This is a genomic window from Bradyrhizobium sp. 153 (genome assembly GCF_023073835.1).
Lineage (GTDB): Bacteria > Pseudomonadota > Alphaproteobacteria > Rhizobiales > Xanthobacteraceae > Bradyrhizobium.
Genome location: NZ_JADPKH010000154.1, coordinates 33652 through 148994, shown reverse-complemented (window position 1 = coordinate 148994; position 115343 = coordinate 33652). Strand labels below are relative to the sequence as shown.

Annotated in this window: 91 protein-coding genes and 4 tRNA genes (1 of these 95 running past the window's edge); 47 read left to right on the top strand and 48 right to left on the bottom strand. The window is 64.5% G+C overall.

Features of this window, described 5'->3' with window-relative positions; genetic code table 11:
- From pncA to IVA91_RS35525, 14 genes are all read left to right on the top strand, one after another.
- On the top strand, positions 1-598 hold the 3' portion of the coding sequence (pncA, locus tag IVA91_RS35590; protein WP_247450259.1) for a bifunctional nicotinamidase/pyrazinamidase. 29 nt of this gene lie to the left of the window's left edge; the window shows 598 of its 627 coding nt (coding positions 30-627); the start codon falls outside the window, past its left edge; its stop codon occupies positions 596-598.
- 13 nt (positions 599-611) lie between these two features.
- Positions 612-1727 (top strand): alpha/beta fold hydrolase, encoded by a 1116-nt coding sequence (locus IVA91_RS35585; RefSeq protein ID WP_247460708.1) that lies wholly within the window; start codon positions 612-614, stop codon positions 1725-1727.
- Between the two features lie 161 nt (positions 1728-1888).
- Positions 1889-3922, top strand: coding sequence for an NAD(+) synthase (locus IVA91_RS35580; protein ID WP_247275673.1), 2034 nt, complete (start codon positions 1889-1891; stop codon positions 3920-3922).
- A 35-nt stretch (positions 3923-3957) separates the two neighbouring features.
- Positions 3958-4335 carry a GrlR family regulatory protein gene (locus IVA91_RS35575; protein ID WP_247275624.1) on the top strand — a complete coding sequence of 126 codons (378 nt, stop codon included), beginning with the start codon at positions 3958-3960 and terminating at the stop codon, positions 4333-4335.
- Between the two features lie 92 nt (positions 4336-4427).
- A complete protein-coding gene (locus tag IVA91_RS35570; RefSeq protein WP_247275623.1) occupies positions 4428-5693 on the top strand; it encodes a DUF1236 domain-containing protein in 1266 nt (421 codons plus the stop codon).
- Positions 5694-6237: 544 nt separating this feature from the next.
- Positions 6238-7053, top strand: coding sequence for a sugar phosphate isomerase/epimerase family protein (locus IVA91_RS35565; RefSeq protein WP_247281124.1), 816 nt, complete (start codon positions 6238-6240; stop codon positions 7051-7053).
- Between the two features lie 28 nt (positions 7054-7081).
- Positions 7082-8719, top strand: a complete 1638-nt coding sequence (locus IVA91_RS35560) for an ABC transporter substrate-binding protein (protein ID WP_247460706.1) — start codon at positions 7082-7084, stop codon at positions 8717-8719.
- Between the two features lies 1 nt (position 8720).
- Complete coding sequence (locus tag IVA91_RS35555) at positions 8721-9704, top strand: ABC transporter ATP-binding protein (protein WP_247281122.1); 984 nt, start codon at positions 8721-8723, stop codon at positions 9702-9704.
- Positions 9701-10687 carry an ABC transporter ATP-binding protein gene (locus IVA91_RS35550; protein WP_247281121.1) on the top strand — a complete coding sequence of 329 codons (987 nt, stop codon included), beginning with the start codon at positions 9701-9703 and terminating at the stop codon, positions 10685-10687. The genes IVA91_RS35555 and IVA91_RS35550 overlap by 4 nt, the downstream gene beginning before the upstream one ends.
- Positions 10687-11616 carry an ABC transporter permease gene (locus IVA91_RS35545; RefSeq protein WP_247281120.1) on the top strand — a complete coding sequence of 310 codons (930 nt, stop codon included), beginning with the start codon at positions 10687-10689 and terminating at the stop codon, positions 11614-11616. Before IVA91_RS35550 ends, IVA91_RS35545 begins: the two co-directional genes overlap by 1 nt.
- Complete coding sequence (locus IVA91_RS35540; RefSeq protein WP_247281119.1) at positions 11613-12536, top strand: ABC transporter permease; 924 nt, start codon at positions 11613-11615, stop codon at positions 12534-12536. The genes IVA91_RS35545 and IVA91_RS35540 overlap by 4 nt, the downstream gene beginning before the upstream one ends.
- A gap of 214 nt (positions 12537-12750) precedes the next feature.
- Complete coding sequence (gene ilvD / locus IVA91_RS35535) at positions 12751-14601, top strand: dihydroxy-acid dehydratase (RefSeq protein WP_247281118.1); 1851 nt, start codon at positions 12751-12753, stop codon at positions 14599-14601.
- A gap of 386 nt (positions 14602-14987) precedes the next feature.
- Positions 14988-15305, top strand: a complete 318-nt coding sequence (locus IVA91_RS35530; protein WP_247281117.1) for a hypothetical protein — start codon at positions 14988-14990, stop codon at positions 15303-15305.
- Positions 15306-15550: 245 nt separating this feature from the next.
- Complete coding sequence (locus IVA91_RS35525) at positions 15551-15874, top strand: hypothetical protein (protein WP_247281134.1); 324 nt, start codon at positions 15551-15553, stop codon at positions 15872-15874.
- Between the two features lie 731 nt (positions 15875-16605).
- Here the strand turns inward: IVA91_RS35525 and IVA91_RS35520 are convergent.
- The gene (locus IVA91_RS35520) at positions 16606-16839 is read right to left on the bottom strand and encodes a hypothetical protein (protein WP_247281116.1); all 234 of its coding nucleotides are present in this window, start codon (positions 16837-16839) and stop codon (positions 16606-16608) included.
- Between the two features lie 489 nt (positions 16840-17328).
- On the opposite strand from IVA91_RS35520, the gene IVA91_RS35515 reads away from it, so the two are divergent.
- Positions 17329-17418: transfer RNA gene (locus IVA91_RS35515), tRNA-Ser, on the top strand.
- A gap of 685 nt (positions 17419-18103) precedes the next feature.
- Here the strand turns inward: IVA91_RS35515 and IVA91_RS35510 are convergent.
- On the bottom strand, positions 18104-19777 hold the full coding sequence (locus IVA91_RS35510) for a DNA polymerase/3'-5' exonuclease PolX (RefSeq protein ID WP_247281115.1): 1674 nt from the start codon (positions 19775-19777) through the stop codon (positions 18104-18106).
- Positions 19778-19795: 18 nt separating this feature from the next.
- The gene (locus IVA91_RS37255; protein WP_346015557.1) at positions 19796-20002 is read right to left on the bottom strand and encodes a hypothetical protein; all 207 of its coding nucleotides are present in this window, start codon (positions 20000-20002) and stop codon (positions 19796-19798) included.
- 399 nt (positions 20003-20401) lie between these two features.
- On the opposite strand from IVA91_RS37255, the gene IVA91_RS35505 reads away from it, so the two are divergent.
- The 5 genes from IVA91_RS35505 to IVA91_RS35485 all read left to right on the top strand — a co-directional run bounded on the left by IVA91_RS35505 (position 20402) and on the right by IVA91_RS35485 (position 24722).
- Positions 20402-20698 (top strand): hypothetical protein, encoded by a 297-nt coding sequence (locus IVA91_RS35505; RefSeq protein WP_247281114.1) that lies wholly within the window; start codon positions 20402-20404, stop codon positions 20696-20698.
- Positions 20699-20782: 84 nt separating this feature from the next.
- On the top strand, positions 20783-22930 hold the full coding sequence (locus IVA91_RS35500) for a VTT domain-containing protein (protein ID WP_247449075.1): 2148 nt from the start codon (positions 20783-20785) through the stop codon (positions 22928-22930).
- The gene (locus IVA91_RS35495) at positions 22930-23604 is read left to right on the top strand and encodes an endonuclease/exonuclease/phosphatase family protein (protein ID WP_247281112.1); all 675 of its coding nucleotides are present in this window, start codon (positions 22930-22932) and stop codon (positions 23602-23604) included. Before IVA91_RS35500 ends, IVA91_RS35495 begins: the two co-directional genes overlap by 1 nt.
- Before the next feature lie 371 nt (positions 23605-23975).
- Complete coding sequence (locus tag IVA91_RS35490; RefSeq protein WP_247281133.1) at positions 23976-24167, top strand: hypothetical protein; 192 nt, start codon at positions 23976-23978, stop codon at positions 24165-24167.
- A 237-nt stretch (positions 24168-24404) separates the two neighbouring features.
- Positions 24405-24722, top strand: a complete 318-nt coding sequence (locus tag IVA91_RS35485) for a DUF1476 domain-containing protein (RefSeq protein WP_247419502.1) — start codon at positions 24405-24407, stop codon at positions 24720-24722.
- An 18-nt stretch (positions 24723-24740) separates the two neighbouring features.
- Here IVA91_RS35485 and IVA91_RS35480 read toward each other — a convergent pair whose 3' ends face one another.
- Positions 24741-25331: a TIGR00645 family protein gene (locus IVA91_RS35480; protein WP_247419504.1), complete on the bottom strand. Its 591-nt coding sequence runs from the start codon at positions 25329-25331 to the stop codon at positions 24741-24743.
- Between the two features lie 223 nt (positions 25332-25554).
- Between IVA91_RS35480 and IVA91_RS35475 the strand changes: the two genes are divergently transcribed.
- Entirely contained in the window at positions 25555-25788 is a 234-nt protein-coding gene (locus IVA91_RS35475) for a hypothetical protein (RefSeq protein ID WP_247281132.1), read from the top strand.
- 960 nt (positions 25789-26748) lie between these two features.
- Entirely contained in the window at positions 26749-27684 is a 936-nt protein-coding gene (locus tag IVA91_RS35470) for a septal ring lytic transglycosylase RlpA family protein (RefSeq protein WP_247281109.1), read from the top strand.
- On the opposite strand, the gene IVA91_RS35465 is transcribed toward IVA91_RS35470, so the two are convergent.
- Positions 27678-28634, bottom strand: a complete 957-nt coding sequence (locus tag IVA91_RS35465) for an alpha/beta hydrolase (RefSeq protein WP_247281108.1) — start codon at positions 28632-28634, stop codon at positions 27678-27680. The genes IVA91_RS35470 and IVA91_RS35465 overlap by 7 nt on opposite strands.
- Before the next feature lie 154 nt (positions 28635-28788).
- Here IVA91_RS35465 and IVA91_RS35460 point away from each other — a divergent pair, with 154 nt between their 5' ends.
- From IVA91_RS35460 to IVA91_RS35420, 9 genes are all read left to right on the top strand, one after another.
- On the top strand, positions 28789-30051 hold the full coding sequence (locus IVA91_RS35460) for a D-alanyl-D-alanine carboxypeptidase family protein (RefSeq protein ID WP_247281107.1): 1263 nt from the start codon (positions 28789-28791) through the stop codon (positions 30049-30051).
- Positions 30052-30053: 2 nt separating this feature from the next.
- Positions 30054-30737, top strand: a complete 684-nt coding sequence (gene tmk, locus IVA91_RS35455; RefSeq protein WP_247419508.1) for a dTMP kinase — start codon at positions 30054-30056, stop codon at positions 30735-30737.
- Positions 30734-31780, top strand: coding sequence for a DNA polymerase III subunit delta' (locus IVA91_RS35450; protein WP_247281105.1), 1047 nt, complete (start codon positions 30734-30736; stop codon positions 31778-31780). Before tmk ends, IVA91_RS35450 begins: the two co-directional genes overlap by 4 nt.
- Before the next feature lie 47 nt (positions 31781-31827).
- On the top strand, positions 31828-33792 hold the full coding sequence (gene metG, locus IVA91_RS35445) for a methionine--tRNA ligase (protein ID WP_247281104.1): 1965 nt from the start codon (positions 31828-31830) through the stop codon (positions 33790-33792).
- Positions 33793-33804: 12 nt separating this feature from the next.
- Positions 33805-34581: a TatD family hydrolase gene (locus IVA91_RS35440; RefSeq protein ID WP_247281103.1), complete on the top strand. Its 777-nt coding sequence runs from the start codon at positions 33805-33807 to the stop codon at positions 34579-34581.
- Between the two features lie 13 nt (positions 34582-34594).
- Positions 34595-35392 carry an MBL fold metallo-hydrolase gene (locus tag IVA91_RS35435; RefSeq protein ID WP_247281102.1) on the top strand — a complete coding sequence of 266 codons (798 nt, stop codon included), beginning with the start codon at positions 34595-34597 and terminating at the stop codon, positions 35390-35392.
- 164 nt (positions 35393-35556) lie between these two features.
- Complete coding sequence (locus IVA91_RS35430; RefSeq protein WP_247281131.1) at positions 35557-36150, top strand: TRAP transporter small permease; 594 nt, start codon at positions 35557-35559, stop codon at positions 36148-36150.
- 2 nt (positions 36151-36152) lie between these two features.
- Positions 36153-37466 (top strand): TRAP transporter large permease subunit, encoded by a 1314-nt coding sequence (locus IVA91_RS35425; protein WP_247449074.1) that lies wholly within the window; start codon positions 36153-36155, stop codon positions 37464-37466.
- A 39-nt stretch (positions 37467-37505) separates the two neighbouring features.
- Entirely contained in the window at positions 37506-38483 is a 978-nt protein-coding gene (locus tag IVA91_RS35420; protein ID WP_247281100.1) for a TRAP transporter substrate-binding protein, read from the top strand.
- A 72-nt stretch (positions 38484-38555) separates the two neighbouring features.
- Here IVA91_RS35420 and IVA91_RS35415 read toward each other — a convergent pair whose 3' ends face one another.
- Genes IVA91_RS35415 through IVA91_RS35405 form a run of 3 tightly spaced genes read right to left on the bottom strand, consistent with a single transcriptional unit; the run spans position 38556 to position 43151 of the window.
- Entirely contained in the window at positions 38556-40205 is a 1650-nt protein-coding gene (locus tag IVA91_RS35415) for an acyl-CoA synthetase (protein WP_247281099.1), read from the bottom strand.
- Between the two features lie 20 nt (positions 40206-40225).
- Positions 40226-42115 carry a TRAP transporter large permease subunit gene (locus tag IVA91_RS35410; RefSeq protein ID WP_247281098.1) on the bottom strand — a complete coding sequence of 630 codons (1890 nt, stop codon included), beginning with the start codon at positions 42113-42115 and terminating at the stop codon, positions 40226-40228.
- 16 nt (positions 42116-42131) lie between these two features.
- The gene (locus IVA91_RS35405; RefSeq protein ID WP_247419514.1) at positions 42132-43151 is read right to left on the bottom strand and encodes a TRAP transporter substrate-binding protein; all 1020 of its coding nucleotides are present in this window, start codon (positions 43149-43151) and stop codon (positions 42132-42134) included.
- Between the two features lie 480 nt (positions 43152-43631).
- On the opposite strand from IVA91_RS35405, the gene IVA91_RS35400 reads away from it, so the two are divergent.
- Entirely contained in the window at positions 43632-44837 is a 1206-nt protein-coding gene (locus tag IVA91_RS35400) for a Xaa-Pro peptidase family protein (protein WP_247419516.1), read from the top strand.
- Positions 44838-44979: 142 nt separating this feature from the next.
- Here the strand turns inward: IVA91_RS35400 and fsrB are convergent, their stop codons facing one another.
- The 4 genes from fsrB to IVA91_RS35380 form a co-directional block, all read right to left on the bottom strand.
- The gene (gene fsrB, locus IVA91_RS35395; protein ID WP_247460705.1) at positions 44980-46272 is read right to left on the bottom strand and encodes a siderophore utilization protein FsrB; all 1293 of its coding nucleotides are present in this window, start codon (positions 46270-46272) and stop codon (positions 44980-44982) included.
- A 57-nt stretch (positions 46273-46329) separates the two neighbouring features.
- On the bottom strand, positions 46330-48318 hold the full coding sequence (locus tag IVA91_RS35390) for a TonB-dependent siderophore receptor (RefSeq protein ID WP_247460722.1): 1989 nt from the start codon (positions 48316-48318) through the stop codon (positions 46330-46332).
- A 522-nt stretch (positions 48319-48840) separates the two neighbouring features.
- The gene (locus IVA91_RS35385; protein WP_247419522.1) at positions 48841-49506 is read right to left on the bottom strand and encodes a methionine ABC transporter permease; all 666 of its coding nucleotides are present in this window, start codon (positions 49504-49506) and stop codon (positions 48841-48843) included.
- The gene (locus tag IVA91_RS35380; RefSeq protein ID WP_247419524.1) at positions 49496-50647 is read right to left on the bottom strand and encodes a methionine ABC transporter ATP-binding protein; all 1152 of its coding nucleotides are present in this window, start codon (positions 50645-50647) and stop codon (positions 49496-49498) included. Before IVA91_RS35380 ends, IVA91_RS35385 begins: the two co-directional genes overlap by 11 nt.
- Positions 50648-50967: 320 nt before the next feature.
- On the opposite strand from IVA91_RS35380, the gene nthA reads away from it, so the two are divergent.
- Genes nthA through IVA91_RS35365 form a run of 3 tightly spaced genes read left to right on the top strand, consistent with a single transcriptional unit; the run spans position 50968 to position 52636 of the window.
- On the top strand, positions 50968-51600 hold the full coding sequence (nthA, locus tag IVA91_RS35375) for a nitrile hydratase subunit alpha (protein WP_247281093.1): 633 nt from the start codon (positions 50968-50970) through the stop codon (positions 51598-51600).
- The gene (gene nthB / locus IVA91_RS35370; RefSeq protein WP_247419526.1) at positions 51597-52256 is read left to right on the top strand and encodes a nitrile hydratase subunit beta; all 660 of its coding nucleotides are present in this window, start codon (positions 51597-51599) and stop codon (positions 52254-52256) included. Before nthA ends, nthB begins: the two co-directional genes overlap by 4 nt.
- A complete protein-coding gene (locus IVA91_RS35365) occupies positions 52256-52636 on the top strand; it encodes a nitrile hydratase accessory protein (protein WP_247419527.1) in 381 nt (126 codons plus the stop codon). Before nthB ends, IVA91_RS35365 begins: the two co-directional genes overlap by 1 nt.
- A gap of 157 nt (positions 52637-52793) precedes the next feature.
- Here the strand turns inward: IVA91_RS35365 and queC are convergent, their stop codons facing one another.
- Positions 52794-53510 (bottom strand): 7-cyano-7-deazaguanine synthase QueC, encoded by a 717-nt coding sequence (queC, locus tag IVA91_RS35360; RefSeq protein ID WP_247460703.1) that lies wholly within the window; start codon positions 53508-53510, stop codon positions 52794-52796.
- Positions 53511-53635: 125 nt separating this feature from the next.
- On the opposite strand from queC, the gene mazG reads away from it, so the two are divergent.
- Positions 53636-54490 carry a nucleoside triphosphate pyrophosphohydrolase gene (mazG, locus tag IVA91_RS35355; protein ID WP_247281089.1) on the top strand — a complete coding sequence of 285 codons (855 nt, stop codon included), beginning with the start codon at positions 53636-53638 and terminating at the stop codon, positions 54488-54490.
- A gap of 59 nt (positions 54491-54549) precedes the next feature.
- Here mazG and hflX read toward each other — a convergent pair whose 3' ends face one another.
- The 4 genes from hflX to IVA91_RS35335 all read right to left on the bottom strand — a co-directional run bounded on the left by hflX (position 54550) and on the right by IVA91_RS35335 (position 60255).
- Positions 54550-55947 (bottom strand): GTPase HflX, encoded by a 1398-nt coding sequence (gene hflX / locus IVA91_RS35350; protein ID WP_247281088.1) that lies wholly within the window; start codon positions 55945-55947, stop codon positions 54550-54552.
- A gap of 11 nt (positions 55948-55958) precedes the next feature.
- On the bottom strand, positions 55959-56207 hold the full coding sequence (gene hfq, locus IVA91_RS35345) for an RNA chaperone Hfq (RefSeq protein WP_007591126.1): 249 nt from the start codon (positions 56205-56207) through the stop codon (positions 55959-55961).
- A 248-nt stretch (positions 56208-56455) separates the two neighbouring features.
- Complete coding sequence (locus tag IVA91_RS35340) at positions 56456-57826, bottom strand: sigma-54 dependent transcriptional regulator (RefSeq protein ID WP_247281087.1); 1371 nt, start codon at positions 57824-57826, stop codon at positions 56456-56458.
- 17 nt (positions 57827-57843) lie between these two features.
- Positions 57844-60255: a PAS domain-containing sensor histidine kinase gene (locus IVA91_RS35335; protein ID WP_247419529.1), complete on the bottom strand. Its 2412-nt coding sequence runs from the start codon at positions 60253-60255 to the stop codon at positions 57844-57846.
- 175 nt (positions 60256-60430) lie between these two features.
- Here IVA91_RS35335 and IVA91_RS35330 point away from each other — a divergent pair, with 175 nt between their 5' ends.
- The gene (locus IVA91_RS35330) at positions 60431-60577 is read left to right on the top strand and encodes a hypothetical protein (protein ID WP_247419530.1); all 147 of its coding nucleotides are present in this window, start codon (positions 60431-60433) and stop codon (positions 60575-60577) included.
- Positions 60578-60743: 166 nt separating this feature from the next.
- Here IVA91_RS35330 and ntrC read toward each other — a convergent pair whose 3' ends face one another.
- The 3 genes from ntrC to dusB are packed head-to-tail and all read right to left on the bottom strand — an operon-like array spanning position 60744 to position 64363.
- Entirely contained in the window at positions 60744-62186 is a 1443-nt protein-coding gene (ntrC, locus tag IVA91_RS35325; protein WP_247281084.1) for a nitrogen regulation protein NR(I), read from the bottom strand.
- Between the two features lie 9 nt (positions 62187-62195).
- Complete coding sequence (locus tag IVA91_RS35320) at positions 62196-63365, bottom strand: nitrogen regulation protein NR(II) (protein WP_247460701.1); 1170 nt, start codon at positions 63363-63365, stop codon at positions 62196-62198.
- Entirely contained in the window at positions 63362-64363 is a 1002-nt protein-coding gene (gene dusB / locus IVA91_RS35315) for a tRNA dihydrouridine synthase DusB (protein WP_247419533.1), read from the bottom strand. Before dusB ends, IVA91_RS35320 begins: the two co-directional genes overlap by 4 nt.
- Between dusB and IVA91_RS35310 the strand changes: the two genes are divergently transcribed.
- Genes IVA91_RS35310 through IVA91_RS35300 form a run of 3 tightly spaced genes read left to right on the top strand, consistent with a single transcriptional unit; the run spans position 64335 to position 66439 of the window.
- Entirely contained in the window at positions 64335-64631 is a 297-nt protein-coding gene (locus IVA91_RS35310; RefSeq protein WP_247419725.1) for a hypothetical protein, read from the top strand. The genes dusB and IVA91_RS35310 overlap by 29 nt on opposite strands.
- Before the next feature lie 13 nt (positions 64632-64644).
- Positions 64645-65826: a bifunctional 2-C-methyl-D-erythritol 4-phosphate cytidylyltransferase/2-C-methyl-D-erythritol 2,4-cyclodiphosphate synthase gene (locus IVA91_RS35305; RefSeq protein ID WP_247419535.1), complete on the top strand. Its 1182-nt coding sequence runs from the start codon at positions 64645-64647 to the stop codon at positions 65824-65826.
- A gap of 4 nt (positions 65827-65830) precedes the next feature.
- On the top strand, positions 65831-66439 hold the full coding sequence (locus IVA91_RS35300; RefSeq protein WP_247419538.1) for a CinA family protein: 609 nt from the start codon (positions 65831-65833) through the stop codon (positions 66437-66439).
- A 7-nt stretch (positions 66440-66446) separates the two neighbouring features.
- On the opposite strand, the gene IVA91_RS35295 is transcribed toward IVA91_RS35300, so the two are convergent.
- The 3 genes from IVA91_RS35295 to lipA all read right to left on the bottom strand — a co-directional run bounded on the left by IVA91_RS35295 (position 66447) and on the right by lipA (position 69552).
- Positions 66447-67223 carry a mechanosensitive ion channel domain-containing protein gene (locus IVA91_RS35295; protein WP_247419542.1) on the bottom strand — a complete coding sequence of 259 codons (777 nt, stop codon included), beginning with the start codon at positions 67221-67223 and terminating at the stop codon, positions 66447-66449.
- Positions 67224-68118: 895 nt separating this feature from the next.
- The gene (locus IVA91_RS35290; RefSeq protein WP_247419544.1) at positions 68119-68589 is read right to left on the bottom strand and encodes a type II toxin-antitoxin system RatA family toxin; all 471 of its coding nucleotides are present in this window, start codon (positions 68587-68589) and stop codon (positions 68119-68121) included.
- A gap of 6 nt (positions 68590-68595) precedes the next feature.
- Positions 68596-69552, bottom strand: a complete 957-nt coding sequence (gene lipA / locus IVA91_RS35285) for a lipoyl synthase (RefSeq protein ID WP_247419547.1) — start codon at positions 69550-69552, stop codon at positions 68596-68598.
- A gap of 130 nt (positions 69553-69682) precedes the next feature.
- On the opposite strand from lipA, the gene IVA91_RS35280 reads away from it, so the two are divergent.
- Positions 69683-70285, top strand: coding sequence for a DNA-3-methyladenine glycosylase (locus IVA91_RS35280; protein WP_247281077.1), 603 nt, complete (start codon positions 69683-69685; stop codon positions 70283-70285).
- An 89-nt stretch (positions 70286-70374) separates the two neighbouring features.
- On the opposite strand, the gene IVA91_RS35275 is transcribed toward IVA91_RS35280, so the two are convergent.
- The 7 genes from IVA91_RS35275 to IVA91_RS35245 all read right to left on the bottom strand — a co-directional run bounded on the left by IVA91_RS35275 (position 70375) and on the right by IVA91_RS35245 (position 77927).
- Entirely contained in the window at positions 70375-73251 is a 2877-nt protein-coding gene (locus IVA91_RS35275; RefSeq protein ID WP_247419550.1) for a valine--tRNA ligase, read from the bottom strand.
- Between the two features lie 126 nt (positions 73252-73377).
- Positions 73378-74136, bottom strand: a complete 759-nt coding sequence (locus IVA91_RS35270) for a DUF2497 domain-containing protein (RefSeq protein ID WP_247281075.1) — start codon at positions 74134-74136, stop codon at positions 73378-73380.
- 303 nt (positions 74137-74439) lie between these two features.
- Positions 74440-75825 carry a TolC family outer membrane protein gene (locus IVA91_RS35265; RefSeq protein ID WP_247281128.1) on the bottom strand — a complete coding sequence of 462 codons (1386 nt, stop codon included), beginning with the start codon at positions 75823-75825 and terminating at the stop codon, positions 74440-74442.
- A gap of 202 nt (positions 75826-76027) precedes the next feature.
- Positions 76028-76690, bottom strand: coding sequence for a protein-L-isoaspartate O-methyltransferase (locus IVA91_RS35260; protein WP_247419552.1), 663 nt, complete (start codon positions 76688-76690; stop codon positions 76028-76030).
- A gap of 149 nt (positions 76691-76839) precedes the next feature.
- Positions 76840-77019: a hypothetical protein gene (locus IVA91_RS35255; protein WP_247419555.1), complete on the bottom strand. Its 180-nt coding sequence runs from the start codon at positions 77017-77019 to the stop codon at positions 76840-76842.
- Between the two features lie 211 nt (positions 77020-77230).
- Positions 77231-77305, bottom strand: a tRNA-Asn gene (locus IVA91_RS35250).
- Between the two features lie 361 nt (positions 77306-77666).
- Positions 77667-77927, bottom strand: coding sequence for a hypothetical protein (locus IVA91_RS35245; RefSeq protein WP_247281072.1), 261 nt, complete (start codon positions 77925-77927; stop codon positions 77667-77669).
- Positions 77928-78184: 257 nt separating this feature from the next.
- On the opposite strand from IVA91_RS35245, the gene IVA91_RS35240 reads away from it, so the two are divergent.
- Positions 78185-78379, top strand: a complete 195-nt coding sequence (locus tag IVA91_RS35240; RefSeq protein WP_247281071.1) for a hypothetical protein — start codon at positions 78185-78187, stop codon at positions 78377-78379.
- A gap of 226 nt (positions 78380-78605) precedes the next feature.
- Complete coding sequence (locus IVA91_RS35235; RefSeq protein ID WP_247281070.1) at positions 78606-78758, top strand: hypothetical protein; 153 nt, start codon at positions 78606-78608, stop codon at positions 78756-78758.
- Positions 78759-79029: 271 nt separating this feature from the next.
- Here IVA91_RS35235 and IVA91_RS35230 read toward each other — a convergent pair.
- From IVA91_RS35230 to IVA91_RS35205, 6 genes are all read right to left on the bottom strand, one after another.
- Positions 79030-79103, bottom strand: a tRNA-Cys gene (locus IVA91_RS35230).
- 123 nt (positions 79104-79226) lie between these two features.
- On the bottom strand, positions 79227-79964 hold the full coding sequence (locus IVA91_RS35225; protein ID WP_247281069.1) for a tRNA-uridine aminocarboxypropyltransferase: 738 nt from the start codon (positions 79962-79964) through the stop codon (positions 79227-79229).
- Positions 79965-80000: 36 nt separating this feature from the next.
- Positions 80001-83105, bottom strand: coding sequence for an efflux RND transporter permease subunit (locus tag IVA91_RS35220; protein WP_247281068.1), 3105 nt, complete (start codon positions 83103-83105; stop codon positions 80001-80003).
- Positions 83105-86254: an efflux RND transporter permease subunit gene (locus IVA91_RS35215; protein ID WP_247419558.1), complete on the bottom strand. Its 3150-nt coding sequence runs from the start codon at positions 86252-86254 to the stop codon at positions 83105-83107. Before IVA91_RS35215 ends, IVA91_RS35220 begins: the two co-directional genes overlap by 1 nt.
- Before the next feature lie 37 nt (positions 86255-86291).
- Positions 86292-87683, bottom strand: coding sequence for an efflux RND transporter periplasmic adaptor subunit (locus IVA91_RS35210; protein WP_247419559.1), 1392 nt, complete (start codon positions 87681-87683; stop codon positions 86292-86294).
- Positions 87673-89124: an efflux transporter outer membrane subunit gene (locus tag IVA91_RS35205; protein ID WP_247419716.1), complete on the bottom strand. Its 1452-nt coding sequence runs from the start codon at positions 89122-89124 to the stop codon at positions 87673-87675. The genes IVA91_RS35210 and IVA91_RS35205 overlap by 11 nt, the downstream gene beginning before the upstream one ends.
- 772 nt (positions 89125-89896) lie before the next feature.
- Between IVA91_RS35205 and IVA91_RS35200 the strand changes: the two genes are divergently transcribed.
- Positions 89897-90931: a cysteine synthase A gene (locus tag IVA91_RS35200; protein ID WP_247419561.1), complete on the top strand. Its 1035-nt coding sequence runs from the start codon at positions 89897-89899 to the stop codon at positions 90929-90931.
- A gap of 16 nt (positions 90932-90947) precedes the next feature.
- Here the strand turns inward: IVA91_RS35200 and IVA91_RS35195 are convergent, their stop codons facing one another.
- The 6 genes from IVA91_RS35195 to IVA91_RS35170 form a co-directional block, all read right to left on the bottom strand.
- Positions 90948-93185, bottom strand: coding sequence for a glycosyltransferase family 41 protein (locus tag IVA91_RS35195; RefSeq protein ID WP_247419562.1), 2238 nt, complete (start codon positions 93183-93185; stop codon positions 90948-90950).
- Positions 93186-93328: 143 nt separating this feature from the next.
- Positions 93329-95569 carry a tetratricopeptide repeat protein gene (locus IVA91_RS35190; RefSeq protein ID WP_247460699.1) on the bottom strand — a complete coding sequence of 747 codons (2241 nt, stop codon included), beginning with the start codon at positions 95567-95569 and terminating at the stop codon, positions 93329-93331.
- Positions 95570-95666: 97 nt separating this feature from the next.
- On the bottom strand, positions 95667-96404 hold the full coding sequence (locus tag IVA91_RS35185) for an amino acid ABC transporter ATP-binding protein (RefSeq protein WP_247281061.1): 738 nt from the start codon (positions 96402-96404) through the stop codon (positions 95667-95669).
- Between the two features lie 11 nt (positions 96405-96415).
- Positions 96416-97936 (bottom strand): amino acid ABC transporter permease, encoded by a 1521-nt coding sequence (locus IVA91_RS35180; protein WP_247419564.1) that lies wholly within the window; start codon positions 97934-97936, stop codon positions 96416-96418.
- Positions 97933-99138, bottom strand: coding sequence for an ABC transporter permease subunit (locus IVA91_RS35175; protein WP_247419565.1), 1206 nt, complete (start codon positions 99136-99138; stop codon positions 97933-97935). The genes IVA91_RS35180 and IVA91_RS35175 overlap by 4 nt, the downstream gene beginning before the upstream one ends.
- A 25-nt stretch (positions 99139-99163) precedes the next feature.
- Complete coding sequence (locus tag IVA91_RS35170; protein ID WP_247419566.1) at positions 99164-100180, bottom strand: amino acid ABC transporter substrate-binding protein; 1017 nt, start codon at positions 100178-100180, stop codon at positions 99164-99166.
- 397 nt (positions 100181-100577) lie between these two features.
- Between IVA91_RS35170 and metC the strand changes: the two genes are divergently transcribed.
- Positions 100578-101762, top strand: coding sequence for a cystathionine beta-lyase (gene metC, locus IVA91_RS35165; protein WP_247281057.1), 1185 nt, complete (start codon positions 100578-100580; stop codon positions 101760-101762).
- A 155-nt stretch (positions 101763-101917) separates the two neighbouring features.
- Complete coding sequence (locus IVA91_RS35160) at positions 101918-103609, top strand: Na/Pi cotransporter family protein (protein WP_247460698.1); 1692 nt, start codon at positions 101918-101920, stop codon at positions 103607-103609.
- A gap of 9 nt (positions 103610-103618) precedes the next feature.
- Here the strand turns inward: IVA91_RS35160 and IVA91_RS35155 are convergent, their stop codons facing one another.
- From IVA91_RS35155 to IVA91_RS35130, 6 genes are all read right to left on the bottom strand, one after another.
- The gene (locus tag IVA91_RS35155; RefSeq protein ID WP_061881543.1) at positions 103619-103957 is read right to left on the bottom strand and encodes a lipid-A-disaccharide synthase N-terminal domain-containing protein; all 339 of its coding nucleotides are present in this window, start codon (positions 103955-103957) and stop codon (positions 103619-103621) included.
- Positions 103954-104691: a glycosyltransferase family 2 protein gene (locus IVA91_RS35150; RefSeq protein WP_247460696.1), complete on the bottom strand. Its 738-nt coding sequence runs from the start codon at positions 104689-104691 to the stop codon at positions 103954-103956. Before IVA91_RS35150 ends, IVA91_RS35155 begins: the two co-directional genes overlap by 4 nt.
- Before the next feature lie 64 nt (positions 104692-104755).
- Positions 104756-105601, bottom strand: coding sequence for a phosphatase PAP2 family protein (locus IVA91_RS35145; protein ID WP_247281054.1), 846 nt, complete (start codon positions 105599-105601; stop codon positions 104756-104758).
- Entirely contained in the window at positions 105602-107344 is a 1743-nt protein-coding gene (locus IVA91_RS35140) for a glycosyltransferase family 39 protein (RefSeq protein WP_247281053.1), read from the bottom strand.
- A gap of 50 nt (positions 107345-107394) precedes the next feature.
- On the bottom strand, positions 107395-109593 hold the full coding sequence (pbpC, locus tag IVA91_RS35135) for a penicillin-binding protein 1C (protein ID WP_247419569.1): 2199 nt from the start codon (positions 109591-109593) through the stop codon (positions 107395-107397).
- A gap of 9 nt (positions 109594-109602) precedes the next feature.
- Positions 109603-114807 carry an alpha-2-macroglobulin gene (locus IVA91_RS35130; protein WP_247419570.1) on the bottom strand — a complete coding sequence of 1735 codons (5205 nt, stop codon included), beginning with the start codon at positions 114805-114807 and terminating at the stop codon, positions 109603-109605.
- A gap of 405 nt (positions 114808-115212) precedes the next feature.
- Here IVA91_RS35130 and IVA91_RS35125 point away from each other — a divergent pair.
- Positions 115213-115289, top strand: a tRNA-Arg gene (locus tag IVA91_RS35125).
- The last annotated feature ends 54 nt before the right edge of the window (positions 115290-115343 follow it).

Here is a 115343-nt window from a genome sequence, read left to right as displayed (position 1 = left end):
GGCGATTGACGTGCAGAACGACTTCTGCACCAACGGGGCGCTCGCCGTTCCCGGCGGCGAAAAGGTCGTCCCCGCCATCAACCGAGTCGCCCAAAAATTCGCCAATGTGGTGCTGACTCAGGACTGGCATCCGCGGGATCACGTGTCATTCGCGGCCAACCATGCCGGCAAGCAGCCGTTCCAGACCATCGAGCTCGACTACGGCACCCAGGTGCTCTGGCCCTCTCATTGCGTGCAGGGTACGACGGGCGCTGAATTCCACCGGGAGCTCGACGTTGTCAGCGCGAGCCTGGTGGTGCGCAAGGGCTTTCGCCGCGGCATCGATTCCTATTCGGCGCTGTTCGAGAACGACCATAAGACGCCGACCGGACTGCTCGGTTACTTGCGCGAACGCGAGCTGAAGACCGTCTTCGTCGCCGGTCTGGCGCTGGATTTCTGTGTTCGCTTCTCGGCGGAGGACGCCCGCACGGCCGGTTTCGAGGTCGCCGTCGTCGAGGACGCCTGTCGCGGCATCGATCTCGACGGCTCCGTGGCTGCCACCCATAGGAGTTTTAAGGATCGCGGCATTTCGGTCGTGAGCCTCGAGGCGTTCCTGTGAGGATGAGATAGCCATGGTGGAGAAGGCCGGCAGACAGCCAGGCGGACCGGGGCATGCGCCGGATGACCCGATGCTGTGGCCATTTGCGGCGGCGCGACTGGCTATGGACGCCTGTTTCTGGTGGCTGGAGCGCGGAACTGCGGAGCAGGGCGAGAGCAGCTTGCCGTGGACGACGCCCAGCACGGTTGCGCTGGAGCTTGCGACCATGCGCCTGCGCGATTTCACGCAGACGCGGTCCGGTCAGCCGGCGCTGGTCTGCGCACCCTATGCGCTGCATCGGGCCCCGATCGCCGACTTCGCGCCTGGCCACAGCGTGGTGCAGTCGCTGCAAAATGGCGGCATCGACCGCGTCTATCTCACCGACTGGCGGTCAGCCACGCCGGAGATGCGCTATCTCTCGATCGACAGCTATCTGACCGATCTCAACGTCGCCATCGACGAGATCGGCGCGCCGGTCGATCTCATCGGGCTGTGCCAGGGCGGCTGGCTGTCGCTGCTCTATGCGGCGCGCTTTCCGGCCAAGGTGCGGCGGCTGGTCCTGGTCGGCGCTCCGGTCGATCTGTCGATCGACTCGGCGCTGTCGCGGCTCGCCCGCAACGCACCCGACCTGGTATACGACCAGCTCGTCGCTCGCGGCGGCGGCAATGTCAGCGGCGAGGAGATGCTGCGCTTCTGGTCCAAGGCGCCTGACAGCGACGATATCGCAGTGGCGTTGCAGAGGGGACTCTCGGACGAGGAGGGCGCGACCCTACTCGCGCGCTTCGACCGCTGGAATAGCGAGACGCTCGATTTGCCGGGCACTTATTACCTTCAGATCGTCAACTGGATTTTCCGGGAGAACCGGATTGCCGGCGGCAAATTCGTCGCGCTCGGCCGCCCGGTTGACCTGAAGGACGTCAAGGCGCCGATCTTCCTGCTGGCCGGGTTGGACGACGACGTCGTGCCGGCTGTGCAGGCGCTCGCCACCGCTGATCTCGTCGGCACCCCGCCGCCTTTCATTGCGGCAGCTTCCGAGCCGAGCGGTCATCTCGGCCTTTTCATGGGGGCGCGGACCCACGCCCATGCCTGGCCTCGGATCGCCGAATGGCTGCGCGATGATCTGTCCGGGGTCTTGGCGCGCAGCGCCTGACGTCGCGGGCGCCGGCTGGCCGACATGCAAATCGGTTATGCATGATGGCGGATGGCCTGCACGGGCGCCGGTCGATGGGCTACATATGATGCGGTGCTGGCGGCTGCGGCTAGTGGCGCAAGAGGTTGAAGAGATTGCAAGGATTGAAGGTACAGCGCTTGATGTCTTTCCACTCGATCTATGCCCATGGATTTGCGCGCGTAGGGGCCTGCGTCACCACCTCCCGCGTGGCCGACCCCTCGGCCAATGCGAAGACCGTCCTGGTGGCGGCCAATGCCTGCCACGAACAATCGGTGGCGGTTGCCGTGTTTCCCGAGCTGTGCCTGTCCGGCTACGCGATCGAAGACCTGGTCAAGCAGGATCCGCTGCTCGATGCGGTCGAGCGCGGGCTCGCTGCGATCGCCGAGGCCTCCGCGGCACTGATGACGGTCCTGATCGTCGGCGCACCGCTGCGCTTTGGCCATCGCATCTACAATTGTGCGGTCGTCATCCATCGCGGCACCGTGCTTGGCGTTGTGCCCAAGAGCTATCTGCCGACCTACCGCGAATTCTACGAAGGACGGCATTTCGCCTCCGGCGCGGGCATCGCCGGAGAGACGATCTCCTTTGGCGGGCTGCATGCGCCGTTCGGCGTCGACCTTCTGTTCTCGGCCGAGGACGTTCCGGGCCTCACCATCGGCGTCGAGATCTGCGAGGACATGTGGATTCCGGTGACGCCGGCATCCGAGCTCGCGCTCGCGGGCGCCAGCGTGCTGATCAACCTCTCGGGCAGCCCGATCACGATCGGCCGGGCGCGCTCGCGCGCGCTGCTGTGCCAATCGACATCGGCGCGATGCCTCGCAGCCTACGTCTATTCCGCCGCCGGAGCAGGGGAATCGACCACCGATCTGGCCTGGGACGGCCAGACCTCGATCTACGAGAATGGCGTGCTGCTGGCCGAGGGCGAGCGGTTCCGCCAGGACGGCCAGATTACGCTGGCCGACGTCGATCTCGACCTGCTCAGGCAGGAGCGCGCGCTGATGGGCACGTTCGACGACAATCGCCGCCAGCGAGAGGCGTTTTTCCGCAAGGTGACATTCGCGCTGAAGCCGCCCGCCGCCGACGTCGGCTTCCTGCGCAAGGTCGAGCGGTTTCCGTTCGTGCCGAGCGACGAGAGCCTGCTCGAGCAGGATTGCTATGAGGCCTACAACATCCAGGTCGCCGGCCTCGTTCAGCGGATGCGTGCCACCGGCACCAAGCGCGTCGTGATCGGCGTCTCCGGCGGGCTCGATTCCACGCACGCCCTGATCGTCGCCGCCAAGGCAGTCGATCTCCTCGGCCTGCCGCGCGAAAACATCCTGGCTTACACCATGCCGGGCTTTGCCACCGGCAGCGAGAGCAAGACCCACGCGCTGGCGCTGATGAAGGCGTTGCAGACGAGCTGGCAAGAGCTCGACATCCGCACCACGGCCACGCAGATGCTGAAGGATATCGGCCACCCCTTTGGCAAGGGCCAGAAGGTCTACGACGTCACCTTCGAGAATGTGCAGGCGGGCCTGCGCACGGACTATCTGTTCCGCCTCGCCAATCATCACGGCGGCATCGTCATCGGCACGGGCGATCTCTCTGAACTCGCGCTCGGCTGGTGCACCTATGGCGTCGGCGACCAGATGGCGCATTACAACGTCAATGCCGGCGTGCCGAAGACGCTGATCCAGCATCTCATCCGCTGGGTGATCTCATCGAACCAGTTCAGCGACAACGTCAACCGCACGCTTGGCTCGATCCTCGCTGCCGAAATCTCTCCAGAGCTGGTGCCGGTGCAGCCTGGCGAGAAGCCGCAGAGCACGGAAGCGTCCGTCGGGCCCTACGAGCTGCAGGATTTCAACCTGTTCTACACGCTGCGCTTCGGCATGCGTCCCTCCAAGATCGCCTTCATGGCGCAGCACGCCTGGAAGGACGTCGCCACGGGCGAATGGCCGCCGGCCTTCCCGAGCGACCGGCGCAGGGCCTACGATCTTCCCGAGATCCGGCGCTGGCTCGAGGTATTCCTGCGTCGCTTCTTCGCTTTCAGCCAGTTCAAGCGCTCGGCGATGCCGAATGGACCGAAGGTTTCGGCGGGTGGGTCATTGTCGCCGCGCGGCGACTGGCGGGCCCCGTCGGATGCGAGCGCAGCGGCATGGCTTGAGGAACTTGAACGGAACGTGCCGAACTGATCGGCGCGGCGCATGGACATTGAGGGGACGATCGGATGCCAGTCGGAGAGGGGGCGGGTGAGGAAGCCAAGGTCGTCAACGGCCTCTACATCTTCGACATCGAAATGCGCGACGGCAAACGCGGCCAAGCCAGGGGCGTGGTCGTGCTCTGCGACGGGCGCATCATGGGCGGCGACAGCTATTTCTATTACACCGGCAGCTACACGTTCCGGAACGGCAAGTGGCGCGGCGACATGATCGTCAATCAGCATACCGAAGCCATCGGCAAGACCCTCGCATTCGGCGGCAGGGAGGTCACCTGCGGTTTCTCGGGCGACTACTCGGCCGGCGGCGCCGAGGTCGAGGGCATGGCGCTGGTCGGCAAGACCACCGTGACATTCACGGCCCGCCTCACGCTGAAGGACGCGATGTAAGCCCCGCGTGATCTGCTCCCGTTCCTTGGCAGGAACCTTCGCACCCGCAGAACGTTCGCGTCTGTTGCTGTGAATTGTCGAGGAGAGGGACCATGCGCAAGCACTTGATGTTATCGACTGCGGCCGTCGGACTGATGCTCGCCTCCGGCTTGGCCTACGCCCAGGCGCCCGGTGAGCGCAGAGACGAGCCGAAACGGACCGAGGAACCGGCCAAAGGCGCTGCGCCGCAGCGCGGGGGCGCGGCCCAAGGCGCTCAAGAGCGGGTTCAGGAGCGCACGCAGGGCGCCCAGGAGAGACTCCAGGGAGCCGGTCGCGAAGAGAAAGGCGGCGCGGCCAAGCGCGAGGCCAACGAAGACAAGCGCCAGCCAGCTACAGCCGCCGAACGTGATCAACCGAAGGCGAAGGATCAGGCACAAGAATCTCGCGAACCTTCGCGCGATCGCAATCGCGAGGCCGAGACCGCCAAACCTGGGCGCGACAGCGGCAAGAGCAGCGCAGAGACGAAGCAGGACAAGTCCGCGCCGCAGAAATCAACTGCCGAGTCCGAGAAATCCAAGGCCGGCCCCGCGGGCCAGCAGAACGAGCGCAGTGGGGCTGCGGCCAACCAGAACGAGCGCAACCAGACCCAGCCGCCGCGCAACGCCGCCGAACAACAGCCGCCGGCGCAACAGAACAACCGCCCGGCCACCGCGACCGACACGAACCGGACGGCGCCGACCAACAATGCACAGACTGCGCCGGCGACGGGCACGCAGACCAATCAAGCCAATCAGACCACCCAGACCAACACGCAGGTTAATCAGCAGACCAGCATGACGTCTGAACGGCAGGTGCGGATCTCTGAAACGGTAAGCCGCGCGCGCCTGGCGCCACCAGAGCGCAACCTGAGCATCGCGATCCGGGTGGGTGAGACGATCCCTTCGCGCGTCCGTCTGCATCGGCTGCCGCCTGAGATCGTGTCGATCGAGCCGGAATATCGCGACTATGAGTATTTCGCGACGGATGACGACGTCGTCATCGTGGAGCCGCGCACGCATCGCATCGTCAGCCAGGTTCCGCGGGATCCGTCGCGGGCTCGTGCACAGATGGGCGGCAGCGCCGGCCAGAGCATGGCGGCCGCCGGCGGGAGCAATGTGAACTGCCGGATCATGCGGCGCGATGCCTCGGGGAACGTGGCCGAAGCAGAGCCGTCAACCGTCGGCTCGACTGCGCGCACGGATTCGCTGAGCGTGACGGTCCAGATGCCCGGCGGCGGATCGTCCGCGCCGATTGCCCTCGGCGCTCCCGCGGGTGACATCGTGGTCGCGTCGCAAGGGCAGGGCGACTGCACGGTGACAATCGAGCCGCAGACGCGCTAAAGCATGATCCGGAAAAGTGCGAAGCGGTTTTCCGAAAAGATCATGCTTAAACAGCCGCATGAAGCGCGATGACGATTCATCGCGCTTTAGGCGCCGGGCCGAACGACGACGCTGAAACGAGAACGCGCCGCCCGGCTGAACAGCCGGACGGCGCGCATCGCGTTCAATCTGAAAAGTTTCGAGGTCCGGAGTGCCTAGGAGTCCGGACCTCGTCACCTTGCCCCAGCCTTCAATCCCCCGCCCCATGTGGTCCCCCAACCCCATGTAGCGCGATCAGAGGGTGATGCCCGTGGAAGTGGCCGCCGATCGATGTCCCGCGATGTACGCGAAGGTTGGTTAGGCTTCCATTCCGGATCACTACGGACACGCCCGCGCCGTTTGAACATTGACGCGTTCGTCCGCGCATGCCGCGATCCTTGCCGCCTGAATGCGATGCGAGCAGATGTCCACATCTGGTCCGCGGTGCGAAACCCGCATTTCACCGGCCTGTCATTGAACTGGTCTAGCCCTGTTCCCGTCATCGCTGATGGCCAAGGAGCAAGCCATGTCGAAGCCGGTGCTGGGCGCCGCATTGTCCATCAAGTCGATCCCCGCGCATCGCGACTGGCTTCTGGAACGGCAGCGCGATCTCGAGATCCAGGATTTTTTCCGCGCGGATCTGCTCGATAGCGACTGGCGCGCGACTGCCGGCGAGATCAAGCAGATGCTTGCGGGCCACACGGGCCGGCTCGGCATTCACGGCCCGTTCTGGGGCTTCAAGATCGACAGCCACGATCCCATGATCCGCCAGGCCGTCACCAAACGCCTGCTTCAGGGTCTTGATGCAGCCGAGTTCCTCGGCGCGACCCAGATGGTGATCTATTCGCCGTTCACCACCTGGGACCACAACAATCTTGATCTCTACACCGATAACCGCGGCAATCTGGTCGAGCGGGTCAAGGCGACGCTCGCCGAAGTGATCGCGCGCGCCGAGACCATCGGCTGCGAGATCGTCATCGAGAACATCGAGGACAAGGATCCGCGCGACCGCGTCCGCCTTGCGAAGGCGCTGGAGAGCAGCAAGGTCCGCGTCTCGCTCGACACCGGGCACGCCAACTACGCCCACATCTCCACCGGCGCACCGCCGGTCGACTATTACGTCGAAACCGCCGGCGACATGCTGACGCATGTGCACCTGCAGGATACCGACGGCTTTGCCGACCGGCACTGGGCGCCGGGCGAAGGCAACATCCCGTGGGTCGCCGTGTTCCGCGCCCTTGGGCGGCTGACCTCGAACCCGCGGCTGATCCTCGAACTTCGCAACCACGACGACGTCCGCGCCGGCGCAGCCCATCTCGCTGCGCTCGGACTGGCCGAATAATCGCATCATCCTGGGCAGGGGTCACATCATGAGCAAGTTCACCCGTCGCACCATTCTGAAATCCGGCGGCGCTGCCGCCAGCACGCTCCTTTTGCCGCGCTTTGCCATCGCGCAAGGCGACAACCGTCCGTCGGTCACGATCGCCGTGCAGAAGGTGACCAATTCGAACGTCCTCGACGTGCTGCGCGAGCAGTCCAATGTCGGCGAGCGCGTGTTCTTCTCCTCGATCTGGGAAGGCCTGATCTCCAAGAACTGGCGCGGCAACCTGGAGGCCGTGCCCGGCCTTGCCACCGAATGGCGCCGCATCGACGACCAGACCGTCGAAGTGAAGCTGCGCCAGGGCGTCAAATTCCACAATGGCGACGAGCTCACTGCCGAAGACGTCGTCTTCACCTTCAGCCGCGAGCGCATGTTCGGCGAGACTGAAGCCAAGAGCCGCTCCACCATCCAGGCTTTCGAGAAGATCCCGGCGCCGCGTCCCGGCAAAGAGCTGCCGCCAGATGTGCCGGCCGTTGCCCGCCGCATCTGGCCGGACCTCGTCCGGGTCGATGCCGTGGACAAGTACACGGTGCGCTTCTACAACGCCACACCCGACGTCACCATCGAAGGCCGGCTGTCGCGCTATGGCTCCGACATCATGAACCGCCGGGCCTGGGAAGAAGCCGCGAGCTACCTCGACTGGGCGCGCAAGCCCGTCACCACCGGTCCCTACAAGGTCGTCGAGCTCAAGCCCGACGTGTCGCTGGTGCTGGAAGCGCACGACGAATATTGGGGCGGCCGCCCGCCGCTCAAGCGCATCCGCTTCCTCGAAGTGCCGGAAGTTGCGAGCCGCATCAACGGCCTGCTCTCGGGCGAATACCACTTCGCCTGCGACATCCCGCCGGACCAGATCGCCGGCATCGAAAAGAATTCCGCGTTCGAAGTGCAGGGCGGCACCATTCTCAATCATCGCCTGACCGTGTTCGACAAGAACCACGCCCAGCTCGCCAATCCGCTTGTCAGGCGCGCCTTTACTCACGCAATCGACCGCCAGGCCATCGTCGACAGCCTGTGGGCCGGCCGCACCCGCGTGCCGAAGGGCCTGCAATGGGAATTCTACGGCGACATATTCAACGCGGACTGGAGCGTGCCGGCCTATGATCCCAAGCTTGCGCAGGATCTGTTGAAGCAGGCCAATTACAAGGGCGATCCGATTCCCTATCGCCTGCTCAGCAATTACTACACCAACCAGGTCGCGACCGCGCAGATCCTGGTCGAAATGTGGAAGTCGGTCGGCCTCAACGTGCAGATCGAGACCAAGGAGAACTGGTCCCAGATCATGGAGCGGGCGCCGACCCGCGCGGTGCGCGACTGGTCGAACTCGGCCGCCTTCAACGATCCGGTGTCGTCGCTGGTTGCCCAGCACGGGCCGAACGGCCAGCAGCAGCAGATCGGCGAGTGGACCAATGTCGAGCTAAACAAGCTATCGGAGTTCCTGGAGACCTCGACCGATCGCCCAGCCCGCAAGAAGGCGTTCCGCCGCATGCTGGAGATCGCCGAGCGCGAGGACCCCGCCTATACGGTGCTACACCAGAACGCGACCTTCACGGCCAAGCCGAAATCCATCAAGTGGAAGGCAGCGCCCGCCTTCGCGATGGATTTCCGCGCCGGCAATTTCGAGGCCTGACGTGGCGCCGCTGGTCAGCATCCGGAACTTGCGCGTCACCTTCAACGGCGTGCAGGTGCTGCGCGGCGTCGACGTCAGCTTGCAGAAGGGCGAGGCCCTCGGGCTCGTCGGTGAGTCCGGATCGGGCAAGTCGGTGACCTGGCTTGCCGCCCTGGGCCTGCTGCCGCGCCATGCCAAGGTCTCGGGCTCGGTACTGCTGGACGACCGCGAGATCCTCGGCGCGCCCGCGGCCGACCTCGACCATGTCAGGGGCGGGCGGGTCGCGATGATCTTCCAGGATCCGGCGAGCGCGTTGAACCCCGTGCTGACCATCCGCAGGCAGCTCTGCGAAGCGCTGGCGTTGCATCGCGATCTCTCGGGCGACGCGGTGAAGGCGGAAGCGCGGCGGCTGCTCGATCTCGTCGGGATTCCCGACGCAGGCCGGCGGCTGTCCGCCTATCCGCACGAATTCTCCGGCGGCCAGGTCCAGCGCATCATGATCGCAATGGCGCTCGCCGGAAATCCCGACCTGCTGGTCGCGGACGAGCCGACTACCGCGCTCGATGCCACCATTCAGGCCCAGATCCTGGAGCTGCTCTCCTCGGTCCGTCGCGAGATGGGCATGGCCATGGTCCTGATCAGCCACGATCTCGGGGTCGTCGCCGAGAACTGCGATCGTGTCGCCGTGATGTATGCCGGCCGCATCGTCGAGGAGGCACCCAGCAACCAGCTCTTCGCCGATCCCGTGCACCCTTACGCGCAAGGCCTGATCGGTGCGCTGCCGCCGCTCGATGGAGCGCGCCGGCGCCTGACGGCCATTCCCGGCACCGTGCCCGATCCCGCGCGGATGCCTGAGGGTTGCGCCTTCGCGCCACGCTGCACGCTGGCGAGTGAAGCTTGCGGACTTGTCGCGCCGAGCCTGGCCCCGATCGCGCATGACCGCAACGTCGCCTGCATCCGCGCCGAGGCTTCGCGCCGGGCGCTGCTCGGGATCGCCGCCGAATGAGCGCGCCGTTCGTCCAGGTGTCCGCGATTTCGCGCAGCTACGCGATGCGCTCCGGAATGTTCGGCCGCAGCACCGTCGTTCACGCTGTCGACGGCGTGTCGCTGAGCATTCCCAAGGGCGAGACGCTGGGCTTGGTCGGCGAGTCCGGCTCGGGCAAATCGACCACGGGCCGCATCGTGCTCGGCTTCGAGCCGTCCGACAGCGGTGAGGTGCGGTTCGATGGCAAGCCGATGGCCCCGCTGGGAACGGCTGCATGGCGCGCCCAGCGCGCACGCATGCAGATGATCTTCCAGGATCCGCTGGGCGCGCTGGACCGGCGGCTGCCAGTCGCCGCGCAAATTCGCGAGCCCCTGGACATCCACGATCTCGGCATGCCCGCCGAGCGCGAAGACCGCGTTCGCGAATTGCTGCGCGCGGTTGAGCTGACGCCGGCACATGGCGCGCGCTATCCGGGCGCGCTGTCCGGCGGCCAACGCCAGCGCATCGTGCTCGCGCGGGCGCTGGCGACCAAGCCGGATTTCCTGGTCTGCGACGAGCCGGTCAGCGCGCTCGATGTCTCGATCCAGGCGCAGGTGGTGAACCTGCTCGCCGATCTCCAGGCCGAGCTGTCGCTGACGCTGCTGTTCATCAGCCATGATCTCCGCGTCGTCAGGCAGATCAGCAATGTCGTTGCCGTGATGTATCTTGGCCGCATCGTCGAGATCGGCAGCGCCGATGATCTGTTTGCGCGGCCCGAGCATCCGTACACGCAGGCGCTGGTCTCGGCCTCGCCCGCACCGGGCCGCCGCAGCGCGGGCCGCATCGTGCTCGCTGGCGATCCGCCGAACCCGGCGGCGCGCCCTCAAGGCTGTACTTTCCATCCGCGCTGCCCGCGCGCCATCGCGCGCTGTGCAAGCGAGGTGCCGGCACTCTCAAGCATCGGCGGCAACAGGCAAGTCGCCTGCCACCTGGTCACGGGTGCCGAAACGCGGGACGCGGCGTGATGGGCCACTTTTTCGCCATCCGGCTCGGCCGCGCGGCTCTGACGATCGTCCTCGTCGTCACCTTCGCCTTCGTCGTGCTGCGTCTGTCGGGCGATCCCGCGCTGATGATTTTGGGACCGGAGGCGCCGCCGGAGGTGCTCGCAGCATTCCGCAAGGCGTGGAGTCTCGATGATCCGATCTGGGCCCAGTACTTCGATTATTTTGGCGCCATCGCCAAGGGCGAGCTTGGCCGCTCCATGCGCGACGGCCGGCCCGCGATCGAGCTGGTGCTGGAACGCATCCCGGCGACGCTGGCGCTGACCCTGCCGGCGTTCTTCTTCAAGGTCGCGCTCGGCATTCCCGCAGGGATCTACGCCGCGCTGCATCGCGGCTCGGGAATCGACCGCGCCGTGATGATGACGGCGGTCGCCGGCTTCACCGTCCCGAGCTTCGTGCTCGCGCTGGTGCTGGTGTTGGTATTCGCGGTTCAGCTCGGCTGGCTGCCATCGGGCGGCCAGGAGAGCTGGCGGCACGCGATCCTGCCCATTGCGACGCTCGGCCTCGGTGGCGCCGCGGTGCTGGCGCGCTTCACCCGCAGCGCGATGCTGGAGGTGCTGGGCCAGCCCTATATTCGCACGGCTTCCGCCAAGGGCGTGTCCTGGCGCCAGGTGGTGACGTCGCATGCGCTGCCGAACGCCGCGATCCCGACGGTCACCATTCTGGGCTTCATGGTGGGAACGCTGATCGCCGGCGCGGTCGTCGTAGAGAGCGTGTTTGCCTGGCCGGGAGTAGGGCGCCTGCTCGTGGTCGCCGTCGCCAACCGCGACCTCGCCGTGGTGCAATGCATCTTGCTGCTGGTCGCGATGACCATGGTGACGTCCAATCTGGTCGTCGACTTCCTCTACGGCTTCCTCGATCCGCGCCTGCGCGCCAAAGGGGCGCATGCATGACCGACGCGACGCTGAAGGATGCCAAAGCGTTTTCAAGCGAAGTGGATTCCGGTTCGCGCAAAAGAAACGCGTCAAAACTAGAATCTAGCCTCCGCCGCCGCATCAGCCTGGCGGCGATCCCGGTCTCGGTCGCGCTCGCGATCACCTGGATCATCGCCATGCTGCTGATCGCCGCGTTCGCCGAGAAGATCGCGCCCTACGGCTTCACCCAGCTCGACCTGCGCAATCGCCTGGCGGCTCCCGGCAATGCCGCGCATTGGCTCGGTACCGACGAGCTCGGCCGCGACGTGCTGTCGCGGCTCCTCGTCTCCATCCGCATCTCACTGCTGATCGCGTTCGGCGCCACCGCGATCTCGGCGCTGGTCGGCACCACGCTCGGCTTCCTCGCCGCGCATTTCCGCGGGGCCATCGAACAGCTCGTGCTGATGCTGACCGACTTCCAGGCCAGCATGCCCTTCCTGATCATGGCGCTCGCGGTGCTCGCCTTCTTCGGCAATTCGCTGCCGCTGCTCATCGCTCTGATGGGACTGTTCGGCTGGGAGCGCTACGCCCGCATCGCGCGGGGCCTCGCCATCTCCGCCAATGCGCAAGGGTATGCCGCCGCCGTCCGCCAGTTAGGGGCGGCGCCGTCGCGGATCTACCTCCGGCACATCCTGCCCAACATCGCCTCGACCCTGATCGTCTCGACCACGCTGGTCTTTCCCGAGGTGATCCTGATGGAATCCGGCCTGTCGTTCCTCGGCCTCGGCGTGCAGCCGCCGATGACCAGCCTCGGCAACATGGTCGGCTATGGCCGCGAATACCTGACCCGGGCGCCCTGGATCATGCTGGCGCCGGCCACCACGATCGTGGTCACGACGTTGGCCGTCTCTGTGATCGGCGACTGGTTACGCGACCGGCTCGATCCGACCTTGCAATAGGGCCTCGACTTCTCGACTCCCGGTTCTGCAGGCGGCGTTTGCACAACCTCGCGCTGGGGAACGTTCGCGAGAGGCCGCGCCGGGAGCAGGGGAGCCCTGTCCGGACCAAGTTCCCGTTGCGCGCGTTCCCCGCGTGCGCTATCCGGCCGGAAAGCTCTGAGGCGGCTTCCATTTTTCCGCCCGGCTCCAAGCCAACCCGAGGACGGAAACCGCCATGCCAGCCTATCGCTCCCGCACCACCACCCACGGCCGCAACATGGCGGGCGCCCGCGGCCTCTGGCGCGCGACGGGCATGAAGGATGCCGATTTCGGCAAGCCGATCATCGCCGTCGTCAACTCCTTCACCCAATTCGTGCCCGGCCACGTCCATCTGAAGGACCTCGGCCAGCTCGTGGCCCGCGAGATCGAGCAGGCCGGCGGCGTCGCCAAGGAGTTCAACACCATCGCGGTCGATGACGGCATCGCCATGGGTCATGACGGCATGCTCTACAGCCTGCCGTCGCGCGAATTGATCGCCGACAGCGTCGAGTACATGGCCAACGCGCATTGCGCCGACGGTCTCGTCTGCATCTCCAATTGCGACAAGATCACGCCCGGCATGCTGATGGCCGCGCTGCGGCTCAACATCCCCGCCGTGTTCGTCTCGGGCGGACCGATGGAGGCCGGCAAGGTCAAGCTTCAGGGCAAGACCAAAGCCGTCGACCTCATTGATGCCATGGTGGCCGCGGCCGATTCCAAGGTCAGCGATGAGGACGTCAAGGTGATCGAGCGCTCGGCGTGCCCGACCTGCGGCTCCTGCTCGGGCATGTTCACCGCCAATTCCATGAACTGCCTGACCGAGGCGCTTGGCCTCGCGCTGCCCGGCAACGGTTCGGTGGTCGCAACCCACGCCGACCGCAGGCGCCTGTTCGTCGAAGCCGGCCACACCATCGTCGACCTCGTCCGCCGCTATTACGAGCAGGACGATGCCAGCGTGCTGCCGCGCAACATCGCCAACTCTAGGGCGTTCGAGAACGCCATGACTCTCGACATCGCGATGGGCGGCTCGACCAACACCGTGCTGCATCTGCTCGCCGCTGCCCATGAAGGGCAGGTCGAGTTTACCATGCGCGACATCGACCGGCTCTCGCGTCGTGTGCCCGTGCTGTGCAAGGTCGCACCATCCGTCGCCGACGTGCATGTCGAGGACGTGCACCGCGCCGGCGGCATCATGGGCATTCTCGGCGAGCTCGACCGCGCCGGGCTGATCGACACCTCGGTCTCGACCGTGCACGCCCCGACCATGAACGATGCGTTGGAGCGCTGGGACATCAAGCGCAGCAAGAGCGAGGCGGTGCGCACCTTCTATCGGGCCTCGCCCGGCGGCATCCCGACCCAGGTCGCCTTCAGCCAGGAGCGCCGCTACGACGAGCTCGATGCCGACCGCGAGAAGGGCGTCGTGCGCGACCTCGAGCACGCTTTCAGCAAGGACGGCGGCCTCGCCGTGCTTTACGGCAATCTCGCGCAGGACGGCTGTATCGTGAAGACCGCCGGCGTCGACGCCTCGATCCTGAAATTCTCCGGCCCCGCGCGCGTGTTCGAAAGCCAGGACGCAGCGGTGGAGGGCATCCTGGGCGGTAAGGTCGTCGCGGGTGACGTCGTCGTCGTGCGCTATGAGGGCCCGCGCGGCGGCCCCGGCATGCAGGAGATGCTCTATCCGACCAGCTATCTGAAATCGATGGGCCTCGGCAAAGCCTGCGCGCTCGTCACCGACGGCCGCTTCTCCGGCGGCTCGTCCGGCCTGTCGATCGGCCATCTGTCGCCGGAAGCGGCCGAAGGCGGCAATATCGGTCTCGTGCGCGACGGCGATCGTATCGCCATCGACATCCCCAACCGCAGCATCAGCCTGGAGGTCTCCGACGAGGAGCTGGCCAAGCGCCGCGCCGCGGAGGAGGCGAAGGGCGATGCCGCCTGGCAGCCGCAGAACCGCAAGCGCAATGTCTCGACCGCGCTGCAGGCTTACGCCGCGCTCACCACCAGCGCCGCGCGCGGCGCCGTGCGCGAGGTGAAGCGGCGTTCGAGATAGCGCCTGATCGACGCGCCACAGGCTGGGCGGATTCTTCCGGAATGACCCGCGGTCTCCGCGCGAGCGGGCGGGCGCACTGTTGCAGGACAGAGCCGGGACAAGCGGTCGCAAAAGAAACGGCCCCGCCTCCTGGGGTGTGGGCTTTTGGGGGTGGAGGCGGGAGCCGTTTTGCGAAGTGGGCGCCCAACGTGCGGGCTCGCCCGCCAGGCCCCTGTGAATTTAGTGTCTTTGCGCCCATTTTGCCATTTAATTTTTATTTATTTGTACTTTGTTTGTGATTTAATCGCGCCATCCTAAGAAAATAGCCGAAATCCATTTTTCCGAATCCGGCCGGGCGGACGCCGTATCCTCCGCAACGGTCCGGATTGCCAGTAGCGGGGTAAGCCATGAGTCACTCTCCATCGCTCGTGCCGCACATTGCGACAGACCGGGACGTCTATCTCGTGCTCGATGATTTCGGCCGGCGGCTGGGCCGCGCCTGGTGTGAGACGGCTGAGGAGGACGCCAATCGGGCGACCCTGCTCAGGAATCTCGTCGAGGGGCAATATCTCCATCCGGTACGTGTCGTGGCTTTCAATACCGCGGAAGGATGGTCGCGAGATGCCACGGCAGAAGTCGCAGACGAACTGCGCCGCCGCTTTGTCGAATTCGAGGAGACCGATCCCTCGCTGCTGGAGTTTTTGGAAAGAGCAGCGAGGCGGTGAAGCTCGAGCGGAGGCGGATGAACGCCAAACGCACGTCGCGTGTTGATGCGCGTGGTCAATGAGTTCTTACCTGTCGGCTGCGACTGGCTGTTCGCATTAAGGATGCCCCGACGAAGTTCGGCAGCCCAGGATTTTGCGTCGTATACTGCTAGCGACCTTCGCAAATCCATTTCGGGCAACTGGGGCACCACGCAATGTCTCGTACTCTCGCCGTCGTTTTCTCTACCGCCGTCGCCGCGATTTCCATGATGGGCGCAGCCTCCGCCGGCTGCTACAATTGCTATGCGCCGCCGCCGTGCACGACCTGCTACCAGCAGCAATACGTCGCGCCGCAATACCGCGCTGTCGACGAAACCGTGATGGTGTCTCCCGGTTCTGTGGTCGCGCATCGCACGCCGGCGCAGTACCGCACCGTAATGGTGCCGCAGACCGTGATGGTGGCGCCGCCCAGCGTCCAGTACGAGCGCATCCCCCCGCAATATGCCACGCGCCAGCGCGTCGAGATGGTGTCGCCGGGCTATTCGTATTACGCGCCCGTGCAGATGGGCTGCGCGTCCTGCGGGTACTGAGCTGACGCAATGAAGACAGTCTCGCGCGGCGCTCCTTGCGGGGCGCCGCTTTCTTTTGCGCATCAGCAAGCGAGGCCCGGATATGGAGACGAATCCAACCGGACCTCGCAACCGGCAACGCCCTGGGAGATGTCGCCGGTATCTGGGATTGCCGAGACGTCGGCGCGTGGCGGCGCCGAACCTGCCGCCAAGCTAGAGGAACAGGCTGACACTCGCCTGACAAAGGGCGGGGCTGAAGAGGTTGAGGCGAGAGTGCGAACTTCGCGTTGCCTTGCGCGGTCGACGCGTTAAGCGACACCCGTTCCAGGCTTGGAAGGGTGGCCGAGTAGTTTAAGGCACCGGTCTTGAAATTTACTCTGAAAATGGTCGGTAGGAATTAAGCTCCTAGGAGCGGCGATCTCGTCATGGGAAAAGGGTCCGCTCGGGAAGCTTTCGGGCCCCATACGACCAACCGGGCCCCTGCGACCGGCCGCGCTGGGGGACCATTGAGCGGCCGCCGACCGAGGCGGCGCTCTTCAGCAAGTGAAGAAGAAACCAGCGCAGCCATGCCGAACGCTAGGGGCGCCTAGAGACCACAGGGCAATAGCAGTCTGTGCTTCGGCCTGGAAAATGAACGCTGATCGCTAGGCACGTTCCTAGGCCAGCCGAGTTGGCCTTGCTTCGCTCACTCATCATTTTTTGCTCGCTTCGTCCGCTCTCACGTTGCGAGCCGGGAATCTCGACAATGGTGCTCAGTTCCTCTCCAGGCGCGTCCGGAAGCTCACAACTCTGTCCATGTCGCTGGAAGCTGATTGCCTACCTTGTTGCTTCACCACCTGCTCGAGTTCAAGAGCTTCTATTGCAAGCTCATCTGCCAAGCGTCCGAAGAGTTCGCGCTTTTGCGGATCGCTTGCCCGCCTGCTCATAAGGGCCAAATCCGCGGCATCGGCGCGGAGTTTGTCCAATCTTTTTTTGAGGTCCGCCATTATCGGCATGTCCTAAACCCACCTCGTCTCGGGTGGGGGTACAAGTCAACGGCGGAATATTCTATTGGTTCTTCGTTAACCGTTCATTAGGCTGACAGGCGTCGTGAAGACCCCGCGAGGGTGAACCGGCGGGCCAGGATCCGAGTCGCGAATCCTCTGCCGGGATTTCGGACCAAAGCGGAGTCACATCAGCGGCTTAGCCTGCGATTTCCCTGGCGGTCGGCGCGATGCCGGGCCCACCGGTGGAGCACCCACGGTGCGCCGATCAGACGCATTCGGTTAGCAACAGCCACGTCAGCCATATGCTGGCCGAATATTCATCCCAAGATCGTGCAGGAGCGGCTAGGCCATTCCTCAAATCGCGATCACGATGGAGAACCATCTGATGCCGAACATGCAGGGCGAAGCGGCCGCGGCTGTTGACGTTGCCATGCGAGCCGCCATAAACAAGCGAACCGAAGCGACGAAAAGCTAAACAATTTCCAGTCTGGAAGGGTGGCCGAGTGGTTTAAGGCACCGGTCTTGAAAACCGGCGTGCCCGCAAGGGTACCGTGGGTTCGAATCCCACCCCTTCCGCCACAATCCAATAAAATCAACCGCTTAGATGCGGTTCGTTACCGCGCTCAGCTGAGCTCGACATTGAGGGCGCAATCGCGGATGAGTTGAAGCGACACGAAATCTTGTCGGACTCGCTGCGCCGCTCGAGATCGGTAGCAACTCCAGGCGAGGGGGGCCTGGTGTGCCTTAGCTGTGTTGCGCGGACGATTGATCATCCCAGAGCAGTTCACCGCACCGGCATTGATACACCCGGATGAAGCGGGCTGCCTTCATGTCCCATAGCTTCTCCGCCAGACTGAGCGGTTCGCGGCATTTGGGGCAGCGGAACAGGGTTCGGCTCGGGGGCGTGGCTGGAGGCATGGGCACGTCTCATTTTTCAGAAGACGCGAAAGCTCGGCAAGCGTTCCTGAGCATGATCCGGAAAAGTGTGAAGCGGTTTTCGGCAAAGATCAGGCTCAAACACAACGTCAAGCGCGATGACGATTATTGCCAATCGCATTGCGCTTTAGCTCCGGTGGAGGCCGTTGCAAAATAGGAACGCTTGCGGCCCACGTACTTTGATCCGCATGCGCTTAGGCGCATCAGGCTATCTAACCGTAGCCCGAGCGGCCCCAGCCCTGGGTCCTTGATCCAGGCCTGGGGTCGTTCTTTCTCGCGCAAACGGCTGCGCCTGGACCGGCGAGCCTTCGTTGAAGGACCAGGTGTCTCAAGCTGCACGTGCAAACGAGCGACGCCTGTGGCGCAGGTATCGCTCGATATCGGCGAGCGGCATTGCGTTCAGCACCCGCTCTGCGGGGACGCCGCCTTTTCGCGCCATCTCGACGCCCCAATGCATGTGATCGAGCTCGGCGATCGAGTGCGCGTCCGGATTGATGCTCAACATGCAGCCATATTCGAGCGCAGCCTGATGCCAGCGCCAGTCCAGATCGAGCCGCCAGGGATGAGCGTTGATCTCGATTGCGACGTCGTGCTTGGCGCAGGCGCGCAGCACCTTCTCGACATCGATCTCGTAGCCTGGACGGCGCTGAAGCTGGCGGCCGGTCATGTGGCCGACGATGGTGGTGTAGGGATTGGCGACAGCCCGCAGCAGGCGTTCGGTCTGTGCCTTCCGATCCAGCCTGAAACGCCCGTGGATGCTGGCGACCACGAAATCGAAGCCGTCGAGCACCTCGTCCGGATAGTCCAGCGATCCGTCCGCCAGGATGTCGGACTCAATGCCCCTCAGGATCCGAAAGTCCTTGCCAAACTTTCTATTGAGCCGCTCGGCCTGCCGATGCTGCTCCTTGATCTGCTCGAGCGAGAGACCCCCGGCGTAGTGCGCCGACTGCGAGTGGTCGGCGACACCGAAATATTCGAAGCCGCGCTTCAGCGTGGCCTTGGCCATGCTCTCGAGCGTCTCAGTCCCATCCGAGGCGTCGGTGTGGCAGTGCAGGATGCCGCGCAGGTCCTGGTCGGTGACGAGCCTCGGCAGCTTTTTCTTCAGCGCCCGCTCGATCTCGCCGCGGCCCTCGCGCAGTTCGGGCGCGATGAAGGGAAGGCCGAGCGCCCGGTAGATGTCTTCCTCGGTCTCTGCGACAACGCTCCGCCCCTTGTGCAGCCCGTCCGGCTCGAGGCGCATTCCTTTCTTGTCCGCGAGCGCCCGAAGCTGATCCAGATGAACAGGTGAGCCTGTCGCGTGGAGCAGGGCGGCGCCAAAATGCTTGCGATCGGCGAGGTGGACTTGCAGCCCGCCTGATTCGATAACGCTGCCGCTCCCGGCGGCCTCGGCGACGATCGCGAAGTCGGCGACGAGTTCGCAACCGCGCCTGAAGTCGCCGGCGATCGTGAGCCGTCTGAGCTCGGGCCGCGCTTTCCGCAGCGAGTCCGTTGCATGCTCGAGCAGGGCCGCGGCGCGATGCAGGTGCAGGCGACCCTTGCCGCTTTTGGCGATCGCAAGGTTCTCCACGATCTTGGTCTGCAGCGCGGCCCCAAGCCCCTTGGCCTTCTTGATGCGGTCTTGCTCGGCTGCCGTTTCCAATTCGGACAGGGAGGTGATCCCGAGATCCTTGTAGAGCTTGAGCACCTTCTCAGGCCTTAAGCCCGGCACCGTCAGCAGTTCCAGGACCCCCGCGGGAATTTCCTTGCGCAGCTTCTCAAGGCTCGGATGAGTCCCCGTGCGATACAGCTTGGTGATAATGTCCGCGATGGCTTCGCCGACCCCGGGAATCTCGGTGAGGCGGTCTTCCTCGATCAGCACGTGGAGCGGGACGACGAGCGCGGCAAGATTATCGGCGGCGTTGGCATACGCCTTCGCACGATAGGGGTTGCCTCCACGCAGCGCCGTTCGCTGCGCGTATTCCCTCAGGAGTTCAGTCACCCTTGGGGTGTCAGCGACCGCCACTCACCTCGCTCCAGGCCTTCAATCGATTGACCTCTCAAGCTTTTGGGCTGCCCGGAAGTCGTCCAGATGCTGCAGGTTTGGCCCGTACGCGGCCTCCTTGGTGAGCAGGTGGTAGATCCGGGCTACCATGATTTGGAGATGCTTCATTCGCCCGCGGGGCATCGTCCGGGCCTTGCAAAGGGCTCGAACCGCGTGCGCTCGGAAATAGTCAAAAGCGTCGGACATCGTGGATTCAACGTCTCGCTCAAAGATTGGTTCTTATCCGTCGCTTCTAGAAGCACCAGTCCCATCGCCGTCTGTAGATGGGAGCCGCTCGACAATCAGGACGAACGAGAGCGCATCCGGAACGCTGTCGAACTTGAAAAATTAGCCTGGCAGGAAGCTTCACAGCGGGCCAGGCATGTTCTTCTTTTTCTCGAACCGGCTCGGGTGTCTCGGCTCGTTGCTGATCTCCGGCTTGATCACTCTCGCGCTCCTCTTCCTGCTCGGGATAGTCCGGTTCTGAACCCCCGGCGCGTGGTCCAGATTCACCCTCCACGCATTTGAGATGCAGGTCGCCAGCATCTGGAACTTGGCCAGTGCTGGCCTGTTGTACGCACTCTCGTCCACCTACGGAGAGATGTCTTGGAAAGCACAATCATCGGAGAATTCGACACTCGCCGCAGCGCCGAGCTTGCCATTGAGCACGTCGTCCAGGAATGCGGCGTATCCCGAAGCGACGTCTTCGTCCAACCGGCCGGCGGCGCGAACACGGCGGGGACACATCCGGCCGGTGCTGACGTCAAATCCGCGCCCGCGCCGGAAGGTCACCAGAAGTTGGAAGGTCTGATCGAGGTCTCCGTGGATTTCCACGGCGATGCCCCTGAAAAGATCGCAGACGTCTTGAGGGGCGCCGGCGCAAAGACTGTCCGAACCAAATAACGCAAGTGCGCTTGTGCCGCGTAAGCTCTGTGGTTCGGCATTCTCACACCGAAGCGTAGCCCGTCTCCGAGGACGCGGAACCCGTTGAGCATTCACAGCGTTTTAGACACGAACGCGACTTGCGAGGTCCACCTGCTTCAGAGTTCATCGACCCTGATCCCCGGCAATACCGTCTGGCGGCGGTGCGAAGCGCGCCGCGTCGCGGTTCTGAATGATGCTGCCGCTTATTTCGCGGCCCTGCGGGATGCGCTGCTGGAGGCGCAAGACCAAGTTTATGTGATCGGATGGGATATCCATAGTGAGACCAGGCTGGTCGGAGCTTCCGGACGAGCGGATGATGGTCTGCCGGAACAGCTTGGCCCATTCCTCCGCGCGCTCGTTCAACGCCGTCCCGCCCTGTGGATTAATATTCTGATCTGGGACTTCGTCTCGTTTTACGCGTCCGAAAGGGAATGGAATTCCGCGGCAAAATTCACCGCCGGAACATGTGGCCGCGTCCGATTTCATCTGGATTCCACACTTCCGTTTGGTTCCGCCCAACACCAGAAGATCGTCTGTGTCGACGGTTCATTGGCGTTCGTTGGCGGGCTCGACCTGACGATCAGGCGCTGGGACACGAGCGACCATCGCGCCGATCACGCGTTGCGCTGCGACCCTGCGGGTAAGCCATACCCACCGTTTCATGATGTTCAATGCATGGTCGACGGGCATGCTGCGGCATGGCTAGCCGACCTCGCGGAGGAACGCTGGCGTGCGGCAGGTCAACAGGTTCATCCTCGGCGCGCGCTGAAGAGCATTCGGTGGCCGGCGAATGTGCCGGTTGAGGCGGAGCACGTGCCGGTGGGTATCGCCAGGACAGAGATCGTGTGTCCTGCAGGTTCGAGGATCAAGGAGGTCGAGCGCTCACTGGTTGCAGCGATCCGGTCAGCGACGAGCTTCGTTTACATCGAAAACCAGTTTACCAGCGCTATCAAGATAGCGCGGGAATTGGCCGAGCAGATGCTTCGCGCGCCTTCGCTTCGGGTTCTCGTTGTCACTCCCAAACTGCATTCGTCCTGGGTAGAATCCCAAGCCATGCAAAACGGCCGTGGTGCCTTCATCGACTGCTTCAATGAGGCCGGAGTGGCAGATCGTATCCGCTTCGTCTACCCGGTCTCACCCAGCGGGGATACCGAAGCTGCCGTGATGGTGCACAGCAAGCTCATGACCGTCGACGATCGGATCTTGAGAATCGGCTCGGCTAACCTGAACAATCGGTCGATGGGTGCCGATAGTGAGTGTGACCTTATTTTTGAAGCTGCATCCGACGAGCATAGAAACTTCATCGCTTCGGTCCGCCGTCGCCTGATTGCCCATTTCTGCGATCTCGACGAACAGACCATAACGCGAAATGAGGATCGTCTTTTTGCGCTCCTGGACGACGTGTCGAGAGCTGATGGGGCGAAGGCGCTGCGGGAAGTGGAGTCCTCGGTTCTGACCAGTACTCTGGCCACAATGGTTCAGCCGGTGGCCGACCCTGAGCGGCCTCTCCATCTCGAGCGGGCGGCATCTCGCATGTGGAGCACGAAGACTCTAATAGGGATCGTATCGATAGCCGTGGCGCTTTTTGGATTGGCGATGGCTTGGTCGTACACGTCTTTGAGCGATTTCGCCGACGCGGGTCGTATTTCAACGTTCCTGTCTGCCTACTCGCAGTCTATCTGGGGGCCGCCATTCGCGATCGCAGCTTTCGTCGTCGGCGGGCTGGTCGTGTTTCCGGTTCTCGTACTCATTGCAGCAACTGCTGCCGCGCTTGGGCCCTGGCTAGGGTTCATTACCGCAATGGCCGGCGTCTTGCTCAGCGCCCTCGTGCTTTTTGCGCTCGGGCGGGCACTCGGACGACAGCGACTCCAGCGTTTACTCGGACGACGTGCAGCGCGCATCCAGGAACGCGTCTTAGGCAAGGGTATTCTGGCTGTCGTCGTCATCCGGATGATTCCGATAGCACCGTTCTCGGTGGTGAATGTCGTGGCTGGTGCGAGCACGCTGCCTCTCCGCGACTTCATGGTTGGAACTCTGCTGGGCATGATGCCCGGTATTCTCGCCATGGCAGTTCTGGGGGCTCAAATCGCAGATTTGGCCAGGGATGCTTCCTGGAGCAACATATTGCTATTGGTCTTGGCGTTTTTGAGCTGGCTCGGAATCTGCGTAGGCGCACAATTCGTCGCGACCTGGCTCGCCGGGAGGCGCTGATGGCGGCGATGCGTTTCATGACATGGAATGTGCATGGCACGTTCAATCTCAATACGAAGTTCGATTTGGAGGGTGTTTGCTCGATCGTTCGCCGGTGGGCCCCCGATGTCGTCGCGCTTCAGGAGGTGGATTCGCGATCGCGGTCAGACAATCCATTCGCGAAGTTGGCAAGTGTTGTCGGCGATCACCGCGTTCACGCCAAGTCGATCGTCACCGAGGATGGCGACTACGGTCAGATGCTCCTAAGCCGCTTTCCATTCTCCGGGGTGCCCGAGATCGTCGACGTGTCGTATCGGGAGCGGGAGCCCCGTAGGGCGATTGCCACGGGACTGCTGACACCTGTCGGCCATGTGCGCGTGGTGGCTACTCATCTCGGCTTGAGTATCCATGAGCGGTATGCGCAAGCTCAGGCCCTGGTCAGCCTTGTGAAGCCCGGAAAGACCGTCGTTCTCGGCGACTTCAATGACTGGTTTTGGGTCAAATCGGTGCGGCGTGTGCTCGCGCAGGTTTGCCCAAACCGGACACGCTTGCGGACTTTCCCGGCGCGCTTGCCCGTTCTACGCCTTGATAGAATCTATGCGACGCCCGACGCCCGGTTCGGGAAAGTGTGGACCGACCGGGAGGCAGGAGCCTATTCAGACCATTTGCCGGTGATTGCAGAAATAGAGATCTGAATATTTTCCCGAGGGAAGATGATCTTCTCGCTCGCCGCTTTCCCCAAAGCGCGATGAGATTAGGACGAATCGTCATCGCGCTTTAGGTTGTTGTCTTGACATGATCTTTTCGGAAAACCGCTGCGCATTTTTTCCGGATCATTAGCGTTCGGGAAGGGATCCCGATCAGCCTTCTTGCCGATTTTCCGAAGATGGCAGAATGCCACTGTTTTGCCCGACGGGTCAACCGGCTTTTGCGCGAATGCAAAAGGCGTTGTGCCAACAAGACTTAGCTACTGTGCATGGGGTTGTTTTCGCAAACTTCGTTGGTCAGCGTCTATGCTTCAGCTCAAGCATGCGGAACTTTTTCCTCGCCGCCACGTTGTGTTGCCATGACTGAAGACCTTTCCTTCCGACGCAAGCCTCTGACTCCCGAGCAGCGCCAGGCACGTGATGCAGCGCGCCGGCTCGAGGCCGAAAAGGCCATGCGCGATCATGAGGCGGCGCAGAAGGCGTTTTACGCCAACAAGGAACGGCTGAAGGCCGAACGCCTCGCGCGGGAGGCGGCCGCGGCGAAGGGCTGACCAAACGCGGTCGGCGCCAACAATCTCCCATACCGATCTTTCAAACCGATGCCGCCGGCGTCTCACGCCGGTTGGCGTTCCCCTTGCTCAAGACCAGCTTGCGCGCGCCCGGTCCCACGCCCATCGGCGGGCTTGACGGCGTTTGCCTTCCGGGAGGAAGCTTAGGGTGAAGTGAACCACGGAGACGTTCGCTCCCAGCCAGTATGTCACATCAGCGAAACGAGAATGGAGCTGACCATGACCACGTTCGACAAGCGCGAGCAGGGCTTTGAAGCAAAGTTCGTCCACGACGAGGAGCTGATGTTCAAGGCGACGGCCCGGTCCAACAGGCTGCTCGGGCTTTGGGCCGCAAGCCAGCTCGGCCTCAGCAACGACGACGCGGCAAGCTACGCAACGGCGCTGGTCACGGACAATCTGGAGAGGCAGACCATCGACGACATCGTGAGCAAGGTGTCCGCCGATCTCGCCGCCAAGGGCGTGGCGCGCGAGCAGGTCGCGCAGAAGCTTCTGGAATACCTGCGCCAGGTCATGCAGCAGCTCGAAGCTGGCACATGAGAGGCTGGCCATTATGCCTCATTCGGCGTGCTTGCGCGCCCCGGCATCGCTGAGCCTGTCGACATAGGCGATGCCGATCGCCGAGAAGACGAAGGTGAGGTGGATCAGCACCTGCCACATCACGCCAGTCTCGGTAAAGCCGGCGCGGTTCGAGCCGAGATTGCCGGCCTCGATGAAGGTGCGCAGCAGCGCGATCGAGGATATGCCGATGATGGCCATGGCGAGCTTGATCTTGAGAACGCTGGCATTGACGTGGCCGAGCCATTCCGGCTCGTCGGGATGACCCTGGAGATCGAGCCGCGAGACGAACGTCTCGTAGCCGCCGACGATCACCATCACCAAGAGATTGGAGATCATCACGACGTCGATCAGGGCCAGCACGCTCATCATGATCTGTTGCTCGGTGAGGTCGAGCGAGTGCCAGGACAGATGCCAGAGCTCCTTGAGGAACAGCGCGATGTAGACGCACTGCGCCACGATCAGTCCGAGATACAGCGGCAGCTGCAGCCAGCGCGAGCCGAAGATGACCATCGGCAGCAGGCCCAGACGCGGCAATGGCGGTCGGGATTCGATGCGGCGTTCGGACTGGAATCCAGGCTCAACCGACATTCAGGCAGCATCCTCGCATGGAGATGATCTTGCTGCCATGTAACCCGGCAAGATGGCCGGCGGAAGACGCGGCGCAAGCCGGTCGTTTGCCAGGATCGCGCCGTTTCGTGCTACCGTGCCGGGCGACCGTCGCGCGCTCGGCCAGCACGGAATCAAGTTCGGGAGGCGGGGAGTGTTTCGCAGCGGGACATGGGCGGGTGGGATCGCGCTCGCAGCCGCGATCATGGCCGGCTCCGGCGGCGCGGACGTGTCGGCAACGCCACTAACCCCGTTCCGCTATGAGGCGCAGGCGCAGCGCCATTGTCCGCAGGATCAGGTGGTCTGGCTCGATTTCAGGAAGGGCGTCTACTACACCAGGGGCCAGAAGCGATATCGCCAGGGCTTTGACGGCAGCTTCGTCTGCCTGAACGAGGCTCGGGACGGCCGCTACCGGCGCTCGCTGCTCGGCCTGCGCTGAGCGGCGGGTGAGTGGGAAAAGCGAGCGGGCTATTTCCGGCTCGGCAGCTTCACCGGTACGTGCGGGGAGGTGCTAATGACCCTGGGGCTTCCGTCCGGATAGGTGCGATCGCCGCGGATCAGGGATTCAAGAACAAGAAAAAACTTCTCGGCAAGCATGTGACTCACCCTGGTTGGTGATGGCCTCTTGAAATTAAGTCGAGGCGCCGAATGCGGAAATTCAATCAACTAAACGGGAGCGGGACAATCCCGGGCAAACACTGTTTGCAGCGAAGTGTGGTCGTCGTCGGGAAAGCGCGAAGATCGCGCCCGAGATTAACCGAAGGCCAGTGCCACGAGGCTCGAGCAGAGCAGGACCAGGCCGCCTGCGGTCAATGCCAGGAAGCCATCGGATACGAGGTCATGGTTGCGCATGGGACACCTGCCGCTCTCGTCCTCGATGCTCGATCGGATCGATTAAAATTGTCCGAACGTGCCGCCTTGAAAGAAGTGAATGCTTGCCGTCCCGCGCGAGTGCCTTCAGGCCCTCGTGCGGTAACCTTCAAACGCATGGGCAAGGAAGATCGCCGCGCTTACCAGACCCATCAGTGCCGAAACCGTCTCGATCATCGCTAAATTCCAAATCCCGCCCTGCATCCGAGAGAACGCGTGCGGCCTTGCACAGTCAAAAGAATTTCCCTGAGCGGCGTGACAATGGGGATGGAGTGAGGATTTGGCGCAACAGAATGTCCAGCCTTGGCACAGAGCAGGGCCCTGCGTTCCGTAGATCACGGGGGAAGCGAACGTCCCGTTTACCATGCCGGCGTGATCGCTGTGGGCTCCCCATTTCCGCCGTGTTCGGGTTGCGTTATCGTTACTGCTTCCGATGCGGTGGTGGGCTGCCTCGGATCAAAGGACCGGACGGCGCTCCCGTAGCCAATGCGGGTTGGGCATGCCGCCGGCGGAATGGTATTTGGGGCAAATGGGGATCCGACGGTCAGATTCGGTTTTGCGGGCCGCGCGCGGTGTTGCGGCGGTCGCGACCTGCCTTGCGCTCGCCAATTGCGCCTCTTCGACCAAGTTCGCCAGCCGCGTCGATCCGAAATATGGCGTGTCCTCAAGCCCAAGGGTGGTGGCCTGGGGTGACCCGGTCCCGAAGGGCGGCGGCACCTACCGCGTCGGTAAGCCCTATATCGTGGCCGGCCGGACCTACGTGCCGGAGGAGGACGTCAACTATCGTGCCGAGGGCATGGCGTCCTGGTATGGCGATGATTTTCACGGCCGCCTGACCGCCAACGGCGAAGTGTTCGACATGACCTCGCTCACGGCGGCGCATCCGACCCTGCCGATGCCGTCCTATGCGCGGGTGACCAATATTTCCAACGGCAAGTCGCTGATCGTCCGCGTCAACGACCGCGGGCCCTATCACGGCAACCGGCTCATCGACGTCTCGAACAAGGCCGCCGAACTCCTTGAATTCAAAGGCAATGGCGTCGCCAAGGTCCGGGTCGAATATGTCGGCCGGGCGCCGCTGGAAGGCTCCGACGATCGCCAGCTGATAGCCACCTTGCGTACCGGCGTTCCGGCGCCGACCCCCTCAATGGTCCGGGTCGCTTCGGCCAAGCCTTTCGTGCCGGAATTGCCCTCGTCGAGCCGCGGTGCCATTCGCGGCGAGGTTCCGATGCCGGAGGGGCGGCCCTACAATCTCGGCAACAGCTCGGCCGATATGGCCTCGCTCAACGCGACCTCGGAAATGTCGGCCTCGAGCCGCAGCCGGGGCCGGGGCCACCAGAACGCCCGTGCCGTGTCCTATGACGACGACGGCCGCTATGCGACCGAGAGCGCGCTGTCCGGCGCCTACGCCTCGGATGGCGCGGCCGAGGCCCGCAGCATCCTGAGTGGCCGCGGCCTCTACTGAGTTGTGCTCGCCGTCAGGAATTTCACCAGCGCTGCGTTCACCTCCTCGGGCCGCTCCTGCTGCACCCAATGGCCGGCGCCCTCGAGGATCAGCTTGTGTTTCAGATTGGGCAGCACGCGCTCGAGCTCGTTGACGCGCTTCGCCCCGATCAGGCCGGTGATGACGGCGTCCTTCGAGCCGGCGATGAACAGTGACGGCTGCTGGATCTGTGCATCCTGCCAGGGCGCCGTCAGCTCCCAATTGCGGTCGATGTTGCGGTACCAGTTCAGCCCGCCGCGGAAGCCGCATTTGCGAAAGCTTTCGGTGAAATAGGCTAGGTCAGCCTCGCTCAGCCAGCGGGGCAGTGGCTCCTCGGCGCCCGCATGGCCGAGAAAGCCCTTGCCCTCCTGCACGAACATGGCCGCCGAGGGATCGGCGAGGCCGCGGCCGCCGAGCACGATGCGCATGGTGCGGGCGACGTCGCGCTCGAGCTCGGCCTCGGCGACGCCCGGCGTCTGGAAATATTGCCAATAGAAATTGGTGATGCCGCCCTGGCGCAGCAGATCGAGCGGCTTGCCGCGGCCGCGGAACGGCGGCGGCACGCTCAGGCCCGCGACCGCCGTGAAGATGTCGGGGCGGAACAGCGCGGCGTGCCAGGCGACCGGAGCGCCCCAATCGTGGCCGACCACCATTGCCTTGCTCTCGCCCAGCGCCTGCACCAGGCCGACGACATCGCCGACCGTGTCGAAGATGGAGTAGGCGGCCGCATCAGGGGGCGCCGCGCTCTGGCCGTAGCCACGCATGTCAGGAGCGACCACATGAAACCCGGCGGCCGCGAGTGCCGGGATCTGGTGGCGCCAGGAATAGGACAGTTCCGGCCAGCCATGGCACAGCACCACCAGCGGACCCTGGCCCTGCTCGCGGATGAAGAGCTCGATCCCGTTGGCCTTGATCATACGGGTTGAGGACATTCAAGTTTCCGCCTTGCTTCAGGGGTTTGGTCGGCAAATATAAGATGCCACGATAGGGGCGCGAGGAGAATCGTGCAATCTCAGGGACAGGCGTCCACCTCCGTGTTGTTCGCATCTGTTCCAACTGGTAGAACGCCGCTCTCAGGGCTTGGCCATGACATTTCGTCCTTCTTTGCTTCGTCGCCCCCGGTTCACCGCCGGTGCGCTGGCGCGCGGGCTGATCGCGGCGATTCTGGTCGCGGGCATCGGATGGGGCGGGGCGCTCTACGCCGCCAACCAGAGCGTGCAGGGCGCCAAGAAGGCGGAAGACACCGGCTTCGACGGCGACGCCCCGACTGCGATCCTGATCGAGGCCTCCTCGGGCAGCGTGCTGTTCGAGAAGAACGCCGACGAGCTGCGCGCGCCCTCCAGCATGATGAAGCTGATGACCGCAGAGGTCGTCTTCAACGCCATCAAGAAGGGCGACATCAAGCTGACCGACGAATATCGGATCAGCGAGAACGCCTGGCGCCGGGGCGGCGCGCCCTCCGGGGGCTCGACCATGTTCGCCGCGATCAACAGTAAGGTCTCGGTCAGTGATCTCCTGCATGGCGCGATCATCCAGAGCGGCAACGATGCCTGCATCGCGCTCGCCGAAGCCATCGCGGGCAACGAGCGGATTTTCGCGACCGACTTCATGACCAAGCGCGCACGCGAGCTCGGCCTCACCAGATCGACCTTCGCCAATTCCAACGGCTTGCCCGATCCCGGCAACAAGATGACGGTGCGCGAGCTCGGCATCCTTGCCCGCCACATCATCCTTGATTTCCCCGAGTTCTACAAATTGTTCGGCGAGAAGGAGTTTACCTGGAACAAGATCCGCCAGCCCAACCGCAATCCGCTACTCAATTCGATGGAAGGCGCTGACGGGCTCAAGACCGGCTACACCAAGGAAGGCGGCTACGGCATGGTGGGCTCGGCCGTGCAAAACGGCACGCGACTGATCGTTGTCGTCAACGGGCTCGATGATCCCGAGGACCGTGCCACGGAAGCCAAGAAGATGCTGGAATGGGGCTTTCGCAATTTCGAGACCCGCACCCTGATCGCAGCCGAACAGCCCGTCGGCTACGCCAAGGTGTTCGGCGGCGAGAGCCGCTCGGTCAAGCTCGTGGCCAAGACGCCCGTGAAAGTGATGGTCCACAAGAACGGCAGCGACAAGCTGATCGCCCGCATCGTCTATCGCGGCCCGGTGCGCGCGCCGGTCGAGGCCGGCCAGCAGGTCGGGGTGGTCAAGGTCTGGCGCAGCGGCACCATCGCGGTTGAGACGCCGGTCTATGCCGCCGAAGCGATCGGCACCGGCTCGACCATGCGCCGCGCAATCGACGGCGCCAGCGAGCTCGTGATCGGTATGTTCCGCGCAGGCGCCGAGAAGCTCTGATCATGAGTGAAAGCGCGGTACGCTGGCCGTCGGGACGCGGGCGCTTCATCACCTTTGAGGGCGGCGAAGGGACGGGCAAGTCGACCCAGATCAAGAAGCTCGCCGACCGCCTCACGGCGGCAAGGATGCGCATCCTCGTCACGCGCGAGCCGGGCGGCTCGCCTGGCGCCGAGATCATGCGACATCTGGTGCTGTCAGGCATGGGCAAGCTGCTCGGCCCCGAAGCCGAGACGTTGCTGTTCGCCGCTGCCCGCGACGACCACGTCCGCACCGTAATCCAGCCCGCGCTCAGCCAGGGCGTCTGGGTGCTGTGCGACCGCTTCGCCGACTCGACGCGGGCCTATCAGGGCAGCCTCGGCCGCGTGCCGGATGGCCTGATCAACGCGATGCAGCGGGTCACGATCGGCGATCTCAAGCCGGATCTCACCATCATTCTCGACCTGCCGGTCGAGATCGGCTTGCAGCGGGCAGCCACGCGCCGCGGCAGCGCCGCACCCGACAGGTTCGAGGGCGAGGATCTCAAGTTCCACCAAGGCCTGCGCGACGCCTATCGCAAGATCGCCGCGGAAGATCCCGCGCGTTGTGCGCTGATCGACGCCAATTCCGATGCTGACACGGTTGCCGGGCGCGTCTGGACGGCGCTGCGCGAACGTCTCCTTGCCACGCCCGCGGTGATTTCCGCATGAGCCCGCGTCGGACCGAGCGCGAAACCGCCATTCCGCATCCGCGCGAGACATCGAAGCTGTTTGGGCATCGCGAGGCCGAGACCGCGCTGCTCGCAGCCTATCGCAGCGGGCGCATCCCGCATGCCTGGCTGATCGGCGGACCGCAAGGCATCGGCAAGGCAACGCTGGCCTACCGCATGGCGCGCTTCGTGCTCGCCCACGGCCAGCCGCTGGCGCCGTCCGTGCAGCGCGCCGAAGACCTTGCGATCGATCCCGACGATGCCGTGGCGCGGCAGGTTGCGGCGAGTTCGCATGGCGGGCTGTTGACGCTGGAGCGCACCGCGAATGATCGCGGCGTGATGCGCACCGTGATCACCGTCGACGAGACGCGCGAGACGATCGGCTTCTTCGGCTCGACGGCTGCCGCCGACGGCTGGCGCGTCTGCATCGTCGACACGGTCGACGAGCTCAATCCAAACGCGGCCAACGCGCTTTTGAAGATCCTCGAAGAACCGCCGCAGCAATCGCTATTCCTGTTGGTGAGCCACGCGCCGGCACGCGTGCTCGCCACCATCCAGTCGCGTTGCCGCAAGCTGCGCCTGCGCCCGCTCGCCACCGATGACGTGATCAGTGCGGCGGCTTCGGCCGGCGACCTCGATCCGAATGATCCGGCGCTGCACGAGGCGGCGGAGGCTTCCGAGGGCAGCGTGGCGCGGGCACTGACGCTGCTCGGCGGTGACGCGCTCAAGCTCCAGCAGCGCACCGCGGCACTGCTCGCGCGTCTGCCGCAGGTCGATCCGCGCGAACTGCACACGCTCGGCGATTCGCTCGGGACCAGCGACCGCGTCGCGCTTGCCGCCTTCATCGACGGCATCGATCGCTGGATCGCCGAACGCCTGCATGCGGACGAAGCCAATACGAACCAGAATCTGCCGCGCCTTGCGCGTCTAGCTGAGGTATGGGAAAAGATCGTCCGCGCCGCGCGCGACACCGAAACCTACAATCTGGAGCGCAAGCCCTTGGTTTTCTCGGTGTTCGGCTGGCTGGCGGACGCAACGCGCTAGGCGCAGGTTCGTTTCCAATTTTCGAGAAGCCGGTAAAGGAATTCGTGGTGGCAACGCGAGCTAAAAAAACCGCCAAGGGCAAGAAGAAGGCTGCGAAGAAAGCGGTCAAGAAAGCCACGAAGAAGGCTGTGAAGGCGCGTGCGCGCAAAGGTGCCAAGACGGTCAAGAAGACCAAGAAGGTTGTCGCCAAAAAAGGCGTGAAGAAGAGCGCAGGGAAGACGGCAAAGAAGGCCGGCCGGGCGGCGAAGAAGCAGGTCGTCGCCAAAAAGGCCTCAAAGAAAACCGCCGCCCAAACGCCGGCCAAGGCTCCGGCGAAGAACGTGGTCAAGAAGGCGAGGGTGACTGCGCCTGCCGTGATCGCCGCGCCAGCTCCTGTCGCCGCTCCTCAAAGAGCCGCCAAGCTGAAGGCGCCGCGTGCGCCAAAGCCCGTCGCAGCGCCGCAAACGGCCGCGCCCGTTGCCACCCCCGCGCGCGATAACGTCTTCTACATCACGACCGCCATTGCCTATCCCAACGGAAGCCCGCATATAGGCCACGCCTATGAGGCGATCGCGACCGACGTGCTGGCGCGCTTTGCGCGGCTCGATGGCAAGGACGTGTTCTTCCTGACCGGCACCGACGAGCACGGTCAAAAAATGGTGCAGACGGCGGCCGGTGAAAACATGTCCGTGTCCGCGCTCGCGACCCGCAATGCCGGCCGCTTCAAGGAGATGGATGAGCGCCTGAACGTGTCGTTCGACCGCTTCATCCGCACCACCGAGGAGCAGCATCATCGCTCCAGCCAGGAGATTTGGCGGCGCATGGAAGCGAACGGCGACATCTATGCCGATACCTATTCGGGGTGGTACTCGGTCCGTGACGAGGCGTATTACGCCGAGGACGAGACGCGCCTGAACGATGACGGGTTGCGGCTCGGACCGCAGGGCACGCCGGTCGAATGGGTCGAGGAGAAGAGCTATTTCTTTCGCCTATCGGCGTACCAGGACAAGCTGCTCAAGCTTTATGCGGATCATCCCGATTTCATCGGGCCCGACTCCCGCAAGAACGAGGTGGTAAGCTTCGTCAGAGGTGGCCTGCGCGATCTCTCGATCTCGCGCACGACCTTCGACTGGGGCGTCAAGGTGCCCGGCGATGAAGAGCACGTGATGTATGTCTGGGTCGATGCGCTGACCAATTACATCACCGGCGTCGGCTTCCCCGACGAGAGCGACGAGAACTGGCGCTACTGGCCCGCCGACGTGCACATCATCGGCAAGGACATCATCCGTTTCCATGCGGTGTATTGGCCGGCGTTCCTGATGTCGGCGGGCATTCCGCTGCCGAAGCGGATCTATGCCCACGGCTTCCTGTTCAACAGGGGCGAGAAGATGTCGAAGTCGGTTGGCAACGTCGTCGATCCCTTCAACCTCGCCGACCAGTATGGCGTCGACCAGATGCGCTATTTCTTCCTGCGCGAGGTGCCGTTCGGCCAGGACGGCAACTACAATCACGAGGCCATCGTCGCGCGCATTAACGCCGATCTCGCCAACGATCTCGGCAACCTTGCGCAGCGCTCGCTGTCGATGATCGCCAGGCAGCTCGGCGGCGTGCTGCCGGAGCCCGGCGAGTTCAGCGACAACGACAACGCAATCTTGGCGATGGCCGACGGCATGATCGCCACGTCGCGTGAAGCCATGGCCACGCAGCAGATCCACCAATGGCTCAACGCCGTGTGGGCCGTGGTGGCGGAGGCCAACCGCTATTTCGCGGGCGAGGCGCCGTGGGCGCTCGCCAAGACCGATCCCGCCAGGCAGAAGACCGTGCTTTACGTCACCGCGGAAGTCGTGCGCCAGATCGCGATTCTGACGCAGCCGGCGATGCCGACCGCCTCGGGATTGCTGCTCGACAGCCTCGGCATCCCGGAAGCCGAGCGCAGCTTCGCCACCCTGGGTGGCACCTCGCGCATCGCGCCGGGCTCGACGCTGCCGGCGCCGAAACCGGCGTTCCCGCGCTACGTCGAGCCGGCGGCCTGAGGCGGTCGCGCGATGCTGGTCGACAGTCATTGCCACCTGGATTTTCCGGACTTTGCGGAAGATCTCGACGGGATCGTGTCGCGTGCGCGTGCAGCCGGCGTCAAACGCATGGTCACGATCTCGACGCGGGTGCGGAAGCTGAACGATCTCGTCGCCATTGCCGAGCGCTACGACGATGTCTATTGCTCGGTCGGCACTCACCCGCACAATGCGGATGAGGAGGACGGCATCGCGCCGGACGAGCTGATCGCGCTGACGCAGCATCCCAAGGTCGTCGCGCTCGGTGAAGCCGGGCTCGATTATTTCTATGACAACGGCTCACCGGAGGCGCAGGCGAGGGGCTTTCGCGCCCACATTGCCGCCGCCCGCGCCACCGGCCTGCCGCTGGTGATCCACACCCGCGAGGCGGACGAGGACTGTGCCAGCATCCTGGAGGATGAGGCCGCACGCGGATCGTTTCGCGCGGTGCTGCATTGTTACACCGGCGGGCGCGAGCTGGCGCTGAAGGCGGTCTCGCTCGGGCTGTATATCGGCTTCACGGGTATCCTGACCTTCAAGAAGTCGGAATCCCTGCGCGCGCTTGCGGCCGAACTGCCGCGCGATCGTATTCTGGTCGAGACGGACTCGCCTTATCTTGCGCCCGGAAAATTCCGGGGCAAACGCAACGAACCGGCCTATGTGGTCGAAGTCGCAAAGGTGCTCGCCGAGACACGCGGCGTGTCGACCGAGGAAATCTCGCGCCAGACCACCGAAAACTTCTTCCGTCTGTTCTCGAAGGTGAAAGCTTGAGACTGGGAGCCGCATGACACTGACGCTGACGATCCTGGGCTGCGGCTCCTCCGCCGGCGTGCCGCGCCCGGCGCTCGGCTGGGGCGCCTGCGATCCCAACAATCCCAAGAACCGCCGTCGCCGCTGCTCGCTGCTGGTCGAACGAAAGTCCGAGCACGGCACCACACGCATCTTGATCGACACCTCGCCGGACCTGCGCGAGCAATTGCTTTCCACCAACGTCGACCACATCGATGCCGTGTTCTTGACCCACGAGCATGCCGACCAGACCCATGGCATGGACGATCTGCGTTCGGTCGTCATGCACATGCGACGGCGCATCCCGACCTACTTCAACCAGTCGACCGCGAAGGACATCCTGTCGCGGTTCTCCTACTGCTTCATCTCGCCGGAGGGCAGCGACTATCCGCCGATCCTGACGCGGCATTCGATCGAGGCGGGCGAAAGTCAGACGATTTTGGGGAAGGGCGGCGCGGTGACGATGACCGCCTTCCTGGTGCAGCACGGCAATATTCCCGCGCTCGGCTACCGCATCGGGGATGCCGCCTACACACCCGACCTCAACGACATCCCGCGCGAGAGCTGGGGCGCATTGGAAAATCTGGACCTCTGGATCGTCGACGGCCTGCGCTACACCAGTCATGTCAGCCATTTCAGCATCAACGATGCGCTGTCGTGGATCGAACGTTTCAAGCCGAAGCGCGCGGTCATCACCAACATGACCGCCGACGTCGATTACGAGGTCATCAGGCAGTCGCTGCCCGCGGGCGTGGTGCCGGCCTATGACGGGCTGCGACTGGAGACGCACTAAACCCGCGGTGGAAATTCTCCTGGCAGCCGGCATACACCTTGCTTGTGGCCGCCTCATCATGTTGATCTAACGTCTGAAAGACAGGCGTCGGACAGGGCGATATTCAAGCAGGACCAGCACTTGACGTGCAATCGCCGGGGTCGGTTGAATCGCCTCATGTGAAGATGGGGATTGCGTTGGCAGCGGACGATGTAGCGGCTCGAGGACTGGTGCGACGCGCTCTGGACCTCCTTTATCTCGGCGCGGGCTACGCCGCGGGCGTCTTCCTGGTTGCGATCTTTGCAATCATGATGGTCATGTCGGTCGGGCGTCAGTTTGCGATCAACATTCCCGCCGGCGACGATTTCGCGTCCTGGTGCATGGCCGCGATGGCTTTCCTAGGACTCGCGCACACCTTCAAGCGCGGAGAGATGATCCGTGTCGGCCTGCTGCTGGAGCGTCTGCACGGGCGGACCAAGCAGGTGGCTGAGATCGTTGCGCTCGGCATTGCCGCGGCGTTCATCCTCTATTTCACCTGGCATGCCGTGCGGATGACCTACGATTCCTGGCGCTTTAACGACGTGGCGCAGGGCGTCGTCGCGCTTCCGCTCTGGATTCCGCAGCTCGGCTTTGCTGGCGGCCTTGCGATCCTGTCGATCGCGCTGATCGATGAAATGGTCAATGTCGTCGGCGGCAACCGGCCGAGCTACGAGAAGGGCTCGCCGGACGAGACGCCCGACGAATTCATCGAGCGCATCTCGCAGGGCGGCGGAGGTTGAGCATGGCCAATCTCGGCATGATCGAGCTGTCGTTCATCCTGCTCGGCGTCATGATCCTGCTGCTCGGCAGCGGCGTCTGGATCGCGGTCTCGCTCGGGCTCGTCGGCTTCGTGGCGATGGCGCTAACGACGAGTTTGCCGCTCGGTACGGTGCTCGCCACCACGACCTGGAGCGCGAGCGCGTCCTGGACGCTGGCTGCACTGCCGCTGTTCGTCTGGATGGGAGAGATACTTTTCCGGACAAAATTATCGGAAGAGATGTTCCGCGGCCTGTCACCCTGGGTGCAGTGGCTGCCGGGACGGCTGACGCATGTGAATGTGATCGGCTGCGGCATCTTCGCGGCGGTGTCGGGCTCGTCGGCCGCGACCTGTGCGACCATCGGCAAGATCGCACTGCCGGAACTCGACAAGCGTGGCTACGACAAGGGCCTGAGCCTCGGATCGCTCGCGGGCTCCGGCACGCTCGGGCTCTTGATTCCGCCCTCAATCCCGATGGTGGTCTATGCCGTCACGGCGAATGTCTCCGTGCTCCAGGTGTTCCTCGGCGGCTTCCTGCCGGGCGTGCTCGTGATTGTGCTCTATTCCGGCTACATCATCATCTGGTCGCTGCTCAACCCAAAGAAAATTCCGCCGCGCGATCCGCCGATGCCGTTCCGGCAGAAGCTCCGCGAGTCGGCCAAGCTGGCGCCCTGCCTGCTGCTGATCCTGACGGTCTTCCTGTCGCTCGTGCTCGGCTTCGCGACGGCGACGGAATGCGCTGCGTGGGGTGTCTCAGGCGCGCTGCTGCTGGCGTGGTGGAGCGGCACGCTCACGCGCAAGAACTTCCTCGAGAGCATCATGAGCGCGACGCGCCTGACCTGCATGATCATGCTAATCCTGGCAGGCGCGGCCTATACGACGGCTGCGATGGCCTATACGGGTATTCCGGCGGCGCTCGCCACCTGGGTCCAGGGGCAGCAGCTCACACCCGGCATGCTCGCCCTCTATCTCAGCATCATGTACATCATCCTGGGATGCCTGATCGACGGCATTTCGATGATCGTCCTGACCGCCGTCATCGTACTGCCCATGGTCAGGCAGGCGGGCCTCGATCTGGTCTGGTTCGGCGTCTATCTCATCATCCACGTCGAGATGGCGCAAATCACGCCACCGGTGGGCTTCAATCTGTTCGTGCTCCAGAACATGAGTGGCCGCGATACGTTCACCGTTGCACGGGCGGCCTTCCCATTCTTCGTCCTGCTGCTGGCCGCCGTGTTCATCATCACGGAGTATCCGCAGATCGTGATGTTCTTGCCGAAGCTTGCTTTCCCAGACTGAGCATACCCGTCTTTCAGATTGACCTTAAGGAGAAGCCCGATGATGTCTCGTTTAGTCCGCGCGTGCCTGATCGCCGGCGTCGTGATGGCCGCGGCACCTGCTTTGGCCCAGACCAAATGGAATTTGCCGGCCGCCTATCCTGCCGACAATCCGCACTCCGAAAATCTGATCGCCTTCGCCAAGGACGTCGAGGCCGCCACGTCCGGCAAGCTCCAGATCACCGTTCATCCGGGGGCCTCGCTGTTCAAGGCGCCCGACATCAAGCGCGCGGTGGTGACCGGGCAGGCGCAGATGGGTGAGGTGCTGCTGTCGATCCACGAGAACGAGGACCCGCTCTTCGGTGTCGACGTCGTGCCGTTCCTCGCGACCAGCTTCCCCGACGCGATGAAGCTGTATCAGGCCTCCAAGTCCGCGATCGCCAAGAAGCTCGATGCGCAGGGCCTCAAGCTGCTGTTCGCCGTGCCGTGGGCGCCGCAGGGCGTCTACGTCAACAAGCCGCTCGCGACGATCGAAGACATGAAGGGCCTGAAGTGGCGCGCCTATAATGTCGGCACCGCGCGCATCGGCGAGTTGGTCGGCGCACAATCGGTCACGATCCAGGCTGCCGAACTGCCGCAGGCACTTGCGACCGGCGTGGTGAACTCCTTCATGTCGTCGGGCGGCACGGGTTACGATGCGAAGGCCTGGGAGTCGCTCAAATACTTCTACGACGTGCAGGCCTGGATTCCGAAGGACTACACCTTCGTGAACAAGGCCGCGTTCGAGGCGCTCGACAAGCCGACGCAGGAGGCGATCCTCAAGGCGGCTGCGACGGCGGAAACCCGCGGCTGGAAGGCCTGGCAAGACAAGAGCACCTGGTACATCGAACAGCTCAAGGCCAAAGGCATGACGGTGGAGCCGCCGAGCCCCGCCCTCAAGGCCGGCTTCCAGAAGATCGGCGAGCAGCTCACCGCCGACTGGCTCAAGAAGGCCGGACCCGATGGCCAGGCGCTGATCGACGCCTACAAGAAGATGTGAGGACAAAGCAAAATCCTGCCCCACCAAACAGGCGTGGGAGCAGGATTTACTCGCAGGCTGCGCGAGGTGACCTCAGGCCGAGATCGCCTTGGCCGAGCCGACCTCGTTGCGCAGCAGGAATTTCTGGATCTTGCCGGTCGAAGTCTTTGGAATCGGCCCGAATACGACAGCTTTCGGCGTCTTGAACCCAGACATGTGGCTGCGGCAGAAGGCGATGATGTCAGCCTCGCTCGCGCTGGCGCCGTCCTTCAGCTCGACGAAGGCGCAGGGCACCTCGCCCCATTTCGGATCGGGCTTGGCGACCACGGCGGCGAACAGCACGGCCGGGTGCTTGTAGAGGATGTCCTCGACCTCGACGGATGAGATGTTCTCGCCGCCGGAGATGATAATATCCTTGGACCGGTCCTTGATGATGACGTAGCCGTGCTCGTCGAGCACGCCGAGGTCGCCGGTGTGAAACCAGCCGCCCTCGAAGGCTTCCTTGGTCGCCTTCTCGTTCTTGAGGTAGCCCTTCATCACGATGTTGCCGCGGAACATGACCTCGCCGATGGTCTCGCCGTCGCGCGGCACCTCTTGCATCGTCTGCGGATTGATGACGGTGACGGCTTCCTGAAGCGGGTAGGGCACGCCTTGCCGGCGCTTCATGCGCGCGCGTTCGGCGGGCGGAAGCTCGTCCCAGCCGGGCTGCTCGGCGCAGACGGAGGCGGGGCCGTAGACCTCGGTCAGCCCGTAGACATGCGTCAGCTTGATGCCGATGCTTTCGGCGCCTTCGAGCACGGCGACGGGCGGCGCCGCACCTGCGATCAGGCCGACGACGCGGCGCGCGACCTCGCCCTTTGGCGCGTCGGGCGCATTGATCAGCGTGTTGTAGACGATCGGCGCGCCGCACATGTGGGTGACGCCGTGCTGCCTGATCAGCTCGAAGATTTTGGTCGGCTCGACCTTGCGCAGGCAGACATTGATGCCGGCTGAGGCTGCGATGGTCCAGGGGAAGCACCAACCGTTGCAATGGAACATCGGCAGCGTCCAGAGATACACCGGGTGCTGACCGAGATTGCCGGCGAGGATGTTGCTGACGGCATTCAGATACGCGCCGCGATGATGGGTGACCACGCCCTTGGGATTTCCCGTGGTGCCCGAGGTGTAGCTCAGCGCGATCGCATCCCATTCGTCGGTCGGCAGGACGGCCTCGAAGTTCGGGTCGCCTTGCGCGACGGCGTCCTCGTACTCGATCTCGCCGATGCGCTTGCCGCCCTTGAAGGCGGCATCGTCGACGTCGATCACGAATGGCCTTGGCCCGGTCATGTGTGCGAGTGCGTCACTGATGACACCGGAGAATTCCGGGTCAACCAGGATGATCTTGGCCCCGCCATGGTCAAGCTGAAACGCGATGGAAGGCGCATCGAGGCGGATGTTGAGCGCGTTGAGCACGGCGCCCGTCATGGGGACGGCAAAGTGCGCCTCGTTCATCGCCGGAACGTTCGGCAGCATCGCAGCAACGGTGTCACCGACGCCGATGCCCTTGCCTGTCAGGTAAGAGGCAAAGCGTCGGCAGCGCTCGTGCGTCTGCGCCCAGGTGAAGCTGCGGCCCTCATAGACGCTGCTGACGTGATCGGGATAGACGGCGGCGCTTCGCGCGAGGAAGCTCAACGGGCTGAGGGGCACATAATTGGCGGGGGTCTTGTCGAGGCCGATATTGTACTGGTTCTGCCGCTCACTCATCGACACCTCCTGAAAGCGCCTTAAAGGAATCCGATCGAGATCCAGGGGAAGATCGCGACGATGATCAATCCCACGAGCAGCGCCAGCAGATAGCCCCAGATCGGCCTGATGCCTTCGGCCGGGTCGACGCGTCCAATGGCGCAGGCGGCATAATAGCCGACGCCGAAGGGTGGGGCGAATAGCCCGATACCCATGGCGAGAATGATCACCATCGCATAGTGCACCTCGTGCACGCCGACGGCGCGGGCGATCGGGAACAGCAGCGGCCCGAACAGCACGATTGCCGGAATGCCCTCCAGCACGCTGCCGAGAATGGTGAAGGCCAGAATCGAGACGGCGATGAAGGTCGCCGCCCCGCCGGGCAATCCCGTCATGGCCGCCGCCAGCGAGCGCGAGAAGCCGGATTGGGTCAGGCCCCACGCCATGCCGGTTGCGGTGCCGATGATCAGCAGGATTGCGCCCGACAGCGCTGCGGTCTCGACCAGCATGGGAAACAACCGCCGCCAGTCGAAGCGGCGGTACACCAGAACGCCGACAAGGGCGCCGTAGACGATGCCGATGGTGGAGACCTCGGTGGCGGTCGCGATGCCCTCGACCACGGCGTAGCGGATCACGAAGGGCAGCGCGAGTGCGGGCAGGGCGATGATGAAAGTCCTGCCGACCTCGGATGCCTTGGCGCGGCGGACGTGGCTCATGTCCTCGTGGCGGTAGCGCCACCACACCAGCATGCAGAGCGTGATCGCCAGCACCACGCCGGGCAATAGACCGCCGGTGAAGAGGGCGGCGATCGACACGCCCGTGACCGAGCCGATGGTGATCAGCACGAGGCTGGGCGGAATGGTCTCGGTCTGGGCCCCCGTCGCCGCAAGGAGCGCGACGAGGTCGCCGGGCCTGGCGCCGCGCTGCTTCATCTCCGGGAACAGCACCGGCGCGACCGCCGCCATATCGGCGGCCTTGGCGCCGGAGATGCCGGAGACCAGGTACATCGCGCCGACCAGCACATAATGCAGGCCGCCGCGGACATGCCCGAGCAGGCTCGCCAGGAACGCCACCATGGCCCGCGCCATGCCGGTCATCTCGATCAGCAGCCCCAGGAACACGAACAGCGGCACCGAGAGCAGGATGAGGTGGCTCATGCCCTCATCCATCCGGCCGACCAGCACCATCACCGGCGTGCGCGTGGTCAGCGCCAGATAGCCGAAGATCGCGAGCCCGAAGCCGAACGCAATGGGAACGCCGGCAAAGACGCAGAAGCCGGCAACGCCGACGAAGAAGATGACCAGGTTGAGATTGCCGAGGGGGCGCAGCGATGGCTCCGCCAGCCAGAATGCGCCGATCAGGACCGCAACCGACAATACGGCGGCTGCAACCATCCGGTAATCGGCGGCGCGCAGCAGCCGCAGCAAGGCGAACGCCGCCATCAAGCCGATGCCGGCCGGCAGCGCCGCAGCACGCCACATATTCGAGATCTGGAGCGCCGGTGTGGTGATGTAGCTCTCTTCATAAGCATAGTCGCAGGACGGCCAGACGATCAGCACCAGGAACGCCAGCGCGGCCGATGTCGCGATCAGATCGAGATAGGCCCGCAACGCGGGCCGGGCACTGGCGACGACCGCGGTCATGCGCATGTGCTCGGAGCGGCGGAATGCGACTGCCGCGCCCAGCATGGCGAGCCACAGGAACAGGATCGAGGCGAGCTCGTCTGACCAGATCAGCGGCCGATGCAGTCCGTAGCGCGCAACCACGCCGGCAAACAGGATCGCGATCTCGGCGACGACCAGGATCGCCGCCGGGATCTCCACAAGAAGGCCAAGTGCGCGCTCCAGCGAAGCCAGCAACGAAGGTCGGCGAGGGGACTGAACAGTCGCCTCGCCCGCCACTTCGGTCACCTCGACTTCGACATGAGGCATGACGAGGCCTAACGCGTTACGACAGCTTGCCCACCGCCTTTTCCAGGAGGTCCCAGGCTTGATCGCCGTATTTGCCCTTCCATTCGGCATAGAAGCCGGCGGACCGCAGCTTGTCGCGGAACGGGGCCACGGCCGGCTGGTTGAAGGTCAGGCCCTTGCCCGCCAGCTCCTGCTGGAGATTGGCGTTGAGCTTGGCGGTATCCTCACGCTCCTTGACGGCAGCGGCGTTGATGTTCTTGGCGACGACGGTGCGTACGTCCTGCGGCAGCTTTTCCCAGGCACGGCGGTTGGCCAGGAACCAGAAGCCGTCCCACATGTGGTTGGTCAGCGAGCAGTACTTCTGCACCTCGTACAGCTTTGCGGTCGAGATGATCGCCAGCGGGTTCTCCTGGCCCTCGACGATCTTGGTCTGGAGCGCCGAATAGACCTCGGCGAAATTGATCGAGGCGGGCGCTGCATCGAATGCCTTGAACATCGAAGTCCATAGCGGCGACACCGGCACGCGGATCTTGAATCCCTTGAGATCGTCCGGACCGGTGATCGGCTTGGTCGACGATGTGGTCTGGCGGAAGCCGTTGTCCCAGATCTTGTCCATGACCTCGAGCCCGGCCTTCTTGATCTCGCCGCGGACGAGGGCGCCGAGATCGCCGTCCATGGCCTTCCAGACCGTGTCGTAGTCCGGGAACGCGAAGCCGATGCCGTTGATGGACGCCGCCGGCACCAGGGTCGAGAGGATCAGCCCTGACAGCGTGAAGAACTCGACGCCGCCGGAGCGGATCTGGCTCAGCATGTCGGTGTCGGACCCGAGCTGGTTGTTTGGAAAGATCTGGAGGTCGAACTTGCCGTTGGTCTCGGCCTTGATCGCCGCGGCCATCTCCTTGGCGCGCACGTTCAGCGGATGGCTGTCCGGCAGGTTGTTGGCGTATTTGTAGGTGAACTCGGCGCTCTGGGCGCGGGCCACATGGGGCGCACTGAGGCCGCCCAGGACCGCGGTCGCGGCGGAGGCCTTGAGAAGCGTGCGTCGGGAAAAGCTCATGGGTCTGCTTCCTCGGAGTTTGTTGTTGTTGTGAGATGCAAACCTATACGGACGCCGGGTCAGAAGGTCATCTGCGATCTCGTGAAGGCTCGCTTATTGCAGTCGGACAACGTCGCGGCAATATCGGCTTTCGGAGAGATGGCCGCACAAAAAATGCGAAAACAACCCCATGCACAGTAGCCGCCAAAGAGCCGGTGCGGCGGCCGGCGCAAACCCGAAAATGGCCCCGGAGCGAAGGTGTAGTGGCAGGAATTTCATCTAAATGACTGATCTAATTGTACATAAAGATATTCCATAATATACCTTATGCGAATCGTGGATATGGGCGTGCGCGGGTTGGGGCGCCTGACCTCCGAGCTATTCGGACCCTACTTCCGGCCCTAACATCAGGAGCCAACTGACCACCCGGCTATTAAGTCGGATGGTCATGATCAGGAATTCGCAGGCAGATCAAACCGCCGCGACCATGGGAGGTTCGTCATGCAGGAGACCGTTGCCGTTGCCGGCGCCGCCACCTCGGGCGCCATTCCGTTCGATGCCGCCAAGCTCGACCGTCTCATGGAGGCCGCCGGCCTCGACGTCCTGATCGCGACCTCCAAGCACAATGTGCAGTATCTGCTGGGCGCCGAGCGCGCGATCTTCTTCGGCTACATGGACGCGCTCGGCGTCAGCCGCTATTTGCCGGTCCTGGTCTATCCCAAGGGCGCACCTGAGAAAGCGGTCTATGTCGGCCACCGGCTGGAGACCCATCAGCGCGCGGTCGCGCCGCCCTGGGTGCCGCAGGTCCGGACCGAATCCAATGGTTCGGTGGACGCCATTGCGCAGGCTGCGGGCCTGATTCGGCAGGCCGGCGTGCCATTGAACCGGATCGGTATCGAGATGCCGTTCATGCCGATGGACGCCGGGAAGGCGCTGGCCGACACCCTGCCCGGTGCCGAGCTCAAGGATGCGGTGCTGGTGCTGGAGCGGCTGCGGGCAGTCAAGTCGGCGGAGGAATTGGCGAAGCTGAAGACGGCGTCCGAGCTCGTCGTCGCATCCATGCTGGCGGTGATCGCCGGGCACGGTCGGGGCACGACCAAGCGGCAATTGTCGGAGGCGTTGCGCCTCGCCGAAGCCAACCGCGGCCTGACCTTCGAGTATTGCCTGCTGGCCTGCGGCAGCAGCCACAACCGGGCGCCGTCGGCGCAGCACTGGGAACAAGGCGAGGTGCTGTCGCTGGACTCCGGCGGCAATTATCACGGCTATATCGGCGACGTCGCCCGCATGGCCGTGTTGGGCGCGCCGGATGCGGAGCTGAAGGATTGTCTGGCCGAAATCGAGGCGGTCCAGCGCGCCGCCTTCGCGGCCGTCCGGCCGGGCGCCTTGGGCGGCGACATCTACGTCGCGGCCGAACGCCAGCTCGCCCAGATCACCCAGCGCGACTGCACCGATTTCCTCGCCCACGGCATGGGGCTCGTCAGCCACGAAGCCCCTCGCCTGACCGCCAGAGGTCCGATTCCCTACGACGACACCGACGCCCGTCAACCGCTCGAAGCCGGCATGGTGGTCTCGATCGAGACCACAATGAAGCATCCGAGGCGCGGCTTCATCAAGCTCGAGGATACAGTTGCGGTGACGTCGACGGGCTACGAAATTTTCGGCGAAGGTGGCCGCGGGTGGAATCTTGGCGGCAGCGCCTTAGCGTAGCGGCAGTTGATCGAGCTGGCTCTGCGCCCTTCTTGACGCCCGCCGCGAACCAGCTCTGGCTCGGCGCTTCCTTGGCGATGCATTTCGCGCAGGTCGAGATAATGCCGCTCGGCGCGGCCGCATAGCCGGGCGATGCCACGCCCTACTCTGCTGGCGTGAGCTGCTGCCCGCCGAGGCGCATCGCCGCGGTCTGGCGCGAGCGGACGCGGGCACGGCGCTTGCGCCACCAGATCACGACGCCGGTGACCGAGAGTGCCGCCACGACGAGGCCCATGATCGAGATCAGGATGCGGCCGAACAGCCCGACGATGCGGCCCGAATGCAGCGGGAATTGCGCCTGCACGAAGATGTCGGCGGCGGTGCCGACCCAGGGCAGCCGCTCGCCAATGGGGCGGCCATCCTCGCTGTCGTAATAGAGCTGGGCCGGGCCGACGCCGCCGGCGCCGTGATCATCGCCAGGATGGAAAAAAGCGGCGGCATAGACGCCATGGGCCGGGCCGTAGCTGATCGCGCCGACCGGGGTGGTCCACCCTCGCCCCTTGCCGTCGGCCGCCCCGCGCGCCGCAATCTCGGCAAAGGTGACCTTGGGCTCGATGGGATCGTCGAGATCGCGATAAGGCCGCTGCTCATAGGGCGTCGGCGTGTAGTTCGAGACCATCTTCATCAGCGGCGAGAACACCTCGAAATAGAGGTTCAGCGAGAATGCCGTGAAGGCGATGACGAACAGCACGCCCCAGGTCCACAGGCTGAAGGCACGGTGGATGTCGAAATTGATCCGGTAGGCGCTGCCCGAAGTCTTGATGGTCCAGGCCGGCGCCCAGCGCGCCCAGAAACCGCGCTCGAGCTGGCGCGTGACTTCCGGCGCCCGCGCCGCCTTGGCGCGCCTGCGCGAGGGCAGCGTCAGATAGAAGCCGACGAAGCAATCGATGGTCCAGATGATGGCGATCACGCCGAGCACGCGCATGCCCCAGCGGTCGCTGCCCCAGAATTCCGGGATGTGCATGGTGTAGTGCAGCTTGTAAAGGAAGGAGACGAAATTCTCCCGCGTCACCGGCCATACCGCGCCCCAATAGCGCCGGCCGAGCTCCGCGCCGGTGTTGGGATCGAGGAAGACCTGATTGTAGTCGAGCGGGTAACGCTTGCCGGTTGCGGGATCGATCCGCGGCATGACGAAGAACCACAGCGAGTGGCCCTCCTCCGGCGTCATGAAGAGATAGACGACGCGCGCGCGGGGATCGCGCTGCTCGATCATCTTGGCGAGCTCGATCGAGGGAATCGCCGGACCCTTGCTGCTGACGTCGAACAAGTGACTGTTCAGGACATCGTCGATCTCGTGATCCCAGGAGATGATCGCCCCGGTGATGCCGGAGAAGAACAGGAAGCCGGCGGTGAGCAGTCCCGCCCAGCGATGCAACCTGCCGAATATCGCTCTCATCGTCTCCCACTCTCATCCATCAGGTCCGGCTCCCCATTCCCGGACCTCGGTGCGAACTCACCAGCGGTAGGTCAACTTGCCGATCGCTTTGCGCCCCTCGGCATACATGCAGCCCGACAGGCTGTAACACGCAGCGACATAGCGCGTGTCGGCAAGGTTGGTCACGTTGAGCGACAGCCGCCAATTGTCACGGGTGTAGGCGAGCAGCGCGTCGAGCACGGTCGAGGATCCCACCTTGAACGTGTTGGCATCGTCACCCCAGGTCGCGCCGACATAGCGGATGCCGCCGCCGAACTGCAGGCCTGCGAGCGGCCCGTTTTGAAGCGTGTAATCGCTCCACAGCGAGGCGCGGTTGAGCGGCACGGTGACGGGGGCCTTGCCGACATTCACCGGATCCTGCGTGACCATGGCGTCGACATAGGCATAGGCCGCGCGCAGGTTCCAGCCGTCCGCGAGCGACATCGTGCCTTCGAGTTCGATGCCGCGCGATTTCACCTGACCTGTCTGTTCGGCAAAGACGATCCCAGGCGCGTAGGTGACGACGTTGTCGCGCGTCAGGTCGAAAGCGGCGAAGGTGAACAGCGCATTCCATCCGATCGGCTGGTACTTGACTCCCACTTCGTACTGGACGCCCGTCTCGGGATTGAGCATCTGCCCGGCCGGTCCTGTCGCGAGCACCGGCAGAAACGACTCGGAATAGCTGAAATAAGGGGCGATGCCGTTGTCGAAATTGTACATGACGGCGGCGCGGCCGGTGAAGGCCGAAGCATCCTTCGAGACCGACGTGTTGCTGATACCGCTGTCGAGCTGCGTCGTCACGAAATCCTGGCGGCCGCCGAGCTGAAACGACAGCCGACCGAGCTTGATCTGATCCTGCGCGTAGAGGCCGACCTGCGACTGCTTGACGCCGGTGTTGTCGTACATGCCGCCGAGGGTCCAATCGTAGCTGTAGACCGGGTTGAAGACGTTGACCTCCGGCGACGACGTCGTGACGGCAAAGGCTGTGTCGCGAAATGCGGTGTTGCGATAGTCGATCCCGACCAGCGTGGTATGGCTGAGGATGCCGGTGGTGAACTTGCCCTCGAGCTGGTTGTCCACCGCGAAGGAATTGATGTAGGAGTTGCTGTAGCTGCCGAAACGCCCCAGCTGCCCCGCCGCCTCGTCGGTGTATCCCGTGCCGTAGAAGGTCTTTTCCTCGTTGTGCTGATAGGCGTAGCGCAGGTTCTGGCGGAACGTGATGTTGTCGGTGAAATTGTGCGAGAGCTGGTAGCCGGCGGTCGCAATCTCGGTGTTGAACGCGTTGAAGCTCGGCACTCCCGCGAAGAACGAGACCGGGATGGTGCGGCCGTTGTTCGGCCACACCGTGCCCGAAGCCGGCAGGAACTGAAGGCCCCACCCTGCCCGATCCCTCTGATAGTTGGCGAGGAGCGTGATCGTCGTGTCCTCGTTCGGCTTGAAGGTGACGGCGGGCGCGATGAAGACGCGGTTGTCCTTGGTGTAGTCGACTTGGGTCTCGCCGTCGCGCACCACGCCGGTGAGGCGCCACAGCACGGTGCCTTCCTTGTTGGCAGCGCCGCCCATGTCGAACTGGCCCTGATAGCGATTGAAGCTGCCACCCGAGATCGAGGCCTCGCCGAACTGCCGCGCGGTCGGCAGCTTGGTCACATAGTTGAGGATGCCTCCCGTGCCGCTGCCGCCATACATCGCCGAGGACGGCCCCTTGAGGACCTCGATGCGCTCGGCCCCATAGGGATCGAGCCCGTTGAAATGCACATAGTTGCTGGATGGAATCCGCAAGCCGTCGACGTAGAGGCCTGACATGGTCGTGTCGAAGCCGCGGATCTGGAGGGCGCCGAAGCGCGTGTCCGATCCGCCATTGACGTCGCCGCTGATGCCCGCGCTGTAGCGCAGCGCCTCGCCGATCGAGACCGCACCCTGATTCCTGACCTGATCGGTGGTGACGACGGACACTGATTGTGGGGTTTCGATCAGCGGCGTATCCGTCTTGGTGGCGGTGCCGCTCCGCGTGGCAACGAAACCGCGCACCGGGCCATTGGCGCGTTCGCCGGTACCGCCATTCGATGCCGATGCCGACTGGGTTGGCGCAGCCTGTTGCGCCGGAGCGCGACGATTGGCACGTGCGGTGCGTGTTGCCGACGACCGCCGGGACGAGGCAACCGCGGCCGGACGGCCGCGCTGCGCCGGCGCGTCGACGGTGACAGCGGGAATCTGAGTCTGCGCCTGCACGGAACTGAAGGGCACGGCGAAAGAGAATGTGCTGACCGCTCCGAGGAAAAGCACCTGAATCTGTCGAAGACGCGTATCGGAACGCGAAGGAAGTCGGAAGTCGGTCACGTCGCTCAAGGCCCCACGCACTGCCGGCTTTGCCGGTATCGTTTTTGATGCCCCGGCCTAACTCAGGCTGTTTCGGAGTGCGATAGGAACAGCGTTAGAATCTCTCCAGACGTGTGCGCAGCAAGTGCGGCGAATGCGCTCAGTCGCGATTCGGAATTTGGAATGTTTCCAGGCAGACAAGAAACGGCCTGTCGGGAATATCTCGAAACGGCGTCAGCGATGCCGCAGGCGCCGGTTGACGCGGCGCGCCAGATAGTCGCCCGCGCTCTGAACGAGCTGTACCAGCGCAATCAGCACGACGACGACGGCGAGCATCATCTCCGGCATGAAGCGCTGATAGCCGTAGCGAATGCCGAGATCACCTAAACCCCCGCCCCCGACGGCACCGACCATGGCGGAATAGCCGAGCAGGCTGACCACCGCGAGTGTCAGCGCCAGCAGCAGCCCCGGCAGCGCCTCGGGGATCAGCACCTTGAGCACGATCTGGATTGGCGAGGCGCCGAACGAGGACGCCGTCTCGATCAGGCCACCATCGACCTCGCGGATGGCGGCTTCGACGAGGCGTGCGATGAACGGTGTCGAGGCAATCGTCAGCGGCACGATCGCCGCGGTCGAGCCGATCGAGGTGCCGGCGACGAGGCGCGTGAACGGGATGATGGCGACGACCAGGATGATGAAGGGCGTGGAACGCGTCGCGTTGACGATGATGCCGAGCACGCCGTTGATGGCAGGCGCTGCAAACAGCTCCCCCTTGCGGCTGGTCGCGAGAAAGACGCCGAGCGGCAGCCCGAAGACGGTGCCGAGCAGCGCCGCGGTGCCGACCATGAACAGGGTTTCGCCCGTGGCCTGGACGATCAGGTTGATGAGTTCAGGCGACATGGCCGAGACGCTCCGCCGGGAATTGATATCGAGAAAGCCAGGCGAGCGTCCGCATCACCGCGTCCTCTCCGCCAAAAATGCCAACGGGAATGCCGAGAACGAGTGAGCCGACGTGCTGACCGCTGATCTCGTCGATGCGCGCCGAGAGCAGTGCAACGTCGAGGTCGAGCTCACGGGCAAGCCGCGCCACCAGTGTATCGCCGGCGCCGGCGCCGCGGACCTGGACTCGGATCACAGCCTGCCCGCCTGCGACCGGCTCCGGAACAATGCGGCTCGCCAGCGACACAGGCAGACTGTCGCCGATCACCTCCGCCAGGAAGGATTGCGTGATCGGGTGCCTGGGATGGGTGAAGATGTCGGCGACGTGGCCGCTCTCGACCACATGGCCGGCGTCGAGCACCACCACTTCCTTGGCGAGCTGACGCACCACCGACATTTCGTGCGTGATCAGCACGATCGTCACGCCCAGCTCGCGATTGATGCTCGCGAGCAGGTCGAGGATCGCGCGCGTGGTCTGCGGATCGAGCGCGGAGGTCGCCTCGTCCGACAGCAGCACACTCGGCCGCGTCGCCAGCGCCCGCGCGATGCCGACGCGCTGCTTCTGGCCGCCGGAGAGCTCCGCGGGATAGCGATCGTGCTTGTCGGCGATCCCAACCAGCGCCAGCAGCTCGGCGACACGGGCCTTGGTGTCGGCCTTGCCCCAGCCGGCGATTTCGAGCGGCAGCGCGATATTATCGGCCGCGGTGCGCGACGACAGCAGGTTGAAGTGCTGGAAGATCATGCCGATCGAGCGCTGCGCCAGCCGCAGCTCGCGCCCTGCAAGCGCCGAGATGTCTCTGTTATCGACGATGACGCGGCCCGTGGTCGGCTTCTCCAGCCCATTGATCAGCCGGACCAGGCTCGATTTGCCGGCGCCGGAGCGGCCGATCACGCCGGTGATGGAGCCGCGCGGAATCGCGAAGTCGATGTCTTGCAGCGCCCTAACCCCGGGCTTGCCGCGATAGGCCGGATAGGTTTTTGAGATGCCTGCGAACCGGACCATCGCGTCCGGCTCGGTCATGGCGGGTGAAATCGCTTCAGACGTCTGGATCGGCTGTCCGATCGCAAGCGATTGGTGGGCGTTCATGGCGGCGGCCTTCATGCACAATGGTCGCTTGCCCGCAAACCGGGTCGCATCGCGCGACGGAGATGGAACTGCGATGAGGGCTCAGAAAGCGCGCTGCATCGCAGCACGCACCATCGCCCTTTCAGACCCTTCTTGCAATCTCAGATATCGGCGGCAGTTGGTCAAAGTTTTCCCGATCGCTCTTTGGCGAAGAAAAATCATCTGCCGGGCTGTCGTCTGATCCGAGCACGGCGAATCCGGACCTGCGGCCCTGGCATCGACCTCACTTTGCATCCTACCGTGGCGCCAGCACGCATCCTCGACAGGCGGGGACCTTTGCGCCTATCTTTCGTCCCATGAGCCATGATCACGACCACCATCACCACGATCACGATCATTCCGAACTATCGGAAACCGAGCTGCGCGTGCGCGCTCTCGAGACGATCCTGACCGAAAAAGGTTACGTGGAGCCGGCCGCGCTCGATGCCATCATCGAGGCCTACGAGACCAAGATCGGCCCGCATAATGGCGCACGCGTCGTCGCCAAGGCCTGGACCGATCCGGCGTTCAAACAGGCGCTGCTGGAGGACGGCTCAAAAGCCATCGGCACGCTCGGGCATGTCAGCCGCGTCGGTGACCATCTCGTCGTGGTCGAGAACACGCCGCAGCGTCACAACATGGTCGTGTGCACGCTATGCTCCTGCTATCCCTGGGAAATGCTGGGATTGCCGCCGGTCTGGTACAAGGCCGCGCCCTACCGCTCCCGTGCGGTGAAGGACCCGCGCGGCGTGCTCGCCGATTTCGGCGTCACGTTGCCGAAGAAGATCGAAATCCGTGTCTGGGATTCTACTGCCGAGACGCGCTTCCTGGTGCTGCCGATGCGCCCCGAAGGCACGGAAGGCTGGAGCGAAGAGCAGCTCGCCGAGCTCGTCACCCGCGACTCCATGATCGGCACCGGCTTTCCCAAGACGCCGGGAGCGCCGTCGTGAACGGCGTGCACGACATGGGCGGCATGGACGGGTTCGGTAAGGTCGAGCCCGAGCCGAACGAGCCGATGTTCCACGCCGATTGGGAATCGCGTGTCCTCGCGATGGTGCGGGCGATGGGCGCGGCCGGTGCCTTCAACATCGACACCTCGCGGTACTATCGCGAGACGCTGCCGCCGGACGTCTATCTGTCGAGCTCCTACTACAAGAAGTGGTTTCTCGGGCTCGAGGAGATGCTAATCGAGAAGGGCTATCTCACCAGGGAGGAGGTCGCTGCCGGCCACGCGATGCAGCCCGCAAAGCCGCTCAAGCACGGCAAGTTCGATCTCGCCAATGTCGAGCGCGTGATAGTGCGCGGCAAGTTCGCCCGCCCTGCCCCGGCCCCGGCGAAATTTGCGATCGGCGATCGCGTGCGCGCCAAGAACATTCATCCGGCGACGCATACACGGCTGCCGCGCTATGTGCGCGGCCATGTCGGCGTCGTCGAGCTCAACCATGGCTGCCACGTGTTTCCTGACACGGCGGCGATGGAGCGCGGCGAAAATCCGCAATGGCTCTACACGGTCGTGTTCGAGGGCCGCGATCTCTGGGGGGCGGACGGCGATCCGAACTCGAAGGTCTCGATCGACGCGTTCGAGCCCTATCTGGATCCGGCGTGATGAGCCGTACGCTTGCGGCCGCCGCGACGGCGGCCATTCCGAGCATTCCCCGTGACGACGACGGCCCGGTGTTCCGCGCGCCCTGGGAGGCGCATGCGTTTGCGATGGCGCTCACCCTGCACGAACGCGGCGTGTTCACCTGGCCGGAATGGGCCGCCGCACTGGCCGACGAGATCAAGCGCGCACAGGCCGCTGGCGATCCCGATACGGGCGAGACCTATTACCTGCACTGGCTCGCCACGCTGGAAGGCCTCGTCGCACGCAAGGGCGTCGCCTCGACGGAGACGCTTCACCGCTACCGCAACGCCTGGGACCACGCCGCCGATCGCACGCCGCATGGCAAGCCGATCGAGCTGCGGCCGGAGGATTTTAAGGGGTAGTGCTTCGTGCGTGGCGCGGGCAGTGCATCCCCAAACACAGCTGTCATCAACCGCGAAGGCGGTGATGACAGTATTCCAGAGACGCTTGTGGGAACGGAGAAGCCGCGGCGTACTGGATTGCCCGCCTTCGCGGGGAATGACAGTGGTGCGGGAGCCGCTATTTGCGCCCCGCCGCAAACTCCCGCCACCCCTTCGCACGCAGGCTGCAGGCCGGGCACTCGCCGCAGCCGTAGCCCCACTCATGCTGCGCGCCGCGTTCACCGAGATAGCAGGTGTGGGACTGCTCGCGGATGAGATCGACGAGGCCGTCGCCGCCGAGATCGTGGGCCAGCTTCCATGTCGCGGCCTTGTCGATCCACATCAGCGGCGTATGCAGCTCGAAGGCTCTCGCCATGCCGAGCGAGAGCGCGGCCTGCATGGCGCGGATGGTCTCGTCGCGGCAATCGGGATAGCCGGAATAATCGGTCTCGCACATGCCGCCGACGATGTGGCTGATACCGCGCCGGTAGGCCAGCGCCGCGGCGAAGGTCAAGAACACCAGATTGCGCCCGGGTACGAAGGTGTTGGGCAGCCCGTCGGCGCCCATCGCGATCGCGACGTCCCGCGTCAACGCCGTCTCGGACACGGCCGCCAGCGTCGGGATCGACAGCGTGTGGCTGTCGCCGAGCCTTGTGGCCCAATCCGCGCGCAGGCCCTTGATGCCCTCGAGCAGGCGGTCGCGGCAGGCGAGCTCGATGGCATGGCGCTGGCCATAGTCGAACCCCAGAGTCTCCACGCGGGCGAAACGGCTGAGTGCCCAGGCGAGGCAGGTGGTGGAATCCTGGCCACCGGAAAACAGCACCAAGGCGGTCTGTGATGAAAATGCGTTACTCATGGTCCGCGCTTTAGCACCGCGCAGACCGCCCGCCAATCGGTGGAAATCAGCCTGTTCCGCCGCGCTCCGCTGGGAACGGGCGCCCGCTTTTGGCATAAGGTTTGGAGCCAGGAGACTGCCCCGCAATGACCCCTTCCCGCGACATCTCCCGCCTGATCGAGATCATGGCGGCGCTGCGCACGCCGGTGACCGGCTGCCCCTGGGACCTCGAGCAGGATTTCGCGACCATCGCGCCCTACACGATCGAGGAAGCCTATGAGGTGGTCGATGCCATCACACGGGGCGACCTCGACGATCTGCGCGAGGAGCTCGGCGACCTCCTATTGCAGGTCGTGTTCCACGCCCAGATGGCTGAGGAGCAGAACGCGTTCGCGTTTGGCGACGTCGTCGAAGCCATCACCCGCAAGATGATCCGCCGCCATCCTCATGTCTTCGCCGACAAGGACGGAAATCTCGCCTCCTCTCACGTCAAGGAAGTCTGGGACCGCATCAAGGCCGAGGAGAAAGCCGAGCGCGCCGCGCGCCGGCCGCCGGAGGACGCGCCGGCGCGCAAATCACTGCTGTCGGGCGTGAAGGCCGGCCAGCCCGCACTGACGCGCGCCATGGAGCTTCAGCGCACGGCCTCCACCGTCGGCTTCGACTGGAACGATCCGCGCGCGGTCTTGCAAAAGATCCGCGAGGAAGCCGACGAGATCGAGGCCGCGCTCGACCGCAACGACAAGCAGGAATTAGCGGAGGAGACGGGCGACCTGATGTTCGCCCTCGTCAACCTCGCCCGCCATGTCGATGCCGATCCGGAAAGCGCCTTGCGGGCGACGAATGCAAAATTCGAGCGGCGCTTCGCCTATATCGAACGCGCGCTGGAGGCGCAGGGGCGCACGCTGGAGCAGGCCTCGCTCGCGGAAATGGATGCGCTATGGAACGAGGCGAAGGTCGACGAAAAGCCGGCGTCGGAGGGACGCAAAGAAGTTCGCCGTTAACCAAAATGTCGTCCTGGACAAGCGCGCCTCAAGCGCGCGCAGATCCGGGACGACAGCGTCTACGCTGAGAGATGCGGCACCGCATCGAACCTAGACACCACGATATCCCGCTTGGTCTCGTCGACCCGCACGGTCATGTCGAAGCGGCCGTCGTGCAGCTTCTTGGACAGCACCTCGGAATTGCGATGCAGCCAGGAGATGCCGGCGCCGTCGGCGGCGTCGATGGAGAGATCCAGCGTGGTGCGTTTGGCCGCGAGCCGTTGCTCGATCGCGGCGAGCAGTGCTTCCACCCCTTCGCCCGACACGGCGGAGACCAGCATCGCCGGATGGTCCTCCGGCCTGCGTGCGGCGATGTTCAAAAGCTCTTCGCGCTGTTCGGCATCGTAACGATCGATCTTGTTCCAGACTTCGATGATGCGGCCGGAATCATCAGGGTTGATGCCGAGCTGGCGCAGCACCGCGTCGACGTCGCTCTGCTGCGCTTCGGCATCCTCATGCGAGATGTCGCGGACATGCAGGATGACGTCCGCCTCCAACACCTCCTCCAGCGTGGCGCGGAAGGCGGCGACGAGCTGTGTCGGCAGATTGGAAATGAAGCCGACCGTGTCGGACAGCATCGCCTTGCCGCCGTGCGGCAGGTTCAGCGCCCGCAGGGTCGGGTCGAGCGTCGCGAACAGCATGTCGGCGGCCTGCACGTCGGCGCGCGTCAGGCGATTGAACAGCGTCGATTTGCCGGCATTGGTGTAGCCGACCAGCGCGACGACGCGATACGGGACGCGCTGGCGCCCGGCCCGGTGCAGGCGGCGCGTCGCCTGCACCTTCTTCAGTTCGCCCTCCAGCTTGGAGATGCGCTCCTGGATCAGGCGGCGGTCGGCTTCGATCTGCGTCTCGCCGGGACCGCCCATGAATCCGAAACCGCCGCGCTGGCGTTCGAGATGGGTCCATGAGCGCACCAGGCGCGAGCGCTGATAGTTGAGATGGGCGAGTTCGACCTGGAGCGAGCCTTCCCTGGTCTTGGCGCGGCGGCCGAAGATTTCCAGAATAAGCCCGGTGCGGTCGAGCACCTTGGCGTGCAGCTCCTTCTCGAGATTGCGCTGCTGGATCGGCGCCAGCGCGCAATCCATTACCACGAGCTCGACATCGAGGCTTTTGATCAGCCCCGCGATCTCCTCGACCTTGCCCTTGCCGATATAGGTCGCCGGCCTGATCTGGCTGATCGGCGCGATAATGGCGTCGGCAATGACGAGATCGATCGCGCGCGCGAGGCCCGCGGCTTCATCGAGCCGGGCCTCGGCGTTACGCAGGACTTGATTAGACAAGCCATGGTTTTCCGATTGCACGTCGGCACTGCCCGCGCGCACACGCAAGTAGGGGCCGATGACAAGCACCCGCCCCGTCTGCTTAGCCCCTGCCGGCCGCGGACGGTCGGCATCCCCGTCGAAATTTCGGGGTTCCAATCAGATCACTCTCAAGCCGGCTGATCCTCGCCGCCTTCGAACAACTGGATCGGCGCACCCGGCATGATGGTCGATATCGCATGCTTGTAGACAAGCTGCGAGTGACCGTCGCGCCGAAGCAGCAGACAGAAATTGTCGAACCAGGTCACGATGCCCTGGAGCTTCACTCCGTTGACCAGAAAGATCGTCAGTGGCGTCTTGGTTTTGCGAACGTGATTAAGGAAGGTGTCCTGCAGGTTTTGTGCGCGGTCTGCCGCCATTGTTTTTATCTCGCTTTGAGTTTCTTTTTATTGCGCCGGTTGCGGCCCTCTTTTGAAATTCGGAGCCTCTTCCGGTTGCCGTGCCTCATGAGATCCCCCTCGGAAGGAACAGCTGTGCAATTAGAGGACAGGTGGGCCTATTAGGCAAGCCGCTTCACGCGGCAGCCCCAGCCGTATTGCCCCGAAAAACTACGGAAATCGATGAGTTTCCTCGCTTATCTTTGATCTCTGACCGCCACCTGGCCGCGCTAGCCGACACCAAGCGCCTTCAGCTTCCGGTGCAGCGCTGAACGTTCCATGCCAACAAACTCGGCCGTGCGAGAAATATTTCCCGAGAAACGGCTGATCTGTGCAATCAAATAGTCGCGCTCGAATACTTCGCGCGCCTCGCGCAGCGGCAGCCCCATGATGTGCTCGCCATTGTTGCTGGTCGGCATCGCCGGCACCATGGAGCCGACGTCCTGCGGCAACATGTCGGCCGTGATGATGACTTCGGGCCCGCCCGCAGCCAGAATCATGACTCTCTCAACATTGTTGCGGAGCTGGCGCACATTGCCCGGCCAGACGTGCGATTGCAGCACCGCCATCGCATCCTGCCCGATCTGACGCTTCGGCAGGCCGCTGCCGGCCGAGATCTGCTCCATGAAGTAATCGATCAATTCCGGAATGTCCTCGCGCCGCTCCGACAGCGCGGGCACCCGGATCGGCACCACCGAGAGCCGATGATAGAGGTCCTCGCGGAAATGACCGGCCGCGATCTCCTCTTCGAGATTGCGCGCGGTGGAGGAGATGATGCGGACGTCGACCTGCACCTTGGCGGTGCCGCCGACGCGCTGGAACGACTGCTCGACCAGCACGCGCAGAATCTTGTTCTGGGTCTCGCGCGGCATGTCGGCAATTTCGTCAATGAACAGCGTGCCGCCATGGGCTTCCTCGAGCGCACCGGCCTTGCGCGGCTGTTCGCCGTTGGACTGCTCGACGCCGAACAGCTCATGCTCCATCCGCTCGGGCGTGATAGCGGCTGCATTGATGACGACGAAGGGTCCGTCGGCGCGGCCCGAGGCCATGTGCAACGTGCGCGCCGTCAGCTCCTTGCCGGCGCCGGCGGGGCCGACGATCAGGATACGGCTGTTGGCCTTGGCCGCGCGCTCGATGGTCTGGCGCAGCTGGTTCATGCTCGGCGAGCGGCCGACGAGCTGGCTGGCGCTCGGCGCGAGCTGCTTCAGCTCCTTGACCTCGCGCTTGAGGCGCGAGTTCTCCAGCGCTCGGGTCGCGACCAGGATCAGCCGGTCGGCCTTGAACGGCTTCTCGATGAAGTCATAGGCGCCGCGCTTGATCGCTGCGACCGCGGTCTCGATGTTGCCGTGGCCGGAGATCATCACGACCGGCAGATCGGCGTTGTCCTTCTTGACCTGCTCCAGGAGCTGCAAGCCGTCGAGCTTGGAGCCCTGGAGCCAGATGTCGAGGAACACCAGATGCGGTCTGCGGTTGGCGATCTCGGCCAGGGCCGTATCGCTGTCGCGCGCAGTCCTTGTGACGAACCCCTCGTCTTCGAGTATGCCGGCAACGAGGTCCCGAATATCGGCCTCATCATCGACAATCAGAATTTCACTTGCCATGGGTCGCGCCTGCCTTGTCAGCTACCTGTTGAGGCTTCGATTTTCGTTGAATCATTGGTCTTTTCAGTCGGCTTTTTGGTTCCGGCGGCCGGCTCTTTCGTTTCCGGGTCCTTGATGGATTCCGTAACGGCTTGCTTGTTGTCCGGCTTGGTTGCTTCCTTGGCCGCGGCCGCCGGCTCGGCCGTCTCGGACTTCGCGGGTTGTCCGGAGATCGCAAAGCGCAACCGCATCCAGGCGCCGCGCTGGCCTTCGCGGAAGTCGGAAGCGTCCTTCAGCTCGATGCGTCCGCCGTGGTCTTCCAGCACGCGGCCGACGATCGCCAGCCCCAGGCCGGTGCCCTTGGCGCGCGTCGTGACGTAGGGCTCGAGCAACCGCGAGCGCGCGACCTTGGGCAGGCCGATGCCGTTGTCGATGACGTCGATCAGCACGTCCTCGCCCTCGCGCGACACCACGACGTCGATGCGGCCCTTTCCGTTTTCCTTGCCGAGCTCCTCCGGCGGGACCTGCTCGATCGCCTCGGTTGCGTTCTTGACGATGTTGGTGACCGCCTGGGAGATCAGTCGCCGGTCGAACTGGGCGCGCAGCGGATCCTCCTTGAACTCGGCCTCGATGTCGATCTCGGGATGGGCGACCTTCATCAGGAATACCGCCTGCCGCACGGTGTCGGCGACGTCCTCGCCTTCCATCACCGGCTTCGGCATCCGCGCGAAGCGGGAGAACTCGTCGACCATGCGCCTGATGTCGTCGACCTGGCGCACGATGGTGTCGGTGCACTGGTCGAAGACCTGCTTGTCCTTGTCCTCTGTGATGGTCTTGCCGAACTTGCGGCGGATGCGCTCGGCCGAGAGCTGGATCGGCGTCAGCGGGTTCTTGATCTCGTGGGCGATGCGGCGCGCCACGTCGCCCCAGGCCGAGGTGCGCTGCGCCGACACGAGCTCGGTGATGTCGTCGAGCGTGATGATGTAGCTGTCGCGCGGCTGGCTGGTCTTCTCGGCGCTGACGCGGACCGAGAGATTGCGCTCGGTGCCGTCGCGGGTGATCGTGATCTGGCCCTGCACCAGGCGCTGGGTCCCTTCCCGTGCCGTCTTCATCATTTCGTCGAGCTCGGGCAGCACGTCGGAGAGCGGGTGGCCGAGCGTCTCCGCTTCGGAGTGCCCGATCAGCTTCTCGGCGGAACGGTTGAGGATGCCGACGCTGCCGGAGGTGTCGACGCCGATGATGCCGGCGCTTGCCGATGACAGCACGGCCTCGATGAAGCGGCGGCGGCTGTCGATGAGGTCGCTGGCGTTGACGAGCTCGTCGCGCTGGCTGCGCAATTCCTGCGTCATCTTGTTGAAGGTCTCACCGAGCTGGGCAAGATCGCCTTCCGACTGGTGCACGGGCACCTGGACATGCAGATCGCCGGTCGAGACCGTGTGGGCTGCATTCATCAGCCGTCGGATTGGCGAGACCAGCGAGTTGGCGAAGTTGAGGCCGATCAGCACCGAGGCCATCAGGATGGTCAGCGCGATCACCGCAAACATCAGCGCAAACGCGACCTGGATACCGAGCCGTCGCGACTCGATCTGAGCGTATTCGGCGACGCTGACCTCGGTCTGCTTGAGCTGGTTGACGACGTTCGGATCGAGTGGCCGGGCGACGTAGAGGAACGTGTCGCTGAAGGCTCGCAGGCGGATCACCGCGGCGACGAAGCTCGCGTCCGGCAGCACCGCGATCTCAGGCTCGGACTCGTTGACGTTGCTGAGAAAGTCGGGCGCCGGCGGCGAATAGGCGAGCCGCATGCCGGTGTCGGCGGATTCCAGAATGTTGGTGTTCTTGTCGATGATCATCGCGCCCGGCAAATTGCGGGAGCCGGCGCTGGCGGTCAGCATCTCGCGGAACGAGCGGCGGTCCTGGTCGTAGAGCGGCCGGGCGTGCGCGATGTCGTTTGCCATGCCGAGAATGTCGCCGCGGATCAGCTGCGCATGGTCCTGCATGTAGGCCCGCGCGATCGTCAGCGAATTCTGGATCACCTCCTTGGTCGGCCCCGAGAATAGCCGGTCGAGGCCGCGCTCGATGGTGACGTTGGCGACCACGGCGACCAGCACCGCCGGCAGCACCGCCACGATCGAGAACAGGCTGACGATCTGGACATGGAGGCGCGCTGCCGCCCTGCCCCGCCGTCGCGCCAGGATCAGTTGCCAGAGTTCCCGGACGATGATCCCGACCAGGAGCAGGATCGTGGCCGCATTGATCAGATAGAACGAGCGGACCACCTCCGGCGTCGGCTCGATCTTGGTGAGGCCGGTCAGAACCAGGAACGTCAGGAGGGCCGACAGCAGCGCCAGGGCCACGGCGAAGGGTGCCAGCCAGCGCCGCAGCGACCAGCGCTTGGGCTCTTCGGCTGGGGCCGTGTCAAAGGATGCGGCCGAGGTATCTGCGCTGGTCATTCCGGCAATGGGTTGCTGAAAAACGGGTCCGCGGGCGCGCGGATACTGATGTATTCGTACCACATTGTTGCCGAATTGCGACAATTCCGCGGCGTCTCCGCCGCGACGGACGGCACATCCACAAGCAGATTCCGCTTGGACGGGAACGGATTCCCGCCGTCCCGGCTTGACGGGGATGGATAGATTTTTTCTCGCGACGATGGTCTCGGCCGTGCTTCTGCTGATCGTGGCCGCCGACCTCCTGGTCAACGGGCTCGGCCTTCAGCAGCCGCTGGTGAATGTCGCCAGCGTGACGCCGGCATCCAGCCGACTTGTCAGGTAGATGATGCAGCGCGTTGCGGCCGAATGACCAATTTGTACGTGCGAGCGGAACATTTCAGTCCGATGCGGACTTCTGCCCACCGCGTCAGCCACAACGGCCAGCGCGATCCGGACAGGCTCAGCTCTGCCTTGGTAGGGGGAGCTCAGCCACCGTCCGTCCAGCACGACTATGCGCCGCTGCGGTAGACCTGGATGTCCAGATCCCGGATCTTCTTGCGTAGCGTGTTGCGGTTGAGGCCGAGCAGGTCTGCGGCGCGGATCTGATTGCCGCGGGTGGCCGCGAGCGCGGCGGTGAGCAGCGGCACTTCGATCTCCTTCAGGATGCGGTGATAGAGACCCGGCGGCGGCACGCCGTTCGGGAAGCCCTGGAAGTGCGAGGAGAGATAGGCCTCCACCGCGCCGCCCAGATTGTCGACGCCCTGCTGGACCGCCGCACCCGGGCTGACCGAAGGCGGCGCGAGCTCGCCGTCGATGACCGAGGCCGTGATCACGTCCTGCGGATAGAGCGCGGCCAGGCGCCGGGCGAGGTTTTCGAGCTCGCGCACATTGCCCGGCCAGCGGTGCTGCTTCATCCGCTCCAGCGCCAGCGCGTCGAGCTTCTTCGGCGGCAATCCGTCCTTCTCAGCCAGCGTGAAGAAGTGCCGCACCAGATCCGGCAGGTCCTCGATACGCTCGCGAAGCGGCGGCAGCCGCAGCGGCACGACGTTGAGGCGGAAGAACAGGTCTTCGCGGAACAGGCCCTGCTGGATCAGGACGCGCAGATCCTTGTTGGAAGCCGCGACGATCCGCACGTCGGTCTTGATCGGGGTGCGGCCGCCGACGGTGGTGTATTCGCCCTGCTGGAGCACGCGCAACAGGCGGGTCTGCGCCTCCATCGGCATGTCGCCGATTTCGTCGAGGAACAGCGTGCCGCCCTCGGCCTGCTCGAACCGGCCCGAGGCGCGGGTGTTGGCGCCGGTGAAGGCGCCGCGCTCATGGCCGAACAGCTCGGATTCGATGAGGTCGCGCGGGATCGCCGCCATGTTGACGGCGACGAAGGGGCCGTTGCGCCGCTTGCCGTAATCGTGCAGCGCGCGTGCCACCAATTCCTTGCCAGTGCCGGACTCGCCCGTGATCATTACGGTGAGGTCGGTCTGCATCAGGCGCGCCAGCACGCGATAGATCTCCTGCATCGCCGGCGAGCGGCCGACCAGCGGGATCGCCTCCATTTCGGCGTCGTCGTCCGGCGTCGAGACCCGCTCCTTCGGTTCGGCGAGCGCGCGGCCGACGATGGCGATCAGCTCCTTCAGGTCGAAGGGCTTCGGCAGATATTCATAGGCGCCGCGCTCGGAGGCGCGGATCGCCGTCATGAACGTGTTCTGTGCGCTCATGACGATGACGGGCAGATTGGGCCGCATCTTCTTGATCCGCGGCAAGAGGTCGAAAGCGTTCTCGTCGGGCATCACCACGTCGGTGATGACGAGATCGCCCTCTCCCTGGCTGACCCAACGCCATAAGGTTGCGGCATTGCCGGTGAGCCGCACTTCGTAGCCGGCGCGGGACAGTGCCTGATTGAGAACGGTGCGGATGGCGGTATCGTCATCAGCTACGAGAATGCTACCTGCGGGCATCGTTAATCCTCATCTTGCCCCCTGTGATGCAGGCGACGGCTTCCCGGCAGAGTCGGCGCGACTGCTTTGATCGGCATGTTTCGCCGATGCGGAATACATCGGCATCAGCACGCGGAAGGTGGTCTTGCGCGGCTGAGATTCGCATTCGATGATGCCCCCGTGATCGCCGACGATCTTTGCGACCAGCGCGAGGCCCAGCCCCGAGCCGGTCTGCTTGGTGGTCACGAAGGGATCGAACAGGTTGGGCAGAAGGTCGTCTGGCACGCCTGGTCCGTTGTCTCTCACGCAGAATTCGAGCGGCAGGGATACCCGGGATTTTTGACCGGGGACTGACAGGCGCACGCCGGGGCGGAACGCGGTGGTGAGCTGGATCTCGGCGTCGGGCGCATCGATCAGGGCTTCGGCGGCGTTCTTGACGAGATTGAGGAACACCTGGATCAGCTGGTCCTGATTCGCCAGCACCGGCGGCAGCGAAGGATCGTAATCCTCGATGAAGCGGATGTTGCGGGCAAAGCCGGACTGCGCCAGCCGCTTCACGTGATCGAGCACAGAGTGAATATTCACGGGACCGCGCACGACGGGGCGCTCGTCGCCGAACACCTCCATGCGGTCGACCAGCGTCACAATGCGGTCGGCCTCGTCGCAGATCAGGCGCGTCAGCATGCGGTCCTCGGACGAGGCCTGCTGCTCCAGTAACTGCGCCGCGCCGCGGATTCCCGACAGCGGATTCTTGATCTCGTGCGCCAGCATCGCGGCGAGCGCGATCACCGAGCGCGCGGCGCTGCGATGGGTGAGCTGGCGGTCCATCTTGTCGGCGATGCTGCGCTCCTGGAGCATCACCACGATGTGGCCGGGCCGCTCGGTGAGCGGAGCCACATGCAGGTCGACCTGGCGGTCGCCGCCCATGCGCGGTGTGCCCAGATCAACCTTGTATTCGTTGACCGGCGAGTTCGACGAGCGCACCTGGTCGATCAGTGCCAGCAGCGGGCTGCCGAACGGCACCAGCTCCTTGAGCGATTGCCGCTTCAAGAACTGCGTCGAGATTTCGAAGAAGGCTTCGGTCGCGATGTTGGCGGCGACGATCTTGCCGTCCGGGCCGATCATCAGCACGGGATTGGGCAGCGCATCCAGGATCGCATCGCTGTCGGACGGCCGGCGATGTTCGGCGGCTGAGCTCATGCAGCGGCCCTCCATGCGAAGTCGTCGAAGGCGTCTTGCAGCGATTGGTGAACGCGGCGCGGATCCTCCGAGGTGAGTATCTTCTGGCGCCACGATTTCAGCGTCTCGGCCGGCGCGCCGCTGACCTCCGCCGCGACGTCGAGCGCCCAGCCCAGATGCTTGCGCGCATGCCTGAGGCCAATACGCAAGCCGTATAGTGCGCAAACACCTTCATAGAGCGTGCGGACATAATGCAGCTGCGTCTCGAGCGCCGGCGTTGCTTCCTCTGCCCCGCCCTTCAGTCGGCGGCCGATCTGGCCCGGCAGCCAGGGCCGGCCCTGCGCGCCGCGGCCAATCATCACGGCATCGGCGCCGGAGGCCTCTAACGCCGCGAGCGCCTTCTCATGGGACGTGATGTCCCCATTGACGACGAGCGGAATGGAGATGGCCTCGCGCACGGCGCGGATCGCATCCCAATCGGCCTCGCCCTTGTAAAACTGGCAGCGGGTGCGGCCATGCACGGTGACGAGCTTGACGCCTGATGCTTCCGCGCGCCGCGCCAGCTCCGGCGCGTTGCGGCTGCGGTCGTCCCAGCCGAGCCGCATCTTCAGTGTCACCGGCACCTTCACTGCGGCGATCGTCGCCTCGATCAGGCCGACGGCATGGTCGAGGTCGCGCATCAGGGCCGAGCCGGACTGGCCGCCGGTGACGTGGCGGGCCGGACAGCCCATGTTGATATCGATGATGTCGGCGCCTTCGGCCTCAGCGATCCGGGCGCCTTCGGCCATCCAATGCGGCTCGCAGCCGGCGAGCTGGACCACATGCGGACCGATTCCCGTAGCTTCGCAACGCAACCGCGACATCCGGTGGCCGTTGGCGAGCTCATCGCTGGCTGTCATTTCCGACACGACGAGACCCGCCCCAAGCTCCGCCGCCAGCCGGCGAACGGGCGAGTCAGTCACCCCCGACATCGGCGCCAGGAAGACCGGGGTGGCGACATCAATTTCGCCTATTTTCAACGGCTTAGAGCCGGATATTGCCGAGCCGGTCACAGGGGTCTCGTTGACTGGACAGGGCCTCATCGCGCCTGCCATGATCCATCTTGCGCACAATTCTTGTGCAGTCAAGCGTCATGCCTACAGTTTAGACAGTTTTGCAAATCTTTCAAGTGCAGTGCAGCAAAATGCTGTTGCCCACAAGGCGCGGAAACCCCTTTTTTTGCGGCCCTGCCGTGCTAGAGGCATGCCATCAAATCACCCCACTCCCCGACTCGTCATCACCAACTGAATATTTGAGTCCTATGGCGAAATCACAACGCACCGCGGCCGTCCTCGTCGCAGCCGGACGCGGCTTGCGCGCCGGCGCCGGCGGACCGAAGCAATATCGCGAGATCGGCGGTGTGCCCGTGATCCATCGCGCCTTGGAAGCCTTCAGCCGCCACCCCGAGGTGTTTGCGGTGCAGCCGGTGGTGAATCCCGACGACACCGCCATGTTCACGGCAGCGGTCGCAGGTCTCAAGCACGAGCCGCCGGCCAACGGCGGCGCCACCCGCCAAGCCTCGGTGCTCGCCGGCCTCGAAGCGCTCGCACGGCACAAGCCCGATATCGTCTTGATCCATGACGCCGCCCGCCCCTTCGTCTCGGAAGGCGTGATCTCCCGTGCGATCGAGGCGGCGAGCCGCACCGGCGCAGCGATCCCCGCCATTGCCGTCACCGACACGATCAAGCTCACCGGTGAGAACGGCCATGTCGAGGGCACGCCGGACCGCGCGCGGCTGCGAATCGCGCAGACGCCGCAATCCTTTCTTTTCGACGTCATCCTCGAGGCGCATCGTCGCGCGGCAAAGGACGGACGCTCGGATTTCACCGACGATGCCGCCATTGCCGAATGGGCAGGATTGACGGTTGCAACCTTTGAAGGCGATGTTGCCAATATGAAGCTCACCACTCCCGAGGATTTCGTGCGCGAGGAAGCGCGCCTGGCCGCCCAGCTCGGCGATATCAGGACCGGCACGGGCTATGACGTGCACGCCTTCGGCGACGGCGACCACGTCATGATCTGCGGCGTGCGCGTCCCTCACACCAAGGGTTTTCTGGCCCATTCCGACGGCGATGTCGGCCTGCATGCGCTGGTCGACGCCATTCTCGGTGCGCTCGCCGACGGTGACATCGGCTCGCACTTCCCGCCGAGCGACGCGAAGTGGAAGGGTGCTTCGTCCGACCAGTTCCTGAAATATGCCATCGAGCGCGTCGCGGCCCGCGGCGGCCGCGTCGCCAATCTCGAGGTGACGCTGATCTGCGAGCGGCCGAAGATCGGTCCCTTGCGCGACACCATGCGCGCGCGCATCGCCGAGATCTCCGGCGTCGACATCTCCCGCGTCGCGGTGAAGGCGACGACCAGCGAGCGGCTCGGCTTCACCGGCCGCGAGGAAGGCATCGCGGCCACCGCGAGCGCCACCATCCGCCTGCCCTGGAGCCTGTAGGACCATGGGCGGCAGCGACGCACGCGCCCTCTCCCGCTCGCTGCTCGATTTGTGCCGGATGCGCAAGCTGACGATCGCGACGGCCGAGTCCTGCACCGGCGGCCTCGTCGCCGGCGCGCTGACCGACATCCCCGGCTCCTCCGACGTGATCGACCGCGGCTTCGTCACCTATTCCAACGACGCCAAGCGCGCGATGCTCGGCGTCGAGGCGAGCACGCTCGCCAATTTCGGGGCGGTCAGCAAGGAGACCGCAACCGCCATGGCGATTGGCGCCCTGGAGCGCGCCGATGTCGATCTCGCGGTTGCCATTACCGGAATTGCCGGCCCCGGCGGCGCCACGCCCGGCAAGCCGGTCGGCCTCGTCCACTTCGCAGCGGCGGCGCGCGACGGCCGCATCATCCATCGCGAACACCGCTTCGGCGCGATCGGCCGCAGCGCCGTGCGCGCGCGCTCCGTAGTCGAGGCGCTGCGCATGCTGATGGACCTCGCCCGCGGCCCGCAAGTCCAGATCAAGCCGCGCCCCGCAGCCGCAAGCCGTCTGCGTCCCCGCGTCACCCGCTCGCCACGCCGACACGCGGTGAAGCGCAGGCCGCCGCGCTCGCCGCGGGGCTGAGGCGCTCTCAGGCCGCCGACAGCACCGCGCTCGCACGATCGAGCACGCGCTGTCTAACCGCATCGGCATCTGATGGATTGACCTTCGCGCTCACCGTCAATTCCACGACGGGTGCTGCGGGATCGGCAGCGATCACTTTTGACACATTGACCGAGGGCGCGGTCCTGTCGTCGATGCGGGGATCGTCGCGCAGCTCCTTCAGGATCTGGTCGGCCAACGCATTGACCGCGCCTGCCCTGACCGGAAACGCCACCTTGACGTCGCCCGTACCTGGATAGGCGCTGTGGTTGATGATGGCCGCGCCCCACACCTGCCCGTTCGGCAACAAGATCTGCGTGTTGTCGAGCGCGACCAGCTCGGTCATGAACAGCGACAACGACTTCACCTTCCCCGCCTTGCCGGCGACCTCGACGTCGTCGCCGATGTGAAAGGGACGAAACAGCAGCAGCATCACGCCAGCGGCGAGGTTGGAGAGCGTGCCTTGAAGCGCAAGGCCGATGGCGAGTGAAGTCGCGCCCAGCACGGCAACGAGGCTCGCGGTCTGGATGCCAAAGAGCTGGAGCAGGGCGATGCCGACCACCGCGAGCACGGCATAGCGAGCCACACTGGCGACGAACAAGGTCACCAGCGGATCGACGCGGTGCGTGACACTCAAGACGCGCGTGACGAAGCGCTGCATTGCGCCGGACAGATACCAGCCGACCGCGAACAGCAGGATCGCGTAAATCACGTTCAAGCCATACAGGACGAGCGATGCTTTCAACGTATCGAAATTGATGGTCATGGCAGCTCCAACCCGGACGAATCCGTGAAGAACTCGCGGCGGCGCGAAATGATCCCGGCGGATGTCAATGGGAACACCAACCTGGTAGCCCAGATTGCGCTGCTCTGGGCCACAATCCTTTGTGTTGCCCGTCGGGCAAGACACACAACCGCGGGGTCAACCCACATGCGTCAAAATATTCGCCTTTACAGAAATTCTGATTTGGCGCATTGTGTGGCCACCTCATCCCGGTCAGAGGGGCGTATCGCGATCGTCACGAAACGCGGGCTGGGCCGTGGTGGGCGCTGGCAGCACCGGCGCGAAGGGCATCGCAGGGCGGGCAACCGTGAGCGATCGCCGCGCGCAAACGACCGTTGCTATCAGCGTACGGCAAAACCGTGTCGTCCTGACGCCCGGGGCCTGTGCGTCAAGTCTTGCGGTGATGCGTGTCGTCCAACCGGGCGCGCGCATCAGCGATCCGCAAGGCGACGGGGGCAATAGTGCATCGCTCCCCGGGGAGAGCTCGGCATAAGCCGTCAAACCACTGCGCAGGGAAGGCCAGTTGTTTGGCTTCACCTGAATGCCGCTGTGCAGCTCTTCCTAGCGCAACTTCGCACAGTGGACCGCGGGTGCCCAGCCGGCATCCGGCCTTCCCTGCGCCCTCTGACTTCAAGAGGGTGTCGCGACGAAGCAAAGCTCGGACGAGAAAAGCCGCGAGAACGCGCAGGTGTGTCTGCGATTGAGATGCCAATTGGAAAAGCTACCTGGATGCTCATCCTCAGTCATTTCCCAGCGGCTTGTACACCGAAGCTCGGAGAGCGAAGGCGGAAGCGAAGCAAACCCAGACGTCTCCGCGGACGCAGCCTGGATTGCTTCGTCGCAAGAGCTCCGCGCAATGACGGTGGAAAGAGTGCGCCTACGTCGACGCCAGCTTCGGCCGGCCATAAATCGCGTCCGCGCGTTTTTCGAACGCAGAGGAGAAGCGCGCGAAGGCGGCATCGAACATCGAGCCCATCAGCATCGCGAGCATGCGGCTCTTGAATTCATAGGCGAGGAAGAAACCGACGTCGCAGACGCCCTCACCCTTGGGCTCGAACGTCCAGCGGTTTTCAAGATTTCTGAAAGGACCTTGCAAATATTCGACCAGGATTTTCAGATTGGCGCGGTCGAGTGTCACCCGGCTGGTGAAGGATTCCTTGACCAGCTTGAACGACACCGTCATGTCGGCGACCAGCACCTCGGTGCCGTCGGGCTTCGTCATGCGCTGACGCACCCTCAGCGCGCTGCACAAGGGCACGAATTCCGGGTATCGCTCGACGTCGGCGACCAGATCAAACATCTCGGATGCGCTGTGACTGACACGGCGCTTGCTCGAAAATTTGGGCATAGCGGTTCAGCGGGCGTTATCTGCCCGCGCGGCCTTCAATCTCGCAAAATCCTCGCCGGCATGATGGGACGAGCGGGTCAGCGGGCTCGCCGACACCATCAGGAAGCCCTTGGTGTAGGCGACCTTCTCGTAGGAGGCGAACTCGTCGGGCGGCACGAAGCGCATCACGGCGTGATGCTTACGGGTGGGTTGGAGATACTGGCCGATGGTCAGGAAATCGACCTCGGCAGAGCGCAGATCGTCCATTACCTGGAGCACCTCGTGGCGCTCCTCGCCAAGGCCGACCATGATGCCGGACTTGGTGAAGATGGTGGGATCGAGCTCCCTAACCCGCTGCAGCAACCGGATCGAGTGGAAATAGCGCGCGCCGGGCCGCACCGTGAGATAGCGCGACGGCACGGTCTCGAGATTGTGGTTGAACACGTCGGGCTTCGCCGCAACGACGACCTCGAGTGCCCCCTCCTTGCGCAGGAAGTCCGGCGTCAGGATCTCGATCGTGGTCGAAGGACACGCGGCGCGGATCGCACGAATGGTCTGGGCAAAATGCTCGGCGCCGCCGTCGGCGAGGTCGTCGCGGTCGACCGAAGTGATGACGACGTGCGCCAGCCCCAGCTTGGCCACGGCCTCGGCGACGTGCTGCGGTTCGGACGCATCGAGCGCGTTGGGCAGGCCGGTCTTGACGTTGCAGAAGGCGCAGGCACGGGTGCAGGTGTCACCCATGATCATGAAGGTCGCGTGCTTCTTGTCCCAACACTCGCCGATATTCGGGCAGCCCGCTTCCTCGCACACCGTGTGCAGGCCGTTGGCCCGCACGATGTTGCGGGTGTCGGCATAGCCGCGGGTATTGGGCGCGCGCACGCGAATCCAGTCCGGCTTCGGCGGCGAAGTGGAATCGGGCCGGTTCACCTTTTCAGGGTGGCGCGGGCGCTGCGGGTTCGTGATGGTATCGACAATAACGACCATGGGGTGTCCGGTCTGTTCAGGTCCTACCTAGTCGGTCTGGCTGAGCATCGCAACCCGGCTCGCCCCGCTTCAGCGAACATGGCAGATATGGGCAATATCCTGCTCTGTTCTCAGGCGATTCTCACCTCGAATGGCTCCAAGATCGAATGCCTCTCCGTTGCGGCTTGGCAAGCCGCTGAAGCGGACCTTTTTCGACCGCAGCGTCCACGAGGTCGCGCCCGACCTGATCGGCGCCACCATGCTGGTCGACGGCGTCGGTGGAATCATCGTCGAGGTCGAGGCCTATCATCATACCGACCCGGCCGCGCATTCCTATCGCGGGCCGACGCCTCGGAACCAGGTGATGTTTGGGCCGCCCGGCTACGCCTATGTCTACCGTTCCTACGGCATCCATTGGTGCGTGAACTTCGTCTGCGAGGAGGAAGGTTCGGCCAGCGCCGTGCTGATCCGCGCGCTGGAGCCGACCCATGGCTTAGCCGCGATGCGACGCCGCCGCCATCTCCAGGATTTGCACGCGCTGTGCTCGGGCCCGGGCAAGCTGACCGAAGCGCTCGGCATCACGATCGCGCACAACGCGCTGCCGCTGGACCGGCCGCCGATCGCCCTGCACGCGCGGACGGAGGATGTCGAGGTCGCTGCCGGGATTCGGATCGGCATCACCAAGGCGGTCGAGCTGCCCTGGCGCTATGGCATCAAGGGCTCGAAATTTTTGAGCAAGCCGTTTCCGAAGTAACGATCATTCCGGGATGGTCCGAAGGACCAGACCCGGAATCTCGAGATTCCGCGTTCGGCCCTTCGAGCCGCCCCGGAATGAGGACCAGATTAAGACGCCTGCTTGAGCCGCTCCAGCGCCTCCAGCAGCTTGGCCTTGCGGGCCAGCGCCGCCTCGCGCTTTTCGCGCTCCTCCTCGACGACCTCCTCGGCCGCGTTGGCGACGAACTTCTCGTTGGCCAGCTTGGACTCGGCGCGCTTGATGTCGGCGTCGGCCTTGCCGATCTCCTTGTCGAGACGCGTGCGCTCGGCGCCGACGTCGATTACGCCCTTCAGCGGCAGCGCGGCCACCTCGCCGCGCACAAGCAGTTGAACGGCGCCGTCAGGTGCGCGGTCGGCGAAAGAGATGTCGGAGAGCCGCGCCATGCGCTTGATGACGTCGGTCCAGCGCGGCGCGCGCTCTTTCGTCTCTGCCGAAACGCCCACGAGCACCAGCGCCGTCAGCGTCGCCGGCGGGATATTCATCTCGGCACGCACCGAACGGATCTGGGTGACAAGATCAATCACCCAGCCGATCTCGGCCTCGGCCGCGGGATCGCTGAAGTCGGCATGGTCGAAGATCGGCAGCACCCAGGCCGGCGAGACGAGCGGATCGGTCGGTCCCGTCGTCGCGGCGAGCATCGCAAGCTGCTCCGGCGTCGGCTCAACCGGCTTGAGCGGCCACGGCGCCAATGCGAGCAGGCCATCGCGCTTCGCCGTCACCTCCCACAGCTCTTCGGTGATGAAGGGCATGAAGGGGTGCAGCAGCTTGAGGATCTCGTCGCGCGCCCAGGCCACCATGGCGCGGGTTTCGTCCTTGGCGGGACTGTCGGGACCGAGCAGCACGGGCTTGGCGAGCTCGACATACCAGTCGCAATAGACGTTCCAGACGAAGCGGTAGATGCTGCCGGCGGCATCGTTGAAGCGATAGGCTCCGATGGCCTCGGTCACTTCGCGCGTGGTGTGCGCGCTCTCGTGCGCGATCCAGCGGTTCAGCGTCTGCTTCGCCTTCGCCGGCTCGAAGCCGTCGGGAACGGCACAGTGATTCATCTCCGCGAAGCGACAAGCATTCCAGAGCTTGGTCGCGAAATTGCGGTAGCCCTCGACGCGGCTGGTGGCGAGCTTGATGTCGCGGCCCTGCGCCGCCATCGCGGCCAGCGTGAAGCGGAGCGCGTCCGCGCCATATTCGTCGATCAGATGGAGAGGATCGATGACGTTGCCCTTCGACTTCGACATCTTGGCGCCCTTCTCGTCGCGGACGAGGGCGTGGATGTAGACGGTCGAGAACGGCACCTCCTTCATGAAGTGCAGGCCCATCATCATCATGCGGGCGACCCAGAAGAAGATGATGTCGAAGCCGGTCACCAGCGCATTGGTCGGATAATAGCGCTGCACCTCGGGCGTGTCGTCGGGCCAGCCGAGCGTCGAGAACGGCCACAGCGCCGACGAAAACCAAGTGTCGAGCACGTCCTCGTCGCGCGTGATGAAGCCTTCGCGCTTGTTGCGATCGAGCGCCATCTCACGCCCCTGCTCGGCCGTGATGACCTCCTGCTCGACGTAATAGCCGAGCGCGTGGCTGACGGCCTCCTCCTCGGTCTCGGCGACGAACACCTTCCCATCCGGACCGTACCAGGCCGGGATCTGGTGGCCCCACCAGAGCTGGCGCGAGATGCACCAGGGCTGGATGTTCTCCATCCACTCGAAATAGGTCTTTTCCCAGTTTTTCGGCACGAACGTCGTTTCGCCCGAACGCACCGCCGCGATCGCGGGCTTCGCCAGCGTCTTGGCATCGACATACCATTGATCGGTCAGATACGGCTCGATCACGCTGTTCGAACGATCGCCATGCGGCACCATGTGGGTGTGCGGCTCGATCCGCTCGACGAAGCCGAACGATTCCAATCGCTCGACGATGCGCTTGCGTGCGACAAAGCGGTCGACCTTGTGGAATTCCTCGGCGAACTGCCCGGCGCCTTCCGGCAAGTCACGCAGATAATCCTCGTTGTCGAGGAGATCGAGAGAACCCTCCCTGTCGAGGACGCTGATCCGGCGCAGGCCGCGGCGATTACCGACCTCGAAATCGTTGAAGTCGTGCGCCGGCGTCACCTTCACCGCGCCCGAGCCCTTGTCCGGATCCGAATAGTCGTCGGCGACGATCTGGATCTTGCGACCGACCAACGGCAGGATGACGTTCTTGCCGATAAGCTTCTGATAACGCTCGTCATCGGGATGCACGGCCACGCCGGTGTCGCCGAGCATGGTCTCGGGGCGCGTGGTGGCGACGACGATGAAGCTCGAGGGATCCTCGGGGCTGAAGGTCTTGCCCTCGATCGGGTAGCGCAGATACCAGAGGCTGCCCTTGACCTCGACCTGCTGCACTTCGAGGTCGGAGATTGCGGTCAAGAGCTTGGTGTCCCAGTTCACCAGCCGCTTGTCCTTGTAGATCAGCCCCTCGCGGTGCAGCTCGACAAACACCTTGACGACGGCCTTCGACAGGCCCTCGTCCATGGTGAAGCGCTCGCGCGACCAGTCGCAAGACGCGCCGAGTCGCTTGAGCTGATTGATGATGGTGTCGCCGCTCTCGGCCTTCCACTGCCAGACCCGCTCCAGAAACTTCTCGCGGCCCATCTCGCGGCGGCCGGGCTCTTGACGCTCCATCAGCTGGCGCTCGACCACCATCTGGGTCGCGATTCCGGCATGGTCGGTGCCGGGCTGCCACAGCACGTCGCGGCCGCGCATGCGCTCGAACCGGCACAGGATGTCCTGAAGCGTATTGTTGAGGGCGTGGCCCATGTGCAGCGAGCCCGTCACGTTCGGCGGCGGGATCACGATGGTGAACGGCACCGCGTCGCGGCGGTCGGGGCGGCCGGCCTTGAAGGCAAGGCTGTCCTCCCACACCACGGACATGCGGGTTTCGATATCGGCGGGCTGGTAATTTTTCTCGATCATGGGGCTGTTAGAAAGCCGCGCGCGCGGTTCAAGTCAACGGGAAGCTCGACGACAGGCGTTTTCGGCCCGGGCCGCAGGCCGAATATGACGCCGGAGCAGGGCTTTATCTTGGCCGCACGGCCCTCCTCAGCGGCCGCCGCGCGAGACTCGCTCGATTTCGGCCTTCACGATGCGTTCAACCAGGCCCGGCAGATTGTCATCGAGCCAGGACTTCAGCATCGGACGCAACATCTCCTTGACCAGATCCTCCAGCGTCCGCGCATTGCTGCTCAGAACCGTGTGGGCCAGCGAGTTGAAGGCAGATTCGACCGCGGAGACCGTCGATTGCGCCAGGATCGGCTGTTGCGGCGGCACCGGCGGCGCATCGTAGTCCACCGGCGTGTAGGACGGCGGCGACGGGGGGCGCGGCTGCGGCGATTCCGTGAATTCGAGATCGTCGCGCGGCTCGACCTTGTGGAAGGTGGGTGGCGGCGGAGGCGGTGTCGGGTCCATCGCCATCTCGTCGGTCAACTCGAGCACGTCGGGCTCCGGCTCCGGCTCGGGAGCGCGGACCTCCGGCGCAGGCGTGGCTGCGTCGAGCCCGGCCAGCAGCGCGTCGATGTCGTCTTGGCTATTGGATGCGTCCGCCGCAGCTGCGGACGGCGGCGGCGCCGGCTTTGCAGCCTGCGGCGGTGCGGGCTTCTCGGCGGCGGGTTTGGGCGGAGCGACCTTGGATGGCGGAATGTCGTTCATCGCCTGCGGCTTTGGCGCGGCGGGCGCCGCAGCCTTCTCGGGTTTTGCGGCTTCTGTCGGCGGAGGCTTGGCCTCATCGTCGGCGATGATGCGCCGGATCGAGGCCAGAATCTCCTCCATCGAGGGTTCTGTAACCTTTGCAGGCTGCGTCATCTCCGACTCCACATCATCAACGCCCTCGCATGCGTTGTTTTACACCAAGCACGGCAGGATTGGCCGGTTCCGGACCGGCGGCCCGACGATTTTCGTCGCAGCAGCCCGACTTGTCCCCAGATCACGGCTCAACGTGCGGCGGTGCGCCCCTGCCCCCGGCACTCAAGCTTTACGCACACGGCATCGATACGGGCGAATCGACCCGCATCTTCTTGGCAAGGCTATGTCAGGGATTTTGATGATTGCAAGCAAAGCGCCAGTCGGCCTCGGCACTTCGCGAGACCGACCGGATCACTACGGACATCAGCGTCCGTCAGGCGTGCGTACACCGGCCCAGCTGTCGCGGACCTGCTGGTAATGCACGGAGGGATCGTAGACCGTGGTCGCGAGGCCGAGCACCTGCGGCGACAGGCGGCCAACAGCCGCGAGAACGTTATAGGATGCAACCACGCGGTCATGCTGCGCGGTGACCAGCGCGACGCGCGCGTTGACCAAGGCCTGCTGCGCGTTGAGGACGTCGAGCGTGGTGCGCTGACCCGCCTTGGCTTCTTCGCGCACGCCATTCAGCGCGATCTCGGATGCCGCAACTTGCGCCTGCGCAGACTGCACCTGCGCCTTACCGGCCTGCAACGACCCCCACCACTGAACCACGGTCGCACGAATCTGGTCGCGCGTGGTTTCGAGATTGAGACGCTGCTGCGCCAGGTTTTCCTTGGATTGACGGATCAGCGCATATTGATTGCCGCCATCATAGAGCTGCCACGAGGCCTGTGCGACCGCGGCTGCGCTAAACGACCTGTATTGAATCAGCGACTGTTCATTGGCCTGCGTTGCGCTGGCCTGCAACGTGACCGTGGGCAGCAGCGCGCCTTCGGCGACCTTGACCTGCAGATAGTTGACGTCGATGCCGAACATTGCGGCCGTGACGTTGGGATGCTCGACCAAGCTGAGCTCGACGGCCGACGCGAGCGTCGCAGGCAGGAACCGGTCGACCGGAGAGCCCGGCGCGAGGTTTGTCGGCTCGTTGCCGATGATGCGACGGAAATTCGCGCGCGTCGTGGTGAGATTGGCTTCGGCGGTAAGCGCCTGCGTCCTGCCGGCAGCGAGTTGCGCTTCCGATTGGGCGACGTCGGTACGCGTCACTTCGCCGACATTGAAGCGGTCACGGGTCTGCTTCAGCGTCTGCTCGAGCACGCGCACGTTGCTGCGTTGGACTTCCAGCGTGGCGGCATCGCGCAGATAGTCCATGTAGGTCGTTGCAGCCTGAAGCAGCACGCTTTGATCGAGGCTGCGCAGCGCTTCGCGAGCACCGGACACCTGGCTCTCTGCCGCGCGCGTCCTGTTGGCGGTCTGGTTGCCGTTGTAGAGCGTCTGCGAAACCGTCAGGCCCGCGCTGCGGGGAACGGTGGTGCCATTGATTGGGGCGCTGCCCGGCGCGGTCAGCGTGTCCTGATATTGATAACCGGCGCTCGCCGTCAGCGCGACTCTGGGGCGATATCCCGACAATGCCTGAGGCACGTTCTCGTCGGTCGAGCGCACCTGGGCACGCTGTGCGTTGAGCTGCGGATTGTTCTGATAGGCGCGCACCAGCGCGGACTCGATCGTGTCCGCCAAGGCAGGCGTCGGCCCGGCTAGCGACAGCAGCAGGACCGAAACCGCAGCTCCGGTGAAGAGCTTCACCCCATGCATCCCTGAAATTCCGTTCATTCTAACGCCCGGCTCGTGCCCGCGAGCTGGGTACCGTCTACCGAGTGGAGTCGTTGCCCCGCCGCAACATAGGACGGGGATTGTCGCGGCGGAACCACCTCAGGGTAGTTCTCGGTGGAAACTCTTCACGTGCAGCATCCCGGCCACACTTCTGATTCAGAACGGGATTTTTCGGCTCCGGGCCTCAGAAAACGAAGGCGGCGGCCCGTTCCAACCCGGGAAGGACCGGGGCGGCGGCGTCGAACAACGCCCGATGGCCGAATTCACCATGAGTCTTTGTCACGATCATGGCCCGCGGCGGCCTGGATTCGGCCGACACTCCCACGAGGCGCCCGCCTTCCTTCAGCTGCCCGAGCAGCCCCTCCAGGGTTATCTCGGCAGCGCCATTGAGGACGATCACGTCATAAGGAGCGGTGGACGGATCACCCTCGCTGCAGGAGGCGACTTTGCAGGTAACGTTGGCGAGCCCAAGGGCAGCGAAGGCGTCCTTGGCCTTCGCCGCCAGGCCCGGATCACATTCCGTCGCCGTGACCTGGCGCGCGAGCTTGGCGGCAAGCGCGGCCAGATAGCCCGTCGCGCAGCCGACGATCAGCACATTGTCTCCTTGGCCGATTTCGGCGGCCTGGAGCAGCTTGCCGGTCAGTTGCGGCTTGATCAGGAACCGCTTGGCGCCGCCCTCGCTCACATCGAGGTCGAGGTCGAGATAAGCCAACGCCTGCCTGCTGGCCGGCACGAAGGCCTCGCGCGGAACCGTAAGCATGGCATCGAGAATACGACGGTCGGTAACGTCATTGGTGCGCACCTGGCCATCGACCATTTTTTGGCGCGCAGTCGAGAAACCGGACATTTGCGGACCCTGGAATGCGGACGATGCCGCGGAGATGAATTGGCGGCATCTTTGAAACATGCCCGCCGAAAACGCAACATGGCCGTTGGCCGCGAGGAGCCCCATGGGCTTGCGCAGCTCACCGCATCAGGATCAGGGTGCGGGACGCATCATTCGATCGCCACCGCGAGGCGGCCAATCAGAGCGGCGACCTCGTCCAGCCGTGCCGAATCGGGTGCCTCGACCGCACGCGCAAGACAAGCGATGCATTCGTCGTCGCTGAGTTCGGGAATGTCGGCCGGCAGGATCGAGGGTCCCCTTTGAGAACGGTCGATCTGGATGTCTGGCATGGGAATCAGCTCCGTAAGGATCCGGCACGGGGCAAGCTCGATTTGAATTGAGTCGATTTGGCGCCGTCCTCATGGCGCCAAGGCGCTATTGCACACGTCTGGTTGAGTTTGATTGCGCGCCAGGATCGTGGAAGCAGTTCAGATATTGCCGCAACGAAATCGCGCGGCACATGACGGCGCTATCGCAACTCATTGAACCGGCGATAAAATTTGGCTCCCCGGGCTGGATTCGAACCAGCGACCATCCGATTAACAGTCGGATGCTCTACCGCTGAGCTACCGAGGAAAAGGCGAACCAGTCGTTCGCGCGCGGCTGCGTATAACAAAGCCAGTTGCGCTTGCAAAGGACGAATTCGTCGTCCTTCGCAATGCGTTCGCAATAATGGCAGGCGGCGAACTTAGGTTTCTCGTCCCCTCTGACTGGGATGAGGTGGCCGGACAATGCGCTAAGTCAGAATTTCTGTAGAGGCGAAGCTCCGATGGAGCAAAACGTAGTCCGAGACGTTCCGTCATTGGGATCGACGCGTGCGGACCGACGTTGGCTTTTCGATCACTCAACAGCCTGTCCGCAGCATATTCACAAGCGCGGATTCAACAGATTTGCGTGGCGCGCACGCCACTTGCTGCGCACAAATCCACAGAGACGACTACCCGCCGGCCTGGTCGAACACGCCGCGGCACGCTTCGCTCAGGCTGGCCCGGTGACGTCGCAGGCACGCGGTGATGGCACGGACGTTGGGGATTTCGCCGGCGCAGAGACGGTAGACGTCGGGCGTGCAGGCCCGGCGCTGCTCCGGCGTTCCCTGCGCATGGGCGGCGGAGGCAAACATCGTCAGGAAAAGCCCGACCGTCGAGGCGCGGCGCGCCCGGCTCTTCACAATTGCAAACCGCAAGAACCTCACCTTCATGACCGCTCTCCCGTTCTGCTCTGCCCGCCCGGCGGCGTTGGCCGGGGTCGCGACAACGTTTGCGAGAAATAAAGCCGGGGCGATGTGACTTCTTTCACACTGCGGGCAAGGCTCAGGAACCTAAGTTCCAAGGGGATTTTCAGGACTCGCTAACCAATCGGGACCCGAGCGCCGGATCGTTAAAATGCGAACGACCGGGTCAATCGGGAAACAAGCCGGCTTTGCGATATTGGGCCGTCTGCTTTCCGGAGGGTGCGATGAGCGAAGCCGAATTCAACTTGCTGCTGGATGCCGTCGGGGGCGCCATGATTCACGAAGATTGCACGCCCGCGCCGAAGGAGGAATTCGTGCCCCGTTCGTGGTCGTGCGTCGCAACGCCCAGGGCCGCCAATGATAATGAGGGCGCCTGGCCTCTCCTCCCCTTTCCGGACGGCTGGTACGCAGCCTGCTGACTACCTTCATCGTAAACGGAAGCGTCCCGCCCTTGCGGGATTTTTGAACGATGCTGTTAAGCATCGCGCGCCCCACGAATGAGTCGAGCTCCCTCCAGCTCGGATTTCGGGATAGATCGGACGATGCCACCCACGATCTTTCCAGCGCTCGATTGATAGGCGTGGTTTTGCGGGACAGGCACGCTCCTTGCCTATTGGACCTGCCCAAGCATGGAGGCGTGCACTGATGGGACAGCGAGCTCGTATTTCAAAGCGTCCGAAGTCCAATTTGACACATGCTGCCCGCGACAAGCTGCTCGCGTTGTTAGACGCAATCGAGGAACTTGAAGATCTCAGAGAGAAAGTCCGGCTCGCCGAAGCCGCCCGCGTGCTGCACTAGGATTAGGTGGAGAATCCATTCTCTTCGGGGGCGCTTCGGCGCGTCCTAGACTAGCCCGGGGGTCACCGCGACTGACCGACACGCCTCTCGTCGCAGAGCCGTTTCGAACAGCAATCTCGGCCCAGAGACATCAGCGGGCCGCCGTACTGTCGCGAACTCGGTGGGACCGGTCTTGCTGTGCGCCGCTACCTAGAATTTGCAATCCGCTGGCCGGCCGGATCAGCGGAACTGAGACCGAATGAAGTCTACAAGCAGTTTCCGTAGCTTGTAATGGAGGCCACGACCAGAATTGAACTGGTGTACACGGTTTTGCAGACCGTTGCGTAACCACTCCGCCACGTGGCCCCGTAAGGCCGGAGCAATATAGGGGATGAAGGGTTTAGGCAACCCCGATGGGCCAGCTGTCCCTTTACCCATCGGTCGGTTGGTAGATGCAGGCGAGAACGCGCAGCACGATGTAGGCTTGGGTCAGGCTCGTTTGCGACGCCGGAAGTCGCGGCGGCCCTTCGGGGCAGGTTTGGGCGCCAGTTCCGGCATCTCGGCCTGGACCTCGCGGTAGCGTGTCAACAGTCGTTCAAAACTGGCGTGCAGGGTGTCGGCGATATCGGGACGCCGCTCGACGGCCGCGAGGATCGTCGCCGCGGCCTCGATGGTCGAAAGACCGTCGCGGCGTGGCTCCTTGCGCAGGCGGCCGTAGCGCGAGGGGTGCGCCGGGTTCAGGATCACGCGCTGGCATTTCAGCATCCAGGGATTGCGCCACCACAGCGCCTTGGCCTGGCTCCAGGTGCCGTCGAGCAGCACGACGCCTTCGAGCTTGCCGAGGATCGCGCGCTGGTTGTCCGCGATCTCACCCTTGCGGTTGAGCGCGACGATCTCGCCCTCGGCCTCGAGATCGGCGGCGCGAGCCGAGCCGAGATAGAGCACGGCCCACCGCGCGGCATTCTCGACCGGCCGGCCCAGCGCCTTGGACAGGCTCGGCCAGGACAGGCCAACGCGCAGCGTGGCATCTACGAAATGCTTAGCGAGCAGCCGCGCGGTGCCGAGCGCCCTGTCCTGTTCCTGCGGATGCTGGAGGATCAGGAGCGACAGCCGATTTTCAATGGGCGTGACGGTGTCGCAGATGCACAGCGGCATCGGCTTCTGGCAGTGCGGGCATTCGGGGATCGGCTCGGTCGGCGCGGCAGCGGTGTCGGGCTGGTTGGACATGGCGCCGCTATACGCTCCAAGCGACGCTTCAACAACCTATTCCGCCGGCGCGGGCAGCGGGCGCGGCGCGGTTCGCCGTCTCAGACGGTCGATCAGGAGGTAGATCACTGGCGTCGTGTAGAGCGTCAGGATCTGCGAGACGAACAGACCGCCGATGATGGTGATGCCGAGCGGTCGGCGCAGCTCCGTGCCGGGGCCGGTCGCGACCACCAGCGGAATGCCGGCGAACAGCGCCGCCATTGTCGTCATCAGGATCGGGCGGAAGCGCGCCTGGCAGGCCTCGAAGATCGCCTCCGCCGACGACAATCCGCGCTGGCGCTCGGCATCGAGAGCGAAGTCGACCATCATGATGCCGTTCTTCTTCACGATGCCGATCAGCAGGATGATGCCGACGAAGGCGATCACGGTCAGCGGCGTATTGGTCAGTTGAAGCGCAAGCAGCGCGCCGAGGCCGGCTGACGGTAGCGTGGAGATGATCGTGAGCGGGTGGGCAAGGCTCTCATAGAGCACGCCGAGCACGATATACATCGCGACTAGCGCACCGAGGATCAGGAGCGGCTGACGCCCGCTGGTCTTGGCGAAATCGCCGGCATTGCCGTCAAAGCTGCCACGGATGCCCTCGGGCATGTGCAATTCCTCGACCGCACGCTGGATATTTTGCGTCGCGGCCTGGAGCGGCACGTCCGGCAAGAGGTTGAACGAGACTGTCGTCGAGGGGAACGACTGCGAGTGATAAACCGCGAGCGCGGCAAGTCCGCGCGTTGCGTGCACCACGGCCGACAATGGGACCTGAGCGTCGCCGGCGCCGGCGACATAGATGCGATCGAGATTGGAGGGATCGACCTGGAATTTCGGGTCGATCTCCAGCACGGTCATGTACTGGTTGCGCTGGGTGTAGATGATTCCGATCTGCCGCTGCGCGAAAGCGTTGTTCAACGCATTGTCGATGTCCTGGACCCTGACGCCCAGCGCCGAGGCCTTCTGGCGATCGATGCTGAGCGTAAGCTGGAGCCCACCGGGATCGCGGTCGCTGGAGATATCGGTGATGCCCTCGATGCTTTCCATCCGCTTGGCCACGATCGGCGCCCATTTCTGCAGCAGGCCGAGATCGGTGCTGGTCAGCGTGTACTGGTAGTCGGAATCGCTTTGCCGCCCGCCGGCGCGCACGTCCTGGGCGGCGAACATGAACAGGCGGATGCCGGGCACGGGATACAATGCGCGCCTGAGACGGTCGATGACGACCTGCGTCGAGACGTGCTCGCGCTCCTCCGGCGGCTTCAGGCTGATGAACATGGTGCCGCGGTTCGAGGTCGCCGCCCCCGGGCCGCCGCCGCTACCGACGGTCGAGCCGATGCCGGCGACGGCCGGATCCTGCATCACGATGTCGGCGAGCCGCTGCTGGAGGCCGAGCATGGACTGGAACGAGATGTCGGCCGAAGCGCGGGTCGCGCCGATGATGAAACCGGAATCATCGGTCGGGAAATAGCCCTTGGGCACCTTGATGTAGAGCGTCACCGTGAGGCCGATGGTGGCGAAGAATACGAGCAGCGTCAGCAGCGGAAATTCCAGTACGGTGCGCAGAGTGCGGGTGTAGAAGGCGACGATGCGCGACAGCGAGCCCTCGATCAGGCGGTCGAACAACGTCGCGGTGCCGGACGTGGTCTGCCGGATGTAATGGGCGCAGATCATTGGCGTGACCGTGAGCGACACCAGCGTCGAGACCAGGATCGCGAAGGTCAGCGTCAGCGAGAATTCGCGCAGGAGACGGCCGACGATGCCGTCCATGAAGATCAACGGCGTGAACGCTGCGATCAGTGACAGGCTGATCGAGACCACGGTAAATCCGATCTGCTTCGCACCCTCCTGCGCCGCCCGAAACGGCCGCATGCCGTGCTCCAGATTGCGGAACATGTTCTCGATCATGACGATAGCGTCGTCGACCACGAAGCCGACGGAGATCGCCAGCGCCATCAGCGAGAGATTGTCGATCGAGAAGCCCGCGACCCACATGCCGGCGCAGGTGCCGGCCAGCGCCAGCGGCACCGAGATGCCCGCTGCGATCGTCGGCGTCAGCCGCCGCAGGAACACGAACACCACGACCATGACGAGGAGCGCGGTTGCCAGCAAGGTCCATTGCATATCCAGGACGCTGGCGCGGATCGTACCGGTGCGATCGACCAGGGTCGAGATCTCGACGCCGGCCGGGATCCACTGCTTCAGCGCGGGGATCAGCGCCTTCACCCGATCGACCGTGCCGATGACGTTGGCGTCGCCCTGCTTGGTGATCTGGATCAGCACCGCCGGCTGCTTGTTGAACCAGGCGATCGAGCGGGCGTTGCGGACGGAATCCTCGATATCGGCGACGTCGGACAGCCGCACGAAATTGCCGTTGGAGCTTTTGATGACGATGTCGCGGAACTCTTTCGCCGTGCGCATCTGCCGATTGAGGGCCAGCGTCTCGCTCTGGCGCTCGCCGTTGAAGATGCCGACGGGACCGAGCGGGTTGGCGTTGATGATCGCGGTCCTGACGTCGTCGGTGGCGATACCTGCATTCGACAGCGCGACGGGATTGAGCTGCACCCGCACGGCCGGCTGGTCGGCGCCGGAGACCGTGACGTCGCCGACACCAGGCACCTGTGAGATACGCTGCGCGATGACCGTATCTGCGACGTCGTAGATCGCGCTGGCCGACAGCGTCTTCGAGGTCAAAGCGAGCACGAAGACGGGCGCGCCGGCCGTGTTGGCTTTGCGGAAGCGAGGCAGCGTCGGCAGGTCGCTGGGCAGATCGACGAGCGAGGCGTTGATGGCTGCCTGCACGTCGCGGGCGGCCTTGTCGATGTTGCGGCCGATGTCGAACTGGAGCTGGATGTTGGTCGTGCCGAGCGAACTTGTGGACGTGATCTGGTTGATGCCGGCGATCTCGCCGAGCCGCCGTTCCAGCGGCGAGGCCACGGTCGCGGCCATCACGGACGGATCGGCGCCGGGGCGACTGGCAGAGACGAAGATGGCGGGAAAGTCGACATTCGGGACCGAGGCAACGGGAAGGAACTGGTAGGCGACGACACCCAGCAGGAACAACCCGATCGACAGCAGCGTGGTCGCGACCGGGCGGCGGATGAAGGGCTCCGAGATCGATGCCATCACTGCATCCCCTCGGTCGCGCCGGCAATCGGCGGGCCGCCGGATTCGGCCGGCGGCAGCGCCTGCTCGAGGCGGCGGTTGATGCGGTCGAGCGCGAGGTAGATCACGGGGGTGGTATAGAGCGTCAGTAACTGGCTCAGCAGCAGGCCGCCGATGATGGAGATGCCGAGCGGAAAGCGCAGCTCGGCGCCGGTGCCGCTCTCGATCGCCAGCGGCAGCGCGCCGAACAGCGCCGCCAGCGTCGTCATCATGATCGGACGGAAGCGCAAGAGGCAGGCCTGCACGATCGCCTCGTTCGGCGACATGCCCTGCCTGCGCTCGGCCTCCAGCGCGAAGTCGATCATCATGATCGCGTTCTTCTTGACGATGCCCATCAAGAGGATGATGCCGATCAGGCCGATCACCGAGAGATCCTGGCCGCACAGCACCAGGGCCAGGATAGCGCCGACGCCGGCCGAGGGCAGCGTCGAGAGTATGGTGATCGGGTGGATGTAGCTCTCATAGAGCACGCCGAGCACGATGTAGATGGTGATGACGGCGGCAAGCAGCAGCCAGGGCTGGCCGGCCAGCGCCTTGGCGAATTCGGCGGCATCGCCGGCATAGACGCCGACGATGCTGTTGGGCATGCCGATCCGGGTCTCGATCGTCTTGACCGCCTCGACGGCATCGCCCAGCGCCGCGTCCGGCGCAAGATTGAAGCTGAGCGACACGGAGGGGAATTGCGCCTGGTGCGAGATCGCGAGCGGCGCCGTGGTGCGCTTCAGCGTCGCCACGGCCGACAGCGGCACCTGGGCGCTTGGCGCGCCGACGGTGGTGCTCGCGGCGCCCGGCAGATAGAGCTTTGACAGAATCGAAGGGTCGCGCTGGTACATCGGCAGCGCCTCCAGCACGACTCGGTACTGGTTGGCCTGGCCGTAGATAGTCGAGATCTGCCGCTGCGCGAAGGCGTCGTTCAGCGTGTCGGTGATGGCCTGGAGGCTGACGCCGAGTTGCCCCGCCCGCGTGCGATCCACGTCGAGCTGCGCCCGCAGCCCGCCTTCCTGCGCCTCCGAGGAGACGTCACGGAACAGCGGATTCCGCCGCATCTCCGCCACCAGCTTGCCCGCCCATTCCGAGACCAGCGTCGCATCGGTGCCGGTCAGCGTGTACTGGTATTGCGAGCGGCTCGACTGGGTCGAGATCTGCACGTCCTGCACCGGCTGGAAATAGACCGTCATGCCGGGGATGCCTGATACCCTCTCCTTCAGGCGGATCACGACCGCGGCGACATCGTCGCGCCGTTCGCCGCGCGGTTTCAAGGTCATCACGAGGCGCCCGACATTGGTGGTCGGGTTGACCGAGCCCGCCCCGATCACGGAGACCACGCCAACCACGTCGGGATCGGCCTTGATGGCGGCGGCGGCCTCGGCTTGCCGCTTCTGCATCTCCGCGAACGACACGTCGGGCCCGGCCTCCGTCACCGCCGTGATCGAGGCGGTGTCCTGGAGCGGCAGGAAGCCCTTTGGCGCGACGACATAGAGGACGAGGGTCGCAACCAGCGTGGCGAAGGTTACGACCAAGGTGGCGCGCTGGCGTTCCAGCACCCACAGCAGCGTCCGGTGATAGGCCTCGACGGTGCGGTCGATGAAACGGCTGACAGCGGCGAGGCCCGGCACCGCCAGCTCCTCGTGGGCGGCTTTAAGCAGACGCGAGCACATCATCGGCGTCAGCGTCAGCGAGACCACCGCCGAGGTGACGACGGCGATGGTCAGCGTCAACGCGAATTCGCGGAACATGCGCCCGACGAGACCGGACATGAACAACAGCGGAATGAAGACCGCGATCAGCGATACCGTCAGCGAGATCACCGTGAAGCCGATTTCGCTGGCGCCCTTCAGCGAGGCCTCCATCGCACTCTCGCCATTCTCCATGTGGCGGACGATGTTCTCGATCATGACGATGGCGTCGTCGACGACGAAGCCGGTGCCGATCGTCAGCGCCATCAGCGAGAGATTGTCGAGGCTGAAGCCGGCAAAATACATGATCCCGAAGCTCGTGATCAGCGATAGCGGGAGCGCCACGCCTGCGATCAACGTAGCCCGTAGCGAACGCAGGAACAGCAGCACCACCAGGGTCACCAGCACGACGCTCAGGATCAAGGTGAACTGCACGTCATGGACCGAAGCACGAATGGTGACGGTGCGGTCGGAGACGATGGTGAGGTTCACGCCGGCAGGAATCGCGCGCTGCACCTTGGGGATCTCGGCGCGGATCTGGCTGACGACGTCGATGACGTTGGCGCCGGGCTGGCGCTGGATGTCGATGATGACCGCCGGCGTGCCCTGGTACCAGCCGCCAGTGCGGTCGTTCTCGAGGCCGTCGACGATCTGCGCGACGTCGGCGATGGTCACGGGCGAGCCGTTGCGATAGGCAATGATGACGGGCTTGTAGGCGTCCGCCGCGGCGATCTGGTCGTTGGCGGCAATGATGTAGGATTGTTGCGCGCCGTCGAGCGATCCCTTCGGCCCGGAGACGTTGGCATTGGCGATCGCCGTGCGCAGGTCCTCCATGGCGATGCCATAGGCGGCCAGCCGCGCCAGATCGGCCTGGATGCGCACGGCCGGCTTCAGCCCGCCGAGCACCGAAACCCGTCCGACGCCGGAAATCTGGCTCAAGCGTTGCGCCAGAATGGTGTCCGCGATGTCGCTCATCACGCGCAGCGAGATCGTGTCCGAGCGCAGCGCCAGCGTCATCACCGGCGCGTCCGCCGGATTCACCTTGGCGTAGGTCGGCGGATAAGGCAGCGTTTTGGGCAGCACACCGGCCGCCGCGTTAATCGCGGCCTGCACGTCCTGGGTCGCACCGTCGATATCGCGGTTGAGGTCGAACTGAAGCGAGATCTGGCTGACGCCGAACGAGCTCGTCGAGTTTATCGCCGACAGCGACGGGATCTGGCCGAGCTGCCGCTCGAGCGGCGCGGTGATGAGCGAGGCGATCACGTCGGGGCTCGCACCCGGCAGCTGCGTCGTCACCTGCACGGTCGGGAAATCGACCTGCGGCAACGCCGAGACCGGCAGCGCGAAGTAGCCGAGCGCACCGCCGATCAAGAGCGCGATGCCGAGCAGCGAGGTCGCAATCGGCCGTCGGATGAAGGGTTCGGAGACACCCATGGGTTACGCCTGCCGCTTCAGGCGGCTGTTGTCGGGATCATGGCTGCTTGGCTCCACTTCCCGATGCGCCCGGCCCCGGTGCCGGTCCGGTCTGCCCCTTCTGATCGCCTTCGCTGCTCTTCCGCTTGGTGCGGAACTCGCCCTCGTTGCCTTGTCCCTCCTTCTGGCCTTCTTTGGCACCATCCTTCTTCTGAGCGTCCGGCCCGCGCGAGCGCTTGCGCGGGGCTAGATCGGCCGAGGGGGTCTGGTCGTCGCGGCCGACGATCACTTTGGAGCCGTCGGACAAATTGGCAAAACCCGTGGTGACGATCTTGTCATTCGGCGAGAGGCCGCTGGCGATCACGGCATCATGCTCGTTCTGCTGCGTCACCGTCACGGGCTTGGCTGAGACGACGTTGTCCTCGCCGATGACATAGCTGAAGGTCCCGATCGGACCGCGCTGCACCGCAGAGGTCGGCACCACCAGCGCCTGCGTCAAGGTCTCGACCTTGAGGCGGACATTGACGAACTGGCCCGGCCAGAGCTGGTAATTGGCGTTGGGAAATTCCGCCTTGAGCTTGAGCGTGCCAGTGGTCTGGTCGACCTGGTTGTCGATGCCGGTGAGCTTGCCGGTATCGATCACCGTGATGCCGTCATTGCCGAACACGTCGACCGCGAGCGTCCCCTTCGCCGCCGCGGCGTTGACGCGCATGATCTGCTGTTGCGGCAAGCTGAACCACACCGCGATCGGCTGCAGCTGAGTGATCACCACGAGCCCTGTGGTGTCCGAGGCATGGATGATGTTGCCCTGGTCGACCTGGCGTAGGCCGGCCCGACCCGAGATCGGCGCCACGATCTTAGTGTAGCTCAGCGTCGCCGCTGCATTGTCGATCGCGGCCTGATCCGCCTTCACCAGCGCCTCAGTCTGGGCTACCAGCGCGCGCTGGGTGTCCGCCTGCTGCTTCGAGCCGGCATTGGAGGCGGCAAGCTGCTCGTAGCGCGCAAGGTCGATGCGCTGGTTGGCAAGCTGGGCTTGGTCCTGCGCCTTCTTCGCGACGGCTTGGTCGTATTGGGCCTGGTAGATCGCCGGATCGATCTCGCCGAGCACGTCGCCTTTCTTGACGTCCTGGCCTTCGGTGAAATTGACCGCGATCAGCTTGCCATCCACCTGCGAGCGCACGGTCACGGTATTGAGCGCGCGGATCGCCCCGACGCCATCGAGATAAACCGGCACGTCCTGGATGCGCGGGCTTGCCGCCAGCACCGGCACCGGCAGATCGGGTCGCTGGTTGCGGTTGTTCGCTTGCTGCTGATGCGTGACGGTCCAGCCGAGATAACCGAGGCCGCCGAGGATCGCGAGCGTGATCAGGGTCATGATCAGGCCGCGGCCGCGCGACTTTTTCGCCGTGCCCTCCGTCGCGTCCTTCTTAGTCTCCGGCTTAAAGAGCATTGACCGGTTTCTCCATCCTCGGCTCCCAACCGCCGCCGAGCGCCTGGTACAGGCTGACGATGGCGAGGAGCCGTGCGAGTTGGGCCTGCGACAGCGCGTCTTCCGCCTGAAACAGGGTCAGTTGGGTGTTGAGCACGGTCACGATGTCGGCGGTGCCGGCGCGCAATTGCTGCTCGGAGAGATCGAAGGCGCGGCGCGAGGCGGCAACGACGTCGCGCTGCAATTGCAGCTTGATCGTGGTCTGCTTGATCGAGAACAGCGCGTTGTCGACGTCGGCAAAAGCCTGGACGATGGTCTTGCGGTAGGTCTGGAGCAGCTCGTCCTGCCGCGCCTTGGCCAGTTCGAAATTGCCGAGGATCCTGCCCCCGTCGAAGATCGGCTGCGTGGCACTGCCGACGAGCTGGAAGAAGGCGGCATGCGGCTGGAATAGCGAGACCAGCGCCGAGCTCTGATAGCCGCCATTGCCGGTCAGCTGGATCGTCGGAAAGAATTGCGCGCGGGCATTGCCGATGTTTGCGGTAGCGGAGGCGAGCTGTGCCTCCTGCCGGCGGATGTCCGGCCGCTGCGTCAGGAGCTCCGACGGCAGGCCGGGCGTGACGCGGGGGATCGCGATCCGGTCGAGCGAGCCGCCGAGCACGCGCACGCTCTCCGGCGGACGCGATACCAAGACAGCCAGCGCATTGATGTTCTGGTCGAGCGTCTGGCGCAGCGGCGGCACCAGCGCCTTCTGGTTCGCGAGCACGCTCTCCTGCTGGGCGACGTCGAGATCGGTGCCGGTGCCGGCCCTGCGCCGCTCCCTCACCGCATCGAGGATGCGCTGCGCGCTCGCGATGTTGCGCTGTGAGGTCCTGATGCGGTCCTGTGAGGCCAGGACCTGGAAATAGGCATTGGCGACGGCCGCCAGCGTCGTCAGTGCGACCGTGTCGCGATCGAAGCGGTTGGCGTTCGCCGTCTCCTCGGCCGTTTGCAGCGCATCGCGGTTCTGGCCCCAGAAGTCGAGCTGGTAGCTCGCGCTCAGCGAGGCCGAATAGTTGACGACTTCGCGCCCGCCGATGGACAGGCCGGAGGCGCTGGAGCCCGAGGTGCGTGAATAGGTTTCTGATCCGGCCGTGGACAGGCTCGGCAGCAGCGCCGCGCCCGCCTGCCGCGCCTGGGCGTCGGCCTGGACGATGCGCGCGACCGCAGCGGCGATGTCGAGGTTGACGGTCTGCGCCTCCTCCATGAGCTGCGTCAGCTCCGTGGAGCGGAAACCACGCCACCAATCCAGCGATGGCGGCGTATCCCCTTTGCCGGCGTATTTGTATTGCGTGGGAACATCGAGCGCCGGATCGGGAAGATCCTGCGTCAGCACGCAAGCGCCCGAACTCGCCGCGAGACACAGTGCCACAAGCCAGCGCGCTGCGCGCCGCGTCCGGGGCGCAGACCCTGGAGATCGCCGCATGGCGATCGCAGGAACATCCTGTGTCACATCCACCCCCCGCCGGGCAGATCGAGCCGCCACCGCGAAGCCGGGTTAACCGATTCGCGGCGGCAGAGTCGGGGGGCGTTGGACAACTCGTTCACAGCGTGATGCTTTCTGCGGAACCTCAGACTCATACTAGCCGGGTGCGCAACGGCGGGACAGTGCCGCAGGTGCGAGATGGGCGGCTCGGACAAGCGTCTATCGAACCTGCCAAATGCGAAATGTCCCTGTCTGGCAGCGATTTCTTGAATTCCGGACCCCTCCTGGAGCGCGTTCAAGCTTACTAAGATTTCATGTGATATTGCCGTCACACCGGCGCGACCCGATCCGGGCGCACCGCTCGCAATGGGCGTCATGCGGCTTCAGCTCAGTCTCGGCGCCTGGCCGGCTGGTCTCACGATGTCGTCATTGGCCGAAAACGAGCCCGTCTCCGTCGTGTAGATATCTCCTCAAACTTCCACGCCCCATCGACGCTTTCGGCATCGAGACATCCTGCTGAAGGCGAAGATCGACGCGGCAGCCACTCTTGCGACCGTTATCTTCTGCACTCTCATAGATGCCAGGGATATCCTTCCCTGATATCGCGCCCTCGTGGCCGAGCACATCATCGCCCGCTCTACCCTCTCAAAATCCAGTGCTGCGGCGGACGCTTCGGCTGGTTTCGCCGCAGCGCAAAAGCCTTTCCCTTTTGGCTCCCAAGCACTAGGTTCTGGCCAACCTGATCAACCCTTTGCCAGTGATTTCCTCCGACATGACCATCAACAACGACGTTGTCGAAGCCATCGGCAACACCCCGCTCATCAGGCTCACGCGCGCCTCGGAGTTGACCGGCTGCACCATCCTGGGCAAGGCCGAGTTCATGAATCCCGGCCAGTCGGTGAAGGATCGGGCCGGCAAATGGATGATCCTGGAGGCCGAGAAGCGTGGCGAGCTGAAGCCCGGTGGCCTCGTGGTCGAGGCGACCGCCGGCAATACCGGCATCGGTCTCGCGGTCGTTGCGAGCGCGCGCGGCTACCGCACGCTGATCGTGATCCCGGAGACGCAGAGCCAGGAGAAGAAGGATTTCTTGAAGCTGTGCGGCGCCGAGCTGATCGAGGTGCCGGCCCTGCCCTATGCCAATCCCAATAACTATCAGCATGTCGGCCGCAGGCTTGCCAACGAGCTGCGCAAGACCGAACCCAATGGCGTGCTGTTCGCAGACCAATGGAACAATCTCGACAACGCCAAGGCGCATTACGAATCCACCGGACCTGAGATCTGGGAGCAGACCGGCGGCAAGGTCGACGGCTTTGTCTGCTCGGTCGGCAGCGGCGGCACGCTCGCCGGCGTCAGCCGCTACCTCAAAGAGAGGAACAAGAGCATCCGCATCGCCTGTGCCGATCCGCACGGCGCCGGCATGTACGAATATTTTAGGACCGGCGATCCCAAGGCGACGCCGGGTGGCTCGATCACCGAGGGCATCGGACTGAACCGCGCGACCGCGATCGTGGAGACAGCCAAGGTCGATGACGCCTATCTCATTCCCGACGCCGAAGCCGTGAGTGCGATCTACGAGCTGCTCCAGCACGAAGGCCTGTGCCTCGGCGGCTCGACCGGCATCAATATCGTCGGAGCGATGCGCCTTGCGAAGCAGCTCGGGCCCGGCAAGACGATCGTCACGGTGCTCTGCGATTCCGGCAGCCGCTACCTGTCGAAGCTGTTCAACGCCGACTTCATGCGCGCCAAGAACCTTCCGGTGCCCGAGTGGCTGGAGAAGCGCAGCAACATCAAACCGCCGTTCGTCTGATAGCGGCGCGGGCGGTCTACGCGACCTCGACGCGTTCCGAGGCTGCCGCACAATAATCGCGCCAGAACTGGCGATAGCCCGCCTCGACCCTGCGCGTATAGATCTCGACATTGCCCGCCGGCGAATGCGCGGTCCGGGCCGGCAATTCCGAGCGCAGCTTCGCCAGATCCCCGGGCTGTGCCGCGAACTTGCGGGCGATCGCCGCATAGCCCTCGTCATCCTCGGCGACCCAGTCATCGAGACCGGCACCGGTCAGGATGGAGGCGCCGGCGCGGGACGAGGCACCGTGGCCGAGCTTGGCGACGACCGGAACGCCGGCATAGAGCGATTCCCAGGTGCTGATGCCGCCGTTCTGCGGAAATGGATCGAGCGATATATCGACCTCCATGAACGCCCGCAGGTGCTCCGCACGTTCGGACGAGCCCAGGCAGGTGACATGCTCTTCGGCAATGCCCTGTGCCACGAATCGAGCGAGGAGACCGTCGCGCACCAACGGATCATCAAGCAGGGTATGCTTGACGATGAGCTTCGACCCGGTCACCTCGCGCATGATTTGCGACCACACGCGAATGGCCTCGTCCGAGATCTTGTTGATGCGGTTGAATACGCCGAAGGTCACATGGCCCTTGCGGAGCATGGGAAGCTCTGAAGGCGGCGCATCCAGGATCGGGTCGATCGTGATCAGGCACGGCAGGTCGTAGACCTTTTCCGTCAGCAGATGTCGTGCAGACTGCGGGATGAAGACGGGATCGGCGAGCACATAGTCCATGGCCTGAAGCCCCGTTCCCGTGGCATGTCCGAAGCCCGTGACCTGGATGGGGGCAGGCTTGCGCGCGAACACGGGCAGCCTGTTGCCGGTCGAATGACCGGACACGTCGATCAGGATATCGACCTTGTCAGCTTCAATACGATCGGCGAGTTCCTCGTCCGATAGCTGCCAGGCATCGACCCAGACGTCCGCCACCGACCTGAACCTGGCGGTCATCGCGTCCTGTGACGGCGAGCAAGAATAACAGATGATCTCGAACTGGGCGCGATCATGGCGGCTCAGCACCGGGAGCAGCGCGAATGCCGCCGAATGGTACCAGAACTCGGCAGCGACATAGCCGATCACGATCCGCCTGTCCGGATCGACCTGCCGGGGCGAAAGCTTGCGTCGCTGCACCCTGGCGCCAATCGTCTCGCCCCAATATCGTCGCGCGCCCTGCTGGACCGCGAAATCGGCGTCGGGGAGATAGTCGAGAAAGAAGATCTTCCGCGCAATCAGGTCCGGATCCGGTGCGATTGCCAGCGCGGCGTCGAGATGTTCGATCGCCGCTGCGATCTCGCCCTGGTTCGCAAAACAGGCGCTGAGCAGCGCCAACGCGACCGCCGAGCGCGGATTTTCCTGAAGCAACGACTTGCAGGCGAGGATCGCCTGCGCCGTCTTTCCCATGCTCAGCGAGACTTCCGCCTTTCCCCGCAAGGCTGCCTCGAGGTTCGGTGCAAGCGCGAGTGCGGCATCAAAATCCGACGCCGCCTGTTCGGGGCGCGACCGCGCAAGATGGAGCCGGCCTCGGTGCGCCAGGACCTTCGCCGAACGGGGCCTGATGGCGAGGGCCGTTTCGAGCGCGGCTTCCGCCTCGTCGTAGTGCTTGAGCTCGATACTGACCACGCCCTTGCCGACGAGCCCTTCCGCGTGACGCGGCTGAAACAGCAGGGCGCGCTCGAAACTCTGCTTGGCGCGCTCGATCCGGCCCAGCGCCAGCTCGGCCAAGCCGCGATTGCAGAGCGCGTCGGCATAGTCAGGCTTCAGCCCGATGGCGCGATCGTACATCTCGATGGCCTGCTCGGGCAGGTTCATGTGGAGCAAGGTGTTGCCGAGACCGGTCAGGGCCGGTGCGAAATTCGGCTTCAGTGCGATCGCCTTCTCCAGACAAGCGCGAGCGGCCCCGAACTTCTGCTGGACGAAGTACACGGTCGCGAGGTTGTTGTGGGCCTCGTGCGAACGCGGATCGATTGCGACCGCGCGCTCGAGCAGCTGTTGCCCCTCTTCCAGCCGCCCGGCCTGTTGCCCGCACAGGCCGAGCATGTGCGTGGCATCGAAATGATCCGGAACAGCCTGCAGGATCTGGCGGCAGAGCGCATCAGTCTCGGCATAACGGCCCTGGCCATAGGCGCTTGCGGCAGCAGAGATGAGGCCATCCGCCTGTTTCTTCAATTTCTTCTGCAAGCGCGCATTGTGGAATGCGCGCGCGCCGGCGCTGCTCTGCAAGATGTCTCTCCGGAAATGGCCCGGAGCGAGTCTAGCTGATTCGCATGCCGGGCCGGCTGGTCGGCGGCATCGGCAACCCCCCCGGTATTTCCCGGGGCTCGGCGCGGCATCTGGCAGGGAGCGGCTGGATCTGCCCGACCGGCCTACGCAGCATCGCCGCTTTCCGAGGCGGCAGCACAATAATCGCGCCAGAACTGGCGATAACCAGCTTCGAGCTCACGCGTGTAGATCTCGACATTGCCGGCGGGCGATGCTGCGATCTGAGCCGGCAACTCCGCGCGCAACTTCGCCAGATGATCAGGCTGCGTCGCAAATTTGCGGGCGATCTCGATGTAGCCCTCGTCATCCTCGGCGACCCAGTCGCCGAGCCCAACGGCCGTCACGATAGAGGCACCGGCACGCGAGGAAGCGCCGTTGCCGAGCCTGGCCACGACGGGAACGCCTTTGTAGAGCGATTCCCAGGTGCTGATGCCGCCATTTTGCGGGAACGTATCGAGGGAAATATCGATATTGGCAAAGGCCAACAAATGGTCGTTGCGCGAAGTGGAGCCCATGCAGGTGATATGCTCTTCGGCAATGCCCTGGGCCGCGAAACGTGCGATCAGACCATCGCGCAGCAATGGGTCATCGAGCAGACCATGTTTGAGAACAATCTTGGATCCCGGCACCTCTCGCATCAGGCGCGACCACACACGGATCGCATCGTCCGATATCTTGTAGATGCGGTTGAACACGCCGAAGGTGACGTAACCCTTGCGGAGCATCGGAAGCTCCGAAGGCTGCAGATCCGCGACGGGCTCCATCGTGATCAGGCACGGCAGGTCGTGAATCCTTTCGGCAAACAGATGCCGAACCGATGGCGGAATGAAAATGGAATCCGCGAGCACGTAGTCCATGGTCTGCATGCCCGTGCCCGTGGCGTGTCCGAAGCCCGTGGCCTGGATCGGGGCCGGCTTCCGCGCGAACACCTGCAGCCTGTTACCGGTTGTGTGGCCCGAAACGTCGATCAGGATGTCGACATTGTCGGCCTGAATGCGATCGGCGAGTTCGTCGTCTGATAGCTGCCAGGCGTCGACCCAGACGTCCGCCATTTTCTTGAACTTGGCTGTGTACTCGTCCTCTCCCGGCCAAGAGTAGTAGCAGATGATTTCAAACCTGGCGTGATCATGATGGCGCAGCACCGGCAGCAGGGTGAGCGCCGCCGAGTGTTGCCGAAATTCAGCGGCGACATAGCCGACCACGATCCGCTTTTCCGGATCAAGCGGCCGCTTCGGCAGCTCCCTTCGCGGCAGCTTGGAGCCGATCAGGTCCCACCAGTCTCTTCGGACCGCCTGCTGGACGGCGAAATCGGCGTCGGCGCGGTAGTCCTGCAAGAAGATCTTGCCTCTGATCGCATCTCCATAGTCCGGTCGGATGGCCAGCGCACGATCGAGATATTCGATCGCGGCGTCCATCTCCCCCTGGTTGGAATAAGCGAAGCCCATCAGCGCCAACCCGATCTCGGAGCGCGGATTTCGCTCGATCAAGGTCGTAGCGGCGGCCATCGCCTGCGCGGTCTTTCCCATGACGAGGCAGGCCTGTGCCTTCCCCCGGAGAGCCAGTTCGAGCTTGGGCGAAATCGCAAGCGCCGCCTCGAAATCCGCAAGCGCCTGCTCCAGGCGCTGCAGCTCGTAACTGAGCCGCCCGCGCTGGGCCAGGATCCTTGGCGAGTCGGGCTTGATCGCGAGCGCCATGGCAAATTTGGCCGCCGCCTCTTCGTGGTGCCGCAGCTCCATGCTGACCATGCCCTTGCCGACGATGGCCTCCGCGTGACGCGGCTGAAACAGCAGGGCGCGCTCGAAACTTTCCTTGGCGCGAGTGACCTGTCCAAGCAAGATCTCGACCATGCCGCGATTGCAGAATGCATCAGCGTAATCCGGCTTCAACTTGATGGCGCGCTCGTGCAGCTCCAGCGCCTGTCCGTACAGTCCTAAATGCATCAGCGTGTTGCCGAGATTGGTCAGCGCCACCGCGAAATTCGGCTTCAGCGCGATGGCCCTCTCCTGACACCGCCGCGCCTCTTCGTAGTCACCAAGATCGAAATGCACGGTGGCGAGATTGTTATGGGCATCGTGCAAGCGCGGGTCGAGCTCGATCACACGCTCGAGCAACTGTTGCGCCTCCTCAAGGCGCCGGCGGTCATGGGCGCACATGCCGAGCAGGTGCATGGAATCGACATGATCCGGAATCGCTTTCAGGATCTCACGGCAGAGCGCCTCGGTCTCGGCATATCTGCCCTGGCCATAGGCGGCGGCCGCGGCGGAGAGGATGGCGTCCGCCTGCTTCATCAGTTTCTTCTGCAATCGCGCGTTCTGGAATGCGCGCGCGCCGCCGCTGCTCTGCAAGGTGTCTCTCCGGAGGATTGCCCGGAAAGGAGTCTAACTGATTCGCGGCCGGGGCCTGCCGGTCAGCTGCCGAGGACGCCCCCGGGATTCCCCGGGGTCAGCGCAGGATCTGGCTCAGGAAAAGCTTGGTGCGGGCGTGCTGCGGGGCCGCGAAGAACTCGTTCGGCGTGTTGGCCTCGATGATCTGGCCGGCGTCCATGAACACCACGCGGTTGGCGACCTCGCGGGCAAAGCCCATCTCGTGGGTTACGACCAGCATGGTCATGCCCTCCTCGGCGAGATCGACCATGGTGTCGAGCACCTCCTTGACCATTTCGGGGTCGAGCGCCGAGGTCGGCTCGTCGAACAGCATCACCTTCGGGTTCATGGTCAGCGCACGAGCGATCGCGACGCGCTGCTGCTGGCCGCCCGACATCTGGCCGGGAAACTTGTGGGCCTGGTGCGGAATCTTGACGCGCTCCAGGAATTTCATGGCGGTCGCCTCGGCATCCCTTTTGGGGATGTTGCGCACCCAGATCGGCGCCAGCGTGCAATTGTCGAGGACCGTGAGATGCGGAAACAGATTAAAGCTCTGAAACACCATGCCGACTTCGCGTCGCACCGCGTCGACATGCTTGAGGTTCGGCCCGAGCTCGATGCCGTCGACGACGATCTCGCCCTCCTGGAATTCCTCGAGCGCGTTGATGCAGCGGATCAGCGTCGACTTGCCTGAGCCCGACGGCCCGCAGATCACGATGCGCTCGCCCTTGCGGACCTCCAGGTCGATGTCGCGCAGGACGTGAAAGTCGCCGTACCATTTGTTGAGGCCGGAAATCTTGACGATGGGGTCGGACATGGTGAGCTCCATCAGGTGCGGCGGTGAGCGTTGAGGCGGTGCTCGACGAACAGCGAATATCGCGACATTCCAAAACAGAAGATGAAGTAGACGATGCCGGCGAAGGCAAAGCCGGTAAACGCGGTCGACGGCGTCGACCATTTCGGATCCGAGAACGAGGCGCGGAGCGAGCCGAGGAGGTCGAACAGCGCCACGATCGACACGAGCGAGGTGTCCTTGAACAGCGAGATGAAGCTGTTGACGAGGTTCGGAATGACATGGCGCAGCGCCTGCGGCAGCACGATCAGGGAGGTCGTCTTCCACCAGGATAGCCCCAGGGCGGCCGCCGCCTCGCCCTGCCCCCGCGGAATCGCGGCCAGCCCGCCGCGGACGTTCTCGGCCTGATAGGCGCCCGTGAACAGCGCGATCCCGATCAGGGCGCGCACGAGCCCGTCGACGGTGAAATTGCCGGGCAGGAACAAAGGCAGCATGTAGGTGGCAAAGAACAGCACGGTGATCAGCGGCACGCCGCGCCAGAACTCGATGAAGGCGATCGAGAATATCCGGATCAGCGGAATGGTGGAGCGGCGGCCGAGCGCCAGCGCGATGCCGATCGGCAGTGAGGTCACAATGCCGGTGACGGAGACCACCAGCGTCACCAGAAGGCCACCCCACAAGTTGGTTGACACGATCGGCAACCCACCACGATCGAGCCCCATCAGCTTGATGACGATCGCGATGCCAATGAAGGTGGCGATACTGGATGCCAGAGCCCGCCCGCCGGTACGAACGCCGCCGCCAAGAAGGAAGGCGATCAAGCAGACAATCACGGCCGTGGTGGCGAAATCGGCCCAGACTGGCTCCCCCGTCCCCTGGACATGATCACGCAGCCAGACGAGCGGAAAGATCAGCCAGGAGATCGCCGTGCCGACCAGTACGATCAGGCTCCCGACGGCCCACAGCAGCGGTGCGACCGCTGACGTCTTGCTGAGATTGAGCATCGCCTGCCCGGCGCCGATGATGCTTTCGTCGAACAATTGCAGCAGGCCAACCGTCCAGCTCAGGCCAAATCCCTTGATGCCGCCGCCGTGCAGCAGGAAGAATGCGACCACCGGAAAGGCGATGAAGAACAGGCCGGCATTCAAACTCTTCGCCGGCAGCCTGGGAATGAGCAGCGGCACCAGCAGCACCACCGCCAAGACGAACGTGAGATTGACCCGCCAGCGCTCGGCCTCGGGATAGAAGCCGTAGATCAGTTGCGGCAGCTTGGCCTGAATGTAAGGCCAGCAGGCGCCGACCGCAAAACCGACGTTCTCGGTGAGGCAGGCCGTGCGATCCTTGCCGGTCCAGACCGCATCGACCATCAGGAACTTGACGGAGGGAACGATGGTGAACCAGAGCAGCAGGGCGCCCACGATCGTGAGCAGGATGTTGGTCGGCGAGTTGAACAAGCGGGTGCGTAGCACGCCGATGAAGCCCGTGGTCTGGACCGGCGCGGGACGCTCAGCAACCAGGTCCTGACGGACGAAGGCGGACGTCGCCACATCGCTCATGCGCCTAGGCTCCGGCTGACGCGCCAACCGTAGACGCTCATGATCGCGCTGGTGACGAGTGAGATCAGGAGGTAGACGCCCATCGTCATCGCGATGATCTCGATCGCCTGTCCGGTCTGGCTCAGCGAGGTGCCGGCGAATACCGACACCAGGTCAGGATAGCCGATCGCGACGGCAAGCGAAGAATTCTTGGTCAGGTTGAGGTATTGATTGGTCAGCGGCGGCACGATGACGCGCATGGCCTGCGGCACGACGATCAGACGGAGCGTGGTGCCGCGGCTCAGGCCTAGCGAGGACCCCGCCTCCATCTGCCCCTTGTGGACGGACAGGATGCCGGCGCGCACGATCTCGGCGATGAAGGCGGCGGTATAGGTCGATAGCGCCAAGGTCAGCGCCACGAACTCCGGGATGATGCGCGAGCCACCGGCGAAATTGAAGCCTTTGAGCTGCGGCAGCTCGAAGGTGAAGGGCAAACCGAACACCAAGATGGTAGCGAGCGGCAGCCCGAACAGCAGACCCAGCACATAGGGCCAGATCCGGATCATCCGCCCCTCCTGAAACAGCGCGCGCCGCGCGTGGATGCGCAGGGCCAGCGCCGCGACGAAGCCGAGCGCCAGCATCGCCAGGAACGGCTCGAGACCGCTCTGGCCGATCGGGCTGGGAACGACAAGGCCCCGGTTGCTGAGGAAGGCAATGCCGAGCAGCGAAATGCTCTGCCGCGGATTGGGCAACGCCGCCAGCACCGCGAGGTACCAGAACAGGATCTGGAACAGCAGCGGCAGGTTGCGGATGATCTCGACATAGATCTCGCCGACGCGCGACAACAGCCAGTTCGGCGACAGCCGGCACAGCGCGACGATGAAGCCAATCACGGTGGCGAAGACGATGCCGACCACGGAGACCACGAGCGTGTTCAGAAGCCCGACCACGAACACGCGCAGGAACGTGTCCGAGCCGGTGTAGGAGATCAGAGTCTGATTGACGTCGAAGCCGGCATTGTTCCGGAGGAAGCCGAATCCGGCGGCGATGTGCTGATTTTCGAGGTTGGCGCGGGCATTGGAGACGATCTCATAGCCGATCCAGCCCAGGATCGCCGCGAAGGCAAACTGGACGGCAATGCCGTTCCAGCCTGCCTTGCCGCCCAGCACGCGCCTGACCTTCAGCGCAATCTGGGGCGGCGGTTTACGGGCCTCGGTGCTCATCGCCGCGAGCTGCGGATCAGGATGATCAGCGGATCGGCGGCGCGTACTGGAGACCGCCCTTGTTCCAGAGGTTGTTGAGACCGCGGTTGATGGCGAGCGGCGAGCCCGCGCCGACGTTGCGGTCGAACACTTCGCCGTAATTGCCGACCGCCTTCACGATCCGCATCACCCAGTCCTTGGTCAGGCCGAGCTGTTCGCCGAAATTGCCGTCGCTGCCGAGCACGCGCTTCAGCTCCGGGCTTTCCAGCTTCGCTTTCTCGTCGACGTTCTTCGAGGTCACGCCGAGCTCTTCAGCTGTGATCATCGCAAACAGCGTCCATTTCACGATGTCGAACCACTGGTCGTCGCCGTGGCGCACCATCGGCCCGAGCGGCTCCTTCGAGATGATTTCGGGGAGCACCATATGGTCGTTGGGATTGGCGAGCTTGAGGCGATTGGCGTACAGCCCCGACTGGTCGGTGGTGAAGACGTCGCAGCGGCCGGCCTCATAGGCCTTGACCGTTTCGTCGTTGGTGCCGAACGCGATCACCTCGTACTTCATGTTGTTGGCTTTGAAATAGTCGGCGAGATTTTGCTCTGTGGTGGTGCCGGTCTGCACGCAGACCGATGCGCTGTTGAGCTCGAGCGCCGAGTTCACCTTGAGCGACTTCTTCACCATGAAGCCCTGCCCGTCATAATAGGTCACGCCGGTGAAGTTGGCGCCGAGCGAGGTGTCGCGCGAGATGGTCCAGGTGGTGTTGCGCGAGAGCACATCGATTTCGCCGGATTGCAGCGCGGTGAAGCGGTCCTTGGCGGACAGCGGCACGTACTTGACCTTGGTCGGATCGTTGAAGATCGCTCCGGCGATGGCGCGGCAGACGTCGACGTCGAGCCCCGTCCAATTGCCCTTGTCGTCCGGCGATGAAAAGCCCGGCAGCCCCTGGCTGACGCCGCAGGACAGCATGCCCCGGTCCTTGACGGTCTTGAGCGTTTGCGCATCGGCGGCCTGGGCCGAGAGGCCGGCGGCGAGAGCAAGAGTGAGAGCCAGGGTTACGCGTTTCATGGACTTTGGGCCTTTCGAAATCGTCTCAAGGTCGGGAACGTTCTCTTTGGGGTCATCTCTGCCAGGGCTAATCGTACCTAGGCTAGTCTTGCAAGACTCATGCTGGAAAACCTAGCCGAACACCCGCCGATCCCGGGAGGCCATACCTTCGTCCCGCCGACGAGGCGCCCGCCATGATGGCTGTGACGCGAAGTCCGTTCAGGCGATGGATCGAAGGTCGCAGCAGGCCCCTCAACATGCGGCGACTGAATAGCACCTGCGCATCACAGAACGACTGGCGTGCCGGGTCAAGGGGTTGACGGGACTCTTCTGTATTCTGTTATTAACGACGGCGGCCTTTCGGCCAGCCCCGCGGGCGCGACGCGCCGGGCGGAAACGCGGTTTTGAAAGCAGACGCATGGATTCCTCGCACCCCTCCCAGCAGCATGCCGAGACCCGGCTGGTCACCTCCGGCCGCGACACCAAGGCGCAGAAGGGGTTCGTCAATCCGCCTGTGTTTCACGGCTCGACCGTGCTCTATCCGACCGCCGAGGACCTGCACGCCCATCGCGGCGAGTTCACCTATGGCCGCCACGGCTCCCCCACCACCAAGGCTTTCCAGGAGACGCTGATGGCGCTGGAGGGGCCGCAATGCGCCGGCGTCGGCATCGTGCCGTCGGGGCTGTCGGCGATCTCGACCACCCTGCTCTCGGTGCTGAACGCCGGCGACCATCTCCTGGTCTGCGACAACGTCTATCGGCCCTCGCGCAATTTCTGCAACGGCATGCTCACCCGCTATGGCATCGAGACCACCTATTTCGATCCGCTGATCGGCGCCGGGATCGAGAAGCTGTTCAAGCCCAACACCCGCGCGGTGCTGGTGGAGGCGCCAGGCTCGCAGTCGTTCGAAATGCCAGATATCCGCGCCATCGCCGAGGTCGCGCATGGGCGCGACGCGCTCGTCATCGACGACAATACCTGGGCGACACCACTCTATCACCGCTCGCTCGAACAGGGCGTCGACATCAGCATGCAGGCGGCCACAAAATATATCGGCGGCCATTCCGACATCATGTTCGGCACCATCTCCGCCAACGCAAAGACCTGGCCGATGGTCGCCGAAGGCATCCGCCTGCTCGGCGTCTGCGCCGGCCCCGACGACGTCTTCCTGGCGCTACGCGGCCTGCGCACGCTGTCGGTGCGGCTGGCGCAGCATCATCGTTCGGGACTCGACATGGCGCGCTGGCTGGCTAGCCGGGCGGAGGTCGCGCGCGTGCTGCATCCGGCACTCGAAACCGATCCCGGCCATGCGATCTGGAAGCGTGACTTCACCGGCGCGTCCGGCCTGTTCAGTATCGTGCTTAAGCCGGCGCCGCAGAAGGCAGTCGACACCATGCTCGACACGCTCAAACTGTTCGGCATGGGCTTCTCCTGGGGCGGCTTCGAGAGCCTCGTGATTCCGTTCGACTGCGACAGCTATCGCACCGCGACCAAATGGGCGCCGGGCGGCCCGACGCTGCGTCTGCACATCGGGCTCGAGAGCGTCGATGATCTCAAGGCCGATCTCGATCGCGGCTTCGCTGCACTGAAAGCGGCAATGTGAGCCTGCTCACAAGGCATCGTGCCGGCGGACGCGCCATCGCGCGCCGGGGGAACGTGCACGCGCCGTAAACGTTAACGCCGACGCGCCAACAAATGGTTTGATCCGCCGACGTTTGGCGCTAGCCTCACCAATCGACTCCAATCCGGACACGGAGCATGGGAACGTTGGTTCTGCTCGATCTCATGGGCGGCGTGGCGCTGTTGCTGTGGGGCCTGCACATGGTCCACAGCGGGATCTTGCGCGCCTTCGGTCCCGACCTTCGGCGCCTGCTCGGCAAGGCGCTGAGCAACCGCGTCAGCGCCTTCGCTGCCGGCCTCGGGCTCACCGCCCTGCTCCAGAGCAGCACGGCGACGGCGCTGATCACCAGTTCGTTCGCGGCCGAGGGCCTCGTCAGCCTCGCTGCCGCCCTCGCCATCATGCTCGGGGCCAATGTCGGCACGACGCTGATCGTGCAGGTGCTGTCGTTCAACATCGCAGCCGTTGCCCCGGTGCTGTTCGTGCTCGGCCTGGTCGCCTTCCGCTCCGGCCCGCGATCCCGGATCAAGGACATCGGCCGAGTCTGCATTGGCCTCGGCCTGATGCTGCTCTCGCTGCACATCCTGCTCGACACGTTGGCGCCGGCGGAGAACGCACCCGGCGTGCGCGTCGTGATGTCGGCCATAACAGGCGACCCCATTCTGTGCATCTTTATCGCCGCTCTCGTCACCTGGGCTGTACATTCGAGCGTCGCCAGCGTCCTGTTGATCATGTCGCTGGCCTATTCGCAGTTCATCTCGCCTGCCGCGGCTCTGGCGCTGGTGCTCGGGGCCAATCTCGGCAGCGCCATCAATCCGGTGTTCGAGGGCGCCAGGCGCGACGATCCCGCGAGCTACCGCGTGCCGGTCGGCAATCTCATCAACCGCGCGATCGGGATTGCTCTCGTCCTGCCCTTCCTCGGCGCGATCGCCGAGCACATGCACGCCTGGCAGCCCGATCTCGCCAAGCTGACGGCGGCCTTCCACATCGCCTTCAATGCCGGCACCGCCGTCCTCTTCATCGGTCTGCTCGATATCATGTCGCGTCTGTTGACCCGCCTCTTGCCCGATCGCGTCAAGGAGGCCGATCCGGCCCGCCCGCGCTATCTCGACGAGACCGCACTGGAGACACCGTCACTGGCGCTGGCCGACGCCGCCCGCGAGACCTTGCGCATGGGGGATCTCGTCGAGGTCATGCTGCGCAAGGTGATGGCCGCGATGATGACGGGCGACCGCGCACTGGTCGACCAGGTCTCGAAGACGGACAATCTCGTCGACGGCCTGGACGAGGCCATCAAGCTCTACGTCACAAAACTCATGCGAGGCAGCCTCGACGAGAGCGAAGGGCGGCGCGCGATGGAGATCATCTCCTTCGCCATCAACCTCGAGCATATCGGCGACATCATCGACAAGAGCCTGAGCGAGCTCGCCACCAAGAAGATCAAGCGGCGCTTCCAATTCTCGGCCGAAGGGGCTGAGGAGCTCGCCGCTTTCCACAAGCGCACGATGGATTCGCTGCGGATCGCCTTCGGCGTCTTCATGTCGGGCGACGCCAATGAGGCGCGCAAGCTGCTGGTAGAGAAGACGGCGCTGCGCAACACCGAGCTTGCTGCGGTCGAGCGCCATCTGGACCGGCTGCGGAAGGGCCGCCCCGAGACCATCGAGACCACGTCGCTGCATCTGGACGTGCTGCGTGATCTGCGTCGCATCCACTCGCATATCTGCTCGGTCGCCTACCCCGTGCTGGACGCGGCAGGTGAGCCCTATCGGAGGAGTGCGGCCGAAGCAGCTGCCCTGCCCGCGTCAGGCGCGGCGTCGGCGCTGCCGCACTAGCGTCTCCGGTCAGCGATCCAGCGTCTTCGAGGCGCTGCCGCGGTTCTTCCAGATCAGCATGATGTTTCTGATGTAGATGATGGTCGCGAGCGACTGTCCGAGGATGATGACGGGCTCGCGCTTCACGACGCCATAGACCAGCGTCATCAGCCCGCCGCCCATCGAGCAGAACCAGAACGCCATCGGCACCACGCTGTTGCCGGCGCGTTCGCTCGCGATCCACTGCACCAGGAAGCGCGCGGTGAAGAACAATTGCGCGACGAGGCCGAACGCGAGCCAGAAATCGAACTTGGCGACGAAGACGTCGTAGAGATAGTTGCTCAGCGCTTGACCGTATTGGATGATCATGCGTTCACCTCGGTCACATCTGGCGTCGGCTTCTTGCGCCGGATCAGCCACCACACGCCTGCGAGATCCATGATGCCGATCCACAGCCGGTCGAAAAAGCCATAATTCGACACGCCGGAGCGGCGCGGCCGATCGATCACGTCGACATAGGCAATGTCGTAGCCTTCGCGGCGGACCAGCGCCGGCAGGAAGCGATGCAGCCCGTCGAAATAGGGCAGCATCAGGAAGACGTCGCGCCGGAACGCCTTCAGGCCGCAGCCGGTGTCGCGCGTGCCGTCCTTCAGGATCGCGTTGCGAATGCCGTTCGCCACGCGCGACTGAAATTTCTTGAAGCCGGTGTCCTTGCGCCCGACCCGCTGGCCGGCGGCGAGCCCGACCCGCCCTGCTCCCTTCTCGACTGCCGCGATCAGGTCCGGCAGAAACGCCGGATTATTCTGGCCGTCTCCGTCAAGCGTGGCCACGATCATCCCGCGCGCCGCACGCACGCCACTACGCACCGCCGCCGACTGGCCGCCCGATCTCGCATGGCGGAGCTGACGCAGATTGTCCCGCTGCTTCATCATGGCGCTGAGCCGCTCGCCGGTCGCATCCGTCGAGCCGTCGTTGACATAGATGATCTCATAGGCCCAGCGGCCATCGAGCGCCGCCGTGATCTCCTCGATCAAGGGCGCGATGTTCTCGGCTTCGTTGCGCACGGGAACGACGATGGAAACCGAAGGCTGGGACGTCGACAAATCGAGGCTCGTGGGTTGGAATGGGCCTGCACCGTGGAACCGGCGGTCCGGCAGGCAGCCGCTTTTATGGGCCGGATGTCCGGCGGGCAACCCTTTTGAGGCGGCCGGAGACCATCCCCGCAATTGGCACGATGGTGCCGTCCGCCCGGATGGCAAAGCCTAGTTTTCGGGCCGCAAACCAGTAGCGGACCGCCATGGCACCGACCAGGCCGACCATGGCGCCGGCGACGACATCGCTCGGGTGATGCGCGAGCAGCACCAAGCGGGTCAAGAGGATCACGATCGCGTAAGTGAACATGAATACGCGCAGGTGCGGCCACAATGCCGACACTGCAAACGCCAAGGCGAATGCGGCGACCGCATGGCCCGACGGCAGGCTGGCGTAGGCACCCGTGCCCTCCAACGGGACGAAGTTGAACGGATCGGGCTTGCCGCCGACGAACGGACGTCCGCGCCCGATGAGATATTTCAGGATCTCGGCAGCGAACGCCGACACGGCAACCGACAGAAACATGAATTGCAGCCGCGTGCCGAGGCCGAGCAGCAACGCGCGGCGGGTCCCGTGCAGTGCTGCCGCGACGAAGGCCACGACCACCAGCGCAGCGCCCAGGAGAGACAGCACATACTCGTCCTTGCCGAAGTCGGTGAGGATGCGGATCGGCCAGAGGCTTGGCGTGCCGCGCGCCGGCATCAGTTGGATCTCAGTCTGGTCGAGCCCGACCATCAGCACGATGACCAGGGCTGCGCCTGCTGCGCTGAGCCAGAGCGAATGCCGCGCCAGCTTCCGGGCGGCCTCGGCGCGGCGCGAATGCGAGGGCGTGCGCACGAGCTGCGCCAGCGCGCGCCAGGACACGGCGAGCAATTGCGCGGGATAGCCTGCAGGCGGCCCAATGTCGTTCGGGGCCCGCATCTATTCGGTGCCCTCCGAGCGGAAGATCGAGATCGAGATCGCGCGCCCTTGCGAGAAATTGTAGCCCTCGATGCGCGTGCCAACCTTGTAGCGCAGCCCGATCGCCTCGGCGCGCTGCACGAAGCTACGCTCCGAGCGTTGCTCGATCAGGGCGAAGCGACAGCTGCCCTGCCGCAGAAAGTCAGCTGCGCCCGAGCCGTCGGTGAGCAGCGTCTGCGTGCCTGTCAGGAACACCAGGCTCGGCTCGTGATAGCCGGCAGCAGCCGCCTTCGGTCCCACGCAGGTGACGTTGCGAAGCGCGCGCGCGATCTCGATGCTCGGAAACAGCGGAGTCAGCGACGGCAGCACGATTCCGTAGACCGTCACCGCCAACATGAGCGCGGCGACCAGCGCGTTGAGCAGCGAGCGCTCGGCGCGATTGTTGTCGTAGAGCCACCAGGCGAACAGGCCGAAGATCAGCGACGCCGCGATGAAAGGCCAGGCCACGAAGGCCGGCTGGCGCGTCAGCATCACGGCGCCGACCACGGCGATGATCGAGGCGGCCGCGGGGATCGCGAACCACCAGGCCGAGCCGCGCATCAGCCAGGACCGCGACAGCACACGCCGCTCCAGCGCGCCCGCGGTGAGGATCGCGATCGCGGGGTACAGCGGCAGCACGTAATGCGGCAGCTTGGTCAGTACGGCCTCGAACACGATCCAGGACGGGACCAGCCAGGCCAGCAGGAACTGCGCGCCGGGCTCGCGCCGCGCTCGCCACACTGCGGGCGCCGCCATGGCCGCGAGCGGCGCGCCCGGCCAGAACGTGATCCAGAACAGCGCGAGGTAAAGACCGGGCGGCGCGCCATGGGATTCCTGGGCCCCTAACTTGCTCAGCATGTCGCCGCCGACGGAATCGGCGAAGAAGGCCTCGCCCGCGCGCCAGAAGATTGCGACGAACCAGGGCAGCACCAGGACCAGCATCCACATCAGGCCCCAGACCGGGCGCAGCTTCCGCAGCCAGGAGGCGTCGCGGTCCTGGATCGCGAGCGCGACGATAGTGAGGCCCGCGAACATCAGGATCAGCGGACCCTTGATCAGGATGCCGATGGCGAGCGCGCTCCAGAAGATCGCCGGCCAGCTCCAGGGCGGATGGGTCTCGTCCTCGGCGCGTTGCCATGACAGGTAGGCCCGCGCCATCGCGCCCATCGCGGCGACCACGCAGAGCAGCAGCATCGCGTCGGTCTTGGCCAGCCGCGCCTCGACGCCGAGCAGCACCGAGGCGGACATCATCAGCGCCGCCAGCACCGCGGCACGCCGGGTGACGAAGCCGAGTGCGGCCCAATAGGTCATGAGCACGGCGCCGATCGCTCCCAGCAGCGACGGCAGCCGGTAGACCCAGATGCGCAATTCGGCCTTCGGCAGCTTGAGCGCCGCGGCGGTTTCGACCGCGGCCGATTGCAGCCAATAGATGCCGACCGGCTTCTTGTAGCGGACATCCTCCTGGAAGCGGATGTCGACATAGTCGCCGCTCTCGACCATCTGCTTGGTGGCCTGGGCAAAGCGCGCTTCATCGCGGTCAATAGGCGGGATGGTGAAGAAGCCCGGCAGGAACAGCAGCAGCGCACTCAGCACCAGAAAGCCGACTGCACGGGCGTGACTGGCCGTGACAATATCGAGCATGCGCACGAGCCCGCTGCCCGGATTCACGGGCGCTTTCGGCTCGCGGGGTGCTCCAAAACGGGGGCTCGGGTAGGTCTCGGCCATTGGTTCCGCTTACGCTGAAACCGCCATCGCCACAACCGCTTGAGGCAGGGTCATTGAATTCGAATGACAACTGTGTCCGCGGCGCCCGTCGCATCGATGACGGTGAGCCGCGCAAAGCCCGGACCGGGCGGATCGATCAGGCGCTGGCGACGGCCGTCGATCTCGCCAAGCGCGGTTCCGTTAACCATGACGATCATGGGCAGAACGCCGCCGGCGACCTTGACCGGCATCGCCGCGCCCTCCCGACCACTCGATCGATCGACGTCGATCCGCGAGCCGTTCAGCGGAAACTGAATGTGCAGCGCCTGCTCGCCGCCGGTGCGCACCAATTCCCCAACGGGACGGAACCGCTTCAGCGGCAGCGGCAACTTGGTATTGCTGGCGACCAGGGTTCCCTTGGGCGGCTTCGGCAACGGAGCGAGCGTCTTGCCGGTTCGGGCGAACGCGTCGAACAGGATCGGCGCGGCAGCGACGCGCCCGATCAGGCCGGGAACCGGGGCGCCGTCGGGCCGGCCGACCCAGACGCCGACGGTCATGCGGCCGTCGAACCCGACCGACCAAGCATCGCGATAGCCGTAGGAGGTGCCGGTCTTGAAGGCGATCCGGTTGTGGGCGGCGTTCTCGGGCGGCGGTGTGCCCAGAAGCACGTTGCCGACCTGCCAGGCCGCGACCTGATCGAGCAGCCGCAACGGCTCGCGATCATCCCTGTCAGTCATGACCTCGCGCAGCGGCTTGGTGGTGCCGAGCCGGGCGAAGCCCGTATAGAGCTGGACGAGGTCCTGGAGCGTGATTCCGACACCGCCGAGACCCATGGCAAGCCCCGGCGCCTCGTCCTTGGGCAGCACGAGATTGCCACCAGCCTGCCGCAGCCGCGAGGCCAGCCGGCTGGAGCCAACGCGATCGAGCAGCACGATGGCGGGCACGTTCAACGACAATTGCAGCGCCTTCTTCACCGGCACCGTGCCCTGGAACATCATGTCGAAATTTTCCGGCGCGTAGGAGCCGAAGCGAACCGGCCGGTCGTCGATCAGGCTCTCCGGATGCACGAAGCCATCCTCGAAGGCGAGCCCGTAGATGAAAGGTTTGAGCGTCGAGCCCGGCGAGCGGATAGCGCGAGTCATGTCGACTTGCCCTGCCCGACTCTCGTCGAAATAATCGGCCGAGCCGACACGGGCGAGCACGTCGCCGCTCTCATTGTCGACCACGATGATGCCGACCGAGATGTTGGGCCCGAGCGCAATGGCGCGATCACGTGCCAGCGGCTCCAGCACCTTCTGCAAGTTCGCGTCCAGCGTCAGCCTGATGACCGGCGTGTCCTTCGCCGTGGAAAGCGCGGTGTCGGATGCATGCGGCGCCAGGATCGGCATCGGCTTGCGCAGCTTCGGAATGGCAACGGCCTTGGACTGCTTTGCATCCTCCGCGCTGACCTGATGCTCCGAGACCATGCGGTCGAGCACACGATCACGCGCAATGCGGGCTGTCTCTGGATGCCGATCAAGCCGGCGCGTCTCCGGCGATTGCGGGAGTGCGACCAGCAGCGCGGCCTCGGCCAGCGACAGACGCTTCGGCTCTTTGCCGAGATATGCGATCGACGCGGCGCGGATGCCTTCGAGATTGCCGCCGTAAGGCGCGAGCGCGAGATAAAGGTCGAGGATCTCGTCCTTGCTCAAGCTCCGCTCGATCTCGATCGCACGAACCATCTGCCGCAGCTTGGCATAGAGCGAGCGCTGTCGCCGCGGCTCCATCAGCCGCGCAAGCTGCATGGTAATGGTCGAGCCGCCCGACACGATGTGGCCGCGCGTTGCAAGCTGCAATGCGGCCCGGCCCAGCGCCAGCGGGTCGATGCCGTCATGCGCATAGAAGCGCTGGTCCTCATAGGCCAGCAGCAGTTTAAGATAGGTCGGATCAACGTTCGTCCTGGCATCGACGGGCAGCCGCCACCGCCCATCGGCCATGGCATAGGCGCGCAGCAGCTTGCCGTTGCGGTCGACGATGGTGGTCGAGACCTGCCGCGCCTCGTCGAGTGGCAGCGGACCGAGGGAGTAGACCCAGGCGACGAACCCGACGATGGCGAGGATGAGTGTGAGGGCGACGGCTGAGAGGACGCGATGGCCCTTGCCGCTGGCTACGTCATCGCCGCGCTTGTACTGGCCATCCACGTTCTTGCCCGCGGCACCAAAAGCCGTAGATGCCCGGGACAAGCCCGGGCATGACGGCGGAGAATTTGGCGCGTTCAGAGCGTCACTCATCCTCGTTGCTCACTTCGCAGCCCGCACCTCGACGGTGCCCGTCCCGGTACGGCCGTAGCGCGAGGGATTATACATGTCCTCGACATAGGCCTGCGGCAGCACGTATTTGCCGGGCGAGACTGCGCGCACGACATAGGCGACTGTGAAGACCGACTTTGAGTCCGAGGCGCGGTCGATAGCCGAGGTGAAGCGGTCGTCGCGGAACTCGGTATCCTCAGGCTCCTCGCCGTCCTCGATCCAGTCCAGCGTACCGCTATCGCCGGACGAGACCAGCTTCGGATTGTCGATCTCGAGGCCCGCCGGCAGATAGTCCGACACCATGATGTGGCCGTACTCGGGCTTGGCCTCGGTGATCTTCAGCACCACCGCAAAGCGCTGGTTCTGCTTGACCTTGCTGATGTCGGCCGGCTTGCCGTCGAGAGTGAAGTAGTTGCGCTCGATCTTGAAGCCGTTCGACGCCGCCGGCTCCGGCGTCACGGGCGAGCCCGACACCGAGACCACCGCCTGCACCGGCGCATCGCCAGTGTTGGTGATCTTCAGCGGCTTGCCCTCCAGCGTCGCAGCCTTGTAGCTGCGATAGAGCGCAGTCTTCACCGGCTGGCCGTCGACTTCCATCGACAGGTTCTCCTTGGCGAGCGCGCGCGCCGCCAATACCAGCCAGGCATTCTCCTGCGTGGAGGTGTAGGGCGTAAGCCCGCGCGCGGTCTCGACCCGCGACACCGCCTGCGTCAGCGTCGCCTTCGGCGCGTTTCCTTCACTGGCGAGTGAGACCAGCGCCGCAGCATCACGGAGCTGCGAACCGTAGTCGGTGCGGCCGAACTCGAGTGCGGGCTTCGGCGCGAGGCTATCGAGTGCGGCGCCATAGACGCGTTCCGCGCGGTTACGATCGCCGACCAGCGCGAGCGCCGCCGCGAGCTGCGACTTCGCAATCGGCGTCGCAAGGTTGGCGAGCTTGGTGTCGGCGAGATAGCGGAGGTGTCCGATGGGAGCTGCGCCATTACGGGCAAGCACATAGAGGCCATAGGCGAGCTCCCGGCCGCCGTCTTTCTCTGGCTCGTCGGCATTGACGACGGAGTTGCGGATGCGGTCGAGCGCGTTCTTGAACAGCGCGTCCGGCACTGCAAAGCCCTTTTCGCGGGCGCGGGTCAGGAAGTCCGTGACATAGGCATCCAGCCAGGCATCGTCGCCCCCGGCCGACCACAGGCCGAACGAACCGTTCGAACCCTGGCGCGCCAACAGCCGCTCGATCGCGTCGCGGATGCGCTGGTCGACCTCGGTATCCATGGCGAGGTGCGCCCCGGCGGCGAGGTCATTGACATAGAGCAATGGCATCGCGCGGCTCGTGATCTGCTCCGAGCAGCCATAGGGATAGCGGTCGAGCGCTTTCAGGATCGTCGCCGCATCGAGCGCGGTCGACAGGCTGGCCGACACCGAGACGCTGCCGGTGCCCGGCACGAGATCGGAGAACATATCCGCGGTCAGCGTCAGGCTCTCGCCCTTCGCCAGGGTACGGATCGAGCGCCGCGCCAACACCTGCGTCGCCGCCTTGACGTCGAGCGCATAGTGACGCGCGAGCATAAGGCCGTTCGGTCCCTTGATGTCGACGTCGAGCGTCGCCTGCCCCGCGGCCGTTGCATCAATCGCCAGCGAGAACGCGTTGCGCTGCTTGGCGACAAGCTTGACCGTGATGGCGGGATTGCCAGTCATCTTCACCGGGCCGCCCGCCTTCACGTTGACGACATAGTCGCCGGCCTGGCCCTCGACATTGTCGATCTCCAGATTGACCGTGCCGCGATCACCATTGAGCAGGAACCGCGGCAGGGTCGTCGTCAGCACCACGGGATCGCGGATCACGACATCGGTGTTGGCGCGACCAAGTTTCGTGGCGGTCCACGCCACCGCCATCACGCGCGCGGTGCCGGCGAACTCCGGAATGTCGAAGCTAACTCCTGCGGTGCCGTCAGCGCCGACCGTGACGATGCCTGAATACAGGGCCAGCGGTTTTTGCGTGGGCGGCGAGCCCTGGAGCTCGCCCGCACCGGCGTCGCCGCCGGACTTGATCTGGCCGCGGGTGCCCGACATCCCATCGATGAGTTGCCCGTAGAGATCGCGGATCTCGGCGCTGAGGCGACGCTGGCCGAGATAGTAATCATCCGGCGCCGGCGGCTTGTAATTGGTGAGGTTGAGGATGCCGACGTCGACTGCGGCGATGACGACCTTGGCGTCCTCGCCCGGATTGAGCCCGTCGAGCTTGACCGGGATTTTCAGCGTCGAGTTCGGCCGGATCAGCGCCGGCGGCGTCAGCTTCACTTGCAACGTGCGAGTCTGCTTGTCGATGCCGAACCATTTCAGGCCGATCGCCCGGCCCGGCATGCGCTGGGCGGCCGCATCGAGCGGACGGCGCAGCGTCGCCACGACGTAGGCGCCGGTGCCCCAGTCCTTGCCGATCGGAAGCTTGACTTGCGCGGTGCCTTCCTTGACGTCGATGGTCTGCGTCGTCAGCAGGCGGTCGCCGAGCACGTTGATGGTCAGCTTGCCGGCGCTGCGCACATTGACCGACACTGTCATGGTGTCGCCGGAGGCGTATTGCGGCTTGTCGATCGAGGTCTCCAACAGGTCCGGCGTATCGGCGCTGCCATCAGAGTACCAGCCGACGTCGAACTGCACGGAGGTCACCGGGCCGTCAGCGTCGTTCGACTTCACATCGAGCCGATAGCGGCCGGGCTGGAGGTTCAGCGAAATCCGCGACGGCTTATCGGCGGCGATCACGACATCGCCGTCGGCGACGCGCGAGGTCGACTTGACCGGCTCGTACTCCCAGTAATTATTCTGGCGATACCACTGATAGCGCGACTCCATCTTCAGGAGCTCGTAGCGGAGGCCGTCGCGGGGGAGCGTCTTGCCCTCGGGCGAGACGAACACGACGTCGAACTCGGCCTTGTCGCCTTCGGCGACGTTCTTGTCGCCGAACAGCGGCTTGATGCCGATCATGGCGGTCGCGGGCGCGATCGGCAGCACCAGCTTGCGCTCGACGGCGCGACCGCCGGTCTCGACCATGCGGACGAAGATCTGCGCCTCCTGCGGCCGGGTCGAGGCCGGCTGCTTGTCCAGCGTCACCGGGAAGGTCGCAACGCCATTGGCGTCGGCCCCGGGCAGGTTCTCCAGCGGCGTGCGCTCGTTCGAGGTGGTCTCCTCGTCGTTGACGCCGAACTGGTAGCCGGCAAAGCCCGGACGCTCGCTCGCAGGCGCGACCAGCATGTCGCCTTCGAGCTGAAGGCCCGAGGCCGGCGCGCCATAGAGGAAATGACCGTCCGCCTTCAGCTCCACTGGAGCATTAGCTTTGATCAGCTTGTCCTTGGCGGACAAGTCGAATTCGATCCGATCGGGGACGTAATCCTCGACCATGAAGGTGGTTTCGCCGACCGAGGCGCCCTTCGGATCGGTGAAAGCGCGCGCTCGCCAGGTCCCGGTCGGGACGGCCGAGTTGAGCGGCACGGCGAGCGTGCGGCCGCCCGCGCCCTGGTCGGACAGCACGGCGCGGCGGAATTCGACGCCGTCGGGACGCTCGATCACTAGCGTGAGCGGCCCGCCGGTCACGGCATTGCCCTGTCCGTCGCGCAAGAGCGCAGTGAGATAGACGGTTTCGCTGGAACGGTAGACGCCGCGCTCGGCATAGACGAAGGCGTCGGCACCGGCCGGGACCGCGCGCCCGGAGACGCCGCGGTCGGAAAGGTCGAAGGCGCTCGTCTTGAGGCTGAGGAAGGCATAATCGGCGTTGTCGCCAGTTACGGTCAGCAGCGCCGGCGACAGCCCGCCCTCACCGCGCGCGAGCCCCGCCTCGAACAGCACGTGGCCGCTGTCGTCAGTCTTGCGGCTAGCCAAGATCTCGTTGTTGCGGGCAACCAGCCGCACCTCGGCCTTGCCGACCGGATCGGTCGAAGCCAGCGAGTTGACGAAGACGTGGATGCCGTCGTTGCCGGAATAGGCCGACACACCGAGATCGGAGACGATGAACCATTGCGTCGCGAGCTGGTAATCATCGTCGGAGCCTGGCCCCTTGGCCCCGGCGGTCATGACGTACACGCCAGGCTGAAGCTCGCCGAGCGCCTGATCGACTGGGAATGCGGTGGTGACGTCCTGGTTCAGCGTCGTCGCGGTCGCGAGCTGGCCGGACCAGACCTTGACACCGCGCTCGTCGCCGAGATCGGTGAGCTGATATTTCGACAACGTCTTCTGGAAGTCGCTGTCCACAACCGTGTTGATCAGGTTGCGGTCGCCGATCCTGAACACGTTGATGCTGACGGCGGGCGTATTGACGCTGACCACGGGAATGCCGCGCTGGCCGGTCCTCGGCAGTACATAGGCGCGGCTGGTGAAGCGCACGAAGGGTTTCCGGTCGCGCACATAAACATTGAATTCGGCCGATTTCGGCAGACCCTCCTTCACGGCCGACGGCAGCCCGGCGCGCAGGTTGATGTTGTAGCGCTCGCCATGCTTCAGCCCGTCGACGCAGAGCTGCTTACCCTCGGCCGACAGCGCCGGCCTGTCGGTGCCGGCCAACGCCAGGAACGGCGCAAAGTCGGTCCGCTTGGCCACCTCCTCAGAGAACTGGAAGCAGGCGCGCGGGCTCGCCGAATCCGAGTCCACGGTATAGTCGAGCAGCCGAAAACCATGCTCATCGCGCAGCTTTTCATACGGGCCGCGGACGTCGGCGACCTCGCGCATGTCCAGCGACAGCCGCATCGCATCCAGCGCCGGCCGCCACAGCTTGCGTTCGGCCAGCGACTTGCCGAGCGCGGCGAGCGCGTCGGCCTCCTCGCCCGAATTCCCGGCACGCATATAGGCGATGTAGGCGGCGGTCGACGCACGCTCCCAGAGGAACGTCTGCTCGCTCGAGCTCTTCGGCGAGATCTGGAAGATGACCTTGGCGAGCCGCAGCCAGTTGCCGGTATCCTCCGGCGTGATCGCCGCAATCTGCCCGAGCACCGAAAGGCCGGTGCGATAGTCGTTGCGCCGGAATGCGGCGTCGGCGTCGGTGCGCAGCGTCGCAATGGACTTGGCGACCGGTCCCGCCTCGCTCTTGATCTGGGCTTCCAGCTTGATCGCGGAATCGGCAAGATCGTCGCGCTTGAACGCCTTGTCGGCTCCTTGCGCTGCGCCAAGGCCGAGCGCCAGCGTGGCGCAGAGTGTGACGGCGCGGATCAGACCGATCATGAGGGACTCCCGGAAATCGCGGACGAGCGCCGCGGCGGCAAAATGAAGTGCGCGGAAAGGTGACGGACTCAAGGCGATGGAACCAAGGGTGCAAATCGTCGCTTCGCCATGACAACGCAAGCTCAGAGGAGACCGATCAAGATACCTCCGCGCACGTGTCCTGACGGCGCATCAATACCAGAGACCAGTCGGGGGGCGCCCGTGTCCCGGAAGCTATTCAGCGTTCCCGGAGATGTGATCCATCGTCCGTCGCGCTGCCGCTCGACCCGGCACCCTGACACGCCACCGTTCCGCTTTGTCGCCGCTCTGAGGAAAACGGTTCGGTTCAGACTTGGCGAAAGGCAAGAATTTTCCTATTGGCATGGAGGTGAACAGCCGGCCCTCAAAACCGGGGCGGCTGAAGACGGTCCCGTAGCTCAACTGGATAGAGTAGCGGATTTCTACTCCGCGGGTTGCAGGTTCGAGTCCTGCCGGGATCGCCAGGAAAAACCTTTAGCGATCAAAGACATTCGCCAGACGCGCAATAAAATAATACA

Coding starts and splice junctions, on each gene's coding strand:
- IVA91_RS37255 (WP_346015557.1), bottom strand. CDS start 20,002: ATGTCCGACGCTTTTGACTATTTCCGAGCGCACGCGGTTCGAGCCCTT.
- IVA91_RS35485 (WP_247419502.1), top strand. CDS start 24,405: ATGACCACGTTCGACAAGCGCGAGCAGGGCTTTGAAGCAAAGTTCGTC.
- queC (WP_247460703.1), bottom strand. CDS start 53,510: ATGAGTAACGCATTTTCATCACAGACCGCCTTGGTGCTGTTTTCCGGT.
- IVA91_RS35560 (WP_247460706.1), top strand. CDS start 7,082: ATGAGCAAGTTCACCCGTCGCACCATTCTGAAATCCGGCGGCGCTGCC.
- hfq (WP_007591126.1), bottom strand. CDS start 56,207: ATGGCGGCAGACCGCGCACAAAACCTGCAGGACACCTTCCTTAATCAC.
- IVA91_RS35405 (WP_247419514.1), bottom strand. CDS start 43,151: ATGAGCTTTTCCCGACGCACGCTTCTCAAGGCCTCCGCCGCGACCGCG.
- ntrC (WP_247281084.1), bottom strand. CDS start 62,186: ATGCCCGCAGGTAGCATTCTCGTAGCTGATGACGATACCGCCATCCGC.
- IVA91_RS35490 (WP_247281133.1), top strand. CDS start 23,976: ATGACTGAAGACCTTTCCTTCCGACGCAAGCCTCTGACTCCCGAGCAG.
- IVA91_RS35420 (WP_247281100.1), top strand. CDS start 37,506: ATGATGTCTCGTTTAGTCCGCGCGTGCCTGATCGCCGGCGTCGTGATG.
- IVA91_RS35465 (WP_247281108.1), bottom strand. CDS start 28,634: ATGTCCTCAACCCGTATGATCAAGGCCAACGGGATCGAGCTCTTCATC.
- IVA91_RS35290 (WP_247419544.1), bottom strand. CDS start 68,589: ATGCCCAAATTTTCGAGCAAGCGCCGTGTCAGTCACAGCGCATCCGAG.
- IVA91_RS35235 (WP_247281070.1), top strand. CDS start 78,606: ATGGGACAGCGAGCTCGTATTTCAAAGCGTCCGAAGTCCAATTTGACA.
- IVA91_RS35160 (WP_247460698.1), top strand. CDS start 101,918: ATGGGAACGTTGGTTCTGCTCGATCTCATGGGCGGCGTGGCGCTGTTG.
- IVA91_RS35580 (WP_247275673.1), top strand. CDS start 1,889: ATGTCTTTCCACTCGATCTATGCCCATGGATTTGCGCGCGTAGGGGCC.
- IVA91_RS35430 (WP_247281131.1), top strand. CDS start 35,557: ATGGGGATTGCGTTGGCAGCGGACGATGTAGCGGCTCGAGGACTGGTG.
- IVA91_RS35185 (WP_247281061.1), bottom strand. CDS start 96,404: ATGTCCGACCCCATCGTCAAGATTTCCGGCCTCAACAAATGGTACGGC.
- IVA91_RS35425 (WP_247449074.1), top strand. CDS start 36,153: ATGGCCAATCTCGGCATGATCGAGCTGTCGTTCATCCTGCTCGGCGTC.
- IVA91_RS35320 (WP_247460701.1), bottom strand. CDS start 63,365: ATGAGCTCAGCCGCCGAACATCGCCGGCCGTCCGACAGCGATGCGATC.
- IVA91_RS35305 (WP_247419535.1), top strand. CDS start 64,645: ATGGCGAAATCACAACGCACCGCGGCCGTCCTCGTCGCAGCCGGACGC.
- IVA91_RS35440 (WP_247281103.1), top strand. CDS start 33,805: ATGCTGGTCGACAGTCATTGCCACCTGGATTTTCCGGACTTTGCGGAA.
- IVA91_RS35210 (WP_247419559.1), bottom strand. CDS start 87,683: ATGCTCTTTAAGCCGGAGACTAAGAAGGACGCGACGGAGGGCACGGCG.
- IVA91_RS35410 (WP_247281098.1), bottom strand. CDS start 42,115: ATGCCTCATGTCGAAGTCGAGGTGACCGAAGTGGCGGGCGAGGCGACT.
- IVA91_RS35180 (WP_247419564.1), bottom strand. CDS start 97,936: ATGAGCGATGTGGCGACGTCCGCCTTCGTCCGTCAGGACCTGGTTGCT.
- IVA91_RS35275 (WP_247419550.1), bottom strand. CDS start 73,251: ATGATCGAGAAAAATTACCAGCCCGCCGATATCGAAACCCGCATGTCC.
- IVA91_RS35280 (WP_247281077.1), top strand. CDS start 69,683: ATGGCTCCAAGATCGAATGCCTCTCCGTTGCGGCTTGGCAAGCCGCTG.
- IVA91_RS35225 (WP_247281069.1), bottom strand. CDS start 79,964: ATGTCCAACCAGCCCGACACCGCTGCCGCGCCGACCGAGCCGATCCCC.
- IVA91_RS35385 (WP_247419522.1), bottom strand. CDS start 49,506: ATGTCGCCTGAACTCATCAACCTGATCGTCCAGGCCACGGGCGAAACC.
- IVA91_RS35130 (WP_247419570.1), bottom strand. CDS start 114,807: ATGATCGGTCTGATCCGCGCCGTCACACTCTGCGCCACGCTGGCGCTC.
- IVA91_RS35330 (WP_247419530.1), top strand. CDS start 60,431: ATGGATAGATTTTTTCTCGCGACGATGGTCTCGGCCGTGCTTCTGCTG.
- IVA91_RS35140 (WP_247281053.1), bottom strand. CDS start 107,344: ATGGCCGAGACCTACCCGAGCCCCCGTTTTGGAGCACCCCGCGAGCCG.
- IVA91_RS35495 (WP_247281112.1), top strand. CDS start 22,930: ATGGCGGCGATGCGTTTCATGACATGGAATGTGCATGGCACGTTCAAT.
- IVA91_RS35175 (WP_247419565.1), bottom strand. CDS start 99,138: ATGAGCACCGAGGCCCGTAAACCGCCGCCCCAGATTGCGCTGAAGGTC.
- IVA91_RS35340 (WP_247281087.1), bottom strand. CDS start 57,826: ATGGCAAGTGAAATTCTGATTGTCGATGATGAGGCCGATATTCGGGAC.
- nthA (WP_247281093.1), top strand. CDS start 50,968: ATGAGCCATGATCACGACCACCATCACCACGATCACGATCATTCCGAA.
- IVA91_RS35585 (WP_247460708.1), top strand. CDS start 612: ATGGTGGAGAAGGCCGGCAGACAGCCAGGCGGACCGGGGCATGCGCCG.
- IVA91_RS35525 (WP_247281134.1), top strand. CDS start 15,551: ATGATGGGCGCAGCCTCCGCCGGCTGCTACAATTGCTATGCGCCGCCG.
- IVA91_RS35295 (WP_247419542.1), bottom strand. CDS start 67,223: ATGACCATCAATTTCGATACGTTGAAAGCATCGCTCGTCCTGTATGGC.
- IVA91_RS35260 (WP_247419552.1), bottom strand. CDS start 76,690: ATGTCCGGTTTCTCGACTGCGCGCCAAAAAATGGTCGATGGCCAGGTG.
- IVA91_RS35575 (WP_247275624.1), top strand. CDS start 3,958: ATGCCAGTCGGAGAGGGGGCGGGTGAGGAAGCCAAGGTCGTCAACGGC.
- IVA91_RS35240 (WP_247281071.1), top strand. CDS start 78,185: ATGAGCGAAGCCGAATTCAACTTGCTGCTGGATGCCGTCGGGGGCGCC.
- IVA91_RS35170 (WP_247419566.1), bottom strand. CDS start 100,180: ATGAAACGCGTAACCCTGGCTCTCACTCTTGCTCTCGCCGCCGGCCTC.
- IVA91_RS35475 (WP_247281132.1), top strand. CDS start 25,555: ATGGCCGGCTCCGGCGGCGCGGACGTGTCGGCAACGCCACTAACCCCG.
- IVA91_RS35565 (WP_247281124.1), top strand. CDS start 6,238: ATGTCGAAGCCGGTGCTGGGCGCCGCATTGTCCATCAAGTCGATCCCC.
- fsrB (WP_247460705.1), bottom strand. CDS start 46,272: ATGAGAGCGATATTCGGCAGGTTGCATCGCTGGGCGGGACTGCTCACC.
- IVA91_RS35200 (WP_247419561.1), top strand. CDS start 89,897: ATGACCATCAACAACGACGTTGTCGAAGCCATCGGCAACACCCCGCTC.
- ilvD (WP_247281118.1), top strand. CDS start 12,751: ATGCCAGCCTATCGCTCCCGCACCACCACCCACGGCCGCAACATGGCG.
- IVA91_RS35245 (WP_247281072.1), bottom strand. CDS start 77,927: ATGAAGGTGAGGTTCTTGCGGTTTGCAATTGTGAAGAGCCGGGCGCGC.
- IVA91_RS35300 (WP_247419538.1), top strand. CDS start 65,831: ATGGGCGGCAGCGACGCACGCGCCCTCTCCCGCTCGCTGCTCGATTTG.
- mazG (WP_247281089.1), top strand. CDS start 53,636: ATGACCCCTTCCCGCGACATCTCCCGCCTGATCGAGATCATGGCGGCG.
- IVA91_RS35415 (WP_247281099.1), bottom strand. CDS start 40,205: ATGAGTGAGCGGCAGAACCAGTACAATATCGGCCTCGACAAGACCCCC.
- IVA91_RS35155 (WP_061881543.1), bottom strand. CDS start 103,957: ATGATCATCCAATACGGTCAAGCGCTGAGCAACTATCTCTACGACGTC.
- IVA91_RS35400 (WP_247419516.1), top strand. CDS start 43,632: ATGCAGGAGACCGTTGCCGTTGCCGGCGCCGCCACCTCGGGCGCCATT.
- IVA91_RS35450 (WP_247281105.1), top strand. CDS start 30,734: ATGAGCCCGCGTCGGACCGAGCGCGAAACCGCCATTCCGCATCCGCGC.
- IVA91_RS35545 (WP_247281120.1), top strand. CDS start 10,687: ATGGGCCACTTTTTCGCCATCCGGCTCGGCCGCGCGGCTCTGACGATC.
- IVA91_RS35520 (WP_247281116.1), bottom strand. CDS start 16,839: ATGGCGGACCTCAAAAAAAGATTGGACAAACTCCGCGCCGATGCCGCG.
- IVA91_RS35550 (WP_247281121.1), top strand. CDS start 9,701: ATGAGCGCGCCGTTCGTCCAGGTGTCCGCGATTTCGCGCAGCTACGCG.
- IVA91_RS35205 (WP_247419716.1), bottom strand. CDS start 89,124: ATGCGGCGATCTCCAGGGTCTGCGCCCCGGACGCGGCGCGCAGCGCGC.
- metC (WP_247281057.1), top strand. CDS start 100,578: ATGGATTCCTCGCACCCCTCCCAGCAGCATGCCGAGACCCGGCTGGTC.
- IVA91_RS35220 (WP_247281068.1), bottom strand. CDS start 83,105: ATGGCATCGATCTCGGAGCCCTTCATCCGCCGCCCGGTCGCGACCACG.
- IVA91_RS35265 (WP_247281128.1), bottom strand. CDS start 75,825: ATGCATGGGGTGAAGCTCTTCACCGGAGCTGCGGTTTCGGTCCTGCTG.
- IVA91_RS35145 (WP_247281054.1), bottom strand. CDS start 105,601: ATGCGGGCCCCGAACGACATTGGGCCGCCTGCAGGCTATCCCGCGCAA.
- IVA91_RS35480 (WP_247419504.1), bottom strand. CDS start 25,331: ATGTCGGTTGAGCCTGGATTCCAGTCCGAACGCCGCATCGAATCCCGA.
- IVA91_RS35570 (WP_247275623.1), top strand. CDS start 4,428: ATGCGCAAGCACTTGATGTTATCGACTGCGGCCGTCGGACTGATGCTC.
- IVA91_RS35270 (WP_247281075.1), bottom strand. CDS start 74,136: ATGACGCAGCCTGCAAAGGTTACAGAACCCTCGATGGAGGAGATTCTG.
- IVA91_RS35460 (WP_247281107.1), top strand. CDS start 28,789: ATGACATTTCGTCCTTCTTTGCTTCGTCGCCCCCGGTTCACCGCCGGT.
- lipA (WP_247419547.1), bottom strand. CDS start 69,552: ATGGTCGTTATTGTCGATACCATCACGAACCCGCAGCGCCCGCGCCAC.
- IVA91_RS35470 (WP_247281109.1), top strand. CDS start 26,749: ATGGGGATCCGACGGTCAGATTCGGTTTTGCGGGCCGCGCGCGGTGTT.
- tmk (WP_247419508.1), top strand. CDS start 30,054: ATGAGTGAAAGCGCGGTACGCTGGCCGTCGGGACGCGGGCGCTTCATC.
- IVA91_RS35255 (WP_247419555.1), bottom strand. CDS start 77,019: ATGCCAGACATCCAGATCGACCGTTCTCAAAGGGGACCCTCGATCCTG.
- IVA91_RS35435 (WP_247281102.1), top strand. CDS start 34,595: ATGACACTGACGCTGACGATCCTGGGCTGCGGCTCCTCCGCCGGCGTG.
- IVA91_RS35530 (WP_247281117.1), top strand. CDS start 14,988: ATGAGTCACTCTCCATCGCTCGTGCCGCACATTGCGACAGACCGGGAC.
- pbpC (WP_247419569.1), bottom strand. CDS start 109,593: ATGAGTGACGCTCTGAACGCGCCAAATTCTCCGCCGTCATGCCCGGGC.
- IVA91_RS35365 (WP_247419527.1), top strand. CDS start 52,256: ATGAGCCGTACGCTTGCGGCCGCCGCGACGGCGGCCATTCCGAGCATT.
- IVA91_RS35540 (WP_247281119.1), top strand. CDS start 11,613: ATGACCGACGCGACGCTGAAGGATGCCAAAGCGTTTTCAAGCGAAGTG.
- IVA91_RS35215 (WP_247419558.1), bottom strand. CDS start 86,254: ATGGGTGTCTCCGAACCCTTCATCCGACGGCCGATTGCGACCTCGCTG.
- IVA91_RS35335 (WP_247419529.1), bottom strand. CDS start 60,255: ATGACCAGCGCAGATACCTCGGCCGCATCCTTTGACACGGCCCCAGCC.
- IVA91_RS35380 (WP_247419524.1), bottom strand. CDS start 50,647: ATGAAGGCCGCCGCCATGAACGCCCACCAATCGCTTGCGATCGGACAG.